This window comes from Bacillus sp. FSL E2-0195 (assembly GCF_038003645.1).
Taxonomy (GTDB): domain Bacteria; phylum Bacillota; class Bacilli; order Bacillales; family Bacillaceae_G; genus Bacillus_A; species Bacillus_A mycoides.
In genome coordinates this window covers 4,971,711-5,087,053 of sequence record NZ_JBBOPN010000001.1, presented here as the reverse complement: position 1 = coordinate 5,087,053, position 115,343 = coordinate 4,971,711, and the positions used below count along the sequence as shown (strand labels likewise).

Sequence of the window (115,343 nt, the reverse complement as noted above, 5' to 3'; positions counted from 1 at the left end):
GTAGTAGCCAAGTAAAAAAAGGGGTCGATTTTTTGGCACATCTTTTAGGGCAACAAGCACTGATTGCCATTGTTTCGCATTTATTGTTTATTACCATTACGTGGTGGGCCTTACAAGGTATTCACATTGAGCGCTTAATGAAGTCTGGAAAAGTGATGCAGACGAGGGTATTACTTATCCTAATTACAATTGCAATTGGGACATCTGTAAGTAACTTTTTCCTTGATTATTTAGGCTATTCAAAGAGTTTAACGTATTTAGTAAAGTAAGTGTATAGAACCTCATATCTCCGTTAACAATGGGGATAGGAGGGGATGAAATTGAAGTTTAAAGCCATTCTTATTGTTATCGTAAGTGTTGTTTTATTTTTGGTTGGATATAAAGAGATGAAACCTATAAGCGATGAACAGAAAATGGAGAGCATGATTGCAGCTTTAGAGAAGAACGATGCAAAAGTAGAGCGGTGGTCATGGTTAGCGCGAGAAACGAAAACAATTTCTAATATACATACGTTTCAAAAATTGTTAAACGATGTGAAAGAAGAGGCGAACATCGAAAGTTGGGAATTAGAACAATCTCCAGATGGATATAAAGCTACATCCTATAAAAAATCTTCTTCACATGAAGAACGAATAGTAGTAACTTGGAGTAAGGAAAATACTAAAGAAAACACTTTTATTATTTTTGAAGTGAGCGGGGCGAAATGGGACCCGAAGTACGTTCAGAACATGGATAAAATTTTTAGTGAAAAACCTATAATTTACACTTGTGTTCAAGGTGTACTGAATGATAAGATTGAAGGTGTTTTGCAAAATAAAACCAATCAGGTTTTGAAAGATCTTTCAGCAAGAGCGATCGAACAGATAGAAGAAAGAGCATTTGTATCAGTCTCCGCATATAATAAAAAGTGGAATGACGCTCTTTCAACAAATAGAGAGAAAATAAATGTGCAAATAGCAATACGTTCTACAAACAACAAAGATACAATTGTGGTTGGCACACCGATCATAACTTCTGAGTATTGAGTGAATAGATACTGAAAAAAGGACACGGAGGGGAATAATTTGGAAAAGATCATCGTCCGTGGCGGAAAGCGGTTAAGCGGCACAGTGCGTGTTGAGGGCGCAAAAAATGCTGTATTACCTATAATCGCTGCAGCCCTATTAGCGAGTGACGGAAAGAATGTACTATCTGAAGTACCAGTATTATCTGATGTATACACAATTAACGAGGTATTACGTCATTTAAATGCTGAAGTCGTATTTGAAAATAACCAAGTAACAATCGATTCTTCTAAAGAATTAAACATTGAAGCACCATTTGAGTATGTACGTAAGATGCGTGCATCTGTTCAAGTAATGGGACCATTATTAGCACGTAACGGTCGTGCTCGTATTGCACTTCCTGGTGGATGTGCAATTGGTTCACGTCCAATTGACCAACATTTAAAAGGCTTCGAAGCAATGGGAGCGAAAGTAAAAGTTGGTAACGGATTTGTTGAGGCACACGTAGAGGGCGAACTAAAAGGAGCTAAAATTTATTTAGACTTCCCAAGCGTAGGCGCGACAGAAAACATTATGTCTGCAGCTACATTAGCAAAAGGGACAACAGTCCTTGAAAACGCAGCGAAAGAGCCAGAAATCGTTGACTTAGCTAACTTCTTAAATGCAATGGGAGCGAAAGTACGCGGAGCTGGAACTGGAACGATTCGTATTGAAGGCGTTGAAAAATTATATGGTGCAAACCACCCTATTATTCCTGACCGTATTGAAGCAGGAACATTCATGGTTGCAGCGGCAATTACAGGTGGAGACATCTTAATTGAAAATGCTGTGCCTGAACATTTACGCTCAATTACAGCGAAAATGGAAGAAATGGGTGTTAAAATTATTGAGGAAAATGAAGGTGTACGTGTTATCGGCCCAGATAAGTTAAAAGCGGTTGATATTAAAACTATGCCTCATCCAGGTTTCCCAACAGACATGCAATCACAAATGATGGCATTATTACTACATGCTGATGGAACAAGTATGATTACAGAAACGGTATTCGAAAACCGCTTTATGCACGTTGAAGAATTCCGTCGTATGAATGCTGATATTAAAATCGAAGGTCGTTCTGTAATTATGAACGGTCCAAGTAGCTTGCAAGGAGCTGAAGTTGGCGCAACTGATTTACGTGCTGCAGCAGCATTAATCTTAGCTGGTTTAGTATCAGAAGGTTATACTCGTGTAACAGAGTTAAAACATCTTGACCGCGGTTATGTAGACTTCCATAAGAAATTAGCTGCATTAGGTGCAACTATTGAACGTGTAAACGAAAAAGTAGAAGAAGTGAAAGAACAAGAAGTTTCTGATCTTCACGCTTAATTGAAGTAGTCTCTATGTCTTTTGACATAGGGGCTATTTTTTTTTGGGTTATTACTGTTATAGTCAATAAATTCCATACTTATGCACGTCTCAGTGAAAATATTTAGAAAATTTTTGTTTTATTCCACTATTTGCGGTCAGTAAAACCCCACTGATTATAGTTTCACTTTATATCGATACCCCCAAGTATGTTCTAAAAGATCCCGTATTTCCATAAGAATGAAAGGAATCCAACTTTATATTGGGGGAATAGGATGAAATTTTCAAAGCCACTTTTCATTACAGTAGCGCTCTTAATAGCGCTCGTTATCATTGTACCTGCTGCTCTTGTTATTCCGTTTGCGAAAGCAAAAGTAGGGGAAGAAGCAGCTTCTAAAACTCCTCCAGCGATAGAAAGTATACCAGCTCCAGGGAAAGTGGATACAGCGGTTCAAGTTGCTGTATATCGTGATCAGCAGAAGAAGGTAGAAACATTACCTATGGAGGAGTATGTGGCCGGTGTAGTAGCTTCTGAGATGAATGCCAGCTTTGAAATAGAGGCGCTAAAGGCGCAGGCATTAGCAGCAAGAACATTTGTAGTGCAGCGTATGCTAAGCGGTGGTAAGAAAAACAATGCGGATGTGACAGATACAGTGAAAGATCAAGTGTACAAAAGCAAAGAGGAATTGAAGAAACAATGGGGTAATAACTACGAAAATAATTTAAAGAAAATTGAGGAAGCCGTTTCGAAAACCGCAGGACAAGTTTTAACGTATGATGGAAAACCAATTTCAGCATCCTTCTTCTCAACGAGTAACGGACGAACAGAAAATGCAGCTGATTATTGGGGAAATGATTATCCGTACTTGAAAAGCGTAGATAGTCCGTGGGATCAAGCCTCTCCAAAATTTACGAGTGAGCAAAAATTCACAGTAGCTGATTTTCAAAAACGTCTCGGTGTGAAAGTACTAGCAAACGGAAAGGTTGGTAATATTAAAGACCTTACGGAAGGAAAGCGAGTAAAGGATGTAGAGTTCCAAGGGAAAACATTAACAGGAAAACAAGTTCGTGAAAAGTTAGATTTACGCTCCTCAGACTTTACGTGGAAACAAGAAGGGGATAACATCACCGTTACAACGAAAGGATTCGGTCACGGCGTCGGTATGAGCCAGTACGGTGCGAATGGTATGGCAGCGGAAGGTAAGAAATATACAGAGATAGTCGCTCATTACTATAAAGGCATTGAAATAAAGACGATGAATGATTATGAAGGAAAATTGATGGTGAAGAAGTAGGTGTCAGGGGTTTCCTGATACCTACTTCTTTTTTGTTTAAAATATCATAATCTTCCATTAATCATTTGGTATAATTAGGGAAAAACATTTGGGGGAGACAGAATGGCGCTACTGGAGTTGAAACAGGTAGGGAAGACGAACCAGTTACCGGCAATTGAACTGGAGGTTGAAAAAGGACAATGTGTTGTTTTGCAATGCAATAATCATACAGCTAAAGTGTTGCACCGCATCATTATCGGTGAAGAAGCAGCTTCAACTGGCAATGTACTATTTGAAGGCACAGCGATTGGAAAGAAGAATTATTCCCGCATCGGCTTTTGTTTTTTGAAAGATGAAGCATACGATCGTTTGAAGGTGAGGGAGTACTTCAAGTTTATATTAGGGCTTTATGAATCTAACATGAGTATGGAAGAAGTAGTACAATATGTCGGTCTCTTAGATAAGTTGAACGTTAAAATAGAAAAACTGTCATTTTCAGAGAAACGTCGCCTTCATATCGGGCGAGTTATGATTCATAATCCAGATTTAGTTATTTTAGAAGAGCCGGAGCAAAATGTAGATACAGAGAGTACGATTATTATTCGAAAAGCGATTATGAAAATGAAAGAGCAAGGAAAGGCGATTTTTATTACGTCATCTTTTTTATCAGATGCGCTCTCGCTAACAGAAGATGTATACATATTAAATAACAATGGTGTGAAAAAGGTAGAAATTGAGCAAGAAGAAGTGAAAGAAGTTGACGAAGAAAAGGTCATTCAAATGATTCCGCAAATGAAATTAGAAAGGATACCAGCGAAAGTGAATGATAAAATCATTTTACTGGATCCGATGGAAATCCATTTCATTGAAACACAAAATGGAGTGACACATATTCATGTGCGCGAAGGTGATTTCGTATGTGCATTAACATTAAGTGAACTAGAAGTAAGATTAACAGGATTCGGGTTCTTCAGATGTCATCGCTCGTACCTCGTTAATTTACAAAGAGTACGAGAAGTTATTACGTGGACTCGGAATAGTTTTAGCTTAATTTTGGATGATGAAAGAAAAAGTTCAATCCCGCTTTCAAAAGGACGAATGGATGAATTAAAAGGTGTAATTGGGCTATAAAAATGCTCCGATAAGCTCAAAATACGATTCATTCACCGGTAAAAATACTCCTTTTACCGGTATTTTACTGCGCCTACCCTTTGTTTTTCATATGATTGAGTCAAGAAAAGCGAAACAAACGAAAAGCGCTAAAGCGACTTTCATCTATAAAAAGAAAAACAAAGGGGATGACGAAATGAAATTGGCAATTGAAATGAAAGATGTAATGAAAAGTTTCGATGGAAAAACGGCCCTTCGAAATGTAAATATTGAGGTGAAGCAAGGAGAAATCTTTGGATTCCTCGGACCGAGTGGATCTGGGAAAACGACAACAGTAAAAATATTAACATCTCAATTGCTTCATAGCGTTGGAACTGTAAGAGTGTTAGGTAAAGACATTACAGGTCCAAGTAGTATCGATTACAAGCGAATTGGTATTTTGACAGACAACAGCGGCCTATACGAAAGACTTAGCATTTATGATAACTTACTACTATTTTGTGACTTATACGATTGTAAAAAAGAACGAATCGATGAAGTGCTAGCACAAGTGAACTTATTAGATGATAAAAAAACACAAGTAAAAAAATTGTCAAAAGGAATGAAGCAGCGTGTCACACTAGCGAGAGCGATCCTTCACAAACCAGATATCCTCTTCTTAGATGAACCAACATCTGCACTTGATCCAGTAAACGTACAAAACATTCATAAAATCTTAAAAGACTTAAATAAAGAAGGAACAACGATTTTCTTAACGACGCACAACATGGACGAAGCAGAAACGCTTTGTAACCGTATTGCCTTTCTGTGCGGCGGAGAAATTGTAGCGCTTGATACACCAGAAAACTTGCGATTAAAGTACGCGAAAGATCAAATACAAGTTGTGTTAAAAGATAAACAAAAAGAAACGGTACAAAAAGATGAATTAGGAGCAAAACGCATTTCAGAATGGATGAAAAAAGGCGAATTACTATCTATTCATTCACACGAGCCAACGTTAGGTGATATCTTTATTGAAGTTACTGGGAGGGGACTATAATGACATTTTCAATGAGACGATTTTCAGCTATTTTTCGGAAAGAGGTACAGGATTTTAAAACGAATTCACAAACTTTAATTATGTTGGTAATGCCACTTGTCTTTTCGGTATTATTTAGTCGCTCAGATAATATGAGAGAAGTTGGAGCAAGTACGTTAACTGCGATGGCGTTAGTTATGGTCGGAGGCTTTGTACAGGCAATGCTCATCGCTGAAGAAAAGGAAAAAAATACGCTTCGTGTTCTTATGCTATCACCAGCATCATCTATTGAAGTATTAATTGGTAAAAGTTCATTAACAGGTATGATTACAGTTGCAATCTGTTTTATTAATCTACTTATTTTAGGTAAATTAGAAGGTAATTTTGCATTATTATTACTCATCTTTGTTCTTGGAATGCTAATATTTAATCTCATTGGTACTTGTATTGGATTATTAGCTCAAAATGTGCCGCAAACATCAACAATTGGATTACCAATATTAATGACATTCCTTTTCGGTGATTTAATTGGAATGTTTGTGAAGAATGAAGTCGTTACAAAAATAGTCGATTATTTGCCAACTCGTCATATCGGTCTTGCAGTTAGTAGTGTTATAAAAGGTGAAGGTTTTAGTGCAATTACTAGTAACTTATTGAACATAACGATTTGGTTAGTCGCAGTACTTGTTATTACACTCTTCATTTATAGAAAGAAACAAATGGACTAAAAACTGAGCTGAAACGCTCAGTTTTTTCCTTTTTCTATCATTTCCTCGGAAATTTTGCAATTCCTATACATATTTTTACAGATTTTGTCGAAAAGTAATTAGTTATAGGTTGTATAGGATGAGTGAATATTGTTCAAAATGATTGCTGAGGTGATGATGGAATGCGAGGAAGAAATAGTAAAAAGTCGCAAAAAGTAGTACATTTATTTCAAAAAAGATGGGTGTTTCCGGCACTATACATTGCTTGTGCAGCGGTAATCTTAATGGTTGCGCTATGGTTCCAGGGAGCTAATCCAAAGAAAGCTCCGAACCAAGATCAAGCAACACCGTATACACAAACGGAAGATCCGGCAGTACCAGTAACAAAATCTTCAGAAGTAGTGAAAATGCCAACTGCAGCAAATGCAGAAGTAGTAGTACAGAAGAAATTCTATGAAGATGCAGCATCAGAGGCGGAACAAGAAAAAGCACTTGTCTTTTATAACAACACATATTCCCCGAATAAAGGAATTGACATTGCTGCGAAAAACGGAAAAGAATTTGATGTTACAGCTGCTTTAAGTGGTACAGTAACGAAAGCTGAAAAAGATTCACTTCTTGGTTATGTTGTAACAGTAGATAGTGGAAATGGTGTAGCAGCATCTTATCAAAGCTTAGGCAGTGTGAAAGTAGAAAAAGGTGCAAGAGTCGCGCAAGGTGAAGTGTTAGGAAAATCAGGTCTAAATGCAATGAATAAAGATGCAGGTTCTTACGTTCACTTTGAAGTACGTAAAGACAATGTGGCTGTGAACCCTGAGCGTTATTTAAATAAATCAGTAGCAGAAATTAAAGCTGATGCAGGTGCTGCAAAGGCGACAAATGCTTCTGGTAAAAAAGCTGATGACAAATCTCAAAAAGAAGAAAAGTCAACAAGCACGAAACCAGAAAGTAAAACAGAAGATAAGTCTCAAAAAGAAGAGAAATCGACAAGCGGTTCGACTAGTGATAAAGAGACGAACGGTAAACAAGATGACAAATCTCAAAAAGAAGAGAAATCAACAAGCGGTTCGACTAGTGATAAAGAGACGAACGGCAAACAAGATGACAAATCTCAAAAAGAAGAAAAATCAACGAATGGTTCTACAGAATCATCTAACGGTTCTTCTTCACAAGAATAATAAAGTGAAAAAATCAGTTCTCATTAGGAGAGCTGATTTTTTTATCCCGCATTAACGGGCAGTAAGACTCCCGCCTCAAAATTAAGCCGGAGTAAAGCGGTTAGGTGGGAATCAACTGCCCGTAAACGCCCGATTGGTTCAACTAATAATCAGTGGGAGATGAACCGTCTCCCACTGATTAAAGTTTCACTTTATTTTTATATAAAAATAATCAATTTCGAGAAAAAAGTTGCAATAACAAGGAAAAATGACGAGATTCTCGAATATATATTACAAAAGGGAGGGGATACTGTGTCATTTTTATCTGTTCTGTCGATTGCTATCATTTTATTGTTTGTTTTATTCGCTTTATATTATTATATTGCCGGTAAGAAAGAAGTCCCCCACCATCAGTTGTTAGAAGAAGAATATGAAAGAGAAGAGTGACACCTTTTATAAAGAGGTGTCACTTTTTTTCGCCGTAATTGTCATCGTTAACGTATTTCTCACAAAAAAACGTAATTTTTCTTAACTTAGTCCGCAAAAATAGTGAACATGTAGCATATATCAGTAGTGCGGGCAATACAATGGTATAAACCAATGCAAAGAGAGTGTTTGAGGTGAGAAATCGTGAATCATTTCATTATAAATCCAAGAATGTTTAACGCTTACAAACAGCACTCACATTTACTTCATAGTCGTATGCAGCGAGTCTCATTTCACACTTCTCACATCCAATTTAGGGAGGCGAGTGGTGTGCACGATTACATCAAAGAGAGAACTATCAAGATTGGCAAGTATATCGTGGAGACAAGAAAGACAGTGCGTGTAATCGCAAAGGAATTTGGGGTATCAAAGAGTACAGTCCATAAAGATTTAACAGAACGTTTGCCAGAAATTAATCCAGAGCTCGCAAATGAAGTGAAAGAAATTCTTGATTATCATAAGTCTATTCGTCATTTAAGAGGTGGAGAAGCAACAAAGCAAAAGTACCGAAAAGAAGATACAGAAAACCCTGTGCGCCAATAAATCTAAAATAGCAAACATTCCTTGTGAATTCGGTAATATTTTTCAGAAGAATTCTTTTTGCGAATATTACGTTTCTGTTAAATTTATGATAAAATCAGAAATTAGGTGTAAAAGAATTCGGGTGTAACCTGATTTTGAATATCGAGGAGGAAATGACGGGAATGTTTGCGCGAGATATCGGAATTGACCTAGGTACGGCTAACGTATTAATTCATGTTAAAGGTAAGGGTATTGTATTAAATGAGCCATCTGTTGTGGCAATTGATCGTAATAGTGGAAAAGTATTAGCAGTAGGTGAAGAAGCAAGAAGTATGGTGGGACGTACACCTGGTAATATTGTAGCAATTCGTCCGCTTAAAGATGGTGTAATCGCAGATTTCGAAATTACAGAAGCAATGTTAAAGTATTTCATTAACAAATTGGACGTGAAGAGCTTCTTTTCAAAACCTCGCATTTTAATTTGCTGTCCAACAAATATCACATCTGTAGAACAAAAAGCAATTCGTGAGGCTGCTGAACGTTCAGGTGGTAAAACAGTATTTTTAGAAGAAGAACCAAAAGTAGCCGCAGTTGGTGCTGGTATGGAAATCTTCCAGCCAAGCGGAAACATGGTTGTTGATATTGGTGGAGGTACAACAGATATTGCCGTACTTTCTATGGGTGATATTGTTACCTCTTCCTCTATCAAAATGGCTGGCGATAAGTTTGATATGGAAATCTTAAACTACGTTAAACGTAAGTATAAGCTATTAATTGGAGAACGTACTTCAGAAAATATTAAAATTAAAGTTGGTACAGTATTCCCAGGTGCACGTAGTGAAGAGCTTGAAATTCGCGGACGTGACATGGTAACAGGTTTACCACGTACAATTACAGTATGCTCTGAAGAGATTACAGAAGCACTAAAAGAAGACGCAGCTATCATTGTACAAGCTGCAAAAGGCGTACTAGAGCGCACACCACCAGAACTATCTGCGGACATTATCGACCGCGGTGTTATTCTAACAGGCGGTGGAGCTTTATTACACGGTATCGACATGCTTCTAGCAGAAGAATTAAAGGTACCAGTATTAATCGCTGAAAACCCAATGCAATGTGTTGCTATTGGTACAGGTATTATGTTAGAGAATATCGATAAATTACCACGTCGTGCATTGAAATAAAGTGAGAAAGAGCTAAGGGAAAACCTTAGTTCTTTTTTTTTATTTTTTTAATTCTAATTTTTTACGAAAACGGAAGAATAATAGAGGAAAATAAAGAAATGAGGTGATATATCCGTATATACAGTTAAATTTAATGTTTTCTTATTTGAAAACGTATGTAATATAATGATTCGGAATACGACATTAAGGCAAAAAATGTTCAAATACATATTGCCTTTCCCTAATTTGGGCATACACTCTTTTCTACCTCCGTGTCAGTTGCCGGGAAGTGCAACTATTTTAATGGAATAGAGTGTATGCATTTTTTTATAATAGAGAGTAAAGTGTTACTTTATAATGACAAATAATAAACAAAATGGGATAATAACAATATGTCCAAGTGGTAAGACCAATATTACAAAAGGGGCGATTGTTACATGCTAAATATAGAACAAATTAAAGAAATCATTCCACACCGCTATCCATTTTTACTTGTTGATAAAATATTAGAAGTGGATGAGGGGAAAAGAGCGGTTGGAATTAAAAATGTATCTGCAAACGAGGAGTTCTTTAATGGACACTTCCCAGATTATGCAGTTATGCCTGGTGTACTTATTGTAGAAGCATTAGCACAAGTTGGGGCAGTTGCTGTATTAAAGAAAGAAGAAAACCGCGGGAGACTTGCTTTCTTCGCAGGCATCGACAACTGCCGCTTCAAAAAACAAGTACGCCCAGGTGATCAACTTCGTTTAGAAGTAGAAATGACACGCGTACGTGGACCAATTGGAAAAGGAAAAGCAATCGCAACAGTGGATGGTGAAGTTGCGTGTGAAGCTGAAATTACATTTGCAATTGGTGATAAGAAAGAATAGATAGTAATTAAAAAAATCCTTCTGCATATTACAGAAGGATTTTTTTAATTACTATATTTTTTGTTTGAAATATTAAAATGCAGAGTAATCAGAATTTTATTTGTAAATGAATGGGAGTTTGTATATAATGACGCTATAAATATCTTGAAATCAAGATGAATGATAGCGCGATAAAGATAGAGATGCCATTGTCACATTATGGAGGTTATAAGATAGGACAAAGGTTATTATGATTCGTTATGATGAACTGTAGAGGAAAGTAATGGGGAAATTTAACGGTAGAAGTAAATGAAAAATAGGCGTAGCATATCGAGCATAAAAGAGAAAAAGGGAAAAGGTCGCATTTTGAAAAAGGAGACTAGAACATGTTCGGAAGAAAGAAAAGAAAACCATTACGACAATTAATTACACATAAAGAGCCTAAATCACGTATTACAGAACAATACCGTAACATTCGTACGAACATTGAATTTACATCTGTAGATAACCATATTCGTTCTATTATTGTCACTTCAGCAGATCCAGGAGACGGGAAAACAACGACTATTTCTAATCTAGCAGTTGTTTTCGGTCAACAAGGGAAAAAAGTATTGTTAATTGGGGCGGACTTACGTAAGCCGACATTACAAAACTTATTTGCGGTTCACAATCCAAATGGTTTAACAAATTTATTATCAGGACAGGCTTCGTTTATGCAATGTATTCAAAAAACAGATATAGATAATGTATATGTCATGCCAGCAGGCCCAATTCCGCCAAACCCTGCAGAACTACTAGGATACCGTAAAATGGACGAAATGCTTTTAGAGGCATATAAGATGTTCGACGTCATTCTAATCGATACGCCTCCTGTGCTGGCGGTTACAGACGCGCAAATACTTGCAAACAAATGCGATGGAGTTGTATTAGTAGCTCGTAGTGAAAAAACAGAAAAAGATAAACTGATAAAGGCGAAACAAATATTAGATAAAGCATCTGGAAAACTACTTGGCGTCGTTTTAAATGATAAAAAAGAAGAACGAGAACAATATGGATATTATTAGAAAATAATGTGTAAAATAGTAATTTTTAAAGCTGGTAAGTGTTTTTACCAGTTTTTTTGAATTATTTTAAAATTATATATTGAATTATATAAAAAAAATGATACAATAGGAATTTTGTAAAATTGATGGAATGTGTTGTCATATTTAAGATTATTTTGTAAGATTATATATGTTTTCAAATAACAAAAGAACATAGATATGACTAAAATAAAAAAATGTAAGATTATATGTTATAATTTTTCTTATGTGCAAATTTTAGAAAGTTGGAGGGACTTATGGAAGAAACAATTAGTTTAAAAGAGTTATTTTATATTTTAAAAAAACGTTTAGCAATGATCCTCGTAATCGCCTTTGGTGCAGCTATTGTAAGTGCTATCATTAGCTTCTTCTTCATGACACCAATCTACCAATCTTCAACGCAAATTCTTGTTAACCAGAAAAAGCAAGAGGGTGCAATGATTCAAGCTGGTGAAATTCAAACAAATATTCAATTAACGAATACATATAAGGTCATTATTAAAAGTCCAGTAGTCTTAGACCAAGTGAATGAAAAATTAAATTTAAATATGACAGCACAAGCTTTAACAGGAAAGATTAATGTTGCGAATGAAAAAGATTCACAAGTCATTTCCGTTACAGCCGAGGATAAAGATCCAAAATTAGCTCGTGATATTGCAAATGCAACTGCAGATGTATTTAAAGGTGAAGTTGCAAAAATTATGAATGTTGATAACGTAACTGTATTGTCAAAAGCAGAAGTTGCGGAAAATCAATCTCCAATTAAACCACGCCCGATGTTAAACGTAGCAATTGCTTTCGTTGTTGGATTAATGGCCTCAGTTGGTCTTGCATTCTTACTAGAATACTTAGATAACACAGTGAAAAAAGAAGAAGATGTAGAAAGCTTACTTGGCTTACCGGTGTTAGGTATTGTAGCACGTATGGATGAAGAAACAGCAAGCGTGAAATCACATGCTCCATCATCAAGAAAAGTGAGGGGACAAACAATTGGCTCTTAATAGTTTATTTAAAAAGAAACAAAATCATCGTCAACGTCGTCAATTAATTGCTCATCAACAACCGAAATCACCAATTTCAGAACAATATCGTAATATTCGAACGAATATCGAATTTGCATCTGTTGATACGAATTTACATTCGTTAATGGTAACGTCTGCTAACCCAAGTGAAGGGAAAACGACGACAACAGCGAATATGGCAGTTGTTTTCGCTCAACAAGGAAAGAAAGTATTATTAATTGATGCAGATATGCGTAAACCAGCGATGCATCAAATGTTCCAAGTTGATAATATTTTCGGATTAACGAATGTATTAACACATAGTGAACGTTTAGAGAAGTGTGTACAAACGACATTAGTTGATAATTTACACTTTTTAGCGTGTGGTCCAATCCCACCAAATCCGGCGGAATTGTTAGGTTCGAAATCGATGAAAGAACTTCTTGGGCAAGCGTATAGTATGTACGATTTAGTTATTTTTGATTTACCGCCAATTTTAGCTGTAACAGATGCGCAAATTATGGCGAATGTATGTGATGCATCCATTCTTGTCGTTCGTAGTGAATCGACAGAAAAGGAAACAGCGGTAAAAGCAAAAGGATTATTAGAATCTGCAAAAGGTAAATTGTTAGGTGTTGTTCTGAACGATCGTGAACGTGAACAAGGCTTATATTATTACTACGGTGCAAACTAATTAAAAAGTGAGATATGGCAAAAACATATCTCCTTTTTTCCTTTGGATATGAGATAACTCATATTCAAAGGAAAAAAGATTTTTATATGAGAGAGGGAGGATGAAACAAATGATTGATTTACATTGTCACATTTTACCTGGCATCGATGACGGTGCACAAACAGTAACAGATAGTCTGGCCATGGCACAAAAGGCTGTCCAAGAAGGAATACATACAATCGTCGCAACACCACACCATCAAAATGGTAAATATACAAATGAACGTACTTCAATTATTCATCAAGTAAAACAACTAAATGATGAACTACAACAAAATGAAATTCCACTGAAAATTTTACCAGGGCAAGAGGTCAGGTTATATGGTGATTTATTAGAAGACTATGAAGCTAGTAAAATCGTTACCTTAAACGAAACGAATAAATACATATTAATTGAGTTTCCATCTAATCACGTACCTCGCTATGCAGAGCAACTATTATATGAATTACGTGTTAAAGGAATGATCCCAATTATCGTTCATCCAGAACGCAATGCCGAGTTAATCGAGCGGCCAGATAAGTTATACAATCTTGTAAGTAAAGGTGCATTAACACAAGTAACGGCAGGAAGTTTACTAGGAAAGTTCGGCAAAAAGATAAAAAAATTCTCACTACAACTCGTTGAACATAATTTAACGCATATGATCGCATCAGATGCACATAACACAACATCAAGAGGATTTCATCTAGCGGAAAGCTACGAATTAATCGGAAAAGAATTCGGAATGAACGTTATGAGTGATTTAAAAGAGAACCCCTATTTATTAATTAGCGGAAAAGCAATTTATAAAGAAGATCCAGAACAAATTCGTCGCAAAAAATTGTTCGGCATTTTCTAAATAAGGAATTGGTGATGTCTCCTAACCGGTATCAACGGGGGCACTCGGTCGTGCTGTGGGTAGAAATTTTTATTTCGAACCTACCTTAGACGCTTGTCGTCGGGAGTATGACGTGAGGATGGGTTAGATGCCCATAATTTTATTTATGATAGAAACTCTACCTATGGAGTTATAACTATGACTCTATAGGTAGGGTTTTTATTATTGATACATATAGATAAAGCGATATTTTTAGGGGGACTAGATTTGAAAAAAGTAAGAAAAGCGATTATACCCGCTGCTGGTCTTGGGACAAGGTTTTTACCAGCAACGAAAGCGATGCCGAAAGAAATGTTACCAATTGTCGATAAGCCGACAATTCAATACATAGTAGAAGAAGCGATAGAATCAGGAATTGAAGATATTATTATCGTTACTGGAAAAGGAAAGCGCGCAATTGAAGATCATTTCGATCATTCTTTTGAATTAGAACAAAGCTTACTCGAAAAAGGGAAGTATGAAATGCTTGAAAAAGTACAAGCTTCTTCAAAAATTAATATTCATTACATAAGACAAAAAGAACCAAAAGGCTTAGGGCATGCAGTGTGGTGCGCGCGTAAATTTATTGGAAATGAGCCATTTGCAGTATTACTTGGTGATGATATTGTCCAAGCAGAAACACCATGTTTACGTCAATTAATGGATCAATATGAAGGAACGCAATCATCTGTTATTGGTGTGCAAACAGTGCCGGAAAATGAAACACATCGTTACGGTATCATTGATCCAGTTGAACAAAATGATCGTCGTTATCAAGTGCGTCAATTTGTTGAAAAACCAGCAGAAGGTACAGCACCATCTAATTTAGCGATTATGGGGCGTTACGTATTAACACCAGAAATTTTCATGTTCCTTGATGATCAACAAACAGGTGCTGGTGGAGAAATTCAATTAACAGATGCGATTCAACGTTTGAATGAAATTCAGCGCGTATTTGCTTATGATTTTGAAGGAATTCGTTATGATGTTGGAGAGAAATTTGGATTTATTAAGACAACAATTGAGATGGCACTTCAAAATGAAGAGCTGAAAATAGATTTAATGAAATATATGAAGGAACTTGTAAAAAAGGAAGAGGCACATTCATAAGAGAATGTCCTTTTTTATTATTAACAAGATGCGAATTATATAAAGAAGGGAATAGATATATTGAGTTATCGAAAACGGCTCTCATTATTAATTTTATTAGATTCATTTATTGTATTAACCGCCGTATATTTAAGTTATTGGTTCATACATCCCAATGTATTAAGTAAAATTCCTGCGACAGTAATTATTAGTTCTATTACATTGTTATGTAGTCATCATATTTTTGCTGCTATTTATAAGCTTTATAACAAGGCGTGGGAATATGCAAGTATTGGAGAACTAAAACAAATATTTAAAGCAATTACGCTTTCAATTATTGTAACGGCAATTGTTCAACAAATTATAAATCATGATATTTATGTCCGAATTTTAGCGATCGCATGGATGTTACATTTACTATTAATCGGTGGTTCTCGTTTTGTATGGCGTATGTTCCGTGATACGTATATTAGTAAGGATGCGAATAAAAAACGAACATTGATTGTTGGAGCTGGTTCAGCAGGGACTATGGTAGTAAGACAGTTACTACATAATAAGGAAGCTGATCTGTATCCAATTGCGTTTGTTGATGATGATAGAAATAAACAAAAATTAGAGATTTATAATGTGCCAGTCGTTGGTACAACAAATCATATTAAAGAAGTTGTAGAAGATAATGATATTGAACATATTATTATTGCTATTCCTTCTTTAAGTAGAAATCAAATAAACGAAATTTTTGAGAAGTGTAGAAAAACGAAGGCGAAAACTCAAATTGTACCAATGCTTGAAGATCTTTTAGATGGAAAAGTTTCTGTTAATGAATTCCGGGATGTACAAGTAGAAGATTTATTAGGAAGAGAACCAATTCAATTAGATGATGCAGGAATTGGAGAAAAGATTACAGGTAAAACAATTTTAGTAACAGGTGCTGGTGGATCGATTGGATCTGAAATTTGTCGTCAAGTAATGAGGTATAAACCAGCAAAAATTGTTCTTTTGGGACATGGTGAAAACAGCATTTATAATATTGAAATGGAAATGAGAGTTACTTATAAAGATACAGTTGAAATTGTGACAGAGATTGCTGATGTTCAAGATCGTCATAAAATCTTTGAAATAATGAAAAAGCATCAACCATATATCGTATACCATGCAGCGGCACATAAGCACGTACCTTTAATGGAACGTAATCCTGAAGAGGCTGTGAAAAATAACATCTTTGGTACGAAAAATGTAGCTGAAGCTGCAGATACGTTTAAAGTAAATACGTTTGTTATGGTTTCTACAGATAAGGCAGTAAACCCGACAAATGTAATGGGAGCTACAAAACGATTTGCAGAAATGCTTGTACAACATATGGCTTCGGTTAGTACTGGTACACGTTTTGTTGCGGTTAGATTTGGTAATGTTCTTGGAAGTAGGGGGAGCGTGATACCTCTATTTAAGAAACAAATTCAAAAAGGTGGGCCTGTAACAGTTACTCACCCTGATATGATTCGTTACTTTATGACCATACCAGAAGCTTCAAGATTAGTTATTCAGGCTGGAACGCTAGCTAGAGGTGGAGAATTGTTCGTACTCGATATGGGAGATCCAGTAAAGATTGTTGATTTAGCCAAAAACTTAATCACTCTTTCAGGTTATTCTGTTGAAGAAATTGGAATTGAATTCACTGGATTAAGACCAGGGGAAAAAATGTATGAAGAGTTATTAAATGAAGGTGAGGTTCACCCAGAGCAAATATTCCCTAAAATTCATATAGGAAAAGCTGTTTTACTAGATCAAGATATTTTAAGACAGTTTATGAATGATTTTGAGGGAATGAGTAAAGAGGAAATAAGAGAACGATTATTAGGCATTGCGAATAATAAAGTTAATCTAAAAAATTAATTTAAGGGAAGGAAGTTTTAGAAATGGGAGACAGAATATTTCTTTCATCACCACATATGAGTGATGAAGGTTATGAAATGCATTACGTTAAGGAAGCTTTCGATACAAATTGGATTGCACCACTTGGGGAAAATGTGAACGGATTTGAAAGAGAACTAGCCGCTAAAGTGGGCTCTAAAGCAGCCGCAGCGCTATCTTCTGGAACAGCTGCAATTCATCTGGCTCTAAAAGCAGCTGGAGTAGGGGAGAGCGATGTTGTTTTTTGTCAAACCCTTACATTCTCAGCAACTGCAAATCCTATAATTTATCAAAATGCTACTCCAGTCTTCATAGATAGTGATTATGAGACTTGGAATATGTGTCCTAAAGCATTAGAAGAAGCTTTTAAAAAGTATCCAAATGTAAAGGCAGTTATAGTAGTTCATTTATATGGTCTCTCCGCGGATATGGATAAGATTGTTGAACTTTGTAAGAAATATAATGTTGCTTTAATTGAAGATGCCGCTGAATCTTTAGGAACTTATTACAAAGGTAAACATACGGGAAGCTTTGGAGATTATGGTGTTTTTTCTTTTAATGGTAATAAAATTATCACTACTTCTGGTGGTGGAATGCTCGTTTCTAATGATGAGGAACGAATTTCAAAAGCAAGATTTTGGGCAACTCAAAGTAGAGATCAAGCAAGACATTATCAACATAGTGAATTAGGGTTTAATTATCGCATGAGTAATGTAGTTGCTGGTATTGGTAGAGGGCAGCTTAAAGTGTTAGATCAAAGAGTTCAGAAGAAAAGATACATATTTGATTTTTATAAGAGAGAATTAGGAAATCTTGAAGGAATTGAATTTATGCCTAGTAATGAGTGGAATGAACCAAATTATTGGCTAAGTTCTATGACACTAAACGGCAAGATTCGTCCAATTGATGTGATGGAAGCCCTTGAAAAAGAAAATATTGAATCTAGACCGGTTTGGAAACCAATGCATATGCAGCCATTCTTTGAGAAATATGATTTTATTGGGACTGATGTATCAGAGAAGCTATTTGAGACCGGTGTTTGCTTACCAAGTGATACGAAAATGACAGATGAAGATTTAGATAGAGTCGTGAAAATTATTAAAGGGTTGTGGATATCGTAATGAAGGGTTCTAAAGTTGGCATCTATAGACGGTTTATAAAAAGGTCAATGGATTTTATACTGTCTTTAATTGCTATTATAATGCTTAGTCCATTATTCCTTATAGTTGCTTTTCTTGTAAAAACAAAATTGGGTAGTCCGGTATTATTTAAACAAGAGCGACCTGGATTAAATGGGACTATTTTCAAAATGTATAAATTTAGAACAATGACAGATGAAAAAAATGAAAATGGTGAGCTGTTACCCGATAGTGTAAGACTTACTAACTTCGGTAAATTTTTACGTTCGACATCACTTGATGAATTACCAGGGCTTTTTAATATTTTTAAAGGTGATATGTCAATTATAGGACCTAGACCTTTATTAGTTCAATATTTACCGTTATATAATGAGCATCAAAAAAGACGTCATGAAGTTCGACCAGGATTATCAGGGTTAGCACAAGTTAATGGTCGGAATGCTATTAGTTGGGAAGAGAAATTTAATTACGATGTAGAGTATGTAGATAATGTAAGTTTCACTACAGATTGGAAGATTATCCTTTTAACAATTAAGAAGGTTTTTATTAGAGAAGGAATTAATTCAGAAACTGCTGCTACAATGGAATATTTTGAAGGTAGTAAAGTGAGGGAAAATAATGAGAGAAATTAATATTTTAATTTTAAGTGCGGGACGACGTGTAGAGCTAGTGCAACATTTTCAAAAAGCAATAAGAGATTTAAATGTTAAAGGTAATGTTGTAGCAGGTGACTGTTCTAATACGGCACCAGCTTTATATTTTGCAGATAGAACTTGTAAATTACCACGAATTAGTGAACCAAATTATATTAAAGAGATTATAGACATCTGCAATCAAGAAAATATTTCATTAATAGTTCCAACGATTGATACAGATTTATTGTTACTTGCGGAAAACAAGGAATTTATTGAAGAAAAAACGCATGCCAAGGTATTGATATCTGATTCCAAGGCTATTAAAATTTGCCGGGATAAAATCAATACACAAAGATTCTTAGAAGAAGAAGGTTTTGGAATTCCAAAAATGTATACAGATGAGGAATTGATTTGTGGGGAGAATATACAGTTTCCTTTATTTATCAAACCTAAGTCTGGAAGTTCAAGTGTTAATACATTTAAAGTAAATAATTTAGCTGAATTAAAGACATATAAAAGTTTTATCAATGATCCTCTGATTCAAGATTTTATGGAAGGAGAAGAATTTACGGTTGATGTATTTTTAGATTTTCAAGGAAATGTAATTACAGTAGTTCCAAGATTAAGAATAGCTACACGTAGTGGTGAAATTTCAAAAGGGAAAATCGTGAAAGATAGAGAGATTATTAATGATGTGACGAAATTAATGAAGACACTCAAACCAATTGGACATATAACTGTTCAACTTATGAAGACAAAGAAGGGGATTGAGTATATTGAAATCAATCCAAGATTCGGTGGGGGAGCTCCAATGAGTATTCAAAGTGGTGCTGATTCATGCGGAAATCTTCTACGCTTATTAATGGGTGAGAAATTAAATTATAGTGAAGATTATCGAGAAAACCTTACATTTATTAGATTTGATAGTAGTATATGTTTAGATGAAAATATGGAGCTAGTAAAATGATTAAAGCAGTTATATTTGATTTAGATGATACGCTTATTTCCGAGAGAAGATATATCGAAAGCGGTTATAAACATATTTCAAAATTACTAAATGAAAAGCTTCAAAAGGATGAACAAGAACTATATCAATTATTAATAAATTTGTTCAATGAAAACACTAGAAACGTATTTAATAGAGTGTTTGATACATTTGGGATTAGTTATACTCAAAATGAGATAATGGAGCTAGTGGAAGAGTATCGTAATCATACACCAATAATACAGTTTTTTGAGGATGTATTACCGTGTTTAAAAAACTTAAGGACAAAAGGAATAAATGTAGGGATTATTACAGATGGTTATGCTAATGGACAGCGACAAAAATTAAAAGCGTTAAAAGCAGCTAACTACTTTGATGAAATTATTGTGACTGATGAGTTAGGTAGACGATATTGGAAGCCACATAGTAAGGCATTTGAAATAATGAAAGAGAAATTGGATGTTAAATTCGATGAGATGCTTTATGTTGGTGATAATCCAGAAAAAGATTTTTATATTAGTAATATTCATCCTATACAAACAATAAGGATCTATCGCAATGGAGTTTATGAAAACAGAGAGTATTTAAGTAATATTAAAGAAAATTATTCGATATATGGTTTAGATGAGTTAGATGTAATAGTAAAACAATAGGTAGAATTTTAAATAAACTATTTAATCAAAGTAATTTACGTTGGTCATAGATTACATTGTGTCAGGGAGAATAAAATGAAAAAGATTTTAATACTTGCCAATAATGATGTTGGTTTATATAAATTTAGAAAAGAGCTTATAGAACAGATGGTGAAGGATAATGAAGTATATATATCGTTACCTTATGGTGAATTTGTTCCAAAACTTATGGAGTTAGGATGTAAATTTATTGATACACCAATTAGTAGAAGAGGGACTAATCCAATAACTGATTTTAAATTATTAATGAGCTATAAGAAAATTATTAAAGAGATAAAACCCCAAGTAGTTTTAACATATACAATAAAACCTAATATTTATGGTGGATTAGCGTGTAGATTAAGTAAAACTCCTTATTTGTCTAATATTACGGGGCTGGGTACTGCAGTAGAAAATGGAGGATTATTGCAAAAAATCACTTTGTTTTTATATAGGACTGCTTTGAAGAAAGTTAACTGTGTGTTTTTTCAGAATGAAGAGAATAAAGAGTTATTTAGGGGCGAGGGATTGATTAGTGGCGAGTATAAATTAATACCGGGATCTGGTGTCAATTTAGATTATTATTCTGTATTAGATTATCCGTCAGATGATTTGATTAATTTTGTATTTATTGCACGAGTAATGAAAGAAAAGGGCATTGATCAATATTTAGATGCAGCTGAATATATTAGAGGGAAGTATCCTAAAACAGTTTTTCATATCTTAGGTTTTTGTGAAGACGCTTATGATAGTAAATTGAAAGAATTACAAGGTAGAGGTATTATTCAGTATCATGGAATGCAAAATGATATTAGGGCATTTCATGAAATTTCACATTGTACAATTCATCCTACATATTACCCTGAGGGAATGTCAAATGTTTTACTTGAGAGCGCTGCTTCTGGTAGACCTATTATTACTACTAATAGAAGTGGATGTCGAGAAATAGTTGATGATGAAATAAATGGTTATGTTGTGAAGCAACAAGATAGTCAAGATCTTATTGAAAAAATAGAAAAATTTATAGCGTTGGATTATGAAAAGAAAAGGCAGATGGGATTGGAAGGAAGAAAGAAAGTAGAAAAGGAATTTGACAGGCAAATAGTAATAGATGCATATTTTAATGAATTACAAAAAATTAAGACTATATTATAAAAAAGATACTATTTTTGAGGAGCTTTTATATTTATGATAGAACAATCAGAAAAATTAAGTCCTGTATTTTCTGTTATAGTAATTGCAAAAAATGAAGAGAAAAATATAGAACGATGTTTAAAATCTATAGCAGGTGTATTTAGTGAGTTAAATTATTCACATGAGATAATCTTAGTTGATTCAAAATCAAGTGATTGTACTATAAAAATAGCGAGTGACTTGGAAATAAATAATTTAAAAATCATAAAAATATCTGAATCGACTATATATAATGCAGCATTAGGCAGAAATATAGGAAGTAAAAGGGCAATAGGGAAGTATTTGTTATTTTTAGATGGAGATATGAAACTTTATAAGGATTTTTTAGAAACAGGTCTAAAGGAACTTAATGAAAAAGCGTGTGCAGGTTTAATTGGCATAAGGGATGATCTTATTTTAAATGAAAAATTGAAAACCAGCCAAGTAATAAAGAATAAATATAACATAAAGACATTAAAGGTAGCACAGCACTTTGGAGGAGCATTATTAATAAAAAAAGATGCTTTTGACGAAGTTGGTGGATATAGAAATTATATTAATGCGTTTGAGGAACCAGAATTATATGTAAGATTAAAGAGTAAGGGATATAAAATTTATGAGGTTCCGGAAAAAATGATTGATCATTTTGATAAACCAGTAGGAAAGATAGGAAAGCTAAAATCGATATTATTCTCAAAAAGAGGATTTGGACTAGGACAGGCTATACAATCTAGTACAGAAGAAGGTAACTTAAAGTACACGTATGGGCATAAGCCAATAGCGCAAGTTTTAGTGCCAATTACGTTTGATTTTTTCTCGATTATATTTCTAATCCTTTCGCTATTAAATGCCCACCTTGTTTTAGTATGTATATTTTTCCAAATTCTATCTTTATTAGTCTGTATATGTTTTTTTGATGTTAAAAAATTTATTGTTAGTAAGTTACTTTTCTTCCCAACTATAATAGGGACTATACATCGACCAAAAGTTGAATATAGCATTGAGAATATCAAATGATTATGTATTCATTCCTTATAATTAATTTAGATTGCTTATTAATAGTTAACGGTTAGATACTAAGCCAAGCATTAAAATTTATTTTAATGTGAAAATTATATAATAGATTTCTGCTCGTGCAGGATAAATAAAATGAGTAAATATGTTATTTCAGTGCAGTAAAAATATATAAGATTTTTCTAAGTGAGGTTTGATTCAATGAGAATATTATTTATAGCTGGCCAAGCTATTAAATCAAATTCATCAGTTACCATGATGAATGTAGCTTATATACAGGGATTGGTAGAAATGGGCAATTATGTTAAGGTGATTACTGCTAGATTACCCGAGAACCATATAGCTCAAGATAATGGTTTTGAGTTACCTAAGGAAGTAGATATTGAAGAGTACAGTATTAGTCCAACTTTTGATGCGTTGAGTAATAAAAAAGCTAAGAATCATAAATTTAAAAGTGTAAAAAATTTATTAAGAAAAATATATAATAATTTCTCTATATACGGAACTCAAAAAGCTTGGGTAAACAACGTTGAGCGTTTTTCTGATGAAGAGTATTATGATCTAATAATTTCATCCTCGGATCCGAAACATTCTCATTTGTTCGCTAAATATTTAATTGAAAAAGGGAAAGTTAGATATGGGAAATGGGTGCAACTTTGGGGAGATCCAATGTACCTTGATATAACAAGAAAAAGAAATTTATTAAATCATAGATTATATAAAGAAGAGGAAAATTTAATAAGCTCTGCAGATAAAATTATATATGTATCTCCCTTCACTGCGGAGAAGCAAAAGGAACTATTTCCTCAACAAAAAAATAAAATTGATTATATCTTAATACCATATTTTTCTATTGATAATCACTTATCTTATAATATAGAAAGAAATAAAATGACCTTTGGATATTTTGGGGATTATCACTCAGAGGTGAGAAATTTGGATCCTTTGTATGATGCAGCATTAGAAACAGGAGTAAATATGGTGGTTCGTGGAAATTCAGATAATCCTGCGAAATCCATTAATAAAATTAATATAGGTAGTAGGATACCAATTAAAGAGCTTAACGAAATTGAGAGAAATACTGATGTATTTGTACATCTTTGTAATTTAACTGGTACTCAGATTCCTGCAAAAGTATACTATTATTCGGGTACGACAAAGCCAATATTGTTTATATTAGACGGGGATTCAGCAAAAATAAAGGAGTTTTATTCTAAATACAATAGATATGTTTTCTGTGAAAATAATAAAGAAGACATTATTAAAGCAATAAATAAAATTAGAAATAATGATTACCCTAAAGAAATGATGAGAGTAGTAGATGAACTTTCCCCCGCCTTTATTGTGAAAGACTTGTTATTAAAAGTAGAAGCGATGTCAAAGTGATGAGTAGTAATGTAAAGATTAGTATAATAATTCCCATTTATAATGTTGAAAATTATGTAGGGCGATGCATAGAATCTATATGTAATCAAACACTTAAAGAAATTGAAGTAATAGTAGTAAACGATGGTTCAACCGATAGATCTTTAGAGATAGTTAATAGCTATAGGGATTTAGATAGAAGGGTTATATGTGTAAATCAAAAGAATTTAGGGGTTAGTGCAGCACGGAATCAAGGGATAAATATTGCCACTGGAGAATATGTGACTTTTGTTGATGGTGACGATTATATAGAAGAAACTATGCTTGAAGAGATGTATCAAATGGTTGAAGAAGAACGGAGTAATCTAATTTTTTGTAACTTAAGTAATGGACAAAAAATAAAGAGAATTGAGCCAGGGTATTATGAAACCTCAGAGAAGTGTATTGAAAATATGATTGATGGAAAAATGTCTAGAACAGCGTGCGGAATATTATTTTCTTTAAAGTTGATTAAGGAAAACGGTGTTATTTTTGATACAGATATGCCCTACGGTGAAGATTTTTTATTTACAATTAAATCACTGCTGTTAACAAATGAAAAAATCGGAGTTTTATCTAAAGACTTCTATAGGGTAGAAGAAAGAGCAGGTTCTGCTACAAGGTGTTATAATGCTAATCGATTCAGGGAAATCTTATTATTAAATCAGAGAATACAAGTATTATTAGAATCAGTTGGGCTATTTGATAAATTGAAAGAATTTCTTATGAAATATTATCTTCAAAATATTTTAAGTTCAGTTACTAATATAGTTATGTCAGAAGAAGTATTCTCAATAAAGTTAGCAAAATTAAGGGAAGTAAGAGAACATAATCATACAAAAGATATACTAAATCTCTATAGTGACATTGGAGTAAATAGGAAAACCAGTTTTAAAGTATTTTTATTAAAACATACAAATGCTTATTTCCTTTGGTTTTTTTATACATTTTATAGAAAAAATAAGGGCTGATTAAATGACAAATCAACATTACTCTTTAGGAAAACTTATAAGTTATATCTCAGCTATTACTGTCTGTCTCTTTCCTATATTCTCACCTTATGAAGTAGCTGGACCAATTTCAATTGGAACAATTATTCTTTTAATTGGTGCTACTTTTTGTTTAATTATAGGTGGTAGAATAGTTATTAATGTTCCTTTTATGATTTTATTAGGAACTCATTCATTGCTGTCTATAATAGCCTATTTTCAATTAGTTGAAGTAACTGGGACAGAGATGATTATTTGGAATATATCGATGGCGATAATTAACAGTCTATTAATTATGCAGCTTGTTCCATTCTATGAAAAAGAAATATTTATCAAAGTGTTAACAACTATGTCAATAGTTGTATCGGTATTTTTATTCTACCAATTATTCCTGATTTCTATTGGGAATATTCCGCATAATGGTATGTTGTTTAAGGGCCTGGTTGCAGAAGGGAAGTGGTCTACTTCATATATGAGACCAAATTCCTTTTTTTCAGAACCATCATATTTTGCAATTTATATACTTCCTATTTTAGGATGTATGTTGGCTAATAAGAAATATATAATTGCAATTCTATGTATTAGTGCATTAGTACTTTCTACTTCTACCCTTGGTATTGCTGGTGGTTTAATTATTCTTTTAATATATGGTGTTTGGAATAAGCGATTGAAGATGATTTTCTTTGTAATCACTGCATTATTCATAATAGCTATTATATGTGTTAAATATTTAAATTTAGATTGGTTATTAGAATTTAATGTGAATAAATCAATGAATATTGATGATAGGAGTCAAATAAGATTCACAGGGTATATTGGTTATTTTGACCTTTTACCAACATTCAATCAAATAATTGGTGTGGGATTTGGTCAGCTTTCAAACTATTTTAAAGGATATAATTTAACGAATTATAGTAACGCGTTTATTTTGGTGTTAATTAATTTTGGAATTATTGGATTGATGACCTATTTAATATATATTATTTGGTCTTTTTTCAATAGTAATAAAGAAGGATATATATTCATTGTAATACTAGTATTAATTAGTTCAATAGATGCATTTATATATAGTGCAAATTTCTATTATATATTGTACTTTATGTTAATATCTACCAAAAGTAAATTTATTCAAATTAAAATTAAAACATAAAAAATTTATAAAAGTGGATATGGATTTTTTATGTATGACTGAAGAGGGACGTTGTATAGCATGCGACGTCTTTCTCTTTAATTGTATTTATTTTTATGGATTTCGCGAGAAATCATGTCGCTGAAAGATAAATTCATTTTTATAAGATAATAAAGTGATTTAAAAATATAAAAGTGTAAATATTAACTGGTTTTTCTGTCAGCTTATTATCGTATATATTTGTTTTACGTTCATACTTTTATAAAAAATAGAGAGTCACCATAAGTACTATTCTTTATATGAATTATAATAATACTTAAAGTAGAGGTAATGTATTTTGAAAATTAATCAAAGAAAAGCGGGAGTATTATTATCGTATGCACTAACCGGGACGAACGCATTAGTAGGTTTTATATATATACCAATTTTACTCTATTTTTTAGGGAAAGACGAGTATGGTTTATACCAATTAATGGGTTCGTTTTTAGTGTATTTGGGTTTATTTGATTTTGGATTATCTAATACTGTAACAAGATATTATTCGAAGTATATCGCTTTAAAGGATGAAAAAGCTAAAGAGAATGTGCTTGCTATATCTACAGTTATATATATTCTATTAACAATGATCCTGGTTGTTGTTGGAATCATTTTGTACTTTTATTTGGATGAAATTTTCAATAATGCCTTAACACCTTCGGAAATTGCTTCCGCAGAAAAGATTTATATCATAATTTTAATAACAACTGTAATAACGATATCAACATCGGTATTTAATGCGATTATTACTGCTAATGAGCAATTTATGTTTTTAAAAGGTTTATCTATTATACAAACCATTATGCGCCCTATTATTGTTTTTGCTGTGTTTTCTATTGAAGCTAGTGCTTTAATTGTTGTGATAATTCAAGCGCTTATTAATGTTTTGGGAATAGTGTTGAAAATATATTATTCATTAAAAAAACTTCAGGTGAAAGTAAAACTTCATTATTGGGATATGCCATTGTTAAAAGAAATGTTCCGCTATTCGTTCTTTATATTTATTACGGCTTTAATGGACCAAATTTTTTGGAGATCTGATCAGGTGATATTAGGAATAATTGTGGGTACATCTTCAGTAGCTGTTTATTCTATTGGCTCACAAATAATAATGAATTATATGACCTTATCAACTGCGATGTCGGGAGTTTTTCTACCCAGTATAACTAAAAAAGTTACAGAAAATGTTTCTAATGATGAGTTGACGGATATTTTTATAAAATTAGGAAGGTTACAGTATATCATCTTAGGGGCAGTATTAACTGGATTTATTATGTTTGGGAAAGAATTTATTTATATTTGGGTAGGTGATAGTTTTAGTGAGGCGTATTATATTACACTAATAATCATGGTTCCTTTTACAATAGATTTGATTCAAAATATTGGATTAACTATACTTCAAGCAAAAAATATGTACTCATTTAGGGCATCTGTATTTTTTGTAATGTCGTTATTAAATATAGTGTTTTCAATTCCTTTAGCAATTCATTATGGAGGAATTGGGGCAGCTGTGGCGACAAGTACGTCGTATCTTATAGGAAATGGGTTGATAATGAATATATATTATTATAAGAAAGTAAAGTTAAATATAATCAAGTTTTGGAAAGAAATGATAAAAATAAGTATTCCTTTAGTCATTACGTGTATTTTTGGAATATTTATAAATGAGATTAATTTTAACTCGCAAATATTATCATTTTTACTTAAATTAATGTTGTATGTAGTTACTTACATTTTAGTGATGTGGATTTTAGGCTTGAATAAATATGAGAAAGAGTTAATTCTTGTCCCGTTAAAAAATTTGAGAAGACAAAAGAATTGAATTTGATTGTAGTTAGGATAGTTTTATCAAATGGACAAGAATAGTTTTTATTATCTATAGTTAAGCGATGGTAAGATAGAAAATCGAAGAGGAAGGTTTATCCATGTATAAAATAGCAGTAGCAGGAACAGGATATGTCGGCCTAGTAGCTGGTGTATGTTTTGCCGAAGTGGGGCATCAAGTAACTTGCGTTGATATTGATGAAAAAAAAGTAAAGTTAATGGAATCTGGTGTTTCTCCAATCTATGAAGCGGATCTAGAAGAGCTAATGCAGAAAAATTACACTGCAGGAAGAATTAATTATACAACAGATTATAAATCAGCATACAAAGATGCAGACGCAATTTTTATTGGTGTAGGGACTCCAGAACAAGCCGATGGTTCTGCAAACCTTTCATATATTGCAACTGTTGCGAAGCAAATTGCTGAAAGTGTAGAAAAAGATTGTCTTGTTGTTGTGAAATCAACAGTTCCAATTGGAACAAATGATAAAGTTGAGCAGTTTATTCAGGACTTTTTAGTAAATGATGTGAAAGTAGAAGTAGCATCAAATCCAGAGTTTTTAGCGCAAGGTTCTGCTGTTCATGATACGTTATATGCAGAAAGAGTTGTCATTGGTACAGAAAGTAAATGGGCTGAAGAAGTGTTAATGAATCTTTATAAGCCATTTCATTTACCTATCGTTTCAGTGAATAGACGATCAGCTGAAATGATTAAGTATGCTTCTAATGATTTTCTTGCCCTTAAAATCTCTTACATGAATGATATTGCAAATCTATGTGAGTTGGTCGGAGCAGATATTCAAGATGTTGCAAAGGGCATGAGCTTTGATGAGCGTATCGGAAGTAAATTTTTAAATGCAGGTATTGGTTTTGGGGGATCATGCTTCCCTAAAGATACAAAGGCATTAGAATATTTAGCGAGACAAAATGGTTATGAATTAAGAACAGTAAAGGCTACAATTGATGTAAATAAAGATCAAAAGACTTTATTATATAAAAAAGCTAGCCAAAGATTAATTACTTTTAATGGGCTTAAAGTGGCAGTATTAGGATTGACATTTAAACCTGGTACGGACGATTTAAGAGAAGCTGCATCCCTAGAAAATATTCCTCTATTGTTAGAGCAAGGTGCAGATATTTATGCATTTGATCCAGTAGGTGTAAACAACTTTGCTAAAGTGTACCCAGAGGGTAAAAATAAAAATGGCAATATTACATATGTTGCTAATGTCGAACAAGCTTTAAAAGGTGCAAACGTCTGCTTTATTTTCACAGAATGGGGAGAAGTGAAAGAATTAACTCCAGAAAATTATAGGAAGTTAATGAGAACGCCCCTTGTATATGATGGAAGAAATATTTATGATATTTCAGCGATGCAAGAAGCTGGGATAGAGTATCATTCTATCGGAAGAAAATTTACAAGTAGAGAACGTATGAGGGAGTCGGATAATATTGAATTACAAGCCTCTAGATAATAGTAAAGTATACCTTGTTACTGGAGCAGCAGGTTTTGTTGGATATTTCTTATCTAAAAAATTATTAGAACAAGGTTGCCAAGTAATAGGTATCGATAATATAAATGACTATTATGATGTGAATCTTAAATATGCTCGTTTGGAGCAACTGAAACCGTATGAGAAATTTACTTTTATTAAAGGTGATATTTCTGATAAGGATATGATTACTAAGCTTTTTGAAGAGTACAAGCCAAATATTGTAGTGAATTTGGCTGCACAAGCTGGTGTGAGATATTCAATTGAAAATCCAGATGTATACATTCAAAGTAATATCATTGGTTTCTATAATATTCTTGAAGCGTGTAGACATTACCCAGTAGACCATCTTGTATATGCATCATCTAGTTCTGTTTATGGAGCAAATAAAAAGGTTCCTTTTGAGGAAACTGATTTTGTGGATAATCCGGTATCACTTTATGCATCTACTAAGAAATCAAATGAACTAATGGCTCATACGTATAGCCATTTGTACAAAATTCCTGCTACGGGACTTCGCTTCTTTACAGTGTATGGTCCTATGGGGCGTCCAGATATGGCTTATTTTGGCTTTACTGATAAATATTTTGCTGGTGAGTCAATCAAAATATTTAATAATGGTGATTTTGATAACGACCTATATCGTGATTTTACTTATATAGATGATATTGTTGAAGGGATTCAACGTCTTTTGAGTAATCCGCCTGAAGGTGATGTTGAACATAAGGTATTTAATATTGGAAATAATAATCCCGAAAAATTGATGGTGTTTATCGAAACATTAGAGAAAGTACTAGGTAAAGCTTTAGGAAGAGAAGTTGCGTTTGAAAAGGTATTTGAGCCTATCAAACCAGGAGATGTACCGGCTACTTATGCATCAACTGATTTATTGCAAAGGGCTGTAGAATTTAAACCTGAAACTTCTATAGAAAAAGGCTTACAGGAATTCGCTAATTGGTATGTAAAGTACTATAAAGTAAAATAATATTAGTTATGCTTTTGGGAAAGAAAAAGCTATCAAAGGTTTAGGTTAATTAAGCTAGAATATGCTTTGATATACTGGTTATAGAATATCATTCCTAGTATAATAGACTAAATTGATATTTTTATTATCTGGAGATTTATTCAGAATGATTGAAAGAAGAGGTCTATAATAATGAAAAAGAAAATTCTATTTTGGATATTAGGAATCATAGGAGTGCTAATTATAGGTGGAGGAGTCTACGCTTATAATATATATTCTTCTGTTTCAAAAACATTAGATGAAGTTCATAAACCATTAAAACGTGATCAAGATAATAAACAAGAAGAAAAAATCAGTAAATCTGAACCAGTTTCAATTCTATTACTAGGAGCCGATGAACGCGGTGATGATAAAGGACGTTCAGATTCTTTAATGGTCATCACGTTAAACCCTAAAAATAACTCGATGAAGACAGTAAGTATCCCTCGTGATACATATACAGAAATCGTTGGAAAAGGGAAAAGTGATAAAATCAACCATGCTTATGCATTTGGTGGCGTAGACATGTCTGTCGCAACTGTAGAAAAGTTCTTAAATGTTCCTATTAACTATTATATTGAAGTGAATATGGAAGGATTTAAAGATATTGTTGATGCAGTCGGTGGAGTAGATGTAAATAATGATTTAGAGTTTACACAAAATGGTCATCACTTTGCTAAAGGAAATGTTCATTTAACAGGTGACCAAGCTCTAGCATTCACACGTATGCGTAAAGAAGACCCTCGCGGCGATTTCGGTCGTCAAATGCGTCAACGTCAAGTGATGCAGGCTGTTATTAAGAAAGGCGCAAGCTTCTCTTCTTTATCAAGTTATGGTGATGTACTTACAGCGATTCAAAAGAACGTGAAGACAAACTTAACGCAAGATCAAATGTTTGATATGCAAAAGAATTATAAAAATTGTTTGCAGAACAGTGAGGATATCCAAATCCCAGGTGACGGTCACAAAGCCGCTGATGGTATTTGGTACTATTATGTTCCAGATGCAGCAAAACAAGATTTAACGAACAAGTTAAAAGCACATCTTGAATTGACTAAGTAATATGTATTGGACCCAACTCTCTTGGAAGGAGTTGGGTTTATTTTTGCGTAGATTTATATTAGTATTATATATTGTGAGATTAATAGATGAGGTGAATCGATGAATAAGAAAGCAGTAGTTGTCCTATTTATTTTTGTATTGTTTATTGCTTCGGTTGTGAGCGGTAAACTATATTGGAATAAGAAGATTGCGAATGCAACAGGGCAAACGAGTGAAGTAACGAAAACAAAGGCTGAAGTGAAAGATAGCGGAGCGAAGAAGGAAGAGAAAAAAGAAGAGAAAAAACAAGATGCAAAGTCATCTTTTAATGAAGCATACGCGAAGAACTTACCTGATGCAGTGAAAGAGAAGTTAAAGAAAGCTGCTCAGGATAAGAAGGCAGTAAATCTTGTTATCGTTGGTGATGAAGCTTCTTCATCTGAAAAAGATGCTTGGGTAGCTAAGTTCACTGCTAATTTAGAGGCTTCTTACGGTAAAGGTTTATGGAATGTGACGGTAAAGGAATATAAGGGTGAAAGTACAGAGGAATTAATTGCAAATAAACGCGATAAAGAGATTGCGAAAGACAATCCGGATGTAATTTTATTTGAACCACCATTTATTACCGACAACGGAAAAACTGGTAATGGAAATTCTGTAGCGAGTACACAGAAGTTTGTGCAAGCACTTTCTACTAGTGCAAAAGGCGCTACAATTATGATTCAACCATCAAACCCAGTGTATGGTGCGAAGAATTATCCGAAAGCGATTGAAGCTTTAAAACAATTTGCGACGCAAAATGGTTATACATATGTTGATCATTGGGGAGCTTGGCCTGATGCAACAACGAAAGCGATTTTACCGTACTTACAAACAGAGTTCGGTTTCCCAAGTGCTAAGGGACATGAAGTTTGGGCACAATATGTAACGGATTATTTTGTGGCTAAATAATAAATGAGAGAGGGTATCGTCGACAAAATATGTTCGACAATACCCTCTCTTTTTTTGTCTTATTTTTGCTATACTAAACTGTACTATAATACAGGATGGAAGGAGGAGAATGATGAAAATACTTGTAGTAGATGATGAATCGAGTATTCGTAATTTGATTCGGATGCAGTTAGAGATGGAAGGGTATGAAGTGTTGACGGCGGCTGATGGGAGAGAAGCTTTAGAGAGATGGAATGAGCAGCCGGATGTACTTATTTTAGATGTGATGCTTCCTGATACGGATGGGTATGAGTTGTTACGCTTATTCAGAGAGAAGGAGCGTGATATTCCGGTGCTTATGTTGACAGCGAAGAGTCAGATGAATGATAAGTTACTTGGTCTTCAGCTTGGAGCTGATGATTATGTGACGAAGCCTTTTAATTATGCGGAGCTTATTCTTCGGGTGAAGAATATGGCGCGGCGCGTGACGAAGAAGGAGGTTCCTTTAAATCATGAGGTGATTGTGGCTGGTGATTTACTTATTTGTCCAAAGGAACGAAAGCTTCATGTGAGTGGGCAGGAGGTTCAGTTAACGTACCGAGAGTTTAATTTATGTCAGTTGTTTGTTTCGAATCCGCAGCGTGTGTTCATGAGGGATGAGCTATTAGAGAAGGTATGGGGGTTTGAGTATATCGGAAATACGAGAGCGGTTGATATTATGGTGCAAAGGCTTCGAAAGAAACTCGGCACGAGCGGGGAGTATATTAAGACAATTTATGGTGTGGGGTATAAGCTTGATTGCTAAAAGGTGATGATATGTCTTTAAAACGAAATATGGTGTTTGGAATAGTTGGGTTGTTGATTCCAATTCTTGTTCTTTTGTATGCGGTTGTTTATATTGCACTGGAGAAGAATGTGTATCATAATGCGGCAGATTCCTTAGAAAAGTTAAGTGTGGAAGCGCAAATTTATACGATGAATTATTTAGAGAAGGAAGCAGAAGTAGAGACGCTAGGGCCTAATTCGCTTTTAATTGCTTCGTATTTAGCGAAGCGAATGGATGTCCGGGTGCAGATGATTGGGAAGAATGGAGATGTTGTTGCAGATACACAAAAAGGAGCGTTACTTCATCGGAATATTGACATCGAGAGTTCTTTGAAGGGAAAGAAATCGTATGTTTTCGAGGAGGGAGACCCAGCTCCAATTCTTTTGTTTTCAAGTCCGGTTTATTATGGAAACGATGTCATTGGAAGTATTCGTTTTATAAATGAGTTAACGGATGAGAAGGAAGTTTTAACAAATGTGAGTTGGACGTTTTTAATGACTTCTCTTTGTTTAGTAGCTGCTGGTATTTTCTTTGCGATTCGTTTGGCGAAGTCTCTGCATAAACCAATTGATCAGTTAAGGCAAATGGCATATCGGCTTGCGAATGGAGATTATGAAAGTAAGATTGAGCTGAATGAGTATGTGGAAATTGCGCAGCTTTCAGCGTCCTTTAATGCGATGGCTGATGGGATTGAGCTGCATATTAAGCAGCTGAAGGAAGAGAAAGAGAAACAGAAAGATTTCTTGGACCGCATTACGCATGAGCTGAAAACACCGCTAACAGCAATTATCGGTTATGTAGATTTAATTCCGAAGTTACAATCGAAGGAAGATGTGCAGGAGAGCCTCCGTTATGTGTCTGTGGAAAGTGAGCGTCTATTATCACTTGTAGAGGAATTACTTAAGTCTTCAAAGTACGGGAAGAGTACGTTTGAAGTGTCACCTACAGTCGCGAATATTAAAGAATTGGCAGAAGAAGCGGTTTCGATTGTGAAACTTAGGTTGCAGCAGTTTGAAATTGAAGTTATGAATGAGTTAACAGAAGTACACGTCGTTGCGGATTTTGATAAGACGAAGCAAATTTTCTTGAATGTGCTTGATAATGCGATTAAATATAGTGATGCTACGCAAGTTCGTATGAATGTAATTATAAATGAGCAGGAAGCGAAAGTTTTTGTTCATGATGATGGTATTGGTATGGATGAAGGTGTGCTTGCAGAATGGAATGAGTCTCCGGAAGGTAAGGTGCTTCCTTCAAGTTACGGGAATGGCTATGGCTTATACATTTGTCAGGAGATTATGAAGAAGCAAGGCGGAAGTATGCGAATTGAGAGTAGTGAAGAAATGGGAACTACAATATGCATTACATTTTTACTTCCGAGACGGATGGAAGACATAAAAAACTTGAAAGCGGTTAAATGATACATTTATGAAACAATTATGCGGTATTTTCGAAACAACGTTTTTTTATCTTGGAGGTAGGCAGAAATGAAAAGGCTATCATTTCAAATTCTTATGTTTGTCTTTTGTATGATCGTTTCTCTTATTTTGTTTTATGTTATTGAGAAGCAAATATATAATCGAATCACAATTGTGGATGACAAACAAGCCGTTTTACAAAGAGTGAATGAATCTCTTCCTACTGAAGTGAAAGTAAGGCATGAGAAGTGGGGAGAAATTGTTGTAACGGATGAAGTTCGTTTGCATACGATTGTTTCATTCTTTGACCGAATTCGAATAGAACCGAGAGAAGCGAGGAATCAAGAACAAGTATTTACTGGAGAAGTAACGTACTTGAATGGACATAAACGTACTTTTGCAGTAGGTGACTTGTTCCAGTACGAGACTAATGTATACGGAAAGAATGGCACGGATCCGATGATCTCAGCATTTCAAACATATTTGTTAAGTCTGTATTATACACCAGAGCGCATTAGTAATTTCTTTGCGGAGGCAAAGGAAGTTGTAGTGAGGCAAGGGGATGTAATACGTACTATAGATCTTACACACATATTTGATTCTATTCGATACGCAAGGCAAATTACAGATTACGGAGAAATTCAGAAATTATTACAATCACAGAATGAGCCGATTGCTTATATTACTGCCTATAAAACAGGCAAACGTGTAAAGAATGAGCGGGAGGATATTCTAACTATTTCTGTGTATCCATCGTACTTTGTTGTGCAATATCTCGGTGATAATAACGGGAATGTCATGTATATGAAGGGCTCCCTAGCAGAATTCCTTGTAAAGGAGAGTGTGTCATGAGAAAGATAGCCTTTTTCTTCTTTTTGCTAGTAATCGGAGGAGCGATGTCTAGTTGCTCTCGAGATACAACCTCTATTAAATATAATAAAAGTGGTCTCCCTATTTTGGATGATCGTCATCTCGTTGCGTATGTAGCGGCCCGCGAGGAAGTTGGTGAAGCTTTGCTTTCGTCATTTTGTAAACAACGCGGGTGTACATATGAATTTATTCGTCTATCGACAGAAGAACTTCTTCGGAGAGTAGAAGAGGAAGCTGGAAATCCGAAGGCGGATATTATTATTGGCGGTACAGTAGATGCGCATCAAATGATGAAGCAAAAGAACCTTTCTATTCCTGTTACGACCCAGCATGCGAATCGTATTTCAAAGACTGTTAAAGATAAAGATGGTTATTGGTACGGTTATGAAGTGGAGAAACTGGCAATCGCGATTAATAAAGAGCGGTGGAATGAAGAAATAGCGCCGCTCGGTCTTCCATATCCATCAAGGTGGCAAGATTTATTAGATCCGGTATATACGGATAAGATTGCAATGCCTGATCCAAATGTTTCCGGCACAGCATATACTTTGTTTCAATCACTTATTGATACTTTAGGTGAAAGAGAAGCGAAAGAGTATGTTAAGAATCTTGCAAGGCAAGTTGGTGAAGTAACGGTGAATGGTTATATGCCTGCAGAACTGGTTGCGAGCGGTGAATATATGATAGGCATCAATTTTGCGGGAGATCAGAGAATGCTTCAAAAACAAGGCTTTCCTATTTTAAGTAACGAACCTGAGCAAACAGGATTATCTGTTAATGCGATTTCGAAACTGAAGCGTGCACCGAGTGGTTTTATTGCGGACTTATTTATTGATTATTGTTTATCAGAAGAAGCGGGGCACATTTTAGAAAAAGTTTCGTTTGGCGTACCAACGATGTTTGCGAAGAATCAGAAAGAGATAGAAGGTCAGCCGGTTAGAAGGACGAACAAAAATATATCAAATAGTGGAATAATCGAGATATGGAATAGACAGCGTCTCTCTCAGCAGTGAGAAAAGGAGACGAAAGAATATGTTTAAATGGCTTAAGCCAGCACCTGCAATTGAGAGATTGCCGGCGGATATGATTGACAGGGTATACAAATTATTACGTATTCGTGTGCTAATGGGAATTTCAGTTGGGTATGCTGCTTATTATTTAGTTCGTAGTAACTTTAATTTATCTACTACGTATTTAGTAGACGAGTACGGATTTAGCACTACACAAATCGGGTTATTAGGTGCAGTAATGGCTGTTGTTTATGGACTTAGTAAATTCTTTATGGGGAATTTATCGGATAAGGCTTTTGCTCAACGATTTATTGCAGTAGGTTTATTTTTATCTGGGCTTGTTAATATTTGTTTCGGTTTTGCATCTTCCTTTGGGATGATTTTAACATTACTTGTTCTAAACGGTATTGTACAAGGTATGGGAGCACCACCGTGTAGTATTGTTATGACGAAATGGTTTTCAAAGAAAGAACGTGGTACGAAAACAGGTCTTTGGAATATTTCACATAACGTGGGTGGATTACTTGTTCCGCCATTCATTGGAATTGGTGTAGGTATTTTTGGTGAAAGTCATTGGCAAGGTGGCGTATTTATTTTCCCAGCGATTATCGTTATGGTAATTGCAGTTCTAGTATGGATTAATGCGAAGGATACACCAGAATCTGAAGGTCTTCCGCCAATTGATGAGTATCGTAATGACTATGAAGATCTTGAAAAAGCAGATAATGCTAACAAGATGTCACCAAAAGAAATTTTAATGAAATATGTAGTGACAAATAAGTTCGTTTGGTATTTATGTATTGCCAATGCATTTGTTTACTTAATTCGCTTCGGTGTTATTAACTGGGTACCAATTTACTTAACAACAGTTAAAGGTTTTACAAAAACAGAAGCGCATGCAGCGTATTCAATATTTGAGGCAGCAGCGATTCCAAGTTCTTTAATTGTCGGCTTTTTAAGTGATAAATTATTCAAAGGGAAACGTATGCCATTATGTGTTATTAGTATGGCTGGGGTTGTTGTTGGTACGGTTGTATATTGGCAAGCAACTAGCATACTTGTTGTGAGTATTGCAGTTTCTGTTATCGGTTGCTTAATTTACGTACCACAGTTTTTAATTGGTTTAAGTGCAATGGAATTAGTACCGAAATTTGCAGTAGGTACAACAGTTGGTATGTGTGGTCTGTTTGGTTATGTTGGAGGAAGCTTCGTAGCAAACGCAGCAATTGGTATTATTGTTGATCGTTCTGGCTGGGATGGTTGTTTCATGTTACTGTTAGCAGGCGGTGTTTTATCAACAATTTTCTTACTGATTGTTCAAATGGGACATGAGAGAAAAGGTCCTAAAGTGGCGTAATAGTTTATTCGGGAAAGCGATCCAATCATTATTTTGGATCGCTTTTTTTATAATCGAAAGGACGACCATATGTAAAATTAAAGTTTTATGTGTAAATCGCTTATATATTAAATAGTACTTTCAGTTACTGAGGGGCTAGTTACTTAATATAATTTTTTTAGATTTAATAAACCGACTATATACATGGATAGACCAAAAAATCCGCCACCACAGCAGTAAAGCACAACATTAAATAAAGAAACCGAGATTTCTTCTGAGCCTAAATAGGGAAGGATATAATTCATAAAAACAAACATTTGGAAGCCCCAAAGTACACCTGCTTTTAAGCCAGCTTTTCTTAATGTTTTTTTATGTTGTAAATACTCTTCTTCTGTTGCACACTCAGTATCATTTAGGCCCTTTTTTTTCAATTTAAAGATTAAATAATTAGCATAAATCATATTAATAAGAAAAATAAATATAGTACCTATAGATATTGTATGGTTCATAGTATCGACGAGTAGCATAACAAGCATTACCAACATATTTAACCACCATAAACCAATTCCAGCTATAGCTAATTCTTTATTGATTTCTTGTTTTTGATACTCATCTCTTTCACTAATTGTTCCAATAAAATTATTATATACTTTTTCTTTCCATTCAATTTTCATCATTTAATCTCCCTCCCAAAATAGGCTGTTTAAATCTGTTTTTAACGCTTTTGCTAATTCGATACATAAAGCTAAAGAAGGATTATATTTATTGTTTTCAATTAAGTTTATTGTCTGTCTAGCCACATTAACTTTTTTAGCTAATTCTAACTGAGACAGGCCTTCAGATTTCCGATAGTTTTTAACGTTATTCAAATATAAACCTCCTATTAATATTTGTAGGCTTCGTGTACTGAAGTGTCATATATATATGACACTTTACACTTGGATAAATAAAATGTCAAATATATATGACAAAAATGAGGGCGATGCAATTGGGGGATTTAGTTTAATAATTCAAATTAGTAGGAAGTTCTTTAGTAAAGGAGGGAGCATGAAATTGATGTTGTGTAAGATGAAAATGTATCATCTAAATACAAAAAAACTAATTTAAATTGGATTTTTCTTTTCCTTAAAACTATCTTAAAAGATAGAATGTCATATTTCTAATCATTGGTATTTTTGTTACAATATAAATGATTGTGTAAAACTTTGTAAAATGAGTGTAACAATGTAAGTGGGGATAAAATTTTCCGAAAGTTTTATACAATTAAATATCTATTAAACTATTAAGATATAAAAGGAGAGAGAATATGTTACCAAATACGGTTCGTACTCCAAACAAGAAGAAGAAATGGATTATCATCGGAGTTATTGCACTAATTGTTATTGTAGCAGCAGTTAATATTTTTGTTATGCAAGGTAAGAAGAAAGGTACGGCGAAGACAGATGCTGTAAGTTTTGAGAAAGTGACAGAGCGTAAGCTTAATAATACGAAGTTAATTTCTGGTCAGGTGAAGCCAGGGAATATTGAAAGTTTTTATGCGGATCCGACTAAAGGAAAAGTGAAAGATATTGCGGTGAAAGAAGGACAAGAGGTAGAAAAGGGAACGAAATTATTCTCTTATGATAATGAAGAAATTAATCTTCAAATGAAGCAAGCTGATCTTGATCAGAAGATGGCGGATATGCGTTACGATCAAGGGAAAAAGAAGATTGATTCATTGAAGAAAGAAATTAAGAAGGTAAAAGATAGTGGGGCTGGGAAAGAAGTAACAGACCCGATGGAAGAGCAAGTAAGCGAGTTAGAAATGGCTCAGAAAACAACTGACCTTGAGAAAGAAAAAGGGAAGTTACAAAAAGAAGAGTTAAGTAAAAAACAGAAAGAACTTACGATTTATAGTAATTTTACTGGTGTTGTACAGAAGTTAGATAAGGATGCAGCGCAAAGTTCATCTCAGGCATTAGGTGGTCAAGGGAAAGCATTTTTACAAGTTGCTTCTAAAGACCCGTTCCAGGTTCAAGGGACTTTAACAGAGCTTCAAAAGTCACAAATTCAAAAAGATCAAACGTTCACTGTAACTGCGAAAGCAAATAATAAGAAGAAGTGGACAGGTAAGATTACGGAAGTAAGTGAATTCCCAACGAGTGCAGAGATGGCTCAAGCTGCTGGTGAGGGAACTCAAAATATGTCTCAATATACATATAAAGCGAGTCTTGATAGCCAAGATGGTTTATCTCCAGGTTATCACGTTTCTCTGCAAGTAAATTTAGAGAATAAGACGATGATTGCTGTTCCAAGTAAGAGCATTGTAGAAAAAGGCGAAGATGCATTTGTTTATATTGAAGAGAAAGGAAAGCTTCGTAAACAAAATGTGAAAAAAGGTTCTACTGATGGAGACTGGACAGAGATTGTTGAAGGCGCAACAGTGGGGCAAAAGGTGGTTAAAAATCCTTCCGACGACGTGTATGACGGAATGGAAGTGAAAGAGAAATGATTACGTTAAATAATATTGCTAAAACATATTATCAAGGAAAATTGGCAGTGCCGATTTTACATGGTATTAGTTTAACAATTCAAAGCGGTGAGTTCGTTTCTATTATGGGACCGTCTGGTTCTGGTAAATCAACGCTTATGAATATTATCGGTTGTTTAGATCGTCCAACAGAAGGTGAATATATGTTGAATGATGTGAATATCTTAACAGCAGACGAGTCAAAACTAGCTTTAATTCGTAATGAATATATCGGCTTTGTGTTCCAGCACTTTAATTTGCTGCCGCGTCTTTCCGCAGTGGAAAACGTTGAACTTCCGCTCATCTACGGTGGGGTGAAGAAAGCAGAGCGTCGTCAGAGAGCCCTTGAAGCGCTTGGGAAAGTTGGATTATCAGATAGAGTCCATCATTTACCTAGTGAGTTATCAGGTGGACAGAAGCAACGTGTAGCGATTGCGAGATCGATTGCAAATAATCCAACGTTTATTATGGCCGATGAGCCGACAGGTGCACTTGATACGAAGTCTGGTGCACAAGTTATGGATATTTTCACGAAGCTAAATGCAGAAGGTACGACGATTGTTATGGTTACGCATGAAGAAGAGGTAGCAGCGTATTCTTCCCGTCGCATTGTACTGCGAGATGGGAAAGTTACAGAAGATAGAAGGTGTGCAGTATGAGTTTACTAGATAGTATGAAAATTGCCTTATCGTCTATTTTAGCTCATAAACTACGCTCAGCTTTGACGATGCTAGGGATTATTATCGGTGTAGGCTCTATTATTACCGTCGTTGCGATTGGGCAAGGCGGGGAAGCTGCACTGAAATCCCAATTTGTTGGATCAGGTAATCAAACGGTACCGATTCATTATAGTGCCGATATGAATGATCCTTTTGGTATGGCGATGGTAGAAGCACCGAAGATAACTGAAGAAGATATTTTTGAAATTAAAAAAATTCCAGATATCGCACATGTTGTAACAACAAATTCAAGTATGGAACCAATTGATATTGAAGATAAAATAGAAATGGTGAGTATTACTGGATTAGACAGTGAGTATTTTTCAGTAAATAAAGTAAAGTTGTTAAAGGGACGTTCTTTACAAGAATCAGATGTGGATCAAGGTAATAATGTTGTCATGATTAGTAAACAAATGGAAGATAAGGTGTTTAAGGATGCTAATCCAGTCGGTAAAATTATTGAAATGAAGGGGCAACCGATGCAAATTATCGGTGTCTACAAATCAGATAACGAATTTATGGGAATGGGACCATCAGAAGCACTAGTTCCAATTTCATTATGGCCGACACTGTATGGAAAAGATGAAATTCAAAATATTTCTGTTCAAGCAAAAAATGTAGATAATTTAGAAAAAGCAGGTAAAAAAGCTGCAGATGTCTTAAATAGTCGTAAACCGAGTGATGCAACTGGTAAATACGAGGTTATGAATTTAAAAGAACTTCAAGAAGGTATTTCAAAAATGACTAATATTATGACGATGATCATCGGCGGTATCGCTGGTATTTCATTAGTCGTTGGTGGTATCGGTGTAATGAACATCATGCTCGTATCTGTAACAGAGCGTACACGTGAAATTGGGGTGCGTAAGGCACTTGGAGCAACACGTAGTAAAATTTTATTACAGTTTTTAATTGAAGCAGTTATGTTAACACTTCTAGGTGGTTTAATCGGAATTGGTCTTGGATATGGCGGGGCATATATTGTTTCCACATTTGCGAAATGGCCACCACTCGTTTCTTGGGAAGTTGTCGTTGGCGGCGTACTATTCTCTATGACACTTGGTATTATTTTCGGATTAATTCCAGCAAACAAAGCTGCGAAATTAGATCCAATTGAAGCACTTCGTTATGAGTAAATTATTAGTGTAGTAGAGAAGTTCTCTACTACAAGTTACCGTTCTAATGGGCGGTTCGTAGCCTCTACATGAGGATGTGAACCGCCCGTTAGAACGGGTTATATAAATAGAGGGAGGCGTTATAATGGAAGCGAATATTAATACGCAAGATGTAGGTTCGAAAAAGCCATCATTATTTGGAATGATTACATCTCCAGGTGTGCAATTTGAGAGAATGAAAACGAAAAGTCCGGTTTGGGGGGCATTTTTCCTGTTTGCTATACTTGGGACAATCACGGCAGCGGTAGTGGCTTATTTAGCGTTAGTTAATACTCCGGAGTTGGCAAAAGAGCTTAAGGGCGATTCAGCAGGTATGGTTAAAGGGTTTACTCTTGGAGGGGGAGCGATTTTTGGTTTCCTTGGAACAATTGTTGGTTTGTTTATTGTAGCTGGATTTTATAAGGTTATTATGATGTTCATGAGTAATGATACACCGTATATGAAGATATTATCTATTTACTTATATGCAAATATTGTTTATTATCTTGGTGGTATTCTAAATGCAGTGCTAGGTTTTATTCTTGGTGGAACTGGTACTGATAAATATACAAGTTTAGCGCCTTTATTTGATCAGGGCACGATTGCTTATGGTATTGGTTCTGCGTTTGAAGTGTTTAACATTTGGAGCTTGATCTTAACTGGTTTAGGCTTGCATATCGTTGCCGGTTTAAGTAAAAAACAGGCAATAATTTTAATTTCTATATTCTTTATCCTTACAATTGGATTTAGTATGTTAGGCGGTATGTTCTCTGGCTTTGGTAAGTAATATGTTATTTTGAAAAGATGGCTCATCCTAGAGCCATCTTTTTTATTTTTACCCCTATTTCAAATACCCCTATTAGAATTTCAAATACTGCTTAGTGTAATTTCAAATTCTGGCAGCAGTATTTGAAATTACCCACAATGAAATTTCCTTTCTCATTTTATATTGTAGAGGTACCGCGGAATACTTAAGAGGTATACCTTTTAGAAACGGGCACTGTGTGAAGCCAGCGACTTTTGCAGATACGGTTGTTTTGTATGAAGGTATGATTGTAAATCAAATAAAGAGGTTAAATATTTACCAAGATTATGAAGAGTATTATCAATGTGGTTTAATTGGTCTTTGGCATGCTTATGAAAGGTATGAGGAGGAGAAAGGGAGTTTTCCTGCTTATGCTGTCGTAACAGTACGTGGTTATATATTGGGAAGATTGGAGAAAGAATGTGTAGTGCAAGAGAGGTATGTATGCACCGATGAGTATGAGGAACGATTTGAGTGTGAAGATGTGGGAACGAGAGCGAAGGACTTTATGAGTGTGTTAGATGAGAAGGAGAAGCACATCATTTCAGAGCGATTTTTTACAGGGAAAAATATGGGGGAGATAGCTTCTGAAATGGGGATGACGTACTATCAAGTGAGATGGGTATATCGACAAGCGCTTGAGAAAATGAGGGATAGTGTAAGGGGATAAGAATAATAAATAGAATGGAAGGCAAGAGAAATATTACCTTCCATTCTATTTATTTTAAGGCAGTAAATGTGGCAAGAGGGTTTTTGAGTGTAGTGAATCTTTTATGTTCATTCGGGATAATACATGTCCAGCTTTCAAAAATTGTTGCTGTAACTTATGAGAACCTATTTGTATTGTTATGGTAGTTCCGTTAAAAAAATGAATGTTAGCTTTGTTAGTTTTTTTGGAAAACTCTATCTCATCTATATGGTTATAGAACAACCAAATGCAGCTTGGAGAAGAAGGAGATTCTGTTGGGAAAACGCAAATATATTCTTTGTGATTAATCGGAATTGGAACATTTTGTTTGAGCTTAAAGTTTATTTGGACTGCATGACGTCTACCTTGATAAGTAGAATGAACATGTGTTAGACAAGATTTCTTTATGAGTTGGATAGCTGTTTGGCAAGAGTACAGAGGGTTTCCGCTACTGTCGATAATTTTTGTCCGGTAATAAGGGTATTTGCAAGGTTCGAGCATCATTGTAGAACTAGAAATAAAAATATTATTTTCATTATCCATGATTCTAAAATCCTCCCTTATAAAAATTGTCATTCCGAATATAATTATATGCGAATTATGTAAAGTTATTATTAATCTTTTGTTTCGTATTGTAAATTTTTACGGTTCGTTTACAATCAATAGATGATAGTCTTTCTAATTTGCATCGCTTGTACATATATATGAAAATAGAAAAGAGTAGGCGGTGATATAGCATGAAGAAAAAGTATATTATTATGGCTCTAGCTGTTGTTCTCTTAGTTTATTTAGCAAACAGTAATCCGGGTAAGGGAGAATATACGGATTGGGCAGCAAAACAATTTATGAAGCGTAATGATGTGAGTAAGAAGCTAGAAGAGGTTGAGAAAGAAAACAAAGAGGGTATACTTGGCGACTTAGCATCGGCGGGAAAAAAATTGGCAAATAAGTATGTTGAACCACAAGTTGGATTATTAATTGAGCATTATACAAAGCGAAATGATTATATTTTCTTCTCAACATATACGACAGAGTTTGATTTAGGCGGAGAGAATTATAAGTATGTTTGTGTTGGTTTTTCAAACATCTTTATCCCAATTGAAATGCCGAAGAAAAAAGACGAATCTGCAAAATAATGCAGATTCGTCTTTTTGATTTACGGAGTGATCTGAACTTCAGATACGTTTTTTTCTATGAGGCGAGCCCCTTTTTTACGAGTATTTTCACTAATTGATGAAAATACAGATGAAGCAAGAATGGTATCCATTACTTGATTTACGACTAGTTCATTTACTGGTGTAATGGGATTATCGATAGACAAGACAACTGTTTTTCCATCTTCTTTCACGAAAACTAACTCTAGTACTTGCATGTTTTATTCCCTCCTTTTTAATTATAGATTAGAAAGATCTGACGTGCTTACAAGTTGTACAGCGTGAAGTGATGATTGTTGTAGTGAAGCAAGAGCACGTGCTACTTCATGTACTTTTCCTAAATCTGCATTTGTTTTCACACGTTTGAATTGTTTGTTCTTAAAAACTGTTTTACCGTTTTTGTCTAATCCTCCGTTTAATACAAGGTGTAAAGTTAAATCCATTACGATTGTTTCAACTGCCATGTTTATCACCCCCTTTCACTTTATAAATAGGGTGTAAATGTCATGTTTTGGCGTGAAATTTTTTCTTTTTTTTGGTACTCTTAAAAGACTAAGAGAGGGGTTTTCGGGAGAATGAATCGTAAATGGTTATTTTGGATTCCTGTATTACTATGGATGGGGATTATTTTCTATTCTTCAGCACAGCCATATAAAAAACAGGATATGCGCTCGGATATTGAGCAATATATAAATGTTGAGTTTGTGAAAGAGCATTTTTCATGGGTATCTATCGATTATGGGGGAGGTACACCTGTTAGTATCGCAAATAAAGGTGTAGGTGGATTTGTTGAGTTTTTCCTTCGTAAAGGTGCTCATTTTATGGTGTTCTTTATGCTCGGTTCATTGACGTATTATGCTTTTCATCGATCGGGTTATTCGAGAAAAAGGTGCTTTGCATACGCCCTCCTTTTCGTTGCGGGGTATGCAACATTTGATGAAATTCATCAATGGTTTACAGGAGACCGTACACCGATGTGGCAAGATTCATTGCTTGATACGTGCGGCGGGTTAACAGGAATTATAATAAGCAATTGGTTTTGGCATAGAAAAAGGAGCTAATCTCAGTTAGAGATTTGCTCCTTTTTCATTTATCCCGCTATTTGTGGGAATAGAAACATCCATCTTATCCCGCATTAACTGCCCGTAAAAGCCTTCACTTTATACGCCAAGTAATTCTTTTAGTTCGTCGGTTGATAGTTCGGTCATCCAACTATCGCTTGTAATGACGGCGTTGTTTAATGATTGTTTTCGTTCTAACATTTCATCAATCTTCTCTTCAAGTGTTCCCGTTGTAATAAGCTTATGAACGTGAACGAAGCGTTTTTGACCGATGCGATAAGCACGGTCTGTTGCTTGGTTTTCTACAGCTGGGTTCCACCAACGGTCATAGTGAATGACATGGTTGGCGGCGGTTAAGTTTAATCCTGTTCCGCCGGCCTTTAACGATAAGATGAAGATGTCATACGTTCCGTTTTGGAACTGCTCAATCATCTTGTCACGCTCTTTCTTCGGTACGCTCCCGTTTAAGAAGAGGACGCGCTGACCGAATGTTTCTTCTAACATACTTTTTAGCATGTTCCCCATGCCAATGTACTGAGTGAAGATTAAGCAACTTTCATTTTGGTCTTTTATATTTTCGATGAGCTCCATTACCGTTTTTGTTTTCATAGAGCGCTCGACGATATTTTGTGGTTCTTCTTCTTTCAAATAAAGGGCTGGGTGATTACAAATCTGTTTTAGCTTGTTCAGCATAAGTAATATAAATCCGCGTCTTTCAATTCCACTTAATCCTTCTACATTTTGTAATGTATCTTGAACAAGTTGTTCATATAAGGAAGCTTGTTCGCCAGTTAGTGGACAATAAGCTTTCTGTTCTTGTTTATCTGGCAAGTTTAATGCGACCGTTTGATCTTTCTTCGTACGACGCAGTAAAAATGGCGAGATAAACCGCTGAACTTGCTGGATTTTTCCTTCATCGCGGTCCTTTTCAATCGGTGTGACGAAGCGGCGCTGGAATTGTCCTAAGCTTCCGAGATACCCATGATTGATAAAGTCGAAAATAGACCAAAGCTCAGCAAGTCGGTTTTCCATCGGTGTACCGGTCAAAGCAATTTTGTGATTTGCTTGTAGGTTTCTTACTGCTTTCGACTGTTTCGTATGTGGGTTTTTTATATTTTGTGCTTCGTCTAAAATAACAGCGTCCCAGCATAACGTACTAAGTTCTTCTTCATCAAGCTGAGCTAATGCATAAGAAGTTAATATAACATCTGCTGATTGAAGGAAATCTTTAAATGACTCATCCTTAGATCGGTTACTTCCATAGTGTAACTGAACACGTAAGCTTGGTGCGAAACGCTCAAATTCTTTTTGCCAATTTCCAAGGACTGATGTTGGTGCCACAATTAATGCAGGACCTGTTTGGAGATTGTTTTCTTTAGCGTATAGTAAGTAAGTTATCGTTTGAATACTTTTTCCGAGTCCCATATCATCGGCTAATAATGCTCCAAATCCAAGCTTTCGTAAGTATATCAACCACTCAACACCGTGTTGTTGATACGGGCGGAGTGTTGCTTGTAGCGAAGATGGTACATCTACGTTTGGAATATCTCCAATGTGCAGAAGTTTTTGGAAAAGCTCTTCGTAATATCCATCTAGTTCGATTTCAATATCGGTAAACGGACTATCGTCTTCTACAATTTCTGTTTCTGCCGTATTAGATAAATGTTGCTGCAACACATCTTTCATTTCAAGTCCATATTTATCGGCACGGTGCATTAGTTTTTTTACTTCTTCAATAAAGGCAGGATCAAGTCTCATCCATTGACCATTTAAATTGAAAAGACGTTTGTTTTGTTCAACGAGTTCGAAAAATTCGCTTTCTGATAAATCAATTCCGTCTGTTGAAATGCGCCAGTCGAAATTAACGAGCGTATTCATGCCGAAGAAAGACTGTGTTTGTGCTGTACTTTGCTTCAGCTGTACACGCAACCTCGGTTTTGTTGCTTTTAAATTTTGCCACCATGATGGTAGTAAAATTGTAATACTTGCTGCCAGTAATTCATTACTTGCTTCGGTTAAGAAGTTCCAAGCTTCCGTTTCAAAGAGTTCTTCTCGGAACTTGTCGTCTTCTTTTAGCCACGGTACGAGCTTACTAAATCCTTCTTGTGTTTCAAGGATCCGTTCTTCGTAATCGTGCCATCGTTTTGGTAAGGAATCGATACTTTCATATACATATATGCGATGTGCACCACGTTTTGGTGTAACGATTGTTTCAAGCTTCCACATTTCAAGTTCTTCTTGCGGTTCTTGTAGTCTTAAGCCGACTGTAAATGGAAGGTCATCTTCAATGTAACCAATTTTTCGAAGCCAATCCTCTTCATGTAGTGCTGCTTCCAATTGCCTTTTCGTAAAGTCGTAATGTTCGTATAGTCTCTTTGCATCTTCCCATCCGTCATTTGAGCGAGCATCTTGCAAAATACTTTCGTTCACAGCGGCAGAGAAAAGAGATGCTAACATGTCATCTTCAATTGAATTATTCTGAACTTTCCAAGATGGCTGCTGAGACCAACGCTTTATGTCAGGTGCGAAGCTGCCGCTGACGAAAGCGTCCCATAATTCACTTGCGTCCTTTGTAAGCGCCGTAATAGGACCGTTCATTTGCATATTTGCAAATGAATTCATCGGTTTATTTGCGATGTATTCAAATGCCTGTGCATTCGTTAACATAACGCCTTGTTTTCCCTCATACGTTGCTTCTTTTAAAAACGTTCCGTAGAAAGAAGTAGAGTGCCATGCGAATGCATTTTTTTTCCAAGTTGCTACGGATAAGAGCGTACCGCTATCATCTTCTCCCCAAAGGAACCAACCTTGACTAACGTGCTGGAGCCTAATTGTTACTTCAGTTTGTATGATCATCGATTAATTTTCCTCTCCGTAATTCCTCTTGTAGTGCACGCAGACGTGAATGTAAGTTAGCGATATGAATAATGAAAGCATCCCATTCATCAGTTCGCTTCAGTCGTTTATAAAGCATACGTAATTTCTTTAAGTAACGAACGGCACGTTTATATGATTTGCGATTTCGCTCTTCAATTGCTTCAATTGCGGCATGGTGATAAAGAGGAAGTGCTGCTTCGGGCGCTTCTTTTTCAATATCTTTCAATGGTTCTTTCAAAAGTTCGATTACTTCGAATCCATATAAGAGCTGAAGTTCTGTCCATGCATGGTATTGTTTCTTCGCAAGTACATATTGTTCATAATTTGTGAAACTATACGGTAATAGTTCTTGTAAAATCATTTCTAATCCCGCTTGTTCATTCGTATGCGTTGCATATGTCTCATACATCATCACAAATAATCGAACGATATCTTGTATGAAGACGGTATTTTCTTGTTCCGTTATCGTTTCTTTTACTTGTTTATAAGTAAAGGAAAGCCAATCTTTAGCGCGGTCCCACTCCATCGTACTTAATAACTCTTCTAACCAATAGAAGTAAAGGCTCACAACAGAAGAAGGCTGTTTTTCCAGTAATTCCATTGCCGATACATCTTCACCGTTTAAAAAGAGCAGGTGAGAAGATGCTAATGCTTTGGAAAGTGGATTGATTTTAGTATCGATTCGTTTTTTTTCTTCTTGTAGTTGCTCTTCTGTTCTTAACAGTTCACCCCATACGTGACGATAAATGAAGAATCGCTCTTGTGTATAGGCATCGGTAGAGAAGAATGATTCATGTATGAGCCGCGCTGTTTCTGCTAAAATCGGTTTGGATTCTTCTGGAATCGCCTCTGTTTTTAGGTCCCTAACGGTAGATTCAACTTTATCAACGAATAGGCGAACGACGTTAACTGGTTGGTGATAAGAATATAGTTTGTTTGCTTCAAATTCTTGAATTTCTTCTAATAATTTTTTAAAGCAATAAAGTGCCGCGTGCAACTTAAATAATTCATGAATAGCAACGATGCGCGGAGCTTTCCGTTCTAATTTTGTATAGAAGTCTGTAAAAAGACTCATAAGAAAATACATTTGTTTATAAGTGAGCCGCGCTTGTTCTTTTTTAAATGATTCATATTCATTTTCAAAGTATGTTTGCCAACTTTTATAATCCATTTCTTCAAAAGCTGATGATTGCAATACTTGTCGTGCAGTTCGAATAGGAGGAAGAGAAGGTTTTGTATTATTTTTGAATAAAGTTAATACATCTCCTACTTGCCCAAAACTAGAAGCTGCAGATAGTAACACAGCAAGCATATGCTGACATTGCGTTGGTGCGAAGCAATCGCAATAGCTTTCAGTGACATTACGAATCGGGATGTGAACGCTATATACACTGCCTTCAGCATTTACAGTTCCGGATAGCGTATAGCCATCAAAGTCAACGTTATAGACAACACCACTACGATATAGTTGCCGAGCTGTAGCGACATGCTCCTGATCAGCAACTTGCTGTGGATCAAGCCCTTGAACGAACTCATTCGCAATCATCATAATTTCATCTTTCGTAATTGAGTCTTGCAGCATAATATTCCTCCGTACACAGATTTCTTTCCTTTACCATTATAAACAAAAAATGCTCAAAACAGAAAAAATGAAATTTGGATTACAAAAAAGGATGTTGCCTAGTTGAAATTTCCTACTAGGTAGCATCCTTTTTGGGAATTAAGAGCGTGATTCTTGTAATACCGCTCTTACATATGGATCATGTAATATTTGTTTTATAATTGGTAATATGTTTTGCTCGAATGGAATATCAATAGGGAATGGCTTTTGAGAGCCTGGTTTTATTCCGTATTGTACGAGTTTGTAATGTGTATTTTCTTCAGACTTGAGCACAATTAATTTATAGCGATTGTCATCGTTTGTTAGTGAGAAGTCAATTGCGATTGCATCATATGTTATATCATCTTTATATATGTACGGTTTTGGTGTACCGACCCAGTCTACCTTAGCTTGTAAATTCATGGACGTCACCTCCTTATATGTATTATATAAAAAATAAAAGCCAGCTCTCAATAAAGAGAACCGGCTGTAATTTAGCAGTCATTGGTTATTTTAAAATTTTCACTTTAACAGTTTTGCGTCCCCATTTTTGAGCAGCGCTATCTGATCCAAGTAGGATGTCGATACGGTTACCTTTAATTGCACCGCCAGTATCTCCAGCGATAGCTTCTCCGTAACCTTCTACCCATACTTTAGATCCTAATGGGATTACTTTCGGGTCAACAGCGATCATTTTCATGTTTGGGTTCGCTGTTAAGTCATGACCCATTGCAGTTAATACACGGCCGCCGTATGTGCCACCGTTTTCACTTGGGTGAGCTGTATATGCCGTAGCTACAACTGTTAACTCACGACCACCAGAAGGTGTGCTAGTCTCAGCAGCTTTCACAGCAGGCTTAGCAGCTGGTTTTGCTTGTGCTGCAGGTGCTTGAGCTTTAGCTGGTGCTACAGTTTTAGCAGGAGCAGGTTGTTCTTGTTTCTCGATAACAGGTGCTGTACCTGTTAAGAAAGGAACGTGAACATAAGCTGTTTTCCCGTTATATTCAAATTGTAACCACTCATTTTGTACTTGGTTCGTTGTTTCGATCATATCGTCTTTCTTAAGCGTTCCAAGAATTTCTGAGTTTGTGTTCGCTTCAGCACGTACATTTAATACGTTAGCTGTTACATAGTAAGAGTTCTTTGTAAACTCTGCACTTACGAATGCGTCTTTACCATCTAATTTGATTTGTGACCATCCGTTTTCTGTATTTAGAACATCTAATTTATGACCATTCTGTAATTTACCGACAACTTTTGATTCAGTAGTAGGGTTTTCTCGTACGTTTAGTACGTCTGTTTTTACAACAGTTTCTGCATTAGCAGATGCGGTGAAAATCCCAAGACCAAAAACTGCTGCTGTTGCTATTCCAATTAATTTTTTCATGATAGCCTCCATTGCGTTTGTTTTCGTGTCCTCATTATAGCAACAGATTTTTTCGGATTTTGGGAAAACACACAATTACAAACCATTCGTAATAAGTCGTTAACACTTTGTAATATAGCTAGAATGAGAGGAAAGCGTTTTTCATTCCATATAATTAGTAGGTTTCTAGTTATATTCAAAATATTTAATACAACATATTTTTTTCGGTGTAAATAAAAATATTACAGAGGTATTACATAATGATTACTATACAGTTACATTCCTTGAGTATTTTACCGTTTTATGGGTAATATAGTTATATAAACATAAACATCTCGTTTGTGAAGTTATAAACACGCGCTATATACTAGCAAAAAACCGCATAATTGTTACAAGAAGAAAGGGTTGTAAAGAATAAATCTGCCCTTTTTTAAAACTGTAACACATCCTTTTTTGGGAAAATCTCTTCCCATCCGCATTTTTCTCACACAATTTGACAGTAGTATTCCAATCTTGTAGCTCTTGCAGAGTGGAAAGGTTGTACGGAAGGTAAGGCTGTCCATAAGAACTCTAATTGGTGAAGGCAAACTTGAGAGAGCCGAAAGAAAATCACCACAAAAAACTATGGTTTTCTATCCGATTTAACATATCGGAATTTATGATTTTCACAAGAAATGAAACATACGAAGGGGGATTTGATGAGGAAACTGACGAAAACATTTATTGTCTCATTAACATTATGTATTGCATTTACACTTTGGGGGATTATTCCCGAATCTATTATTGGAAAAGGTAGCTTAGGAAATGTAACGACTGTAATTCAAGCTGCGTTAGTTAGTAAGTTTGGATGGTTCTATATTATTTCCGTTTCTATTTTCTTAGGAATTGCTATTTTCTTAATCGTTTCTAAGTACGGTTCGATTCGTTTAGGTAAAGATGATGATGAACCTGATTATAGTTATATGACATGGTTTGCTATGTTATTTAGTGCCGGTATGGGAATCGGTTTGGTTTTCTGGGGTGTCGCAGAACCGATGAACCATTTATACACACCTCCGTTTGGAGAGAGTGCGACTGAAGAGAGTGCACGCCTTGCACTTCGTTTCTCATTTTTCCATTGGGGATTACATCCGTGGGGATTATATGCACTTGTAGCATTATGTATTGCGTATTTTACATTTAGAAAAGGAAGAGCAAGTACAATTAGTGCGGCGGTCGGTCCGCTATTTAAAGGCGGTGAACATGGCCGTATTGCCCATATGTTTGATGTTCTAGCTGTATTTGCGACAGTATTTGGTGTGGCGACATCATTAGGACTTGGGGCAAAGCAAATTGCGGGTGGTGTTAGTTATTTAACATCTATTCCAAACTCATTACCGACACAGCTAGTAATCATCGGAATTGTAACTGTTCTTTATATGCTATCTGCGCAAACGGGACTCGATAAAGGAATTAAATATTTAAGTAATGCGAATATTATTTTAGCGTTTGCACTTATGATAATTGTATTATTTGCAGGTCCAACAAACTTTATTATGAATTATTTCACTTCAACAATCGGTTCATACATTCAAGAATTGCCAAGTATGAGTTTCCGTTTAAGTCCATTAAATGAAGGCGGAAATCAATGGATTCAGTCATGGACAATTTTCTACTGGGCATGGTGGATTGCATGGTCACCATTCGTAGGTACGTTTATTGCTCGTGTGTCACGCGGGCGTACAATTCGTGAATTTGTTGTTGGTGTGTTACTCGTACCAACAGTAATTGGTGCGCTTTGGTTCTCTGTTTTCGGAGGAACAGGTATTCACATGGAGCTATTTGATGGTGCAAATATATATGGACAAATTAAAGAAATGGGCACAGAAGTAGGATTGTTTGCTATGTTAGACCAAATGGGTAGTATAGGACCGGCTTTATGTGTGTTAGCTATTTTACTTATTTCAACATTCTTTATTACATCGGCAGACTCTGCTACGTTTGTTCTAGCGATGTTAACGACACATGGTAGCTTAAACCCACCAAATCGTATTAAAATGGTTTGGGGTATTGTTCTAGCGGCGTTAGCTTCGATCTTATTGTATGTCGGAGGATTAGAGGCGCTGCAAACTGCGTCGATTATTGCGGCCTTCCCGTTCGTATTTGTTATTTTCTTTATGATTGCAGCACTATTTAAAGAGTTGCAAAAAGAAGGACGTATGAAACAACATTAATAATAGAAGAAAAAAATTCTGTATATATAAATAGTATTAGGACTGTCGAATGTCGGCAGTCCTTTTTCACTGTTCTATACTATTGTAGGAAAAGCATTACTTTGTTACGGAATACTATAGATATCGGTAATTTAAAAAGAAAAATCGATATAGTTCGACAATATCTGATATTTTACACGTTATATTCATATTTTTGACAAAAATATGTCGGAAATGTGTTGTCACTTTTATGTATATGTGCTATATTATTTCCTGTAAGCGATTTCAAATAGTTTTAAAGCGCATTCAAGGGGGACAACTAGAATAATGAAACGTTACGAAAGAAAGTGGAAGCATATTTGTTTGAAACGTGCGGCACATCGAAATGTCCAAGAAAGCACGGAACCAAAGACTGAAACTCGTAAAGAGCATAAAGAGAAGCAATTGGTTCTACAAAAATAGCAATCACTTTTTCGTATATAAATGAAGGTCGATCGTTCGTTGGGGGATGGACGTGAAATAACTTTCAGCTAAGGGGTATTGTCTGATATATAGTATTACGGTAAAAAATAAGCACAGAGCATACGGCGCTCTGTGCTTATTTTTTAATGAAATCTATTTTTCTTTTTTAAATCTTACTGTTTTATCCCAACCAATTACTTGTTTCTTGCTCTTTGCACGTAAGTAAAGAATGAGACTGCGAATAAACAAATACGTAAAGAGCTGTGCGTACGTAAAGTACATAATGACGCTTATGAAAATATTGGTCGGTGTAAAGGTTCGTTCGACGCTCTGAGCACTAAATAATTGAGAAACATATGTAATATATGCGACATACCACATAAATAGTAATGGAATGCTATATTGAATTTGGAATATGCCGAGCAGTCCAATTATAAACCAAACGTTTGAAATGATTAGGAATAGCCAAAATACGACATACACTAAAACTTGTTGTAAGGAATGGACGAGAAGTTTCCCTTTAAAAAAGCTTAATGAAGAAAACATTTTTTCTAAAATGTATAAGTTTCCTTGAAGCCAACGTGTCCGCTGTTTTATAAGAATTTTTAAATGTTCAGGTTCTTGTTCCCATGTAATCGATTCCGGGACGATTGGTAAGAGATAGCCCTTTTGGGTAATTCTTAATGTTAATTCAGCATCCTCTGCAATTGCATAAGGATCATAGCCGCCAAGTTCTTCTAATGCGGAACGACGAAGAAGCATGTTTGTTCCGGTTAGTGAACCTGTTTGGAATAATAGCCAGCGTCCAGATTGCATAAGGAGCTGGAAAATCTGAAATTCTAATGAAATCATTCGTGTAAGCCAGTTTCTTTTCTCATTTACTGTACGAACGTGTCCAACTGCTCCAACGGCATCCTTTGTTGTTTCAGCATGTTCTACGAGCATTCGCAGTGCATGCGGTTCAGGTTGATTATCTGCATCGTAAACACAGAAATATTCACCATCCGAAATGCTAAGGCCGTAGTTTAATACACGCGATTTTCCTTTCGGTTCGCCAGGTGGTACACGAATGTGATGAATATGAGCATAAGCTTTGTCGAAATCATCTCCAATTTCAGGTGTTTCATCTTGAGAGTTATCGTTTAATAAATAAACGTTTAGTTTGCCTGGGTATTCAATCTTTGCCATTGCTTCTAATGTATCTTTAATAACGACGCCTTCATTATGGGCAGGTATTAAAATATCTACACTTGGATAATGTTCTAGCGTACGATCTTTTCGTTTACTATTTCGATGAATTAAGCCCGCAATTGTTAAGAAAGAGTAATAAACGAGTAAAGCAGAGAATAGAAAGGCGGTAAAAATCAATACATATTTAATTGAAAATGTGATGCTGATCCAGAAAACAAGTACACAAAACAAAATAAATAAAAGAAGCATAACGAGTGTCATCATAATGTGATATGTCCCTTTGCATTGATTTGTTCTCGTTTTATTTTAATATCTTGAATTGCTTCAGCAGCAAGCCATTGTGCCATTTTTGGATGTAGACGGTTCATTACAATGTCAGCACCGGCTTCATTTGTATTTTGTAATAAAATAACTAATGTGTTGCTGTCATATTCAGCAGCAAGGTCAAAGTCAGCTCTGACTGTATCAACTAACAATGAAGCTACACGATCCATGACACTTTCCTTCGTATATTTACTAAAGGAAGTGAAATCAAAGAAAATGATAATGCCTGTTTCATTACGACGATTCATCGCAGTTGTTAATAAAGCTTGTCGTCTTTCGAATTCTTGTCTTGTTAATAATTTTGATTCTCCAATGTATTGCTCAAGCACTCTTACCCGTTCAGTTAACTCTTTATTTTTAAGGATAACCTTTTTTAATAGATGGGTTGAAATATAAACAATGAAGAAGTTAGCTGCCATCAGGAAGTGGGTAATAATATATTCCCATTGATCTGATGTACTCCATAAGTGAAGCCACGCTTGATAAAATAAATAGAATACTGAAATGATTGTTCCTAGTATGAAGAAAATAAATGCTGTTTTATCAGGTAAAAATAGGAATAGTACATTTATGATGACATATATAATTGTAAAAATGAGCGCGTGCTCATATTTCGTCACATGTACAGTAGTAAAATAAAATAAAATTTGTAAAATCCACATAGAGAGGACTTTATAGGACTTATCTTTCACGAAACTTTCCTCCTTAAAAATAATTCGTGCTGGATATTTGTAGTATGCACAATTATTAAGAAATGACCATGTAGCAGGAAGTTTTTTGGGGCGAGATACATCAAGTAGTATCCCTCTTTTATAAGAAAAAATAAACAGACATACTAATTATTGTAACATATCATCTATACATCTAGACATAAAGGATTTAATATATATGAAAATTATATTTAAAGTATATAAAAAAACCTCCTCTTTAAAAAGAGGAGGTTTTATATAAAATTATAGGAACATCATACCTGCGACTGCTGCGTTTAAGAAGTTCGCTAGTGTACCAGCGATAACTGCTTTAATCCCTAATTGTGCAATTTGTTTACGGCGAGTAGGAGCTAACGTTCCTGTTACACCTAATTGAATTGCGATAGAAGAGAAGTTTGCAAAACCACAGATTGCAAATGTTAAAATCATATTTGTTTTTGCAGAGAACTCTGCCATGTGTGGTCCTAAGTTTGCGTATGCAACGAATTCGTTGATTGCAAGTTTTTGACCGATAAAGCTTGCTGCTTGGATAGCTTCACCTGGAGAAACCCCGATTAAGATTGCAAATGGTGATAATAAGTAACCGAAGATTAAATCAAGGCTAAGTTTAATATCGAACCAAGAACCAACCCATCCTAATAAGCCATTTAATAAAGCGATTAATGCAATGAAGGCCATTAGCATTGCAGCTACGTTAATAACAAGTTGTATACCTTCAGATGCACCGCGTGCAGCTGCATCGATAACGTTTGCGTCTTCACGCTCTGTTGAAAGTTGAACATTATTATCTACTTTTTCTGTTTCTGGCATAATTAGTTTTGCAATTAATAAACTTGATGGAGCTGCCATAATTGCTGCTGCTAATAAATGTTCTAATGGAATTCCCATTGCTGCATATCCGACAAGAACTGATCCGGCAACAGCTGTCATACCACTTACCATAATAGTGAAGAATTCACTGTTAGTTAAACGTGCTAAGTATGGTTTAATTAAAATTGGTGCTTCTGTTTGTCCTAAAAATACAGTTGTTACTGCATTTAAGCTTTCTGCCTTAGAAGTTCCAAGAAGTTTACTTAATGCACCACCAACGATACTAACAAATTTCTGCATAATACCTAAGTAATATAAGATTGCAACTAATGAACTAATAAATACAATTGGAAGTAGTGCTTGAATAACGAAAACAAATCCCCAAGGGCCTTTTGCGTTGACTAAATCCCCAGCAACGAACCTAATTCCCTCGTAAGAAAAATTAATTAATCCTTGAACGCCGTCAGCAGCAACTTTTAAGCCTGCTTTTCCAGCATCCCATCGCAATACGATAAATGAAAATGTCATTTGTAATGCTAGCGCGATTAAAATTGTGCGCCAATTAATAGCTTTGCGGTTAGAAGATAGTAAGAAAGCAATTGCTAATACTCCAATCACGCCGCCAATTCCCCATAAAACATTCATGCAGTGTATGCTCCTTCCTCATAGTAAAAAAGTGTATAAACCAGTTGTCTATACTTTTGCGAATATAACATCTTAAGTAACTTATCATAATGGACATCGGAGGTCAAACGTCTAACGAAAAGTTTAAATAAAAAGAAAATTCTTTGAAAAAACACATATAAAATGAATAGACATGAAATAGGTTATGTTTTTTGTTGAAATATATTCATTATGATAACGTTTTGGGCAATTTCAATAGAATATAGTGTATGAAATAGGAGAATGAACGCATAATTTTTTCGTAGAGAGAATGAAAGGGGATTACTATGTTGAGTCTTTTAAAAAGAGCCTTCTAGTAAACTAGAAGGCTCTGAAACTATAACTTAAGGTGCTTTCGTATACCCTAAGAAATGGCTTTTCCAATAAGAGTTGTTTAATGAAGCGATTGCTACACCTTTATCTCCGGATTGGATGAATGATCCCCCGCCAAGGTAGATACCCATGTGAGAAGGACCTGCTTTATAAGTATCTTTGAAATAAATTAAGTCTCCAGGTTGTGGACTTGAAGTTTGTGGTAAGCTGCTCCAATATCCAGCAACACTTTGGCGGCTAATGTTATGACCAAATTTCTTAAATACGTGGTAGATGTAACCACTGCAGTCAACACCATTAGCAGAAGTACCGCCCCAAACGTATGGTACGCCTTGCATAGATTTCGCGTATGCAAGTAGAGAAGAACTGTCACCGCTATTATTAGTATTATTATTGTTGTTATTATTTTGATTGTTATTTTGGTTGTCGTTAGGCTTATTATCTACTGCGCCACCAACTGGTGTTTTAGATAGGAAACGTGTTCCGATGTAACCAGTTTGACCGTTGTAGTTAATTTTGCTCCATCCAGAGTTTTCAGAGATTACTTGAACCTTCTGTCCTTGTGGGAGTGCGCCTATGATTCTATAATTTGTACCTTCGCCGCTACGTACATTTAGTGCAGAAGCATTAATGTAGTAGTCGCCAATTGCACCTTGATCAGGTTGTTTTGGCTGTTCAGGAGTAGCTGTGCCACCTTTAACGAATTTTACAAATTCGCTACTAACATAGCCTGTTTTTCCTTGGTAGTTTACTTTAAACCAGCCGTTTTCAGATCCAACTACGTTTAATGTTGTACCATTTAACACGCCGCCAATTACACTATGGTAAGCTGCAGGGCCTGTACGAACACGTAGAGATGTTGCGTTAACAACGTAAGTACCACCAGTTTGAACAGTTCCATTATTATTTTGCTCTTGGTTGTTACCTTGAGTGACGTTTTCGTTAGAACCGCCTTTTGTTACGTAGTCCTTGCTTAAGTAAGCAGTTTGTCCCGCGTAATTGATTTTGAACCAATCTTGAACTTCGCCTACAACTTGTACTACTTGTCCTTGTTTAACAGAACCTACAGTTGGATGAGAAGTGCTAGGACCTGTACGAACGCGAAGGGAAGATACATTTACTGTATAGTTTCCACTTGCTGGTTGAACAGTTGCTTCATTGTTACTATTGTTGTTATTGCTTGTAGAGCCAGTATTTGAAGAAGCGCCTGATACAAATTGGCTACTAACATAACCAGTTTGTCCGTTATGGTTGATTTTCACCCAACCATTTTCTTCTCCAATTACGTTTAAAGTTTGTCCTTCATATACACGTCCTGAAACAGAACTAGAAGTGTTAGGAGCTGTACGTACACGTAATACATCAGCAGTAACTTTATTGTTTCCACCTGTGCTTACATTGTTATTCGTTGCTCCGTTTTTTGATACAAACTCGCCACTAACAAAACCAGTTTGTCCATTAACGTTAATTTTGAACCAACCATTTTCTTCTCCAATTACGTTTAATGATTGACCATTATAAACGCGAGAGATGACGTCGTGAGAAGTACTTGATCCTGCACGAACGTGTAGTACGCTAGCATTCACCGTATATGATGAATTGTTTGATGCGGAAGCTTGGACAGTTTGTGTAGCAGCTTTTTGTGTATTTTGTTCAGGGGCAGCTTGAACGCTATCAAGTGTAGGGGCTGCTCCTCCTGCTACAGACACTGCCGCAAGACCGGCAAGGTATTTTTTCATAATTTGTCGATTCCTTTCTGTCTGTAATGTAGTGAAGAAATATTTACCAACTGTTAAAAATTCTAAAGAGCATGTCGATTACTGTCAAGACTTATGTGGTAATCTGAATATGACAAAAAGGTTACAAAAAAAAAATCAAGGTATAAATCTGCACCTTGATTTCCATTTAAATACATATATTTGATGTGGAAAATGAGAAGATTATTCGTATTTAGGAAGATGTGCTGTTGGATTTTAAAAGGCTTTGAGAAAATGACCTTTGTAGTAATTTGGTGATAGGGCCAACTTGACCATCTTGAATCGCAGTTCCATCGAGATGGGTCATCGGTAAAATTTCAATAGTCGTTCCCGTAAAGAAGCATTCATCTGCTTGATAAACATCGCGAACGCTGAAAAGCTCTTCCTTTACAGGAAGTTGAAGAGTGTTAGCTAAAGAAAGGACGTACTGACGAATAATGCCGTTTAAAATAAGGTGATTGGCTGGATGCGTATACAGTGTTCCGTTTTTTATAAGAAAGAAGTTAGAGTGGCTACCTTCAGTTACAATACCATTTCGTACGAGAAGTGCTTCTTTACAACCTTTGCGTTCAGCTTTCGTATAAGCTAATACATTTGGTAATAAATTTAACGATTTAATATCACAGCGGAGCCAGCGTGTATCAGGTTCTGATATAGCACGTACACCGTATTCAATCCATAAAGATGGTCTTTCTTTTTTTGAAATATAAGCATAGATTGTCGGAGATATGTCATATGAAAATGCATGTGCTCGAGCTTGTACACCACGAGATACTTGTAAGTAAATTGTTCCGTCTTCGTGGAAATTATTGTTTTCAATTAATTTGTAGAGTAAGATGATGAGTTCGGCTTTTGAGAAAGGAAGTGATAATTCTATTTCTTCAAGGGATCGATATAATCTTGTTAAATGTGGGTCTAATAAGTGAAAGTTTCCGTTATAAAGGCGAATAACTTCATAGACGCCATCACCAAATTGTAAACCTCTTTCTTCAAGTTCTATGTACGCGCGATGTTTTGTTGTATCAATAACTGCATCATTCCATAGTACAAATCTTTCGTATGCCAATTTTCGTCCCATCCTTTCGTTAGTACATGAATAAAAATCACTATAGTAATTTTTATGTAAGCAATTCTATACATATGACGTATATGTATTTTGTAAATCACAGAGAAGTAGTGGTGATTTATCCTGCATTAACTGCCCGTAAACGCCCGATTGGTGAGGGCTAATAATCAGTGGGGGATGAACAAAACACCCACTGATTAAATTTTCACTTTATAGCATTTTGTATATACAAATTCGGAAATGAGAAATAAGAATCCTGCTTTTTGAAAAAAAAAAAGCAACATTCGTATGGAATGCTGCACAAGGAGGGTAGCTATCATTCATAGGGACATCGTCTTTAAAGGTTTCATTTATGCAAACAAAACACTTGGAAAGACAATTATAAGAAAGTTGAAAACAAATGATGCACACATTTCTCTAAGGGATCCTATTGAAGATGAGAGATAAGAAATATGTGGAACCTTGTTTACATATTTTATTATAAAGATGTTTCGTTAATATGGTGTAAATATTAGGTGAAGGTTATGTAATTTTAAAGTTAATGAATAGGAGAGGAAGGATAGCAGAAAATAAAAAAAGAGGCTGAGATTACTCAGCGCTCTTCTTTTCTTCTTTAATAGCTGTCTTTACTTCACCAGTTTTGATCTTGTTACTTTCAGAGAAGCGAAGTAAGTCACCTTCAATGATTTTGTCAGACATGTTTAGCTCGTTTTGTGCACGATCAATAAGTGGTTGAGCTTCTTCTTTCGGTAACTGCAGAACTTCACCAGTGTGGCGATCGTAGAATGTACTGTTCGTGTACATGTACTTATCTGTAACGAAGCTACCGTCACGAAGAACAACGAATCCTTTATTTTCTGGTGAGAATACATCATGACCGAATTGAATTTGATTCGTAGAATCTACACCAAGTAAGTTTAGAATGGTTGGCTTAATGTCAATTTCACCAGTTGGTTTTGAAATTGTTTTACCTTCTTTTTGACCTGGAACGTGAATAAACATCGGTGTTTTTTGTAAGTTCATATGGTCAAATGTAGTGATTTCTTCTTTTCCTAAGAACTGTGCCATTGCACGGTTATGGTTTTCAGAAATACCATAGTGATCACCGTAGAATACGATAACTGAGTTGTCGTAAATACCCTCTGCTTTTAGACGCTCAATAAAGTGTTTCATTGCTTCGTCTAAATAGCGAGCAGTTACCATGTAACGGTCAAATACGCCATCACCAGAATTGTATTCATCGATTAATTTCGTACTGTCATCATAAGTGAATGGGTAATGGTTTGTTAAAGTAAGGAAGCGAGTATAGAACGGTTGCTTCACTTGTTTTAACATATCGATAGATTGATCGAAGTATTCGATATCTTTTAATCCCCAATTTAATTTTGTTTCTGGCGTAATTTTGTAGTCAAGCTCGTTGTAGTAACGATCATAACCAAGTGCCGGATACATAATGTTACGGTTCCAGAACGTTGCGTTATTCGCGTGGAATACTGATGTGTGATATCCTTGCTGACGCAAAATTTCTGGAGTTGCTGTATATTCGTTATTACCGTGTGTGAAGAATACAGCACCACGGTCTAGTGGATACATTGAAGTATCTACTAAGAATTCAGCATCAGACGTTTTACCTTGCCCAGTTTGATGGAAGAAGTTATCGAAGTAATAACTTTCTTTCGCAAATTGGTTTAGGAATGGTGTAACTTCTTGTCCGTTAACTTGCGCACCAATTAAGAATGTTTGTAATGATTCAAGAGAGACAACAATTACGTTTTTCCCTTTTGCAGTACCAAACATATTTGGATCTGGTTTACTTTGTGTTGTTTTCACGTAGTTTTCTGTTTCTTGTAATTTACTACCATCAGCAAACGCTTTTTGTGAACTTGATTTTGCTTGTAAGCCAAGATCGTATGCTTGGTGTACATATAATCCTAAGTTTTTAACAAGCATAACGCGGTCGAATGAACGTGTTAATAGTTCTGGACGCTCAGCTTCTGCAAATCCTAGGTTTACGCAGAAAATAGCAACCGTTGACACGAAGTATAGAGAACGCATCGGACGCGCTACACGTTCTGTCGGTGCAAAATCTTTCTTCTTCTTCAATAGAACGAAGAATACGATGATATCCGCAAATGCAAGGATGATTTTGTAGTTAAATAATTCTTTCACACTAGAACCTAAACTTCCGAAATTAGACGTTTGTCCTAGTACTGGTAAAGTAACGAAGTCATTGTAGAATCCGTAGAACATTACGTTACCAACAAGAATGAACGTTAAGATAAAGTTAATTCCTAGTGCTATATAGTTACGTTTTTTCCCTTTTGCAAATAATGCAAGACCCACAAACAGTAATGATGCTGCTAATGGACTAATGAATAAAATGAATTCTTGCATGAAAGATTCAAGTTTTAAATCAAAGCTAGTGCGTGTAATGATGTAGGATTTTAGCCATACGGCCAAAGCTACGAATAAAGTAAAACGCACATTTTGAAATTGTGATTTCATGGTTTCTTTCATTCATTTCCACCCTTTCTCTATCAGGCTTGGTCGATTTTGGAGCGAAAAATGTTAAAATAAAAAATACATAGTTTTATTGGCCATAATTAGAGTTTCTATATTCACCCATATACGACTTTAACTATGCATACCCTTTTTGGTTTCTTGTGCTGCTCATAAGCATAACGTCATTTCTGTATTATACAACAAAATTCATTTCTGAGAAACACTATAACGTTTTACATTTTTTGTATGTGATTTGTCACTGCCAGAGAAAACTTTAACATTCGTTTATATGCCCGTCAACTAGAAAATATAACAAAAATAGAAAAGAATGTTAAGCGGAATTGAAAGTTTTTTGGTTGAGAAATATGGAATAGAAATCTTTAAGTGGTTGTCTAGAAAACTATTATATGAAGGAAAATATGAAAAAATTAACGAACACTTGTTCTTTTTGGTTTTGTTTGTTACAATGAAATTTCATTGATAGATTATGTGTAATTTTGATGAACTTTTACTGATAACATAACATATTGTAGCTTATTTCTTTTGAAAATAGGGAGGCTTTTGAATGAAACAAAAATTTTCAGTTGAAGCGTTTTGGAAGAAAATAAAACATGTTGCGAAACAGGCAGGGCAGTCGGTAATCTATGCGAGTTTATTGTTGTTTTACGTTTTGCAAAGACCGGATGTTCCAAAACGAGTGAAAATTATTGTAATCGGAGCACTTGCTTATTTCATTGCACCGATTGATGCCATTCCAGATTTCATTGCTGGAGTCGGTTATACGGATGATTTAGGTGCGTTAATGGCCGCACTATTACAAGCATCGATATACGTAAATGAAGATGTGAAAGATAAGGCACGAGTGAAGTTGGCAGAATGGTTTGGTTCGGATATAGACACATCATTTATCGATCAAAAATTAGATCAATAGGTGAGAACTGTCATAGGATGACAGGGCGAACGTAAGCGAGGAAGTGCATTATGCCATCAGGAAGAACGCATACGAAAATAAACTTAATATCCCTTCCGGTTGTTTTGTTTATGCTCTTTTCGTATGGATTAACAAGTTTTGATTTTTTATTAACTTTTGCAATTGGCTTTTTAGTAGGTACTTCATTTCTAACACCGGATTTAGATACGTACAGTAATGCGTATAATAAATGGGGATTCCTCCGCATTTTTTGGTATCCATATAGGAGCGTAATGCCCCATCGTTCCTTCTTCACACATACGATTATAATTGGTGATATTATTCGTATTGCATACATGTTAATCGTGTTTTCTCCGTTTTTATTCCTATTAAATATAATCGCATTCGGTGGAAATTTAATAGAAATTGCGAAGGAACACGAGGTTGAAATTGTAACGTTTGTAATGGGGATTGTTGTGGCGAGTACGCTCCACATTATAGCGGATAAAGCGAATACGCGCCGAAAGAAAATGATGAGAAAAAAGAAGAAACGCAGAAGATAAAAAAACCGTCCCAAAAGGTATTTTGGGACGGTTTTTTTGTTATTAGTAGGTAGGTTATTCTTGTCGTATTTTGTAGTTAAGTCGATATTCCTTGTCGAATCGCCGATAAAATTTCATTTACGATCATGCGACATTAATTTTTGGACAGTTCCTTTTTAATCAAACGTTTGTTTAAAACTAAGCTTTCAGTACCTTAATACCTTTCACGATATTCCAAATAAAGTAGTATAAGCTAATGATCCCGCAAATACATAAGACGATGATTGCTCCAATTCCAAGTGTTACGTCTGGTTGATCAGATCCGATGCCCATAATTCCTAAAATAACTAATCCAATAAATGTTGCGATACTTGGAATAATGTGTGTCCATAGAGCACGTTTTGCATGTGGTTTCGTTTCAGAATCGCCCACAATCCACACGATAATAGGGAATAAGATAGGCGCAAATAATACACTAAAGTATGATAAAGCTGCTAATATTTTGTTTCCGTTCATATATATCACCTCATAAGTAATGTTCGTTGTTATACCTTTAGTATGCAGTAGATTTGGCGAGCTTCCTATCGATTAACATTACAAGAACGTGACGTTTTTGTAAGATTTTCTGTTTTAAATGATGAAATTTTCAAAAAAATCTTTTTAAATGAAAATTGTTGTGATAAAATTATTGAAAACGTTTTCTTGAACGTTTTATATTTTTTAGACTTAAAGGTATGATGACCCGATAGTCTATTGATAAGGTTATTTTTATTTAAAAGGGGATTCTTTAGGGGGAGAGAACAATGAACACATGGACACAAGTTTACGATCCGTTCGGTAACATTTGGATTTCGGCAGCAGTTGCACTTATTCCAATCATCTTTTTTTTCTTAGCATTAGCAGTTTTCCGCATGAAGGGGTATGTGGCAGGATTTATTACAGTTGTATTAACGATTTTGGTGGCGCTATTTGCGTATAAAATGCCATTCACAATGGCAATGGCAGCGACCGGATACGGTTTCTTATACGGGTTATGGCCGATTGCGTGGATTATCATTATGTCAGTATTTTTATATAAAATTTCTGTGAAAACAGGTCAATTTGATGTCATTCGTGCATCTGTATTATCCATTACGAATGACCATCGTTTACTCGTTATTTTAATCGGATTTTCATTTGGAGCATTTTTGGAAGGGGCAGCAGGATTTGGTGCACCAGTAGCGATTACGGCAGCGCTTCTGGCAGGCCTTGGGCTAAATCCTTTATATGCAGCAGGTCTTTGTTTAATCGCAAATACTGCACCAGTAGCGTTCGGAGCGATGGGGATTCCGATTACAGTTGCTGGACAAGTAACAGGCATTGATCCGCATAAAATTGGACAAATGGCTGGGCATCAATTACCGTTCTTATCTTTATTTGTTCCGTTCTTTATCGTATTTTTAATGGATGGCTTTAAAGGAGTAAAACAAACGTGGCCTGCTTTATTTGTAGCGGGTAGTTCATTTGCAATTACACAGTTCATTACAGCGACGTTTTTAGGGCCAGAACTTCCGGATATTACGTCAGCGCTTGTAAGTTTAGTAAGTTTATCGCTATTCTTAAAAGTTTGGCAGCCGAAAGAAATTTATCAAACTAAGCAAGCGAATAGTGAAGTAGCAGCAACGACGACGGCGACATCTATGCCGAAACTAACAGTAGGAAAAGTAGTAAAAGCGTGGTCTCCGTTCATTATTTTGACTGTGATGGTAGTCATCTGGAGCCAGAGTTTCTTTAAAGCGTTATTCGCTCCGGGCGGCGCTTTAGAAAGTCTCGTATTTAAATTTGAAGTTCCAAGCTTGCACAATTTAGTAATGAAGGCAGAGCCGATTGTAAATAAACCAACACCTTATGAAGCAATCTTGAAATTAGATATTTTATCAGCGACTGGAACAGCAATTTTAATTGCTTGTATCATTTCTATCTTTATTTTAAAAATGAGTGCAAAAGATGCAGTAGCAACATTTAAAGAAACGTTAAACGAACTAAAAATGCCAATTCTATCTATTGGATTCGTATTAGGATTTGCATTTATCGCAAACTATTCTGGTTTATCTTCTACATTAGCGTTAGCACTTGCAGGAACTGGCGGACTATTCCCGTTCTTCTCGCCATTCTTAGGATGGATTGGCGTATTCTTAACAGGATCAGATACGTCAGCGAACGCACTGTTCTCGAATTTACAAGCAATTACAGCGCAGCAAGTCGGTGTATCTGAAGTGCTTCTTGTTGCAGCAAATACAACGGGCGGTGTAACAGGTAAAATGATTTCTCCGCAATCAATTGCGATTGCTTGTGCGGCAGTTGGACTTGCTGGTAAAGAGTCAGATTTGTTCCGCTTTACATTGAAGCATAGTTTATTCTTCGTTACTATTATTGGGATTATGACGTATGTGCAGGCTTATTATTTAACTTGGATGATTCCGTAAACAACAAAAGAAATAACCTTTGCATTTTTCAGATTAACGTGTATACTTGGAAAGTATTGAAAATTAAATCAGTGATAAACTAGGGGTGCCTAACGTATGCGTAGGCTGAGAGAGAAGCGTGTGAACTTCTTAACCCTTTGGACCTGATCTGGCTCGTACCAGCGTAGGGAAGTTAACGGCTTTACATAATGATGTCTTTATGAGCCAGGTCCTTATTCTTTTATGGACCTGGCTCTTTTTATTTTGGCATGCGCTGGCCATATCTCGTCCTTGTCACGAACAGGGGGGCAACAAAGGTTATGAAACAGTCTGTTTCAGCTGAGCAAATTGAATTGAAATCGAGTTTACCAGGAAGTAAGAAAGTGTATGTGGATGGAACACGTGAAGGTATGAAAGTACCAATGCGCGAGATTGAACAAAGCGATACGAACGGTGTTCAAAATCCGCCAATCCGTGTGTATGATACGAGTGGACCTTATACAGATCCAGAGTATAAAGTGGAGCTGGAAAAAGGGATTCCAACGCCGCGCCACTCTTGGACCTTGGGGCGTGGTGATGTGGAAGCTTATGAAGGACGCGAAATTAAACCTGAGGATGACGGTGTGAAAGTGGCTTCAAAACATACACCTGTTTTCCCGCAAATGGATCGTAAGCCGCTTAGAGCGAAGCAAGGTGCAAATGTTTCGCAAATGCATTATGCGCGTAATGGCATTATTACGTCTGAGATGGAATATGTTGCGATTCGTGAAGGGGTAGAGCCTGAATTTGTTCGTAAGGAGATTGCAGAAGGTCGTGCGATTTTGCCGGCGAACATTAACCATCCTGAAGCGGAACCGATGATAATTGGACGTAATTTTCACGTGAAGGTAAATGCAAATATCGGAAACTCTGCTGTATCGTCTTCTATTGCAGAAGAAGTAGAGAAGATGACGTGGGCGACTCGCTGGGGTGCAGATACGATTATGGATTTATCTACAGGTAAAAACATTCATACAACACGTGAGTGGATTATTCGTAATGCTCCGGTACCAGTTGGAACTGTGCCAATTTATCAAGCGCTTGAAAAAGTAAATGGAATTGCAGAAGATTTAACGTGGGAAGTATATCGTGATACGTTAATTGAGCAGGCGGAGCAAGGCGTTGATTACTTCACGATTCACGCTGGTGTATTACTTCGTTACATTCCAATTACTGCAAAGCGTATGACAGGTATTGTTTCGCGCGGTGGTTCAATTATGGCGCAGTGGTGTTTATTCCATCATAAAGAAAACTTCCTATATACTCACTTTGAAGAGATTTGTGAAATTATGAAGCAGTACGATGTTTCGTTCTCTCTTGGAGATGGATTACGTCCAGGTTCTATTGCAGATGCAAATGACGAAGCGCAGTTTTCTGAGCTTGAAACACTTGGTGAATTAACAAAAATCGCTTGGAAACATGATGTGCAAGTTATGATTGAAGGACCTGGGCATGTACCGATGCATTTAATTAAAGAAAATATGGAGAAAGAACTTGATATTTGTCAGGGTGCGCCGTTCTATACACTTGGACCGTTAACGACAGATATTGCACCAGGTTATGATCATATTACTTCAGCGATTGGTGCTGCGATGATCGGCTGGTTTGGAACGGCGATGCTTTGTTATGTAACCCCGAAAGAACATTTAGGTTTACCGAACAAAGATGATGTTCGCGAAGGGGTTATTACGTACAAAATCGCTGCGCATGCAGCCGACCTTGCGAAAGGGCATAAAACGGCTCATCAGCGTGATGATGCACTTTCAAAAGCACGATTTGAATTCCGTTGGCGCGACCAATTTAATTTATCTTTAGATCCTGAACGCGCGATGGAGTACCATGATGAAACGTTGCCAGCAGAAGGGGCGAAAACAGCGCATTTCTGTTCAATGTGTGGCCCAAAGTTTTGTAGTATGAGAATTTCACATGATATTCGTGAATATGCGAAAGAAAATGACTTAGAAACGACAGAAGCAATTGAAAAAGGAATGAAAGAGAAAGCGGTAGAATTCAAAGAAACTGGTAGTCACTTATATCAATAACACGTTACACCTCTTTACTTGATTGATCACACTGTACCTAACTTAAATATAGAAGAAGCCCCCTTTGCTAAGACGGTAGCAAAGGGGGCTTCTGTCGTCTATCCCGCTATTTGTGGGCAGTAAAACTCCCACCTCAACATTCGGCTGGAGCAAAGAAGTTAGGTGGGAGATAAACTGCCCGTAAACGCCCGATTGGTGCGGGCTAATAATCAGTGGGGGATGAACACCCCCCCCACTGATTAAAGTTTCACTTTATAAGGTGAAGAATAATTGTACCCAGTAGTATAAGAGGAATAATGTGACGACTGTTGTGAGTGGGATTACGATGAGAGATACGCTTAAATAATCTTTCCATTTCACTTTAATTTTGTTTTGTCTTAAGATATACATCCAAATGAGGGAAGCTAGTGTACCGATTGGTAATAATAGTGAACCGATGTCACTACCGATGATATTTGCGAGATAGATAGTTTTTAATGTGACTGGATCTAGTCCCATTTCTGTTAATGTGATTGTACCAATCATAAGTGCAGGGTGGTTATTGAAGACGTTAGAGAGGAGGGAAACGAGTCCGCCCATTGCAAAGCTGGCATAGAGTAGATGCTGACTTACAACTGGTTCGAGCCAACTTACAAGCGCCGCTGTTAATCCTGCGTTATGAAGCCCGTAAATAATTACGTACATAGAGAAGGCGAAAATTAAAATGTGCCACGGTGTCTTTTTCAAAATATCGACTGGGTTTGTTCGTAAGTAGTACCATCTCCAGATGAGAAGAACGAGTGAACCGAGTACGGCAACAATTTCGATTGGAATCGATAAGAAGGATGCAACGAATAGAAGACAGCGCATAAGGAAGACGAAGCCTAATACTTTTAACATGAATTTCGTACGTTTTTGTTTCGTATTAACAGAATTTTGTCCTTTTAACGGATGGAAGTTTTTCGTGAAGAAAATTTCTTCAATATCATATGAAGAAACAGGCAATCTTTCTGGAATTTTTTTCTTTAAAACTGTATACATGAGCCATGACATAAACAGTAGTCCTAGTGTTGCAGGTACAAACATCATAGCAGTATGCATATAAAGAGTCATGTGGACGATATTTAAGGCAATTAAGTTTACAATATTACTTACACCAATTGGTGCACTAGATGCAGTGGCGATTAAAGCACCGCTTAATAAATAAGGGATTTGTTGATGAGGTTTTAATTGAAGGTTTTTCAGAAGTAAAATTAAAATCGGTGTTGTAATTAAAATACTACCGTCATTATTAAATAAAAGAGTCATAAGAAAACATAGTAATTGAATGTACCAGTATAGGCGTCGTCCGGAACCTTTCGCTAAATTTGCGAGTTTCGCTGCGGACCAGTGGAAGAAGCCGAAGCTTTCTAATATAACTGCCATAACGATGGTCGCTAATATCGTTATAGAGGCACCGCCGATTTTACTTATAATGTCCATGACGTCTGGTTTTGATACAAGTCCAGTAATGAGGATAATGCTAGCGCCGACTGCTGCCGGCCACGCCTCATTTAAACCGCGAGGTCGCCAAAAGATAACAATCATCGTTAAGAAGAATACAATAATAGTAATCCATATTTCAATGCTCATATTTAACCTACCTTTCTATTTTCCCTTGAACAAATGTAGCTTGTCTCAAGTTTATATAGCATTATATTCAAAAGAAAATAAGAAGAACTAGGCATCTACCTTAATCTAGTGAATATGTGTATTTAGAGCAATAAGGCAAGTATAAGGGGTAGTGTAATAACTATTAGGAGAGGAGTCTAATAAATTAGGGGCATTCTATGTGTGAATGCCCCTAATTTACTATTTTTCCTTTAAAAATGTTCGATCTTTTAAGAATAAATTCCAGAAGAAAATAAATCCTGGTAGTAAAATTGCAATCCCGATTGCGTAAAGAATAAGAAGTGCATAGAATGTTTCAACCGTCGTAAAGCTTGTAAATACAGTTACGTCCGGGTAAATGATATAAGGTAAATGGGCGACGCCGTAAGCGTAGCTTGCAAATGCATATTGAGCGACGACAGCTAAAACTGCAATGCGAGGAAAGCCTAGTGTGCCATATTTCTTATTTGTCCACCAAAGGGAAGAGTATCCGATAACAAATAAAATGATAGAGACTGTAAACCATGGGAATTGCTTTATTAGTCCTTGCATAAGCCAGTGTGTTTCAGGGTCCATTACAACGAGAGCGATAATAGCAGTCACGAGCGTTGCAGGACCAAGTATGATGGCATTTCTTCTATAAATTCGGTACGTATCTTCAGAACCTTGTTCCCTAGCAAAATCAGCAAGAAAGAGAGATGATAGAAATAGTTCCGAAGTTAGTCCGAAGAGCATATAACAATAAATAACGGGACTAGAAAGAAGTTTTCCGTAAAGGAGCACTTCTTTTCCTTCAGACATCGTAATATAGGCACCTTCTGTAACTGGCAGAACGGTAATTAATAGAGCTGGGATTAAGAGCCCGGTAATACCTGAAATAATCCGAAGAAGGTGTTGGTATTTTGGCAGGGAGTAAGCAAATACCATAAATGTACTACGAATCGCAACGAGTACTAAAATTAACATAACTGGTACAAACATAACGGTTGCAAGGGTAAAGGCCGCTTTTGGGAAGAAACCGAGAAAAGCAACGACGACAAAGACAAGAAACGTATTTGTTACTTCCCAAGTAGGTGATAAGTACCGATTAGCAAGCTTGGCAGCAAGCGTCGGGTGTTTAGCGTATACCATGCCCCAAAAACCAGCTCCAAAATCAATAGACCCTAGTATGCTATATACGAAAATAAGAGCCCATAAGATGATGATTGCAATGCTTTCCTCATGCACGAGAATCGCCTCCTTCGTGATGTAAATCATTCTTTAACGGATGTTTCTTAAAGAATGTCCGTAGTACAAAGACTGTTAAAATACCGAGTCCGATATATAAAATGATGAATAAAACAAATAAAGGACCGACGAAATCAGCGCGCGTAGAAGCATCTACCGTGCGTTGCATGCCATAAATTGTCCATGGCTGACGACCACTACAACTAAAAATCCATCCGAATTCAATACCGAGCAACATAACGGGTCCACAGGCGGCAGCTCCCCAAAGAAGCCACTTCGGTAACTCTACTCCTTTTTTTCGGTAAACAAAGTACCAATATAAGAGGGCAATAGCTGCAACTGCAAAGGTAAAGGCAGCGGTGCCGACCATTAAATTGAACAGTGTATGTGTGTAAAATGGTGGCCATGTTTCTTGCGGGAATTCCTTTAGACCTTTTACAACGGTGTTAGGGTCTAGTCCCACTAATAAGCTAAGCATGTTCGGAATTTCAAGGGCATAGTTTAGTTCAAGTGTGTTAGGGTCCACAACCCCGCCAATCGATAAAGGCGCGTGTGATGTCGTTTCAAACAAAGCTTCAGCAGATGCTAGTTTTTCAGGTGAATGTTTATGTAAGGCAATAGCAGATTCGTGTCCTGAAAGCCACATCGTAGCACCTGTGATAAATGTAACGACAAGCCCTAACAGTAATCCTTTTTTATGGTAAGCAATTTCACGAGCGCTTAAATTTTTCTTTAATAATTTAAATCCAGCGATAGAAGCGATAACAGCTGCTCCAGTTGTATAGGCCGTAATAACGACGTGGAATGCACTTGTGCCAAAGCTCGGATTAAAGAAAGCTTTCCACGGATCAACGTTAAAAACTGAGCCATCTGGATTCATTGAAAAGCCCGCAGGTGTATTCATCCATGTGTTTGCCGATGTAATAAGCACGGCAGATGCAGTGGCGCCAATCATAACGAAAAATAGCGAGATTAATCTCATAACTGGAGGTAGTTTATCAGCCGCATATACGTAAATAGACATGAATAAAGCCTCTAAAAAGAAGGCGAAAATCTCAATTTGAAACGGAACGGAAATAACTTGCCCAACAATTTTGGCGAAACCAGGCCAAAGAAGTGAAATTTGTACACCAACAATTGTTCCAGTTGGAATTGCTACACCGAGAAGGATAGCAAAAGCCTTTGTCCATCTTTTTGCCATAATGGCATAGTCGGAATCTTTCTTCCAGTGATAGAGTATTTCACTTATAAAAATCATTAAAGAAAGCCCGACTCCAAGCGTTGCAAAGATAATGTGGAATGCTAATGAAGAACCAAAAAATGCCCTTGCTAATGTTACGGTATCCATATGTATACTCCTCTTCTTTTTGCCATTATTTTCTGATTGAATTGGAAAATTTATTCAAAAAACTACCAAAAACATATATGTATTTAAAAAATGAGTACGGTAATATAGTGTTTAAATATTCTAAAAAGAAAGAAATTGATATTTAGTAATATTTTATTTGTTTTTTAGGGCTGAATCTTTTATAATCTTTTATGCGAACGTAAGTTCTGTTTCCGGGATGAAGAAGTTTATGTGAAATGGAGAGGGTGTTTTATGTATCCTGAAGTCATTAAAAAGATGGCATTTTCAAGAGAGCATAGAGATTTATTATTAAAGTTGTATAATAAAGAAATTACGCGTCGTGAATATGATCGACTTGTGGAATCGCTATATAGACCTTCTAAAGAGGCTTGCGAAGGATAAGGTGGGAGAGACAATCTAAAGGATTGTCTTTTTTATATTTGCGTATGTTCTGGTAAAATTAAGGTTAGCCTTAAAAGGAGGTGAAAAGCTTGCGAAAACGTTTATATATAGGGATTGGGGTTATTCTCTTAATCGCTTTAGGTGGAGTTGTATTTTGGTCAGCTTTACAAGGAAATCGTACCGAGCATTTTATTTTACGACATATGGTGAATGAAAATGGAACACTTGCAACGTATCGCTTAGAGGATACAAAGGCAGGTAAGGGTGAAGCGAAGGGCCGTGAAGCTTTATCAGAATCTGCAGGGTTATGGCTACAATATACACTTGATAAAGATGATCAAGCTTTATTTGATGAACAAGTGAAGGTTATTCAAAATAACTTCGTACACAAGGATCGCATCGTTATATGGAAAATCTCTGAAAAGGGAGAAATGCAGTCAGCTACTAATGCACTTATCGATGATCTTCGTATTATAGAACAATTATATCGTGCTTATGAAATGTACAAGGAAGATCGCTATAAAAACCTTGCAGATCAATTGAGTGATTCTGTACTTCGTTATAATAAAAAAGGCAATTATTACGTTGATTATTACGATGCAGATACAGGAAAACAAAATAACTTTGCAACAACATCTTACATAAATCCGCATGCATTCTCTTATATGAAAAAGTATGGAAAAATTTCTGCACAGCAGTATCAGGAAGTTGTTCAGTTTTTAGCGGATTATCCAAGGCAGGGCTGGGCATTCCCGAAAGAGTATAAAGATGATGGGACATTTACGTACGATAAAGAAGTGAATCTTATTGATCAATCATACGTCGCTTATCATCGTAGTTTAGGCGGTCTTTCATCAGATGCTTATTTGGAATTTATAAAGAAGAAATTTCGCGAAGACGAAAAGTTATATGGTCGTTATAACTTAGAAACGGGAAAACAAGCTGTGAACTATGAATCACCAGCATCTTACGGATTAACAATTTTGTACGTACTACAAACAGGTGATACAAAGTTTGCGAAGGAATTGTATGAGCGGATGATTACATTCCGAAATGATAATGTATTTAGTAGATATTATGGTGGATATGTAACAGGTGAGAATAATAATACACATATTTTCGATAACGTATTGCCGCTTTTAGCGGAAATGGAATTGGATAAGAGTAAAAAATAAAAGGTGCCAACCTATGGGGATGGTACCTTTTATTTGTGTCGTTATTTGTTTGTAAAGCGATATAATTTTACGCCCTAATATCGGAGAAGTAATCAATCACGAATTCACGAAATTGCTGGGCGGTGTTTGATAAATAGCGCTTCTTCGACCAACTTAAGCCGATAGTTCGTTCGCAATTAGGTTCAATAATACGTAACTTATTTGATGCTAAAGTAGAGTTTTTTAATAAAGTTAAACTTGGGACAAAGGCGATGCCAAGACCTTGCTTAATGAGATCGCTAATCACGGTTGGTTCATCTACTTCAAAAGCGATATGTGGAGTGAAACCAGCTTTTTTACAAAATTCATCTGTTAAGTGCCGAAATCCGTAACCAGTGTTCATACTAATAAACGATTCGTCTTTTACTTCATGCAAATAGATACTTTCGCGGTTTGATAACCGATGTCCTGAAGGAACAGCTAAGAAAATTTCTTCTGTGATAAGTGGTTCCCAAACCATTTCCTCGCCTTCAATTGGTACAGAGGAGATACAAAAATCAATTTCCATATTATCTAGTTGCCGCTTCATAGAAGGAGTAGATGCGAGAAATTGTTGGAATCGAACGTTAGGATGTTCTAGTAAAAAAGAACCGAGTAGCTCGGGTAATATTCTTGGAATAGAAACTGCAAGTGTAATAGAGCCTTGTTGTAATTCAGCTAAATCTTTAATTTCGCGTTCCCCTTCACTTAATTCATGAAAAATGCGTTCTACTCGTTTTAAAAATACTTTGCCGAAAGAGTTTAATGTAATCTGTCGACCTTGGCGATCAAATAAGGGGACGCCTAAGTCCTTTTCTAGTCTAGCGATTGTTTTACTGAGTGAAGGCTGCGCGATATGCAATTCTTCAGCTGCTTTTGTCATATGTTCTAGTCGTGCGACTGTCTGAAAGTATTTTAATTGAAGAAGTTCCACTTCGAATCTCCTTTCTATAGACCAAAAGGAATGAATTGATAATTAAAGATGTATTATACAGTATGGAAAGTGACGTGTATAGTAAATCTGTTAAACCATTCGAAGGGTGTTAAATTAGGAGAAGGAGTATGTTTCATGAAGGGAATTCAACTTATATTTAAAGATTGGAAGGCGATGTGGAACCATAAACATGGACGTATCGCTTTAATTTTTTTATTAATCGTTCCTTTAATTTATTCAGGATTCTTCTTAGCTGGATATTGGGATCCGTACGGAAAATTAGATAAATTACCTGTTGCAGTTGTTAATTTAGATAAGGGTGCTGTGATGGATGAAAAAACAATCCAGGCTGGAGACGATTTTGTTAAAAATTTAAAAGAGAATAAGGAATTGGCGTTTCATTTCGTATCAGAAAAAGATGCTGATGAAGGGCTAAAAGAAGATAAGTATTATATGGTGGTTACGATTCCGGAGGAGTTCTCTAAAAAGGTAAGTACACTAATGGATGAGAAACCAGAGCCGGCACAATTGCAGTATAAAGTAAATCCAGGTAAAAACTTTGTAGCAGCTCAAATTGGAACGACAGCTGTTGAAAATATGAAAACAAAAATCTCAAATAGTATTACGAAATCTTATACAGAAGGTGTCTTTTCAAAGTTTCAAGATTTGGCACAAGGGTTGAGTGATGCAAGTAATGGCGCTGAGAAGTTACATGAAGGAACGACGGATGCAAAAAATGGGGCGAATCAGCTTACAGATGGTATTCATCGTTTAAATGATGGAACAGTGAAGTTAAAAGAAGGAAGTGATAAGCTTGCCTCTAGTCAATCGGCCTTAACTGGGGGAGCAAATGAGCTTAGTCAGGGAGCGACATCACTTCATAATGGTATGGAGCTGCTAGCACAGGGTGAGAAGTCTTTACAATCAGGAGTTAGTGAATTAAGTGCTGGTACAAATGAATGGGTGAACGGAAGTGAGAAACTTGCTGAAGGGCAAGTGAAAGCGGACAATGCAGCAAATAGTGTAAAACAACAATTAGAAGAGTACGTGAAAAGTCATCCAGAAGTGCAGCAAGATCCTGCTTTTCAAAAGATCATTGCTACTTCTAACGGATTAGCTAAAGCAACAAACACTTTAAATAATAGCCAACAACAATTGACACAAGGTGCGCGGAAGCTTACTGATGGTCAGCATAAGATTGAGGAAGGCATGAATACATTCGGAGTTAAGTTAAACGAAGCTACCGCTGGAACGAAAAAGATAGCAGATGGTACTTCGAATTTAGCTGATGGATTTACGAAGTGGGGAAATGGATTTACATCATTACAAGAAGGTGTAAATCACCTTGCGAGTGGCGGAACAGAGCTGAATCATGGTGCTGATAAGTTAACGAACGGACTTGTTAAACTTGACGATGGTGCGAAAGAACTTTCTACGAAATTGGGAGAGGGCGCAGAGAAGATAGCGGATGTTCGCAATGATGATGCACGCAATACGATGTTCTCAGAGCCGGTTCAATTAGTGAAGTCGACAGTTTCTGATGTGCCTAACTACGGTTCAGGTATTGCACCATACTTTTTATCACTGGCATTTTATGTTGGCGGAATTATGGCATCGAATATTTTACCTCTTGGCCGTAGACAAAATATGAAGGTAAGCGGAACAGTACATTTTATTAATAAACTAGGATTAGTATATTTAATTGGACTCATTCAAGCACTACTTGTAGATGTGGTAGTGTTAGGAGTTATGAAATTAGAAGTTGCAAGTGTATCACTCTTTGTTTTATCAAGTATTGTTATTTCCTTTACGTTCATGACATTTATTCTTATGTTAGTAACGGTATTCGGCATTGTTGGGAAGTTCGCAGCGGTAACGCTTCTCGTTCTTCAATTAGCGACGAGCGGAGGTACTTTCCCAGGAGAATTAAATATAGCTGTTCTTAGCAAAATTGGACAATTTCTCCCAATGTCTCATTCTCTTAGAGGGTTACAAGATGTGATTTCTTTGGGCGATTGGTCGCAATTACAAATGCAAATTTTAATATTGTTATGCTATCTCGTTGTTGCTGGCGGAATCACATGGGTTACGAGTCATATACAGCATAAGGAAACGAATGCAGAGCAAGTTTCTTAATAAAAGAAGCTATCCGAATAAAAGGTTTTATTATGACCTTTTCGGATAGCTTTTTCTTATTTCTTTTCCATAACTGCAAAGTAGTTATTTTCATTATCAGCAAAGTTGAATGCTCTACCAGTAGGTAAATCTACAACTTGTCCAACTGTAACACTTTTCTCAGAAAGATCTTTATACAGTTGATCTAAGTTATTAGAGAAGAACATAAGTGAAGGGGTATTTAAGTTTAATTCAGGTTGCATCTTCGCAATTAACGTCTTATCGTGAAGGACGATGCTTGTTCCAGCTTCTTTTGCCGGCGCAATTTCAATCCAGCGAAATCCTTGACCGTTATTTTCTTCTGCAACAATTTGGAATCCTACTGTTTCTGTCCAAAATTGTACTGATTCATCTTGGTTATTTACATATAACATAATTTGTCCAATTTGATTAATCATAGGTGTGTCCTACTTTCTTTTCTTGTATGGAATTCTATCCCGCATTAACGGGCAGTAAGACCCCTACCTCAAAATTCAGCAAAAGAAATGAAGTTAGGTGGGGATCGGGCTGCCCGTAAATGCCCGATTGGTGAGGGCTGATAATCAGTGGGGGATGAAGAACCCCTCCACTAATTAAAGTTTCACTTTATTATATCAAAGATATGGTTTGAATACCTTTTCGTGATTTTTCCGAATGGCAATCTTCGCCCATCTCATATTTGTCGTAGGGGAAGGCCCTGTAACCCACGTGTGAAATGGTAGTATGCTACCAATGACCATTGCTGAAATAGAGATTGTGGTCGTTAATATAAATAGTAATAGGCTATATAATATTGTGTTTTCTTGCAATGCGAATAAGGAAAGAAATTTTGTACATAGTTGCAAGAAGAAAAAATGAGCTAAATAAGCGCCATACGTGTAATTCCCGATAAAACGTAAAGCTTTATATAAGAAACCACGTCGCTGTACAATTGTAATAGATAACACGTACAGTATCATAATTTCACAAACAATATATAAAAACATGGACGGTTTTAAATAAGTAGAAACCGTTAAATGAATAGAATTGGCGCCGTAAAAACTAAATAACTCATAATTGATGAATAAAAATAAGATGAAAAATAGTATTGTGATAAGCGGAATATGTTTCATGACAAATATACGCCAAGTTTTTAATGATACAGCAGCTATTCCTCCCATGACGAAATAGAATGAGTAGAAGAAGAAGGAACGATCTGTATAATGTAAAATGGTTGAACTAGTCAGTTTCTCTCCATTAAAAATGTAGTGAGAAGAGTACCACATTAAGAAGAAATATAGACAAGCGAAAATGGTCATATATTTATATATGTCTTTTTTATTTTCTGTTCGTTTTTGAAACCAATAAAATAGTGTGCATAGTAACGGGAACAATAAGTGAATTTGGAACATCATAATAACGTACCAAAGATGAGGTGCAGCTGTTCCGAGTAATAAACTTTTTATTCCGCCTTGTAGTGTAATGACATCGTTTGTTGTTAATAGGTAAAGAATAGACCAGAAGAAATAAGGAATGAGTAAATGTGCGGCTTTTTCATAAATATATTCTCTGTAAACGAGTTGCTTCGTATATAGCCGAATTAAATGGAAGCCGACGATAAATATGAATGCAGGTGCTGAAAATTTTGCAAGATTAAATAGCATGCCCATAATGAGGGATTGCTCGAGTAAGACATTTCCTTGATTCATTGTATATAATAAGGAACTTTGCAAAACGACAGCAAGAAATGCAATGCTTTGCAAAACTTTGAATTCTGGTGCGCTTTGAGTCATTGTATCCATCTCCTTTTCCATACATGATTATAGTACGGAGAATGGATAATGGATGTGGAATATTTGTGAAGATTATAACAAAATTGTGGCGGGATGGGATTATATCGACGTTTCGACAAATAACAACAAAAAAGAGGATGCTCCACCGAGCATCCTCTTTCTATATATTAAGCAAATTTATTTTTGATCCAGTTTTTACCTTCTACAAGGCGAGCTGTCATTACGGCACAAGCGTTATCTCCTGTTACGTTTAACACTGTTGCAGGAGGATCGATGATTGTACTAATTGCTGCGATAATTGGCAATGCTTCTGGTGGGAATCCGTATAGAGAAACGATTAACATTTCACCAATCATACCTCCGCCCGGAATAGCACCCATTACTGTTCCTACTAATAGAGAAACAACAAGTGCAATTGCTAATGTTTTCGGTCCTTCGAATTCCATGTTGAAAATACCGAATAAGAAAGCAATTTTTAATACCCCGCCTAAAACAGATCCGTCTTTATGAAGTGTAGATCCAAGAAGGACAACTGTTTCACGAACGTCAGAAGAAATACCCATTTTCTTCGTTGCTTCTAAGTTCGCTGGAATACTTGCGGCACTACTACAAGTTGCAAGTGATGTAACTGTAGGAGAGACCATGTTCTTCCAAAATACTTGTACACCTTGTTTGCGACCTGCAAGGTACGCATAGAATGTAAAGAATACAAAGAAGTAAATAAGAGAAGCTGGATAATATACCATTGCTGCTCGGAAGTAAGTTCCAAGAAGTTGTGGTCCGAATTCACCAACTAATGCTGCGAAGTAGGCAGCTAGTCCGATTGGAGCGTAGTACATAATGAAAGATACGACTTTCATTGAAATTTCTGCACCAGCTTGTAGGAATGTAGCGAATGGTTTCCCTTTTTCACCAACTGCTGAAGTTGCAACCCCCATTAAGATAGAGAAGAAAATAAGAGCTAGCATGTTCTCTCGAGATAGTAACTTTGAAAAGTCTGATACTGTTATGATACCAACAATTTGATCAGCAACACTAACTGCTTTTTCAGCTTTATCAGGCTGCGTTAGTTCTAATACAACACCTTGTGCTGGCGGGAATACTTTCACGATAATAATCATAAAAATAGCAGCTAAAATACTTGTAAATAAGAAAGTTCCAGCCATACTAGATATAATTTTACCGAAACGTTTTAATCCATCCATATTAGCAATAGATGACGCGATGCTAAAGAACACTAACGGTACAACAATCGTAAACATTAAGTTTAAGAAAATGTCACCAAGCGGCTTTAAAGCAACTGCATCGGCACCCATGAAATAACCAATGAAACCACCAATTAGGATAGAAGATAATAAAATAAGCGGAAAGCGATATGCCTTCATAAATATATCCTCCTATCGATTATAAAAAATCATACTGAATTATTATAGCGAGTTAGAGACTTCTTTACTAGGAAAATACGGATAGATGGAATAGCGTGAAAACCGAGAAATTTTTGTTTTTAAGCTCGGCATACAGTTAGAAATCTAGACATATATATTTGTAACCTAGTGGTGGCAAGGGCTACACCATAACTTAGGTTTGGAAAAAGGGGGAGGGGAGCGAGATGAATATTTTACTTTGCTGTGCAGCGGGAATGTCTTCCAGTTTGATTGTTACAAAAATGGAGAAAGCAGCAGAGGCAAGAGGGATACAGGTAAAGATTTGGGCAGTATCAGGTTCAGAAGTGCGAAATCATATTGATACTGCAGATGTACTTTTACTTGGACCGCAAGTACGTTATTTATTACCGAAAATGAAAGAATTATGTAAGGACAAGGGAATACCTGTTGATGTCATTCAATCTGTCCATTACGGGCTTTGTAATGGAGAAGCTATCTTGCAAGCAGCTTTGTTAATGAAACCATGAGGAGTGTGGGATAGATGATAGGGTTTTTAGAGAAATATGTGATGCCAGTGGCAGGGAAGGTTGCAGAACAGAGACATTTGCAAGCGATTCGTGATGGAATTGTTTTAACGATGCCTTTCTTGATTATTGGATCATTTTTCCTTATTATTAGTGCATTACCAATACCAGGATATAATGATTTTATGGCAGGTTTATTTGGTGAGAATTGGCAGAGGGCTTTAGGGTATCCAGTTAGTGCAACTTTTAATATAATGGCTTTAATAGCTGTTTTTGGAATCGCTTACAGACTTGGAGAATATTATAAAGTGGACGCTTTAGCATCCGGAGCATTGTCGCTTGTGACGTTTTTACTTGCAACTCCATTTCAAGTTGCATATATTATACCAAGCACGAAGGAAAGTGTGATTGTAGATGGAGCAATCCCAGCGGCGCTAATGGGAAGCCAAGGTTTATTTGTAGCGATGATTATTGCAATTATATCTACTGAACTTTATCGGTTTATTGTACAAAAAAAGATGATTATAAAGATGCCGGAGACAGTTCCACCAGCTGTGACACGTTCATTTGCGGCACTTGTTCCAGGTTTTATTGTTGTAACGGTTATTTGGATTTTGCGCTTAATTATAGAAAATACTTCTTTTGGCAGTATCCATAATATTGTGGGGCAAATTTTACAGGAACCACTTAGTGTACTTGGTGCTAGTCTTTGGGGCGCAATAATAGCAGTTATTCTCGTTCATGTTCTTTGGTCGTGTGGAATTCATGGTGCTACTATTGTTGGTGGTGTAATGAGCCCCGTTTGGTTGTCGTTAATGGATCAAAACCGAGTTGCTTTCCAAGCAGGGCAAGATGTACCGAATACGATTACTGCACAGTTCTTTGATTTATGGATTTATATGGGCGGTTCTGGTGCAACACTCGCTTTAGTTGTAGGAATGTTACTATTTGCGCGAAGTCAGCAATTAAAAAGTTTAGGGCGATTGTCAATTGCGCCTGGTATTTTTAATATTAATGAAATGGTGACTTTCGGTATGCCGATAGTAATGAACCCGCTTTTACTTATTCCATTTATACTTGTACCAGTTGTGTTAACGGTTGTTTCTTACTTTGCAATGGAATGGGGATGGGTCGCACGTCCGAGCGGAGCGGCTGTACCTTGGACGACACCTATTCTTTTTAGTGGATATTTAGGATCAGGCGGGAAAATTTCAGGTGTTGTTTTACAACTTGTTAACTTTGCACTTGCATTCTTTATTTACTTACCGTTCTTAAAAATATGGGATAAACAAAAAGTAGCGGAAGAAAAGGGGGAGTAAAGAACTAAAATGGATACGATAGAGACGAAAGCTTTTCACTTAATTTTGCATGGTGGTAATGCGAGAAGCTGCTCAATGGAAGCAATTGATTGCGCAAAGCGCGGTGAATTTCAGGAAGCAGAAGCGAAACTACAAGAAGCTTTAAATGAATTGCAAGAGGCGCATCGTTTACAAACAGAGCTCATACAGAAAGAGGCTGCCGGGGAAAAAACCGAAGTTACCCTTTTGATGGTGCATGCGCAAGATCATTTAATGAACGCAATTACGGTGAAGGAATTGGCGAGTGAGTTTGTAGAATTATATAGGAAGATGTCGGTGGATGAATGAACCTTGCTTATGCGAGGTTTTTTTATGTATGTGTCCGTACCATCAGTGGAGTGTTTGTTCCACTGATGGTATTTACAATCCTCCTTTTTACGGATGAGTAAGAGTGATAATTAATCGGCAGTAACAATCTCTCCTGTACCACGAATTAGTTTTTTTATATGCATCTCATTTGGTCTTAATATACTTACGATATAATTAATCGCTATTTGCGGTTCAACGGTCGTACCGCACGTATAACAGTCGATGGCTGCAAAGTTTTTTTCTGGATAAGTGTGAATTGAAAGGTGGCTTTCGGATAGTAAAACTAAAACAGTAACGCCATGCGGATCGAATTCTTTTGTACTTACATTTAAAATATGGGCACCAGAGCAATCTGCAGCGTTAACTAAATGATATTCTAAAAAGTGAACATCATCTAATAGGGAAAAGTCCACTCCCCATAAATCTACTATTATATGCTTACCAAAAGTAGAATATTCCATAGGGTAGCACTCCTTACTATAATATTGTCAAAACTCCATTTCCTTTTTGTAACATTGATGTAGGATAAGATTCGATTCTGAGTTTAAAAGAGCGAGATTACGTTGTTCTAAATATTCTTCTTTAAATTGAAACAAAGGAGAAAGAAGAGAAGGTAATGTTCGAGGAGTTGGTATTACATATAATTGCTCAATTTGATCGAGTACATAGGCAGAATTAGCAGCAATATGAAATCCCCAGTCAGTTCCGAAAGAAGGAACGATTGTATGATAACTTTTCACAGTTAATCCAGCATGTTCAATAGTGTTACCGATGCTCCAATATACTAGAGGTGCATCAGCAGGTGAATTAGATTGGCAGACGAACGCACCATCTTCTGTTAAAAACGTAGCTATACGAGCAAAAAGTTCGCTTGTATATAAAGTACTTAATAACTCTGTCGCTGGATCAGGGAAATCAATGATGATTACATCGTATAAAGATGAAGGTGAATTTAGAAATTCTTTTGCATCGCATACGTGCACGTTCACGCGATTATCAAAAAAAGCGTTTTTGTTTAAAGATACTATTTCTGGAACATTACGTGCCATATTAATCATTGCCTCGTCTAAATCAACAAGGTCTACGTGTAGCACAGTTTCATATTTCAAAACTTCTCGTAAGGCAAGACCATCGCCACCACCTAATATGAGAACACGTTTTGGATCAATTACTTTTGCCATAATCGGATGTACAAGCGCTTCATGATAAATTTGCTCATCAACGGAGCTGAATTGTAGTTGCTTGTCCAAGTATAAGCGAACATCGTTTACTTGGACTAAATTAATATTTTGATAATTACTCTTTTCTTCAAATAAATTCGTATGTTCACCAGCTTGTATTTCCTTTAGAGAAATTTCATCCCACACATCTAAGCTGTGTGAATCTGTGGGTACTATAATTACATTTTCCGATTGTACTTGCTTATCGTCTTCATCCTCGTCGTGTTTGTCAGGTCTGTCTTGTTTATCCTCAGTGTCCTGTCGATCTAGTGTATCCGTGTTGGAATTTAATTCAGAATCCTCTTCTTGTTTATACCATTTATTTTGAACCTGTATTCTATAAATCTTCATTCTATTCTTTTTTCTATGCTTTGGCATTGGAATCCCCTTTCAAAATACTTTATTTTATTCTATTCTATGTAATTTAATAGAGTTTGACTGGACAATAACTAGACGAGTGTCTTGAATAGGTATTTGTTTTGATTTGAGTTGAAATATTATATTTTTTGGTACTATATTTTCACACTTTTAAAAAAATTAGTGTTTTTTTGTTTTAAACACAACTAGACAACTAAACACTAATCTATTTTCATACAGTTATGTGTTAAAAGTGAGGTGTTTTATAACACACTGTGTGTTTTTTGGGGGACACACTGATTGAAAGCGGTAACACACAAAGAAATCACTCGAAAAAACGCTGATTTTAGGTGTTTTGAAAAGTTGGCACGGTAATTGCATTAATAAATAGCGTAAAGAAAAATAAAAAACATAAATTTTTTATACCACACAAGGGGGATTTATAAATGAATATTTTATTATGTTGCTCAGCAGGGATGTCTACAAGTTTACTAGTTACAAAAATGGAAGCGGCCGCAAAAGCTCGCGGTCTAGAAGGAAAGATTTGGGCTGTATCTGGGGATGCAGTAAAAACAAATATCGATCAAGCAGATGTATTATTACTAGGACCACAAGTTCGTTACATGCTTTCTTCAATGAAAACGCTTGCTGATGAGAGAAACGTTGGAATCGACGTTATCAATCCAATGCACTACGGCATGATGAATGGAGAAGCAGTTTTAGATCACGCGTTAACACTTAAAAAATAATTAGGGGGGAAGCGAAATGCAAAAGTTTATTGCATTCATGGAGAAATATATTGTTCCTGTCGCTGGTAAAATCGGATCGCAACGTCACTTAGCTGCGATCCGTGATGGATTTATTGCAGTTATGCCACTTATTTTAGTTGGTGCACTGGCATCACTAATTAATGGTTTTCCGTCTGAAGCTTTCCAAGAGTTCATGAAAGGTTTGTTTGGTGAAACGTGGAAACAAGTTGGCGGTGGAATGTGGACTGGTTCTTTCGCAATTCTAGCACTAATCATAGCATTTACAACAAGTTATAACTTAGCAAAATCTTACGGCGTTGATGGTTTGTCAGCAGGTATTATTTCATTTGGTGCGTTAATTATTCTTACGCCAACAACACCGAAAGAAGGCGGATTGAACTTAGCTTGGACAGGGGCACAAGGGCTATTCGTAGCAATTATCGTGGCACTCCTTGTTACTGAGGTATTCCGTTTCTTTGTACAAAGAAACATTACTTTTAAAATGCCTGATGGAGTACCGCCAGCAGTTTTAAGATCTTTCGCAGCTATAGTTCCAGCATTTGTTATCTTAACAGTAGTTGCAGGTATTCAATTAGCAGTGAAATTAGCTGGTACAAGTGTTCATGAATTTATCTTTAATACGATTCAATCACCACTGCAAAGTTTAGCAGGGACATTACCAAGTGCAATTGTCATTGTACTCCTTGTTCATCTTCTTTGGTTCTTCGGTTTACATGGGCCAAATATCGTTGGTGGTATTATTGAGCCATTATACTTACCGGCATTAGAGAAAAATATGAAGTTATTCCAAGGTGGTACATCTGCATTTGATGTTCCAAACATTATTACAAAACCATTCTTTGATACTTTCGTATATCTTGGTGGTTCTGGTGCAACATTAGCGTTCTTAGTGGTCGTATTACTTGTAGCAAAAAGTGCACAATTACGCGGTGTATCTCGCTTATCAATTGGACCAGGTGCATTCAATATTAACGAACCAGTAATCTTTGGTACACCAATTATTTTAAATCCAATTTTATTCTTACCGTTTATCCTAACACCAATTGTATTAGTAATTACTTCTTATACAGCTATATCTATTGGGTGGGTACCAAAAACAGTTGTGATGATTCCATGGGCAACACCACCAATTATTAGTGGTTATCTTGTAACAGGTGGACATCTTTCAGGTGCAATTCTACAGTTATTCAACTTTGTAATTGCGATGGTAATCTACTATCCATTCGTTGTATTATCTGACCGTTCTGTTGTTCGTACTGAAAAAGCAGCAGCACAAGGAAATAACAACTCTGTACCTATGTAACATAGTAATTGTTCTCACAGGTAACATTATCTGTGAGAACAATTACCTTTATATCATGTTCAGAAAGATGAGACCCATCTACAAGAACACCAAACTATCATTAATAAAATAATAATTTAATAGAAATGTTCAAACTGAAGGGGTATTTAAATCGGTTGAACCATAATAGAGAGGGCGGTAATTATGATGACTACAGCAGAACAAATTCCATTCCAATTAATTTTAAATAGTGGTAATGCACGAAGCTTTGCGATGGAGGCACTTCAATTTGCCAAACAGGGGAAAATGGCAGAGGCTGATGAAGCGATGGTAAAGGCGAAAGAAGCGATTAATGAAGCGCATCATTTCCAAACAGAGCTCATACAATCAGAAGCAAGAGGAGAAAAAACAGAGATTAGTATTCTTTTAATTCATGCACAAGATCATTTAATGAATGCGATTACAGTAAAAGAATTAGCAGCAGAATTTATTGACCTTTATAAAAAGTTAGAAGCGAAAGGGGAATAAAGCATGACTGGAATTAAAATTGCTACAATCGGCGGTGGATCTAGTTATACACCAGAGTTAATTGAAGGATTTATTAAGCGTTATGATGAGCTTCCTGTTCGTGAAATTTGGTTAGTAGATATTGAGGCAGGAAAAGAGAAGTTAGAAATCGTTGGTGACTTAGCGAAACGTATGGTGAAAAAATCAGGTTTACCAATTGATATTCATTTAACACTTGATCGCCGTGAAGCATTAAAAGATGCTGACTTCGTAACAACGCAGCTTCGCGTTGGTTTGTTAGAAGCACGTGCAAAAGATGAAGCAATTCCATTAAAATATGATGTAATTGGTCAGGAAACGAATGGTCCTGGTGGTTTGTTCAAAGCGCTGAGAACGATTCCTGTTATTTTAGATATTTGTAAGGACATGGAGGAACTTTGTCCGAATGCATGGTTAATTAACTTTGCGAATCCGGCTGGTATGGTAACAGAAGCTGTACTTCGCTACACGAACATTCAACGAGTAGTTGGTCTATGTAACGTTCCAATCGGAATTCGTATGGGTCTTGCAAGATTACTTGAAGTAGATGCAAGCCGGGTACACGTTGATTTCGCTGGTTTAAATCATATGGTATACGGATTAGATGTATACTTGGATGGCGTAAGCGTAATGGATCGTGTATTAGAACTTGTAACAGATCCAGAAAAGCAAATTACGATGGAAAACATTGCTGCGCTTAACTGGGAGCCAGACTTTATTCGCGGTCTTCGTGCAATTCCGTGTCCATATCATCGTTACTACTATAAAACACGTGAAATGTTGGAAGAAGAGAAGGCAGCTTCGATTGAAAAAGGTACACGTGCAGAAGTAGTAAAACAATTAGAAGATGATTTATTCGAGCTATATAAAGACCCGAATTTAGATATTAAGCCACCACAATTAGAAAAGCGCGGCGGAGCTTATTATAGTGACGCAGCATGTAGCTTAATTACGTCTATTTACAATAATAAAGGTGATATCCAGCCTGTTAATACACGAAACAACGGAACAATTGCAAGCTTGCCACATGATTCGGCTGTTGAAGTGAACTGTATTATTACGAAAGAAGGTCCAAAACCAATTGCGGTCGGAGATCTTCCAGTACCAGTTCGTGGTTTAGTACAGCAAATTAAATCATTTGAGCGCACAACAATTGAAGCTGCTGTTACAGGGGATTATCATAAGGCGCTGCTTGCTATGACAATTAACCCACTTGTACCATCAGATAAAGTTGCAAAACAAATTTTAGATGAAATGTTGGAAGCACATAAAGAACATCTTCCACAATTCTTTAAGAAGATAGAGAAATAAGAAGCGGCGCTGTTTAGCCCGCTTTTTTTAATTCTAGTAGGAGGTATTGCGATGATTAAACTAATTGTAAATGCAGATGATTTCGGTCTTACGGAAGGTACAAATTACGGAATTATTGATGGACATAAAAACGGGATTGTAAATTCAACGACGATGATGATGAATATGCCAGGGACAGAGCATGCCGTACGCTTAGCGAAAGAGTATAAAACGTTAGGGATAGGAGTTCATCTCGTATTAACGGCAGGAGAACCGCTTCTTAAAGACGTTCCATCACTTGTAAGTAGCGATGGATTTTTTCATAAACAAAGTGTTGTATGGGAAGGAAATATAAATCCAGAAGAGGTAGAAAAAGAATGGACTGCTCAAATTGAGAAGTTTTTATCTTACGAATTAACACCAACTCATTTAGATAGTCATCATCACGTGCATGGATTACCGCTTTTACACGACGTTCTTGAGAGATTAGCAAGTAAATATAATGTTCCAATTCGTCGTTGTGAAGAAGAGCGAGCGGTGCGCCCATTTTCAGATGTGTTTTACAGTGACTTTTACGCTGACGGTGTGACGGAAGATTACTTTGTGAAGTTAAAGGAAAGAGTGCAGGACGAGCAAACGGTAGAAATTATGGTGCATCCAGCTTATATTGACCCAGAGCTTGTGAAACGTTCTTCTTACGTAATGGATCGCGTGAAAGAGTTGCGTATTTTAACGGAGAGTGAGCTGCCTGAGGGAATGGAGCTTGTGAAGTTTTAATAGGAAAACGACGGCTAAATGGGGCCGTCGTTTTTTGTGCTTACAAAATGGATAGAACATATCCACCGAAGGCCCCGATTATAACGATAATCCAAGGTGGTGTTTTCCAAAAAGCGAGTAAGCAAAATAGAAGAGAAGCAAAAACGAAATCTACAGAATTCATAATTGTACTCGTCCAAATTGGATCATAAAAAGCTGCAAGTAAAACGCCGACAACGGCTGCGTTTACTCCAAGTAGTGCACCTTGTATGTAAGATACTCTCCTTACACTGTCCCAAAATGGTAAAACGCCAACAACGAGCAGGAAGGCAGGAAGAAAGATAGCGATCGTTGCAACAACTGCTCCGGCGGTTCCATTTAGCACTGCTCCTATATAAGAAGCGAATGTAAATAGTGGGCCTGGCACTGCTTGTGTTAATCCGTATCCAGCAAGAAATTGTTCTTTTGTCATCATCCCGTTTTGTACAAACTCACTTTCAAGAAGAGGAAGTACGACATGCCCTCCGCCAAATACAAGTGCACCAGAGCGATAGAAGCTGTCAAATAAAGAGATGAAATAAGAGTATGGTCGTAACATCGGTAACAGTATTAATAGTCCGAAGAATAAGACGAGACAAGATATGGCTACCATTTTTGAAATAGGTACGTTTATTTTATGAGCTTGGCTAACTGGCTGACCACGATATAAAAACCAACCGATGAAACCAGATACTATAATGAGAATTACTTGTGTCCAGCTACTTGGCCATAATAGGGCGATTGCGGCAGTTGCAATTGCGATTGTTGCACGGTTTCGGTCTGGTGTTAACTTTTGAGCCATTCCCCATATTGCATGAGCGACAATTGCGACCGCTACAAGTTTCAGTCCGTGAATCCAGCCAGTACTTCCAAGCTCGAATTGGTTAAGAAATGAAGCGAAGAAAACTAAAACGAGCACAGATGGGAGAGTGAATCCGATCCATGAAATAATGGCTCCTAATAATCCGCCGCGCAATAAGCCAACTCCCATACCGACTTGGCTGCTAGCAGGGCCAGGAAGGAATTGACATAGCGCTACTAAGTCTCCGTAACTTCGTTCATCCATCCATTTTCTTTTTTGCACGTATTCATGATGAAAATAACCAAGATGGGCGACGGGACCACCAAATGAAGTAAGTCCTAATTTAAATGATACGAGAAAAATCTCTATTAATGATTGGAAAGAGTAGTTATTATTTTTCAAAATTTCCTCCTAGACTGTTTTTCTAAGTGCATTATACAAGAGGGAGTAAAGCAAAAGAAACGATTTTAATGTAAAGATTGTGTGAATCTTTTCTTCGTAATTAAAATTTGAAAAAGTCATAAATGATTATGTCTAAACCATAAAGTAGTAGAAGTAGTGCTGGGAAATTTATATGAGGAGAATGCCCGTATGACAACACATTTCTTTGCTAGGTTAACAGGGAAGAGGGAAGTACCTCCTGTAAATACAGAAGCTTACGGTGTAACAGAGCTCATTTTTAGTGAAGATTTAAAGAAGTTGCAATATCGGGTCATATTAAAAAATATAAAAAAAATCACGTCATGCCAAATTCATTTAGGAAAAGCGAATCAAATTGGTCCAGTTATTTTAAGTTTGTTTGGTCCGTTAGAGCAAGGAATTAGTGTGAATGAAGGAGTCGTTACTGGTGTAGCTAGAGTAGAGGATTTTGAAGGGCCTTTACAGGGGAGAGCATTTGACAGCTTGTTTCAAGAAATAATGCAGGCAAATGTATATGTAAATGTTAATACGAAATCTAATAAAAAGGGAGAAATAAGGGGGAGAATAAGGGAAGTAAAGAAGTAAGCGAAAAGGCTGTCCAAAAAACATTTTGGAACAGCCTTTTCTAATTATATAGAGTGCTACAATATCGCCTAGTTTAATTTTTTACAGGCTGATTTTTAATGAAGAAGTCCATTATATAAAATACTTCGTCATCTGGGATTTGTATTTCAAATGTATTTTCAATAGGTTGCAATGCTTTTTTCACTTTCATATACATCCAGTACTCATCTTGTCTTCGTTTCTCTTTATCAGGATGAGGGAGGAGACTTTCACCTTTTTGAAGACGGTCAACCATGCAGCTCATATGCAAAATCACACCCATTAAACTGTCGGGAGTTAGCTGTAAAGAAATCAATTCTTGAATTGTATTTAATGCATAACGAATTGTTTTAATAAGTAATGCTCCATCGTTACGCTGCATTTGTTGTTCAAGAATATCAGCCATTTTTGCATATGTTTCTTCATACGTAATCAATTCTTGAATTGGTTGAATAGCTGTGTAGTTCACAATGTCTTGGAAATGATATGTTAAGCAAGGTATTTGCATATCGAAATTCGTGACGATACAAATGATATTACGCTCTTTTTTTATGTTCTCGATCATTTTCGTTAAATCTTTTTCATGAACGATGCTAATCGGAATAATTTCAATTAAGTCTTTATCAAAGCGTAAATAGTTCTCTAACATTTTTTGAATTGCTAAAGCACTTCCTTCGCCGGTTAAACAAGCTGTTAAAATCACGGATTTCATTGGCGATAGTGGCTTTTTCTTTTCTTCCTGTACGTTTAAATAGAACGGCGTTAAGTTCTTAACTGTTTCGTATAGTGCATCTAATGAATAGCCAAGCTGAGCTTTTCGAGCTGCTTCTAGTGCGTGTGGTGTACTCGTCATGGAAAGAACACGTACAGGGATTTTGAATTCAGTTTCTAATATATCACCAATATAAGCGAGAGATCCCATATCAACAAGTAAGAGAAGCCCGTTTACATTTTGAAGTGTTTTCATATACACTTTAACACGCTCTAAGAAGTCTTTTGGTGATTCATGCAAGGGCATATCGATACCAGTTACTTCATCAATACCGAGAAGTTCGTTTGCAACGTTTGCCATTTCTGTTGCGATGCCATTACCGTGTGCTAATATTAATACTTTTACTTCTGTTTGTGAGGCAGGAATTGGATCAACAACGAAGAACATTGTTAAAAAGCCAGCTTCATCAATAGGTATTGTTATTTGTAATTCTTCTTCTAATAGCTGAATACATTGCATAGCTACGGAAAAAGCTTCTTTATATTTCGTACGAATTTGATTTAATTGTGGGTGGTGAATTTGTTTCCCGCCCTGTAAACGTTGTAGAGTTGTCTGTACATGTAAACTTAAAGCGAGAAATACTTTTTCATCGAAAGTTTTAGATAAATATTTTTCAGCTAGTTCCGCAATTTTTTCACATACGGAAACGATATTACGATCCACAATTTTAAAAACATTTTCATGACTTGTTTTTTTAGATATTTGGTTAAAGTATTGGACGAAAAAGCTTTGAATATCATTTTCTATTAGTAATTCTAATTCTTCCTCTTCAATGCCGCGTGCTTGAAGTTCTTCATATTTATAATCAATATAATCGTAAATAGAAGAGCGACTTCCTTCGGGTTTTATTGTATGTTTACTCCAACCTTCATCACCTGTAAATACAAATGTTTCATTTGGTATTTGATATAGATGACGGCTCTTTCTTTCAATAAATAATCCTTCTTTCATATACCAAGGTAAATCTGTACTTGAAACACAGACAGAATCACGTTTTTTTGTTACGAAATCAGAATAAGCTTTCGCACAGGCGATTTGTACGTCCGTTTTCAATTGGCCGATGTTATTTGGACAATTGTAAAAGACGAAAGCACGCATTGTATTTGGACTAACATGAATCTCTTTCCTTAGACGAATTGCTTCATTTGTGAAAAATAGCTGTAGTAAAGCAAACCGTTCTTTATGTGTTCGCTCACGAAGTGGTGGAAGCGTAACGGTCATCGGAATACGTCTTGTAAATGTTTTTAACAAAAATGAATTCGGTTCTTCGGTTGTTGCAGTAATAATCAACACTCGTGCCTTACGTTCATTTTCCGTTTCTCCAAGGCGGCGGTATACTCCGCGATCAATAAATGTGAAGAGCATCTCTTGTCCTTCTGGAGGAAGGCGATGTACTTCATCTAAGAAGAGGATTCCTTCATGTGCTTTTTCAATTAACCCTTTTTGATCACTGGCACCTGTGTAAGCTCCTTTTTTTATCCCAAATAACTGTCCAAGTAGTAGTTGTGGATTGTTTGCATAATCAGCACAGTTAAAGACGATAAAAGGTGCATCTTTTGGAAGTTGTTCCACTTCAATTGCGTATTCGTGCATTAAAGAAGCGAACATCGATTTTCCGACACCTGTTTCTCCAAGTAGTAAAGTATGCATACCGTTTGGAGGATAAAGAATAGAAGCTTTTGCTTTTTCAATTGCAATTTTTAGGCTTGTATTTTCAATAGCAAATGTATCTAATGAAGTGCCCTTTGTTGAATGCGTTTCCAATGAAGTGTTCGTTTCTATATAAAAACGGACAGGGCGTGTACTCGTTTTTAATAAACGATTATCTTTCACAAGCTTGTTTAAATCGCTACTAACATTTGCACGGTCTAGCTGTAGAAGTGTAGCGAGTTCTGATGCTGTTATACCTTCTGTATAATTCCCTTTTTGTATTGCGTTAAAAATGAGATCTATTCGTTTCATTTCTATTCACCTCGAAACTTCATCACTATTTAAAATTCTACACAAAAATGAGAAGTGTGGGAAGAGAAAAATAAAACAGCTTTAGTACATAGGCACTAAAGCTGTTACAATCTTGTGTCTTTCCAAAAATTCACTTCGAGATGGGAAGATGGATTGTAGGGAAGTAGTTTATATCCTTGTGAGTGTAAATAATCAATTACTTTTGGGAGTATTTGCACTGTGACACTAGAATCATGCATTAAAATAACCTCTACTTGTTCATCGCTTTGATTTCGTACCCTTTCTAGTATTGCGGAAGGATTATCATAGCTTTTCCAGTCATATGTATCAATTGTCCAATCCCACATTTTATACTGGGCAGATACGAGTGCATCACGGTAATTCTTTTTTAAGTAAGGCATGCTACCGTATGGGACCCGAACGAGATGTGTATTTAAATGTGTAACTTGCTGGACAATGTTTTGGGTTTGCTCCATTTCTGCAATTAAAACAGATGGATCGCCAGTATAAAGACGTTTTACATCATGCGACATACTATGGAGACCGATATAATGTCCATCTTTAATCAATCGCTCCATCGTTTTTTTATAATGTGGCACCTTTCCGCCAATAACGAAGAAAGTTGCTTTTCCGTTCTTCTCTTTTAAAATATTTAAAATTTGTGGTGTGTATTTATTTGGTCCGTCATCAAATGTTAAGTACGCAATTTTTGTTGTAGGAGAGGTAGTTTGAATACTTTGGTAATCTTTTACTTGAATGTCTGTAGTTGCTTTTGTATTCGATGATGCGTACATAGTAATAGTTAAAAATAAAATTATACATTGAAGTAATCGCTTGATCATAACATTCACCCTCAGTTTGACAATCAAGATGTAAAAATGAAAATTTGATACTTTTTTCGTTATACGTATATCTTTCTCCAATAGAGGCACTCTCAAACAATCTATATTTTGGAAATGGGGAATAAGGATTAAAAAATAAAAAATAGCATCCTCTTATGAAAAGAGGATGCTATTTGAATATTTCATAATAGTAAAGGCTATACTACAATTAGTCTTCGCGTTTTTTCACTTTTTTATAGAAGGAAATAATTGGTTTGTAACGTTCGTGTACAAGACCGATTACTTCAGCAATGATTTCTGTAAAGAAGATTAAAATGAAAAGAAGAATAATGGATAACCATAATGTTGCACTACTGAAAATAATTGCATTTACACTAAAGAAAATACCCAATGCGTAAATAATTAGTACCGTTTTACGATGAGAGAATCCCATTGCAAGCAAACGGTGATGTAAATGCGATTTATCAGGTGCTGAAATAGGCTTTTTATTTACGATACGGCGGATAATTGCAAATGTCGTATCGAATATAGGTACACCTAAAATGATGATTGGAACGATAAAACTGAATAACGTTACGCTTTTGTATAATCCAAGTAACGATATAACAGAAATACAGTATCCTAAAAATAGTGCTCCTGTATCTCCCATGAAAATTTTTGCTGGATGGAAGTTGTAGAATAAAAATCCAATTGTACTTGCTAATGTAATCAGTGCTAGAGGTAATATAATAGCTGCTCCAGTACCCCATGGGCTAGTGAAGGCCATATATGCTAGCGTTGCAAGTACGATAGATGAAATCCCTGCGGATAATCCATCTAATCCATCAATTAAGTTGATGGCATTTGTAATACCTACAATCCAAAATACAGTAATTGGATAAGCAAGCCATCCGAGTTCAGTATCTCCAAGAATTGGAATATATAATACTTGCACTAATAATCCACTTTTTACAATCATGATGGCAACTAATAGTTGTCCACCGAATTTTACCTTCGCAGATAGTTCGTACATATCATCTAAAATCCCGATGATAACAATGATGATAGCACCTAAAGTTATCGATAACATTCTTTGTTCGTACAATCCACCGACAACAAATCCTACGGCTACACCGATGAAAATTGCTAACCCGCCAAGACGAGGCATAATTTTTTGGTGTACTTTACGCGCATTTGGCTTGTCTGTTGCTCCTATTTTGAAAGCTAATTTAATAACTAAAGGAGTAACGACGAGTACAGTGATGAAAGATGCCAAAATGGCATAAATCACTTGTGAGTCCATTAATACCCCACCCTTTATAGTTTAACGTAATTTTTCTAATTGTATTTATCTGAAAATTATGATGTTTATTTACAGGCTCATAACATATGGTATCACAAAAAGATTAGAATTCAATCTTTTTTTCTTTCGGCTGTAAAGGGGAGTGAATAGAATATATGACAATTGGATATGGAATGTTGTGTCCTTAGAGAAGGTTGATCTCATATTGTGGCTTGTAATGTGACATTGTACTTCCCTCTCATATAGCGATGACTTTTGTTTCAGTATTATAAGTGTTGCACGTAAAATTGAGTAAGTTCCGTGTTAAAATGTGGGAATTTACATTTTGTATATATTGCATCATTTAACTTTACAAAATCTTAAAAAATAATAAAAAAACAATTCATATAATAAAGAAGTGAAAGAGTTTTCTCATTTTTAGTGTGAGAGGGGGAAGCACAGGGAGAATTCTGTGTATTCGTATATTTTCTTATGTATATTCCTGTGCGAAAGGAAAATGAAAATTACGATAATAGGTACCGGATATGTTGGATTGATTACGGGAGTAGGATTGGCGAGATTGGGACATTCAGTCACATGTTTCGATATAAATAGTGAAAAAATTGAACGGATTAAACAAGGCGAGTTACCTATTTATGAATGTGGATTAAGTGAATTAATAAATGAAGCATACGAGAATAATCATTTAACTTTTACAGCAAGTAAATCAACGGCATTTAATGATGTAGAGTTTATATTTATTGCAGTTGGAACGCCATCTTTATTAGATGGAACAGCAGATTTAACGTATATTCGTAGCGCTTGTGATGATATTGGAATATATGTGAATAACGATATTATTGTTGTTACGAAAAGTACGGTTCCTGTAGGGACAAATGATGTAATGAGAGAATGGATTGAGGATAAACTACAAGGTAGACATGAATTATATATTGTATCGAATCCAGAGTTTTTAAGAGAAGGTTCTGGTATTTATGATTTTTTTCATGGTGATCGTATCGTAATTGGAGCATGTAGTGAAGAAGCTGCAAGGAAAGTAGAGAATTTGTACAGTAAATTAAGCTTACAAACGTATATTACAGATATTCGAAGTGCTGAGATGATTAAATATGCATCTAATGCTTTTTTAGCTACGAAGATTAGTTTTATTAATGAAATTTCTAATATATGTGAGCAAGTGGGTGCAGATATAGTAGATGTAGCTACAGGGATGGGGATGGATAAGAGAATTGGTGCATCTTTTTTAAATGCAGGCATCGGATATGGAGGATCTTGTTTTCCAAAAGATACGAAAGCACTTGTGCAAATTGCAGGGAATGTTTCTCATGATTTTCGCTTGTTGAAAGCAGTCATTGAAGTGAATAATAAACAACAGTTGTTGTTAGTTGAAAAAGCGAAGAAAATTATAGATATGAAGAAGAAGCGAATTGCGGTTCTTGGTGCAGCATTCAAACCGAATACTGACGATATTAGGGAAGCGCCATCTCTTATTATAATAGAGGAATTAATTAATATAGGTGCGGATGTGGTTTTATATGACCCGCAAGCTATTCAAAATGTAAGAAGTTTATTTGGAAATACGATACACTGAGTGTATAGATGAATCGATTAGAGAGGCGCATGCAGTTTTTATCGTAACAGAATGGGAATCAATTCGAAATTATCCGCTAGAAAAGTATGCACAGCTTATGAGGGAACCTATTCTATTTGATGGGAGAAATTGTTATACTAATGGGGATGCCGAGAAGCATGGATTAGATTATTACTCAGTTGGGCGAAAAGGCGCCTGTAATAGTAATGTTTCTCAGGTGCGTTAAAAAGTGTATTTTCACATGCATATTTTTATATGCGATAATAGAAGTTTTAACTAGTGAAAGAAAAGAGGCAATGAAATGACTGAACGTTTAAAAGTAATGACAATTTTCGGGACACGACCAGAAGCAATTAAAATGGCACCTCTTGTATTAGAGTTGCAAAAGCACCCAGAAAAGATTGAATCAATTGTGACTGTAACAGCACAACACCGTCAAATGTTAGATCAAGTATTAAATATCTTTGGAATTACGCCAGATTTCGATTTGAATATCATGAAAGATCGTCAAACGTTAATCGATATTACAACACGTGGTTTAGAAGGTTTAGATAAAGTAATGAAAGAAGCGAAGCCTGATATCGTACTTGTGCATGGTGATACAACGACGACATTTATTGCAAGCTTAGCTGCTTTTTATAATCAAATTCCAGTAGGACATGTTGAAGCAGGACTTCGTACATGGGATAAGTATTCTCCATATCCAGAAGAGATGAATCGCCAACTAACAGGTGTAATGGCGGATCTTCATTTCTCACCTACAACAAAATCAGCAACGAACTTACAAAAAGAAAATAAAGATGAGTCACGCATTTTCGTAACAGGAAATACAGCGATCGATGCACTGAAGACAACTGTAAAAGAAACTTATAGCCATTCGGTGTTAGAGAAACTTGGAAATGATCGTCTTGTACTTATGACAGCACACCGTCGTGAAAATTTAGGAGAACCAATGCGCAATATGTTCCGTGCAATTAAGCGTCTTGTTGATAAGCACGAAGATGTACAAGTTGTATACCCTGTTCATATGAATCCTGTTGTTCGCGAAATAGCGAATGATATTTTAGGCGAGCATAGCCGTATTCATTTAATTGAGCCGTTAGATGTAATTGATTTCCATAACGTTGCAGCTCGTTCATACTTAATGTTAACTGATTCTGGTGGTGTACAAGAGGAAGCACCATCACTAGGTGTGCCAGTCCTTGTCCTTCGTGATACGACGGAACGCCCAGAAGGTATCGAAGCAGGTACGCTGAAATTAGCAGGAACGGATGAAGAGACAATCTTTGGTCTTGCTGATGAGTTGTTATCTGATAAAGAAGCTCATGATAAGATGACGAAAGCATCTAACCCTTACGGCGATGGTCGTGCATCTGAGCGTATTGTAGAAGCGATTTTACAACACTTTAAGAAGTAACAACAATTGCGTGAAATAAAAAGAGCCAAATCGTATAAGATTTGGCTCTTTTTTTATTCATGATTCCTCATAATCCACTCTGCATGAGCATTTGTAGAAGGGGGAGGAGGCGGTGGTGTTTTGTTCTCACTCGGCTCCTTCTTTGCTTTTGCGCTGGAGTTAGAATTTGAATCGGAATTTGTATTCTCATTTTTCGTAGTCTCTGTTGGAACTTTTGCTTTTTCTCCTATTTCCTTTTCAATTTCGTTACGTACAGTCTCTACACTGATTGGATCTGGAAGGAAGTAATAAATACCGCCAATTTTTCTGTCTTCTCCTTCAAGTTTTAACGTTTGTATTGTAGAAGGGTCGAATCCAGAGATTTTATTGTAAAGAGCAAGTCCGTCTGAAATAGGAATATCGGTTTTTATATATTTTCCAACTACCTTTGTTAAATCTTTAATTTTAAATACGGTAGAAGCAGAGTTTAGCTTTTGGGCAACAGCAGCCAGTACTTGTCTTTGTCTAGCAGCTCGACCATAATCACCGTTAGGATCTTGCTTTCGCATACGGACGTATGCGAGTGCTTCTTCACCATTTAAGTTCTGTTGACCTTGTTTAAATTGGATTTTTTTATAGTAATCCACGTCAGAGCGTTCCCAGAAATCGAAGGGGACATCAACGGTAATACCGTCAACAGCATCAACGATACCTTTAAATCCTTGGAAATCAATTTTAATATAATGATCAACAGGAACTTTTAAAAACTCTTCGACGGTGTCGATTGCCATTTTTTCTCCACCGTATGCATGGGCAGCGTTAATTTTGTCTTCTTTATTTTTGCCAACAATCTTAACACGAGAATCGCGTGGGATACTCATAAGTGAAAACTTTTTTGAGTTTGGATTAACTGTCGCGAACATGAGTGAATCTGTTCGGCCGTTTTGACCATCTGTTGCGTAATCCTCAATACCCATAATTAGTATTGTGAAAGGTTTTTTTGTGATTTCCACATCTTCTGCTCGTAATTTAGATTTTTCACGGCTAAATCCACTGTACATCCCCATGAGAGAAGTGTAGGAATTTAACATATAAAGTCCTACGCTACCAAATAAAAATGCGAAAATAAGAAAGAAGAAAAACTTTCTTCTACGTTTCTTTTTTATTCTGCTATTTTGGAGATGATAATAACGTTCTTCCATATATAATCTCCTTAGTTCATTTGTAGGGAATTAATTCACTACATTAATCTTTAAAGGCGATACGTTAGCTATTCTTAGATAACACCTTGTTCTAAGTACAACATATCTCCTTCTTTAATTGTACACTTCCCGTTTGTTAATTCAATCATCCAATCTGTAAATGTTTGTTTTCGATTTTCTTCTACATACGTATCGAATGTGACGTTTTCTAGATAATGTATATCTTTAATGTTATATTCTGAATTACGTAATTCATTTTCAACTTTGCCAAGCAATGTGTAATCAATTTCTGTTTCCATAACGCGCATTAGTTTTCGCTCAACAACGCCTACGTGATTAAGACCTTCACTTGTACACTTTCCATATGCACGAATTAATCCGCCAGCACCAAGTTTAATACCGCCAAAATAGCGCGTAACGACGACGACAGTATCTTTTAGACCTCGTTTTTTTAATACTTCTAACATAGGTACACCAGCTGTGCCGCTCGGTTCGCCGTCATCGTTTGCCTTTTGAATTTGATCTTGTTCACCGATTAAATATGCGGAACAATTATGTGTTGCATTCCAATGCTGTTTTTTTATTTTTTGTATAAATGCTTGAGCTTCCTCTTCCGTTGTGGCGCGATTCACATAGCAAATGAATCTTGATTTTTGAATCACAATTTCGTGCTCTCCATAGCCTTTTATTGTTAAATATTGTAATAACAATGGTATACGCCCCTATCTTTCAAAATAACTAGTACTTTACATTTTAAAAGCGAGCGTTTTTATATTCAAACATTTTTTACAAATATGTTGAAATTTTTGGTGAGTATTTTATCTTTTTGTTGTAATTTGTCGAGCGAGTGATTGTAGTTTCTAGCCGGCATTTTTATGTATGGATGCACCTTTTCTAGTTTTCGTGTAAAATTAGGGGATAAAAATTTTTTATAAGGCAGGTACGAAAATGAAAACAGCTATTGTTACCGATAGTACAGCATATATACCGAAGCATATTCGTGACGAACTCAATATATATATGATTCCATTAAACGTTGTGTTTGGAACGGAATCTTATCAAGAAGAGGCTGAAGTTTCAGCAAATGATTTTTATATAAAAGTACGTGAACAAGAAGAACTTCCGAAAACTTCGCAACCAGCAATTGGAAAGTTTTTAGAGTTATATGAAGGGTTATCTAAAGAATATGATGCAGTTATTAGCATTCACCTTTCCAGTGGAATTAGTGGTACATATCAAACAGCAACGGCAGCTGGACAGATGGTAGATGGTATTGATGTATATACGTACGACTCTGAAATTAGTTGTGAAGTACAAGGGTTTTACGTGCGTGAAGGGGCAAAATTAGTAAGTGAAGGGAAAGCCCCAGAAGAGATTATCGCTCGCTTTGATGAAATGAAGCAAACGATGGATGCTTATTTTGTAGTGGATGATTTACATCATTTACAACGTGGTGGAAGATTAAATAGTGCACAAGCTTTCATCGGTAGTTTGTTACAAGTAAAACCAGTATTATACTTTAGAGATAAAGTAATTATTCCATTCGAAAAAATTCGTACGCGTAAAAAAGCGTTAAAGCGTATCGTTGAAATCTTTGATGAGCAGGCAAATAAAGGTGTGCCTATGGAAGCTGTTATTATTCATGCGAATCGTGAAGAGGAAGCTAATGAATGGAAACAAGAATTAGAAGAGATATACCCTCATGTTACAATTCGTACAAGTTATTTCGGAGCTGTAATTGGGACGCATTTAGGTGAAGGTGCGCTTGGTTTAGGTTGGTATACGAAGTGATAAAGATATAAAAGCTCTCTTACTTGAAGAGGGTTTTTTTACGGGGATTTGACAAGTTAATATTTGGAAATGGTAAAATGTATGTAAAATTAAATAATGAGGAAAGTTTTATTACTTACTTTTTACAAGAAACTATATTATAATAGAAGAGAGGTGAAACATATGGAGCATAATTCTTGTTTATGTCCAAAGTTTGAGTCAGCTTTTACAATGCTTAGTAAGAAATGGACTGGCTTAATTATTAAATCTTTGCTCGAAGAGCCGAAACGTTTCAGAGAAATCGCAGATATTATACCGAATATGAGCGATCGTATGTTGTCAGAACGTTTAAAGGAATTAGAAGGCGAAGGTATTGTAGTTCGTAATGTTTACCCAGAAGTACCAGTTAGAATAGAGTACGGTGTAACTGATAAAGGGAAAGCGTTGGAAAGTGTTATGGATGAGGTCCAAAATTGGGCTGAGAAATGGATGAAGTAACGTTTCTATTTCATTCATATTGGAGTATTTTCAAAACGTAAGGGGTTCCCTTACGTTTTTTTTCAATTCTATAAAAAACGGTGTAAGGCTCTTGAAATTCTACATATATATACAAATTTAGATATACTTTGCTATAGAGATAAATGTAATATTACATTTATTTTACAAAACCGTAACATTAGCAAAAAAACTCCCGAATTATGGTATAAATTTTAATAGGTTATATACGGAAAATGAAAAAAGAAAGCGGTGTAAAAAATAAAATGAAAAAGCTAAAAATGGCATCTTGCGCATTAGTTGCAGGGTTAATGTTTTCAGGGCTAACACCAAATGTATTTGCAGAAGATAAAATTTCTGACGTGAAATCACAAATTAACACACAAAATGATACTTTACATAAACAACAACAAGAACGTGATGAATTACAAAAACAAATGAATGACTTAAACAAAACAATCCAAGGTTTGGATAAGTCTGTTCAAGAGAACGCTTCAAAACTTGATGAAACAACAAAAAAAGTTTCTGATACTGAGCAATTAATCGAAAATAAAAATAAAGATATTGCAGAACTACAAACAAAGATTGCAAAACGTGAAGAGTTATTAAGAAAACGTTTAGTTGCACTACAAGAACAGCCAAATACGAACATTGTAACAGAAGTTCTTGTAAACTCTAAAAACGTTGCAGATTTAGTTGATCGTTTAGCTTCTGTGTCTAAAATTATGGAATCTGACGAAGATATCATGAAAACACAACAAGAAGATCAAACGAACGTGAAAAAAGATGTTGAGACAGTAAAAGAAAAACAAAAAGAATTAAAAGAAGCACAAGCTCAAATTGAAACTGCTAAGAAAGAACTTGACGTTGAAAAAGAGAAAAAAGCAACAGCAGTAAACGATTTAAGTGGTAAAATGGATACAGTTGTAACTACAATGACAAGTACGGAAGGTCAATTGAAAGAGCTTGAACAACAGGCATTAAAATTACAACAAATCGCTGAAAAAGAAGCGCAAGAAAAAGCGGCACAAGAAGCTGCTGCTCAAAAACAAGCAGAGCAAGCTGCTAAAGAAGCACAAGCTCAACAAGCTGCACCAGCGCAAGCGCCTGCAGAACAAGCTGCTCCAGCAAACAATGCTGGACAAGCTCAAAAAGAAGAGCCTAAAAAAGAAGAGCCTAAAAAAGAAGAGAAAAAGCCAGCACCACCAACTCCACCAACTCCACCAACTCATGGTGTGATTGGTAAAGCACAACAATACTTAGGTTTACCATATGTTTGGGGGAGTGCATCTCCATCAAACGGTGGTTTTGACTGTAGTGGATTCATTTCTTACGTATTTGGTGTAGGTCGTCAAGACGTTGCAGGTTACTGGAACTCAGTTTCTAAAGTAAGTAGCCCACAACCTGGAGATTTAGTATTCTTCCAAGGTACTTATAAAGCAGGTCCATCTCACATCGGTATTTACGTTGGTAACGACCAAATGATTCATGCTGGTGATAAAGGGATTGCTTACTCTAGCTTAAGCAGTAGCTACAACCAAAAACATTTCTTAGGATACGGTAGATTCTAGGATTTATAATTGAATAAAAAACGTGTATAAAGTCGATAGCTTACTATTTTATAAGTAGGTTATCGGCTTTTTTGAGTTTTTACGAGATAAAGAGAAGGATTTATAGTAGTGCTGGAGGTGGTTATTGATGATGTTAGCTGGTAGACAGTTATTGTTAGAAGAACTCTCTTCAGATTTGCAGGATAAATTGGATCATCTGAAAAGGAATCGAGAAGTCGTTTGTATGCAAGGTGTAATTAAGAAGTTTTCAAAATATACGTGTCAGCGCTGCGGAAATATAGAGCAGCGACTATTTGCATCATTGCTATGTAAAAGGTGCAATGAAGTATGTACGTATTGCCGGAAATGTATAACGATGGGCAGGGTAAGTGAATGTACTGTACTTGTTCGCGGGATTGCTGAAATAAGCGGAGAAAGTTATTTGAATCCGTTACAGTGGGAAGGCGTTTTGTCTGACGGTCAGGAGTTAGCTGCGCAAAGTGTCGTTGACGCTGTTAGGCAGAAAGAATCATTTTTTATTTGGGCGGTGTGCGGGGCTGGAAAAACAGAAATGTTGTTTCGCGGAATTGCAGAGGCACTACAAAAGGGAGAAAGAGTTTGTATTGCAACGCCGAGAACGGACGTTGTACTTGAATTAGCACCAAGATTACAAGAAGTGTTTCCAAATATAAATGTAGCTGCTTTATACGGAGGGAGTTTAGACCGAGAAAAAGATGCGGCGTTAATCGTTGCAACTACACATCAATTGTTACGTTATTATAGGGCGTTCCATGTCATGATTGTAGATGAGATAGATGCTTTTCCGTATCATGCAGATAAGATGTTGCAGTATGCAGTAAACGAAGCGATGAAAGAGAAGGCAGCACGTATTTATTTAACTGCAACTCCAGATGAAAAGTGGAAGCGTAAGTTGCGAAGTGGTAAGCAAAAAGGGGTTATTATTTCAGGGCGATACCATCGTCATCCATTGCCAGTTCCGATATTTCGGTGGTGCGGAAATTGGAAAAAGGGTCTTATACGTAAAAAAATTCCTCGTGCTTTATTACAATGGTTAAATCTGTACTTATCGAAACGATACCCCATTTTTCTATTTGTTCCTCATGTGCGATATGTAGAAGAAATTAGTCAGTTATTAAAATCATTAAACAATCAAATTGACGGTGTGCATGCAGAAGATCCGGCGAGAAAAGAGAAGGTAGCAGCTTTCAGAAAAGGAGAAATCCCTTTATTAGTTACAACGACGATTTTGGAGCGAGGAGTAACTGTTAAAAATTTACAAGTTGCAGTTTTAGGAGCTGAGGAAGAAATATTTTCAGAAAGTGCTCTCGTTCAAATTGCAGGGCGTGCTGGCAGAAGCTCTGATGAACCGCATGGAGATGTTATCTATTTTCATTATGGAAAGACAGAGGCGATGGTGCGTGCGAAAAAACATATTCAAAGTATGAATAAGAATGCTAAAGAACAAGGATTGATAGATTGATGCATTGTCTACTTTGTGATGAGTATATTTCATATGCGATTAGTTGGTACACTTTTTTTGTTAAGCTTCATAAAAAGTATATATGTGATAGATGTGAACAAAAACTTCCCTATATTATAGGAGATATTTGCAAGGAGTGTGGTCGGCCTTTAGAACTTGTACCAGCTGAATATAAAAACGGGGATATTTGTATGGACTGCATAAGGTGGACGAACGAGCAGGGGTTTCCGTCTCTCATAAATCGTTCGTTGCATGTGTATGATGAAGGGATGAAAGAAATATTAGCACAGTTTAAATTTCGAGGAGATGCTGAATTAGTGCATATTTTTCATCAGCCTTTTCGAAGTCTTTTTCAAAAATATTTTGCGAATGTTTCAGTTGCCATTCCGGTCCCTCTTAGTGAAGAGCGAGAATACGAGCGTGGTTTTAATCAGGCGGAGTTACTAGCTTCTTGTTTGCCTATCAAAATGTTTTGTACATCATTAAGAAGAATAGAAACAGAAAAACAAAGTAAGAAGAAGCGTAAAGAAAGGATATCGGGAGTTAATCCTTTTTATTTTCAGGGAGAAGAGATGTTTCATGAGCAACACGTTTTAATCGTGGATGATGTGTATACGACAGGAATTACTGTTAGGCAAATTGGAAGCCTTTTGTATGATCGAGGAGCGAGAGAGGTTTCTTGTTTGACGCTTTGTAGAGGTTAATATGTGAATGTCGAAAGGAGTAATAAAAAGACGACAGGTCTTCTTTGACTTACAGTCTTGTCATTCGCTATAGTCAGAATATGGGGCGAATGCCCTGATTTTAAGAGTGAAGGGAATGGAATGAACATGCAAGGACGAGTAAAATGGTTCAATGCAGAAAAGGGATTTGGGTTTATTGAGCGTGAAGATGGTGACGATGTGTTTGTTCATTTTTCTGCTATTCAACAAGATGGGTATAAGTCGTTAGAAGAAGGTCAACAAGTGGAGTTTGATATTGTTGATGGAGCACGTGGGCCACAAGCGGCTAATGTTGTGAAATTGTAAAAATTAAGTTTTTGGAAAAGATAGAGCTGTATTTTTAGCAGCATTATATAGATGGCGAAAGCTCTTGCTCGTAACAAGGGCTTTTTTGTTTTAGAGGAGTTGTCAAAAAGTTGTTTCTTTTCTGTAACTAATTGTCCACAGTTACATTCGTTATTCACGATGTTAATAGGATAAAATAAAGATAGAAACGATGCATCTTTTCATTTCAACAAAAAACGATAAAAAAATCGCAATTCCACTAATTTTTTAAAAAAATTAGAAGGAGTTTTTAAGCCAATGTCGAAATTATAGTACATAGGCTTGAAAGGAGGAATTCATCTATGAAATTCAACATTCGTGGTGAAAATATTGAAGTAACTCCAGCATTAAAGGAATATGTAGAGAAAAAGCTAAGTAAATTAGAGCGTTATTTTGATACATTCCCAGAGATTAAGGTTAATTTAAAAGTATACTCTGACAAGCAACGTATCGAGGTAACAATTCCATTTACAGATTTATTACTTCGTGCAGAAGAAACAAATAGCGATATGTACGCTGCGATTGATTTAGTAGTTGATAAAATTGAGCGACAAATTCGTAAACATAAAACAAAGGTAAACCGTAAATTACGTGAGAAAGGTTCTATGAAAACTAACTTTATCCTTCCGGAAGCAGTAGCTGTTCTGGATGCGGTAGAAGAGGATGAATTAGAACTTGTACGTACAAAACGATTCGATTTAAAACCGATGGACGTTGAAGAAGCGATCTTGCAAATGGATATGCTAGGACATAGTTTCTTCGTCTTCACAAATGCTGATACAAATGAAACTAATGTTGTATATGGCCGTAAAGATGGGAAATATGGTTTAATCGAAACTAAATAATCATTCAAAAGCGCAGCCGAAATGGCTGCGCTTTTTTTATATGTTTTAGTGGTTGTATTGAGATTTTGAGTGTGATTATCTCTACAAGTATTTCCTTGCCATGAGCATACTAATTTTGTTTAATTTAACAACATTTTATAATTGTAAATAAAATGTTAAGTCTTCTGAAATTAATTGATAGTGCATTTCGGTTTTGATATCCTAATATTGTATTATAAGGATTTATTTTATTCCTTCAGTGAAAAAATAAAATCAATATAATGCTACAAATTATCGGAGGTGTTTTTAGTGAGTATTAAGAAAAAAAGTCGTTTTATGTTTGGGTCTGTTTTATCTTTAGGTATTTTAGCTAGTACTTTTGCTTTAACCGAACCGGCCAAGGCTGATACTAAGGCTAATACAAGGGATGATCATGTGGAATTTACCTTTAGACTTTGGAATGCATATGATTATACTAATGCACGTCCTAAAGAGAATGATACTTCTATGTATATGCGTGTGAGGAGCAGTGAGAAGGGCGGTGGTTCTTTCAACGTTTGGACAGAAGCGGATAAAAATAAAAATGCAGAAAATAGAAAATGGGTAAATGTTTCAGGTGATTCAGGTAAGCATGAAGGAGAAGTGCAACCAGGTAAAACATATCTTTTCAAAAATTATGCATATGAAAACTATGGGGAAAATGTTCCTGTTAGATTTGGTGGTTATTCTAGAGAAAATAATGCTTATCCTACTGCTTGGAGCCCTGATAGTGTAAGACCTAATGGACCTTACATCGAATATTGATTTAGAAATTATAAATTGAAATTATTTATTTTGTAGCGCTAGAAAAAGTCGTATAGTTTCTAATCTAGATTATACGACTTTTTCTGCTATTTAATTTTTAAAAATAGGAGGAGCTGTAATGAAACTTATTTCAAAATATATTTTAGTTTGTTTTTTTATATTGAGTATTAGTTTCTTAGTTTCTTGTCAAAAGAAAGTAGATGAACCTATTGTAAATATTGAAGATACTTTAACGGAAAAAGGAAATATAAAAAGTATTCAGTTGCAAGAAATTAAGAAAAATACTATTTATGAACAAGTATTTTTCGGGAATGAAAATGGTAATGATTTCTTTCAAGGTCAAATAGATAGAAATGATATTGCAATAGAAGATAAGCTTTTAGATAAAAATTTAAAGTCAGGAGTTATACCAGAAAATTATTATGTTTTTTTAACGGGTGTTACGAATAAGAAAAAACCAACGTATCTTTTGGGACGGATTGAACAAATTGATGGAAAAGTAATTCAGTGGAAACAAGAAGTTAAGAGTGTACAAAGAAAAGATGCAAATGGTGTTTATCAGTATGATGTTTATCAGTATGAAGTTGAGTTTCCTAAATTTGAAGGAGAGAGAGCAAATGTTTCTTTTCGTTACATTTGGTTAAATAAAGAAAATAAATGTTATGGTGTTGCGGATCAATTATTCATATTAAAAAAGATTTAAATTTAATTAATGGTTTATGGAGGAGCTATAGATGAGTTACTTTTTAGGAAGGATTTTAAAAGGTAGGATGTTTTGGTTGTCTTTATTTATTATGTTAATAATTGTTATTGCTCAATATATTGCTATGTGTGTAACAACTAAAGGATTTAACGATGATGGGATTATAAAGGTATCCCCATATTTGTCTAATATTTTATATTTTACTAGATTATCGTTTTATAGTGAGTTTTATCTACTTATATTTCCTATGCTTTCTGCAATGGCTGTAGCAGGTATTTATAGAACTGATAAAAATTATGGATTTATTTATCCTGTTATTTCTAAAATGGGAACACGTCATTATTTTAAGCTACTTTATTTTATGAATTTCATTGTATCTTTTTTTATTATAAGTGTCCCTTTACTATTTAATTTTTATTTATATGCAATGACTTATCCAACAGTTACTCCGCATCCAATATTAAATTATATGGCTTCTACTGTTTCACCAACAGCTCAAGTTCATATAGTTTATTATGAGTACCCTACTTTATATTTTCTAACGTATGTATTTTTAAATGGTTTATACGGTGCAGTTTTTTCAAGTTTGGCTTTATCAGTTTCGTTTTTTATAAAACGAGTTTATTTTATTTATTTAGTTCCATTTATTTTACATATTTTTTGGCTTGGTATTGGAAAAGGGATTCTCAATCCTAAAGATTATTTAATTAAAGATTTCGGCTTTTTTGAATTACAAGTTTTTCTTAGTGTACTGTTATGTATTTGGTTTTGCTCTGTAGTTCTTTATTTACGGGGGAGTAGGAAGCATGTTCTTTTATAATGTAATGAAAGAAACTATAAGGATGAAATATGTTTGGTTAAGTATTCTCTTTTTACTTAATGTCAGTATCATTGGTTGTTTGTTCAATTATTTTGAACCTGGAATTGTAAAAGAGAAAATGAATGAATTGGAAACTTTGTATAAGGTTATGTCGTTTTATAATTTATCAACTATATTTATTCCTTTAACAATCGTTTTTTCTGTATATTCTATGTCGAATTTTTTTAGTATTTATGTTGTTTATAGAGTGAATAATGCATTGAAATTAGTTTCTATATATTATTTAAAATTATTAGTTTTCGTTTATTTTTTTGCGGGGAGTATGATTTTACAGTTATTTTTGATGTCAAATATGATGGCTGTAAACAGTATTTCTGTGAATTATCCATTATTATTTTGCATTCAATTATTTGCGAATATTTTCATATGTATGATAAGTGCTTTGTTGCAATTATTTTTACCTAGTTTACTTGCAATAATATGTATGATCACTGCTGTTTTACTAGATAGATTTATATTACATGGATTTTTATTTACAAATGTTTTTTATATAAATGTGTTTGAAGATGCTACGGGTTTATTTATACGTTTATTTGGATGTTTTTCTATCTTTTTTATAAGTGTATGGATTTTATCTAAAAAAAGTTATATTTCTATAAATGATGAAACAGAGGTGATCTAGTTTACATTATGATTTTATATCATTTGTTAAAAAGAGATTTACATGTAAGGTTTAGAGATTCCATCAAGATAATGGCTTTTTTATTCTTAATTTACGCTATGATTGTATTTACTTTTTTATACAATCAGTCTCTTATTAATGGTAAAGAACCTGGATTAGTAGATGTTACCTTTTATCGATTTTTTCATGGAGTAGACTTTGTTGATTTATCTCACTTTTATAAGGAGGGGCGATTTTCTATCCCTTTTTATTGGATTTTTTTTCAAATCACTCCTTTGTTGCTTGTAGGGAATTTTGCTTTTTCAGATATTCAACAGAATGGTGTTTATTTATTTCCTCGTGTTAAAAAGAAGCATTTTCTTTGGTTAACGAAAATACTATCTTTGGTCTTTTATATAATTAGTATTTGGATTGTTATGTATTTTCTTTGGTTTACTGTTTACTATTTGCTTTCTTTTGGCGAGTATTCTTTTTTAAATTTATATAGTCAATTTTCTTATAAAATATTAGGTACTATGCTAATTCAAATAATCATAAGCTTTTTATTAGCTTTAATTTTTGAGTTTTTAACGTTTTATATACCAATAACTATTGTTTTTGTACTGATGTTGATGTACCTATTTATGTCTATTTTCTTTCATAATATTTATTTTTTAGGCTCTTTTGTTATGCCAAATCGCTGGTATTTTGTTGATCACAGTTCAATTCAATTGACTTTAGGTAATAATCAATCTATTCAATGTAATGATTTACTTTTAATAGGAGTAGTAATTGTTGTTGTAATGATTTTATTAGGTAGTTTTTGTTTTAAAAAACTAGATGTGATAGGTGAATAATTTATGGACAATTATATTAAATGTGAATGTATGATGAAAAAATTAAAAGGAAATATTGTGTTAGATAATATTAGTTTATCGATAAAAAAAGGCGAGTTTTTAGTTTTGAAGGGGCATAATGGCTCTGGTAAAACGATGATTTTACGAGCTATATCAGGGTTAATGCGTTTGAATTCTGGATTTGTTTATATAGATAATAAAATGATTGGGAAACAAAAGCAATTTCCTGATTCTATGGGAATATTGATTGAATATCCAAGTTTTATTCCAGGGTATACTGGTTTTCAGAACTTGAAATTTTTAGCATCGATTAACAATAAAATTTCTGATGAGGAAATTTATAATATTATTCAAAGGGTTGGACTTGATAAAGCAGATAAGAGAAAGTATAAAAGATACTCTTTAGGTATGAAACAACGTTTAGGGATAGCGCAAGCTTTAATGGAACGACCAAAATTATTGTTATTAGACGAGCCAACTAATGCTTTAGATAGTGATGGGATAAAAGATGTTTTAGATATTTTGGAAGTAGAAAAATCTAAGGGAACGACTATTATTGTAGCTAGTCATGATGTGCATGTTCTAGATAATGGAATAGTAGATCGTATTGTACATGTTAATAATGGAAAGTTGGTAGATTAATAGTGACAAGAAAACATGTCTTAATAATCATTGGATTGTGTGTGTTGCTATGTACATTTGCTAGTTTGTTTAGATTTAAAACATTAAATCAAAATAATGAATCTTATAAAGTGATAAAAGATGAGTTTTTATCTAATAGAACTTTTGATGATGGACAAGGAGTGAAGTTTCATGCACTTGAGCCTCTTGATCCTACAAAAGTTTATGATCCTTATGAAGACCGTGAAGTAGTGACGTATGTGTTACTTTTAAATATTACAAATACAACAAATCGGGATATTAACTTATTTAGTAATAAGTCTATTTCTAATACAATGTTTTATTCTAAAATAGGGGAGTTTTATAATTTAGTTCCTTATTCAATGGAATTACCTGAAAAATATCAGTTTGATCCTGTAATACCTGCTGGTAAAACAGTACGAGGATATATAGGGACAAATTATTTTATAGGAGATGACCCTTATAAAAATTATAAAAACTTTTCAAATGAATCAACTAAGGTGAAATTCATTTCTTTTATGAAGGATAAGAAAGGGAAATATCATGAATTAGAAATACCAATAAATTAATAACATTTATTAGTAGTATTAATTTGAAGTGTAATTGTAAAAAAAGAAAAAGTTCTATATAAAATGTATTAAGTAGAGTGTCTTTTTCTTCTTTATTGATATCTATATATTTTAAGTTTATTTTTGAGTTGCTGTGGTTGAGTATATCTTGCAATATAATGATAGATATTGTTTATAGAAATCAAAAGCTGAAGGTTTTGCGCATTGTGTGAGTATCTATGGATGCTGCACCGGCAAAATCTTTGGCTTTTGTAATTGTCGATTTGAATCTTACTAATATGTTCATTCCAGCTACTCTCTTTAAAGGGAACGGGAAAGAATATTATTTAGAATTAATATGAAATTTGGAATATGAATTTGAAATAGAGAGGTAGGGAAAAGAATTATTAATTTGTTGAAACGAATAAAATAAAAACTTTTTCTGAATCTACGGCTCGACATTTGGACGATTGTTGTCATAGTTATAAGACAAGTGTTACAATTATCATTAGGTTTATACATTTTAGTTTTTTAATTAGGAGAAAAATTGGCATAACATAAATTTGATTTTTATAACGACTGATTGTAAAGAGAAAAAGAAAGCAATCGGAAGTTTTATTTTAATAAAAGAGGAGCGTATTTCCTATGATCGGTATTTTAAAAAAGGTATTTGATGTCAACCAACGCCAAATTAAACGTATGCAGAAGACAGTGGAGCAAATTGATGCATTAGAATCATCTATTAAGCCGCTAACTGATGAACAATTAAAAGGAAAGACGATTGAATTTAAAGAACGTCTAACAAAAGGTGAGACAGTAGATGATCTACTTCCTGAAGCTTTTGCGGTTGTTCGTGAAGCAGCGAATCGTGTTCTTGGAATGCGTCCATATGGCGTACAGCTAATGGGTGGTATCGCCTTACATGAAGGAAATATCTCTGAGATGAAAACAGGTGAAGGTAAAACGTTAACATCTACTTTACCTGTATATTTAAACGCATTAACAGGAAAAGGTGTTCACGTTGTTACAGTCAATGAATACTTAGCGCAACGTGATGCGAGCGAAATGGGACAACTTCATGAGTTCCTTGGCCTAACTGTAGGGATTAACTTAAATAGTATGTCACGTGAAGAGAAACAAGCTGCTTATGCTGCTGATATTACGTATAGCACAAATAACGAGCTTGGGTTCGATTACTTACGTGACAACATGGTGTTATATAGAGAGCAGTGCGTTCAGCGTCCACTTAATTTTGCTATCATCGATGAAGTCGATTCTATTTTAGTTGATGAAGCACGTACGCCGCTTATTATTTCGGGACAAGCTCAAAAATCAGCAGAGCTATACATGTTTGCAAATGCATTCGTTCGTACATTAGAAAATGAAAAAGAATATTCATTTGATGTGAAAACGAAAAATGTAATGTTAACAGAAGATGGTATTACGAAAGCTGAGAAAGCTTTCCATATCGATAACTTATTCGATTTAAAACATGTAGCACTTCTTCACCATATTAATCAGGCGCTTCGTGCACACGTTGTTATGCACCTTGATACAGATTATGTTGTACAAGAAGGCGAAATCGTAATCGTAGACCAATT

109 protein-coding genes, 2 pseudogenes and 1 riboswitch (1 of these 112 only partly in view) are annotated in these 115,343 nt (G+C 35.6%); of the genes and pseudogenes, 79 read left to right on the top strand and 32 right to left on the bottom strand.

The window, feature by feature from the left end; genetic code table 11:
- The first annotated feature begins 32 nt into the window (after positions 1-32).
- The 37 genes from MHH59_RS26415 to MHH59_RS26235 all read left to right on the top strand — a co-directional run bounded on the left by MHH59_RS26415 (position 33) and on the right by MHH59_RS26235 (position 38,255).
- Positions 33-269 (top strand): DUF1146 family protein, encoded by a 237-nt coding sequence (locus tag MHH59_RS26415; RefSeq protein WP_002016201.1) that lies wholly within the window; start codon positions 33-35, stop codon positions 267-269.
- Between the two features lie 51 nt (positions 270-320).
- The gene (locus tag MHH59_RS26410) at positions 321-1,025 is read left to right on the top strand and encodes a YwmB family TATA-box binding protein (protein ID WP_002139032.1); all 705 of its coding nucleotides are present in this window, start codon (positions 321-323) and stop codon (positions 1,023-1,025) included.
- Positions 1,026-1,064: 39 nt separating this feature from the next.
- Positions 1,065-2,369: a UDP-N-acetylglucosamine 1-carboxyvinyltransferase gene (gene murA / locus MHH59_RS26405; protein WP_002068497.1), complete on the top strand. Its 1,305-nt coding sequence runs from the start codon at positions 1,065-1,067 to the stop codon at positions 2,367-2,369.
- 254 nt (positions 2,370-2,623) lie between these two features.
- Positions 2,624-3,643: a stage II sporulation protein D gene (spoIID, locus tag MHH59_RS26400; protein WP_002035202.1), complete on the top strand. Its 1,020-nt coding sequence runs from the start codon at positions 2,624-2,626 to the stop codon at positions 3,641-3,643.
- 102 nt (positions 3,644-3,745) lie between these two features.
- On the top strand, positions 3,746-4,753 hold the full coding sequence (locus MHH59_RS26395; RefSeq protein WP_340852799.1) for a LytTR family transcriptional regulator DNA-binding domain-containing protein: 1,008 nt from the start codon (positions 3,746-3,748) through the stop codon (positions 4,751-4,753).
- Positions 4,754-4,928: 175 nt separating this feature from the next.
- The gene (locus tag MHH59_RS26390; protein ID WP_002130039.1) at positions 4,929-5,771 is read left to right on the top strand and encodes an ABC transporter ATP-binding protein; all 843 of its coding nucleotides are present in this window, start codon (positions 4,929-4,931) and stop codon (positions 5,769-5,771) included.
- Positions 5,771-6,478: an ABC transporter permease gene (locus tag MHH59_RS26385; protein WP_002130038.1), complete on the top strand. Its 708-nt coding sequence runs from the start codon at positions 5,771-5,773 to the stop codon at positions 6,476-6,478. The genes MHH59_RS26390 and MHH59_RS26385 overlap by 1 nt, the downstream gene beginning before the upstream one ends.
- Before the next feature lie 161 nt (positions 6,479-6,639).
- The gene (locus MHH59_RS26380) at positions 6,640-7,635 is read left to right on the top strand and encodes a M23 family metallopeptidase (protein ID WP_050000961.1); all 996 of its coding nucleotides are present in this window, start codon (positions 6,640-6,642) and stop codon (positions 7,633-7,635) included.
- A gap of 291 nt (positions 7,636-7,926) precedes the next feature.
- Positions 7,927-8,061, top strand: a complete 135-nt coding sequence (locus MHH59_RS26375) for a hypothetical protein (protein WP_002016211.1) — start codon at positions 7,927-7,929, stop codon at positions 8,059-8,061.
- Positions 8,062-8,370: 309 nt separating this feature from the next.
- Positions 8,371-8,643 carry a sporulation transcriptional regulator SpoIIID gene (spoIIID, locus tag MHH59_RS26370; RefSeq protein WP_002089714.1) on the top strand — a complete coding sequence of 91 codons (273 nt, stop codon included), beginning with the start codon at positions 8,371-8,373 and terminating at the stop codon, positions 8,641-8,643.
- Positions 8,644-8,804: 161 nt separating this feature from the next.
- A complete protein-coding gene (locus tag MHH59_RS26365) occupies positions 8,805-9,806 on the top strand; it encodes a rod shape-determining protein (RefSeq protein ID WP_002130035.1) in 1,002 nt (333 codons plus the stop codon).
- 416 nt (positions 9,807-10,222) lie between these two features.
- Positions 10,223-10,657 carry a 3-hydroxyacyl-ACP dehydratase FabZ gene (fabZ, locus tag MHH59_RS26360; RefSeq protein ID WP_000931959.1) on the top strand — a complete coding sequence of 145 codons (435 nt, stop codon included), beginning with the start codon at positions 10,223-10,225 and terminating at the stop codon, positions 10,655-10,657.
- A 365-nt stretch (positions 10,658-11,022) separates the two neighbouring features.
- Positions 11,023-11,700, top strand: a complete 678-nt coding sequence (locus tag MHH59_RS26355; RefSeq protein WP_078177858.1) for a CpsD/CapB family tyrosine-protein kinase — start codon at positions 11,023-11,025, stop codon at positions 11,698-11,700.
- A 275-nt stretch (positions 11,701-11,975) separates the two neighbouring features.
- On the top strand, positions 11,976-12,719 hold the full coding sequence (locus MHH59_RS26350) for a YveK family protein (RefSeq protein WP_016102295.1): 744 nt from the start codon (positions 11,976-11,978) through the stop codon (positions 12,717-12,719).
- Positions 12,709-13,413: a CpsD/CapB family tyrosine-protein kinase gene (locus MHH59_RS26345; protein WP_016102294.1), complete on the top strand. Its 705-nt coding sequence runs from the start codon at positions 12,709-12,711 to the stop codon at positions 13,411-13,413. The genes MHH59_RS26350 and MHH59_RS26345 overlap by 11 nt, the downstream gene beginning before the upstream one ends.
- A gap of 109 nt (positions 13,414-13,522) precedes the next feature.
- Entirely contained in the window at positions 13,523-14,290 is a 768-nt protein-coding gene (locus MHH59_RS26340; protein WP_098777496.1) for a tyrosine-protein phosphatase, read from the top strand.
- A 246-nt stretch (positions 14,291-14,536) separates the two neighbouring features.
- On the top strand, positions 14,537-15,418 hold the full coding sequence (gene bpsC, locus MHH59_RS26335; protein WP_340852792.1) for a UTP--glucose-1-phosphate uridylyltransferase BpsC: 882 nt from the start codon (positions 14,537-14,539) through the stop codon (positions 15,416-15,418).
- Positions 15,419-15,478: 60 nt separating this feature from the next.
- On the top strand, positions 15,479-17,290 hold the full coding sequence (locus tag MHH59_RS26330) for a polysaccharide biosynthesis protein (protein WP_340852791.1): 1,812 nt from the start codon (positions 15,479-15,481) through the stop codon (positions 17,288-17,290).
- Between the two features lie 23 nt (positions 17,291-17,313).
- Positions 17,314-18,429, top strand: a complete 1,116-nt coding sequence (locus MHH59_RS26325) for a DegT/DnrJ/EryC1/StrS family aminotransferase (RefSeq protein WP_340852788.1) — start codon at positions 17,314-17,316, stop codon at positions 18,427-18,429.
- The gene (locus MHH59_RS26320) at positions 18,429-19,079 is read left to right on the top strand and encodes a sugar transferase (RefSeq protein ID WP_305926884.1); all 651 of its coding nucleotides are present in this window, start codon (positions 18,429-18,431) and stop codon (positions 19,077-19,079) included. Before MHH59_RS26325 ends, MHH59_RS26320 begins: the two co-directional genes overlap by 1 nt.
- Entirely contained in the window at positions 19,066-20,049 is a 984-nt protein-coding gene (locus tag MHH59_RS26315) for an ATP-grasp domain-containing protein (RefSeq protein WP_340852785.1), read from the top strand. Before MHH59_RS26320 ends, MHH59_RS26315 begins: the two co-directional genes overlap by 14 nt.
- The gene (locus MHH59_RS26310) at positions 20,046-20,720 is read left to right on the top strand and encodes an HAD family hydrolase (RefSeq protein WP_305926882.1); all 675 of its coding nucleotides are present in this window, start codon (positions 20,046-20,048) and stop codon (positions 20,718-20,720) included. Before MHH59_RS26315 ends, MHH59_RS26310 begins: the two co-directional genes overlap by 4 nt.
- Before the next feature lie 75 nt (positions 20,721-20,795).
- A complete protein-coding gene (locus MHH59_RS26305; RefSeq protein WP_340852781.1) occupies positions 20,796-21,893 on the top strand; it encodes a glycosyltransferase family 4 protein in 1,098 nt (365 codons plus the stop codon).
- Positions 21,894-21,926: 33 nt separating this feature from the next.
- On the top strand, positions 21,927-22,928 hold the full coding sequence (locus MHH59_RS26300; RefSeq protein ID WP_305926880.1) for a glycosyltransferase family 2 protein: 1,002 nt from the start codon (positions 21,927-21,929) through the stop codon (positions 22,926-22,928).
- Between the two features lie 198 nt (positions 22,929-23,126).
- Positions 23,127-24,311 carry a hypothetical protein gene (locus tag MHH59_RS26295; RefSeq protein WP_340852780.1) on the top strand — a complete coding sequence of 395 codons (1,185 nt, stop codon included), beginning with the start codon at positions 23,127-23,129 and terminating at the stop codon, positions 24,309-24,311.
- Positions 24,311-25,300 carry a glycosyltransferase family 2 protein gene (locus tag MHH59_RS26290; RefSeq protein ID WP_305926878.1) on the top strand — a complete coding sequence of 330 codons (990 nt, stop codon included), beginning with the start codon at positions 24,311-24,313 and terminating at the stop codon, positions 25,298-25,300. Before MHH59_RS26295 ends, MHH59_RS26290 begins: the two co-directional genes overlap by 1 nt.
- 4 nt (positions 25,301-25,304) lie before the next feature.
- Positions 25,305-26,468 (top strand): O-antigen ligase family protein, encoded by a 1,164-nt coding sequence (locus MHH59_RS26285; protein ID WP_340852778.1) that lies wholly within the window; start codon positions 25,305-25,307, stop codon positions 26,466-26,468.
- A gap of 316 nt (positions 26,469-26,784) precedes the next feature.
- Positions 26,785-28,305, top strand: a complete 1,521-nt coding sequence (locus tag MHH59_RS26280) for an oligosaccharide flippase family protein (RefSeq protein ID WP_340852777.1) — start codon at positions 26,785-26,787, stop codon at positions 28,303-28,305.
- Between the two features lie 103 nt (positions 28,306-28,408).
- Complete coding sequence (locus MHH59_RS26275; protein ID WP_340852776.1) at positions 28,409-29,782, top strand: UDP-glucose dehydrogenase family protein; 1,374 nt, start codon at positions 28,409-28,411, stop codon at positions 29,780-29,782.
- Entirely contained in the window at positions 29,760-30,785 is a 1,026-nt protein-coding gene (locus tag MHH59_RS26270; RefSeq protein ID WP_340852775.1) for a GDP-mannose 4,6-dehydratase, read from the top strand. Before MHH59_RS26275 ends, MHH59_RS26270 begins: the two co-directional genes overlap by 23 nt.
- Before the next feature lie 171 nt (positions 30,786-30,956).
- Positions 30,957-31,865, top strand: coding sequence for a polyisoprenyl-teichoic acid--peptidoglycan teichoic acid transferase TagU (gene tagU / locus MHH59_RS26265; RefSeq protein WP_215560814.1), 909 nt, complete (start codon positions 30,957-30,959; stop codon positions 31,863-31,865).
- 99 nt (positions 31,866-31,964) lie between these two features.
- Positions 31,965-32,795, top strand: coding sequence for an SGNH/GDSL hydrolase family protein (locus MHH59_RS26260; protein ID WP_340852773.1), 831 nt, complete (start codon positions 31,965-31,967; stop codon positions 32,793-32,795).
- 112 nt (positions 32,796-32,907) lie between these two features.
- A complete protein-coding gene (locus MHH59_RS26255; protein ID WP_113936218.1) occupies positions 32,908-33,579 on the top strand; it encodes a response regulator transcription factor in 672 nt (223 codons plus the stop codon).
- 11 nt (positions 33,580-33,590) lie between these two features.
- Entirely contained in the window at positions 33,591-35,021 is a 1,431-nt protein-coding gene (locus MHH59_RS26250) for a HAMP domain-containing sensor histidine kinase (protein ID WP_113936318.1), read from the top strand.
- 66 nt (positions 35,022-35,087) lie between these two features.
- Complete coding sequence (locus MHH59_RS26245; protein ID WP_016102280.1) at positions 35,088-35,870, top strand: DUF3919 family protein; 783 nt, start codon at positions 35,088-35,090, stop codon at positions 35,868-35,870.
- The gene (locus tag MHH59_RS26240) at positions 35,867-36,901 is read left to right on the top strand and encodes an ABC transporter substrate-binding protein (RefSeq protein ID WP_113936219.1); all 1,035 of its coding nucleotides are present in this window, start codon (positions 35,867-35,869) and stop codon (positions 36,899-36,901) included. Before MHH59_RS26245 ends, MHH59_RS26240 begins: the two co-directional genes overlap by 4 nt.
- A 19-nt stretch (positions 36,902-36,920) precedes the next feature.
- Positions 36,921-38,255 (top strand): MFS transporter, encoded by a 1,335-nt coding sequence (locus tag MHH59_RS26235; RefSeq protein ID WP_002034819.1) that lies wholly within the window; start codon positions 36,921-36,923, stop codon positions 38,253-38,255.
- 143 nt (positions 38,256-38,398) lie between these two features.
- Here the strand turns inward: MHH59_RS26235 and MHH59_RS26230 are convergent, their stop codons facing one another.
- A complete protein-coding gene (locus tag MHH59_RS26230) occupies positions 38,399-38,911 on the bottom strand; it encodes a DUF3278 domain-containing protein (RefSeq protein ID WP_340852768.1) in 513 nt (170 codons plus the stop codon).
- Positions 38,912-39,103 carry a helix-turn-helix transcriptional regulator gene (locus MHH59_RS26225; protein ID WP_002089683.1) on the bottom strand — a complete coding sequence of 64 codons (192 nt, stop codon included), beginning with the start codon at positions 39,101-39,103 and terminating at the stop codon, positions 38,912-38,914.
- A 437-nt stretch (positions 39,104-39,540) separates the two neighbouring features.
- Between MHH59_RS26225 and MHH59_RS26220 the strand changes: the two genes are divergently transcribed.
- The 5 genes from MHH59_RS26220 to MHH59_RS26200 all read left to right on the top strand — a co-directional run bounded on the left by MHH59_RS26220 (position 39,541) and on the right by MHH59_RS26200 (position 44,091).
- Entirely contained in the window at positions 39,541-40,725 is a 1,185-nt protein-coding gene (locus MHH59_RS26220; RefSeq protein ID WP_098167550.1) for an efflux RND transporter periplasmic adaptor subunit, read from the top strand.
- On the top strand, positions 40,722-41,402 hold the full coding sequence (locus MHH59_RS26215; RefSeq protein ID WP_002130002.1) for an ABC transporter ATP-binding protein: 681 nt from the start codon (positions 40,722-40,724) through the stop codon (positions 41,400-41,402). Before MHH59_RS26220 ends, MHH59_RS26215 begins: the two co-directional genes overlap by 4 nt.
- Positions 41,399-42,598: an ABC transporter permease gene (locus tag MHH59_RS26210; protein ID WP_033731086.1), complete on the top strand. Its 1,200-nt coding sequence runs from the start codon at positions 41,399-41,401 to the stop codon at positions 42,596-42,598. Before MHH59_RS26215 ends, MHH59_RS26210 begins: the two co-directional genes overlap by 4 nt.
- Positions 42,599-42,722: 124 nt before the next feature.
- Positions 42,723-43,403, top strand: a complete 681-nt coding sequence (locus tag MHH59_RS26205; protein ID WP_003192860.1) for a Yip1 family protein — start codon at positions 42,723-42,725, stop codon at positions 43,401-43,403.
- A 217-nt stretch (positions 43,404-43,620) separates the two neighbouring features.
- Positions 43,621-44,091: a sigma-70 family RNA polymerase sigma factor gene (locus tag MHH59_RS26200; protein WP_002034807.1), complete on the top strand. Its 471-nt coding sequence runs from the start codon at positions 43,621-43,623 to the stop codon at positions 44,089-44,091.
- Between the two features lie 54 nt (positions 44,092-44,145).
- Here the strand turns inward: MHH59_RS26200 and MHH59_RS26195 are convergent, their stop codons facing one another.
- Positions 44,146-44,652 carry a competence protein ComK gene (locus MHH59_RS26195; protein WP_340852765.1) on the bottom strand — a complete coding sequence of 169 codons (507 nt, stop codon included), beginning with the start codon at positions 44,650-44,652 and terminating at the stop codon, positions 44,146-44,148.
- A 194-nt stretch (positions 44,653-44,846) separates the two neighbouring features.
- Here MHH59_RS26195 and MHH59_RS26190 point away from each other — a divergent pair, with 194 nt between their 5' ends.
- Positions 44,847-45,245 carry a DUF4359 domain-containing protein gene (locus MHH59_RS26190; protein ID WP_002034805.1) on the top strand — a complete coding sequence of 133 codons (399 nt, stop codon included), beginning with the start codon at positions 44,847-44,849 and terminating at the stop codon, positions 45,243-45,245.
- Positions 45,246-45,265: 20 nt separating this feature from the next.
- Here MHH59_RS26190 and MHH59_RS26185 read toward each other — a convergent pair whose 3' ends face one another.
- Together MHH59_RS26185 and MHH59_RS26180 are read right to left on the bottom strand one after the other, a co-directional pair.
- On the bottom strand, positions 45,266-45,481 hold the full coding sequence (locus MHH59_RS26185; protein ID WP_002089673.1) for a DUF2922 domain-containing protein: 216 nt from the start codon (positions 45,479-45,481) through the stop codon (positions 45,266-45,268).
- Between the two features lie 21 nt (positions 45,482-45,502).
- Positions 45,503-45,727 carry a DUF1659 domain-containing protein gene (locus tag MHH59_RS26180; protein ID WP_340852763.1) on the bottom strand — a complete coding sequence of 75 codons (225 nt, stop codon included), beginning with the start codon at positions 45,725-45,727 and terminating at the stop codon, positions 45,503-45,505.
- 111 nt (positions 45,728-45,838) lie between these two features.
- On the opposite strand from MHH59_RS26180, the gene MHH59_RS26175 reads away from it, so the two are divergent.
- A complete protein-coding gene (locus MHH59_RS26175; protein ID WP_002068432.1) occupies positions 45,839-46,324 on the top strand; it encodes a VanZ family protein in 486 nt (161 codons plus the stop codon).
- 99 nt (positions 46,325-46,423) lie between these two features.
- On the opposite strand, the gene MHH59_RS26170 is transcribed toward MHH59_RS26175, so the two are convergent.
- From MHH59_RS26170 to MHH59_RS26155, 4 genes are all read right to left on the bottom strand, one after another.
- On the bottom strand, positions 46,424-49,180 hold the full coding sequence (locus MHH59_RS26170; protein WP_340852761.1) for a DEAD/DEAH box helicase: 2,757 nt from the start codon (positions 49,178-49,180) through the stop codon (positions 46,424-46,426).
- Entirely contained in the window at positions 49,164-50,783 is a 1,620-nt protein-coding gene (locus MHH59_RS26165; RefSeq protein WP_340852760.1) for an SWIM zinc finger family protein, read from the bottom strand. Before MHH59_RS26165 ends, MHH59_RS26170 begins: the two co-directional genes overlap by 17 nt.
- A 138-nt stretch (positions 50,784-50,921) precedes the next feature.
- A complete protein-coding gene (locus tag MHH59_RS26160; RefSeq protein ID WP_340852757.1) occupies positions 50,922-51,224 on the bottom strand; it encodes a DUF3910 family protein in 303 nt (100 codons plus the stop codon).
- A gap of 85 nt (positions 51,225-51,309) precedes the next feature.
- The gene (locus MHH59_RS26155; protein WP_002129985.1) at positions 51,310-52,188 is read right to left on the bottom strand and encodes a cell wall-binding protein EntA; all 879 of its coding nucleotides are present in this window, start codon (positions 52,186-52,188) and stop codon (positions 51,310-51,312) included.
- Positions 52,189-52,865: 677 nt separating this feature from the next.
- On the opposite strand from MHH59_RS26155, the gene opuD reads away from it, so the two are divergent.
- Together opuD and MHH59_RS26145 are read left to right on the top strand one after the other, a co-directional pair.
- The gene (gene opuD / locus MHH59_RS26150) at positions 52,866-54,380 is read left to right on the top strand and encodes a glycine betaine transporter OpuD (protein ID WP_002129983.1); all 1,515 of its coding nucleotides are present in this window, start codon (positions 52,866-52,868) and stop codon (positions 54,378-54,380) included.
- A 306-nt stretch (positions 54,381-54,686) separates the two neighbouring features.
- Complete coding sequence (locus tag MHH59_RS26145) at positions 54,687-54,821, top strand: hypothetical protein (protein ID WP_340852754.1); 135 nt, start codon at positions 54,687-54,689, stop codon at positions 54,819-54,821.
- A gap of 153 nt (positions 54,822-54,974) precedes the next feature.
- Here MHH59_RS26145 and MHH59_RS26140 read toward each other — a convergent pair whose 3' ends face one another.
- From MHH59_RS26140 to MHH59_RS26115, 6 genes are all read right to left on the bottom strand, one after another.
- Positions 54,975-56,276, bottom strand: coding sequence for a glycosyltransferase family 2 protein (locus MHH59_RS26140; RefSeq protein ID WP_078203610.1), 1,302 nt, complete (start codon positions 56,274-56,276; stop codon positions 54,975-54,977).
- Positions 56,273-57,028, bottom strand: coding sequence for a diguanylate cyclase domain-containing protein (locus MHH59_RS26135; protein ID WP_078421824.1), 756 nt, complete (start codon positions 57,026-57,028; stop codon positions 56,273-56,275). Before MHH59_RS26135 ends, MHH59_RS26140 begins: the two co-directional genes overlap by 4 nt.
- Positions 57,029-57,289: 261 nt before the next feature.
- Positions 57,290-58,501 carry a NupC/NupG family nucleoside CNT transporter gene (locus tag MHH59_RS26130; protein WP_002016182.1) on the bottom strand — a complete coding sequence of 404 codons (1,212 nt, stop codon included), beginning with the start codon at positions 58,499-58,501 and terminating at the stop codon, positions 57,290-57,292.
- Between the two features lie 362 nt (positions 58,502-58,863).
- On the bottom strand, positions 58,864-60,591 hold the full coding sequence (locus MHH59_RS26125) for a C40 family peptidase (protein ID WP_002129976.1): 1,728 nt from the start codon (positions 60,589-60,591) through the stop codon (positions 58,864-58,866).
- 211 nt (positions 60,592-60,802) lie between these two features.
- Complete coding sequence (locus MHH59_RS26120) at positions 60,803-61,687, bottom strand: D-amino-acid transaminase (RefSeq protein WP_002016184.1); 885 nt, start codon at positions 61,685-61,687, stop codon at positions 60,803-60,805.
- A gap of 576 nt (positions 61,688-62,263) precedes the next feature.
- Entirely contained in the window at positions 62,264-64,192 is a 1,929-nt protein-coding gene (locus MHH59_RS26115) for an LTA synthase family protein (RefSeq protein ID WP_002129972.1), read from the bottom strand.
- Positions 64,193-64,742: 550 nt separating this feature from the next.
- Here MHH59_RS26115 and MHH59_RS26110 point away from each other — a divergent pair.
- Together MHH59_RS26110 and MHH59_RS26105 are read left to right on the top strand one after the other, a co-directional pair.
- A complete protein-coding gene (locus MHH59_RS26110; protein WP_002016186.1) occupies positions 64,743-65,108 on the top strand; it encodes a YkvA family protein in 366 nt (121 codons plus the stop codon).
- A gap of 50 nt (positions 65,109-65,158) precedes the next feature.
- Positions 65,159-65,650, top strand: a complete 492-nt coding sequence (locus MHH59_RS26105; protein ID WP_002089644.1) for a metal-binding protein — start codon at positions 65,159-65,161, stop codon at positions 65,648-65,650.
- A 177-nt stretch (positions 65,651-65,827) separates the two neighbouring features.
- On the opposite strand, the gene MHH59_RS26100 is transcribed toward MHH59_RS26105, so the two are convergent.
- Positions 65,828-66,145 carry a DUF4870 domain-containing protein gene (locus tag MHH59_RS26100; protein ID WP_002016181.1) on the bottom strand — a complete coding sequence of 106 codons (318 nt, stop codon included), beginning with the start codon at positions 66,143-66,145 and terminating at the stop codon, positions 65,828-65,830.
- Positions 66,146-66,432: 287 nt separating this feature from the next.
- Between MHH59_RS26100 and lldP the strand changes: the two genes are divergently transcribed.
- The gene (gene lldP, locus MHH59_RS26095; RefSeq protein WP_078177883.1) at positions 66,433-68,094 is read left to right on the top strand and encodes an L-lactate permease; all 1,662 of its coding nucleotides are present in this window, start codon (positions 66,433-66,435) and stop codon (positions 68,092-68,094) included.
- A gap of 71 nt (positions 68,095-68,165) precedes the next feature.
- Positions 68,166-68,281: riboswitch (TPP riboswitch) on the top strand.
- Between the two features lie 112 nt (positions 68,282-68,393).
- Positions 68,394-70,154: a phosphomethylpyrimidine synthase ThiC gene (thiC, locus tag MHH59_RS26090; RefSeq protein ID WP_002016178.1), complete on the top strand. Its 1,761-nt coding sequence runs from the start codon at positions 68,394-68,396 to the stop codon at positions 70,152-70,154.
- A 252-nt stretch (positions 70,155-70,406) separates the two neighbouring features.
- Here the strand turns inward: thiC and MHH59_RS26085 are convergent, their stop codons facing one another.
- From MHH59_RS26085 to cydA, 3 genes are all read right to left on the bottom strand, one after another.
- Positions 70,407-71,765 carry an arsenic transporter gene (locus tag MHH59_RS26085; RefSeq protein WP_050000986.1) on the bottom strand — a complete coding sequence of 453 codons (1,359 nt, stop codon included), beginning with the start codon at positions 71,763-71,765 and terminating at the stop codon, positions 70,407-70,409.
- A 219-nt stretch (positions 71,766-71,984) separates the two neighbouring features.
- Positions 71,985-73,010: a cytochrome d ubiquinol oxidase subunit II gene (locus MHH59_RS26080; RefSeq protein ID WP_002089640.1), complete on the bottom strand. Its 1,026-nt coding sequence runs from the start codon at positions 73,008-73,010 to the stop codon at positions 71,985-71,987.
- A complete protein-coding gene (cydA, locus tag MHH59_RS26075; RefSeq protein WP_002034780.1) occupies positions 73,003-74,358 on the bottom strand; it encodes a cytochrome ubiquinol oxidase subunit I in 1,356 nt (451 codons plus the stop codon). Before cydA ends, MHH59_RS26080 begins: the two co-directional genes overlap by 8 nt.
- A 252-nt stretch (positions 74,359-74,610) precedes the next feature.
- On the opposite strand from cydA, the gene MHH59_RS26070 reads away from it, so the two are divergent.
- Both MHH59_RS26070 and MHH59_RS26065 read left to right on the top strand, forming a co-directional pair.
- Entirely contained in the window at positions 74,611-74,760 is a 150-nt protein-coding gene (locus tag MHH59_RS26070) for a hypothetical protein (RefSeq protein ID WP_002016173.1), read from the top strand.
- An 89-nt stretch (positions 74,761-74,849) separates the two neighbouring features.
- The gene (locus MHH59_RS26065; RefSeq protein WP_201053369.1) at positions 74,850-75,935 is read left to right on the top strand and encodes a transcriptional regulator; all 1,086 of its coding nucleotides are present in this window, start codon (positions 74,850-74,852) and stop codon (positions 75,933-75,935) included.
- A 67-nt stretch (positions 75,936-76,002) separates the two neighbouring features.
- On the opposite strand, the gene MHH59_RS26060 is transcribed toward MHH59_RS26065, so the two are convergent.
- On the bottom strand, positions 76,003-76,887 hold the full coding sequence (locus MHH59_RS26060) for a LysR family transcriptional regulator (protein ID WP_340852748.1): 885 nt from the start codon (positions 76,885-76,887) through the stop codon (positions 76,003-76,005).
- Between the two features lie 135 nt (positions 76,888-77,022).
- Between MHH59_RS26060 and MHH59_RS26055 the strand changes: the two genes are divergently transcribed.
- Positions 77,023-79,023, top strand: coding sequence for a YhgE/Pip family protein (locus tag MHH59_RS26055; protein WP_033731079.1), 2,001 nt, complete (start codon positions 77,023-77,025; stop codon positions 79,021-79,023).
- 56 nt (positions 79,024-79,079) lie between these two features.
- Here MHH59_RS26055 and MHH59_RS26050 read toward each other — a convergent pair whose 3' ends face one another.
- The 3 genes from MHH59_RS26050 to MHH59_RS26040 all read right to left on the bottom strand — a co-directional run bounded on the left by MHH59_RS26050 (position 79,080) and on the right by MHH59_RS26040 (position 82,198).
- Positions 79,080-79,460 (bottom strand): VOC family protein, encoded by a 381-nt coding sequence (locus tag MHH59_RS26050; RefSeq protein ID WP_340852744.1) that lies wholly within the window; start codon positions 79,458-79,460, stop codon positions 79,080-79,082.
- 195 nt (positions 79,461-79,655) lie between these two features.
- Entirely contained in the window at positions 79,656-80,813 is a 1,158-nt protein-coding gene (locus tag MHH59_RS26045; RefSeq protein ID WP_002167377.1) for an acyltransferase, read from the bottom strand.
- 167 nt (positions 80,814-80,980) lie between these two features.
- Positions 80,981-82,198 (bottom strand): dicarboxylate/amino acid:cation symporter, encoded by a 1,218-nt coding sequence (locus MHH59_RS26040; protein ID WP_340852741.1) that lies wholly within the window; start codon positions 82,196-82,198, stop codon positions 80,981-80,983.
- 224 nt (positions 82,199-82,422) lie between these two features.
- On the opposite strand from MHH59_RS26040, the gene MHH59_RS26035 reads away from it, so the two are divergent.
- Genes MHH59_RS26035 through MHH59_RS26025 form a run of 3 tightly spaced genes read left to right on the top strand, consistent with a single transcriptional unit; the run spans position 82,423 to position 84,368 of the window.
- Positions 82,423-82,725: a PTS sugar transporter subunit IIB gene (locus tag MHH59_RS26035; RefSeq protein WP_002016166.1), complete on the top strand. Its 303-nt coding sequence runs from the start codon at positions 82,423-82,425 to the stop codon at positions 82,723-82,725.
- 14 nt (positions 82,726-82,739) lie between these two features.
- Positions 82,740-84,041, top strand: a complete 1,302-nt coding sequence (celB, locus tag MHH59_RS26030) for a PTS cellobiose transporter subunit IIC (RefSeq protein WP_002016164.1) — start codon at positions 82,740-82,742, stop codon at positions 84,039-84,041.
- 9 nt (positions 84,042-84,050) lie between these two features.
- Positions 84,051-84,368, top strand: a complete 318-nt coding sequence (locus tag MHH59_RS26025; RefSeq protein WP_002016162.1) for a PTS lactose/cellobiose transporter subunit IIA — start codon at positions 84,051-84,053, stop codon at positions 84,366-84,368.
- A gap of 110 nt (positions 84,369-84,478) precedes the next feature.
- Here the strand turns inward: MHH59_RS26025 and speD are convergent, their stop codons facing one another.
- Both speD and MHH59_RS26015 read right to left on the bottom strand, forming a co-directional pair.
- A complete protein-coding gene (gene speD / locus MHH59_RS26020) occupies positions 84,479-84,850 on the bottom strand; it encodes an adenosylmethionine decarboxylase (protein ID WP_201053364.1) in 372 nt (123 codons plus the stop codon).
- A 27-nt stretch (positions 84,851-84,877) separates the two neighbouring features.
- Positions 84,878-85,987 (bottom strand): polyamine aminopropyltransferase, encoded by a 1,110-nt coding sequence (locus MHH59_RS26015; protein ID WP_078184837.1) that lies wholly within the window; start codon positions 85,985-85,987, stop codon positions 84,878-84,880.
- Positions 85,988-86,412: 425 nt separating this feature from the next.
- Here MHH59_RS26015 and MHH59_RS26010 point away from each other — a divergent pair, with 425 nt between their 5' ends.
- The 5 genes from MHH59_RS26010 to chbG all read left to right on the top strand — a co-directional run bounded on the left by MHH59_RS26010 (position 86,413) and on the right by chbG (position 90,631).
- Entirely contained in the window at positions 86,413-86,715 is a 303-nt protein-coding gene (locus tag MHH59_RS26010; protein WP_001023569.1) for a PTS sugar transporter subunit IIB, read from the top strand.
- Positions 86,716-86,731: 16 nt separating this feature from the next.
- Positions 86,732-88,039 carry a PTS cellobiose transporter subunit IIC gene (gene celB / locus MHH59_RS26005; RefSeq protein WP_001168832.1) on the top strand — a complete coding sequence of 436 codons (1,308 nt, stop codon included), beginning with the start codon at positions 86,732-86,734 and terminating at the stop codon, positions 88,037-88,039.
- 183 nt (positions 88,040-88,222) lie between these two features.
- Positions 88,223-88,546 carry a PTS lactose/cellobiose transporter subunit IIA gene (locus MHH59_RS26000; RefSeq protein WP_340852733.1) on the top strand — a complete coding sequence of 108 codons (324 nt, stop codon included), beginning with the start codon at positions 88,223-88,225 and terminating at the stop codon, positions 88,544-88,546.
- A gap of 3 nt (positions 88,547-88,549) precedes the next feature.
- Complete coding sequence (gene celF / locus MHH59_RS25995) at positions 88,550-89,875, top strand: 6-phospho-beta-glucosidase (protein ID WP_002034744.1); 1,326 nt, start codon at positions 88,550-88,552, stop codon at positions 89,873-89,875.
- Between the two features lie 51 nt (positions 89,876-89,926).
- The gene (gene chbG / locus MHH59_RS25990; protein ID WP_147739999.1) at positions 89,927-90,631 is read left to right on the top strand and encodes a chitin disaccharide deacetylase; all 705 of its coding nucleotides are present in this window, start codon (positions 89,927-89,929) and stop codon (positions 90,629-90,631) included.
- Between the two features lie 40 nt (positions 90,632-90,671).
- Here the strand turns inward: chbG and MHH59_RS25985 are convergent, their stop codons facing one another.
- Positions 90,672-91,853, bottom strand: a complete 1,182-nt coding sequence (locus MHH59_RS25985) for a chromate transporter (RefSeq protein WP_340852729.1) — start codon at positions 91,851-91,853, stop codon at positions 90,672-90,674.
- Positions 91,854-92,042: 189 nt separating this feature from the next.
- Here MHH59_RS25985 and exsM point away from each other — a divergent pair, with 189 nt between their 5' ends.
- On the top strand, positions 92,043-92,456 hold the full coding sequence (gene exsM, locus MHH59_RS25980) for an exosporium regulatory protein ExsM (protein ID WP_002166452.1): 414 nt from the start codon (positions 92,043-92,045) through the stop codon (positions 92,454-92,456).
- A gap of 73 nt (positions 92,457-92,529) precedes the next feature.
- Here exsM and MHH59_RS25975 read toward each other — a convergent pair whose 3' ends face one another.
- The 3 genes from MHH59_RS25975 to MHH59_RS25965 form a co-directional block, all read right to left on the bottom strand.
- Positions 92,530-95,208 carry a PRD domain-containing protein gene (locus MHH59_RS25975; RefSeq protein ID WP_002034748.1) on the bottom strand — a complete coding sequence of 893 codons (2,679 nt, stop codon included), beginning with the start codon at positions 95,206-95,208 and terminating at the stop codon, positions 92,530-92,532.
- 104 nt (positions 95,209-95,312) lie between these two features.
- Entirely contained in the window at positions 95,313-96,050 is a 738-nt protein-coding gene (locus MHH59_RS25970; RefSeq protein WP_002129943.1) for a polysaccharide deacetylase family protein, read from the bottom strand.
- Between the two features lie 208 nt (positions 96,051-96,258).
- Positions 96,259-97,332: a glycosyltransferase family 4 protein gene (locus MHH59_RS25965; RefSeq protein ID WP_000378307.1), complete on the bottom strand. Its 1,074-nt coding sequence runs from the start codon at positions 97,330-97,332 to the stop codon at positions 96,259-96,261.
- 451 nt (positions 97,333-97,783) lie between these two features.
- Here MHH59_RS25965 and MHH59_RS25960 point away from each other — a divergent pair.
- Together MHH59_RS25960 and wecB are read left to right on the top strand one after the other, a co-directional pair.
- Positions 97,784-99,149, top strand: a pseudogene (locus MHH59_RS25960) (UDP-glucose dehydrogenase family protein).
- Positions 99,150-99,224: 75 nt separating this feature from the next.
- Positions 99,225-100,340: a non-hydrolyzing UDP-N-acetylglucosamine 2-epimerase gene (wecB, locus tag MHH59_RS25955; RefSeq protein WP_002034751.1), complete on the top strand. Its 1,116-nt coding sequence runs from the start codon at positions 99,225-99,227 to the stop codon at positions 100,338-100,340.
- A 53-nt stretch (positions 100,341-100,393) separates the two neighbouring features.
- Here wecB and MHH59_RS25950 read toward each other — a convergent pair whose 3' ends face one another.
- Together MHH59_RS25950 and MHH59_RS25945 are read right to left on the bottom strand one after the other, a co-directional pair.
- Positions 100,394-101,521: an LCP family protein gene (locus tag MHH59_RS25950; RefSeq protein WP_098631998.1), complete on the bottom strand. Its 1,128-nt coding sequence runs from the start codon at positions 101,519-101,521 to the stop codon at positions 100,394-100,396.
- Positions 101,522-101,595: 74 nt separating this feature from the next.
- Positions 101,596-102,231, bottom strand: coding sequence for a YigZ family protein (locus MHH59_RS25945; protein WP_002034752.1), 636 nt, complete (start codon positions 102,229-102,231; stop codon positions 101,596-101,598).
- Positions 102,232-102,469: 238 nt separating this feature from the next.
- On the opposite strand from MHH59_RS25945, the gene MHH59_RS25940 reads away from it, so the two are divergent.
- The 14 genes from MHH59_RS25940 (at position 102,470) to MHH59_RS25875 (ending at position 113,763) form a co-directional block, all read left to right on the top strand.
- Positions 102,470-103,312 carry a DegV family protein gene (locus tag MHH59_RS25940; protein WP_098167536.1) on the top strand — a complete coding sequence of 281 codons (843 nt, stop codon included), beginning with the start codon at positions 102,470-102,472 and terminating at the stop codon, positions 103,310-103,312.
- 162 nt (positions 103,313-103,474) lie between these two features.
- The gene (locus MHH59_RS25935; RefSeq protein ID WP_002089608.1) at positions 103,475-103,789 is read left to right on the top strand and encodes a winged helix-turn-helix transcriptional regulator; all 315 of its coding nucleotides are present in this window, start codon (positions 103,475-103,477) and stop codon (positions 103,787-103,789) included.
- Between the two features lie 233 nt (positions 103,790-104,022).
- On the top strand, positions 104,023-105,357 hold the full coding sequence (locus tag MHH59_RS25930; RefSeq protein WP_340852721.1) for a C40 family peptidase: 1,335 nt from the start codon (positions 104,023-104,025) through the stop codon (positions 105,355-105,357).
- 130 nt (positions 105,358-105,487) lie between these two features.
- On the top strand, positions 105,488-106,837 hold the full coding sequence (gene comFA, locus MHH59_RS25925; RefSeq protein ID WP_340852719.1) for an ATP-dependent helicase ComFA: 1,350 nt from the start codon (positions 105,488-105,490) through the stop codon (positions 106,835-106,837).
- Positions 106,837-107,541 carry a ComF family protein gene (locus tag MHH59_RS25920; protein WP_033731070.1) on the top strand — a complete coding sequence of 235 codons (705 nt, stop codon included), beginning with the start codon at positions 106,837-106,839 and terminating at the stop codon, positions 107,539-107,541. The genes comFA and MHH59_RS25920 overlap by 1 nt, the downstream gene beginning before the upstream one ends.
- 126 nt (positions 107,542-107,667) lie before the next feature.
- Entirely contained in the window at positions 107,668-107,865 is a 198-nt protein-coding gene (gene cspC / locus MHH59_RS25915) for a cold shock protein CspC (RefSeq protein WP_001990088.1), read from the top strand.
- A 320-nt stretch (positions 107,866-108,185) separates the two neighbouring features.
- A complete protein-coding gene (hpf, locus tag MHH59_RS25910) occupies positions 108,186-108,728 on the top strand; it encodes a ribosome hibernation-promoting factor, HPF/YfiA family (protein WP_002089603.1) in 543 nt (180 codons plus the stop codon).
- Positions 108,729-109,016: 288 nt separating this feature from the next.
- Positions 109,017-109,511, top strand: coding sequence for a hypothetical protein (locus MHH59_RS25905; RefSeq protein WP_340852718.1), 495 nt, complete (start codon positions 109,017-109,019; stop codon positions 109,509-109,511).
- Between the two features lie 118 nt (positions 109,512-109,629).
- Positions 109,630-110,214: a hypothetical protein gene (locus MHH59_RS25900; protein ID WP_340852716.1), complete on the top strand. Its 585-nt coding sequence runs from the start codon at positions 109,630-109,632 to the stop codon at positions 110,212-110,214.
- Between the two features lie 31 nt (positions 110,215-110,245).
- Positions 110,246-111,034: a hypothetical protein gene (locus tag MHH59_RS25895; RefSeq protein WP_215551423.1), complete on the top strand. Its 789-nt coding sequence runs from the start codon at positions 110,246-110,248 to the stop codon at positions 111,032-111,034.
- Positions 111,021-111,716, top strand: coding sequence for a hypothetical protein (locus MHH59_RS25890; RefSeq protein ID WP_340852711.1), 696 nt, complete (start codon positions 111,021-111,023; stop codon positions 111,714-111,716). Before MHH59_RS25895 ends, MHH59_RS25890 begins: the two co-directional genes overlap by 14 nt.
- Before the next feature lie 71 nt (positions 111,717-111,787).
- Entirely contained in the window at positions 111,788-112,552 is a 765-nt protein-coding gene (locus tag MHH59_RS25885) for a hypothetical protein (protein ID WP_002129923.1), read from the top strand.
- Positions 112,553-112,555: 3 nt separating this feature from the next.
- The gene (locus tag MHH59_RS25880; protein WP_033731069.1) at positions 112,556-113,194 is read left to right on the top strand and encodes an ATP-binding cassette domain-containing protein; all 639 of its coding nucleotides are present in this window, start codon (positions 112,556-112,558) and stop codon (positions 113,192-113,194) included.
- 41 nt (positions 113,195-113,235) lie between these two features.
- Positions 113,236-113,763, top strand: coding sequence for a hypothetical protein (locus tag MHH59_RS25875; RefSeq protein WP_340853018.1), 528 nt, complete (start codon positions 113,236-113,238; stop codon positions 113,761-113,763).
- A 55-nt stretch (positions 113,764-113,818) separates the two neighbouring features.
- On the opposite strand, the pseudogene MHH59_RS25870 reads toward MHH59_RS25875, so the two are convergent.
- A pseudogene (locus tag MHH59_RS25870) lies at positions 113,819-114,019 on the bottom strand (tyrosine-type recombinase/integrase); the annotation flags it as partial.
- A 368-nt stretch (positions 114,020-114,387) separates the two neighbouring features.
- On the opposite strand from MHH59_RS25870, the gene secA reads away from it, so the two are divergent.
- Positions 114,388-115,343: the 5' portion of a preprotein translocase subunit SecA gene (gene secA / locus MHH59_RS25865; RefSeq protein WP_193652141.1), read on the top strand. The gene runs 1,552 nt beyond the window's last position; only the first 956 of its 2,508 coding nucleotides appear in the window; the start codon lies at positions 114,388-114,390; the stop codon falls past the right edge of the window.

Coding starts and splice junctions, on each gene's coding strand:
- MHH59_RS26115 (WP_002129972.1), bottom strand. CDS start 64,192: ATGAAAGAAACCATGAAATCACAATTTCAAAATGTGCGTTTTACTTTA.
- MHH59_RS25880 (WP_033731069.1), top strand. CDS start 112,556: ATGGACAATTATATTAAATGTGAATGTATGATGAAAAAATTAAAAGGA.
- MHH59_RS26195 (WP_340852765.1), bottom strand. CDS start 44,652: ATGGATAATGAAAATAATATTTTTATTTCTAGTTCTACAATGATGCTC.
- opuD (WP_002129983.1), top strand. CDS start 52,866: ATGAGGAAACTGACGAAAACATTTATTGTCTCATTAACATTATGTATT.
- MHH59_RS26350 (WP_016102295.1), top strand. CDS start 11,976: ATGGAAGAAACAATTAGTTTAAAAGAGTTATTTTATATTTTAAAAAAA.
- MHH59_RS26325 (WP_340852788.1), top strand. CDS start 17,314: ATGGGAGACAGAATATTTCTTTCATCACCACATATGAGTGATGAAGGT.
- MHH59_RS26340 (WP_098777496.1), top strand. CDS start 13,523: ATGATTGATTTACATTGTCACATTTTACCTGGCATCGATGACGGTGCA.
- MHH59_RS25895 (WP_215551423.1), top strand. CDS start 110,246: ATGAGTTACTTTTTAGGAAGGATTTTAAAAGGTAGGATGTTTTGGTTG.
- hpf (WP_002089603.1), top strand. CDS start 108,186: ATGAAATTCAACATTCGTGGTGAAAATATTGAAGTAACTCCAGCATTA.
- MHH59_RS26185 (WP_002089673.1), bottom strand. CDS start 45,481: ATGCAAGTACTAGAGTTAGTTTTCGTGAAAGAAGATGGAAAAACAGTT.
- MHH59_RS26285 (WP_340852778.1), top strand. CDS start 25,305: ATGACAAATCAACATTACTCTTTAGGAAAACTTATAAGTTATATCTCA.
- MHH59_RS25920 (WP_033731070.1), top strand. CDS start 106,837: ATGCATTGTCTACTTTGTGATGAGTATATTTCATATGCGATTAGTTGG.
- MHH59_RS26310 (WP_305926882.1), top strand. CDS start 20,046: ATGATTAAAGCAGTTATATTTGATTTAGATGATACGCTTATTTCCGAG.
- MHH59_RS26295 (WP_340852780.1), top strand. CDS start 23,127: ATGAGAATATTATTTATAGCTGGCCAAGCTATTAAATCAAATTCATCA.
- MHH59_RS25965 (WP_000378307.1), bottom strand. CDS start 97,332: ATGGACTCACAAGTGATTTATGCCATTTTGGCATCTTTCATCACTGTA.
- MHH59_RS25900 (WP_340852716.1), top strand. CDS start 109,630: ATGAAACTTATTTCAAAATATATTTTAGTTTGTTTTTTTATATTGAGT.
- tagU (WP_215560814.1), top strand. CDS start 30,957: ATGAAAAAGAAAATTCTATTTTGGATATTAGGAATCATAGGAGTGCTA.
- MHH59_RS26235 (WP_002034819.1), top strand. CDS start 36,921: ATGTTTAAATGGCTTAAGCCAGCACCTGCAATTGAGAGATTGCCGGCG.
- thiC (WP_002016178.1), top strand. CDS start 68,394: ATGAAACAGTCTGTTTCAGCTGAGCAAATTGAATTGAAATCGAGTTTA.
- MHH59_RS26180 (WP_340852763.1), bottom strand. CDS start 45,727: ATGGCAGTTGAAACAATCGTAATGGATTTAACTTTACACCTTGTATTA.
- MHH59_RS26315 (WP_340852785.1), top strand. CDS start 19,066: ATGAGAGAAATTAATATTTTAATTTTAAGTGCGGGACGACGTGTAGAG.
- MHH59_RS26355 (WP_078177858.1), top strand. CDS start 11,023: ATGTTCGGAAGAAAGAAAAGAAAACCATTACGACAATTAATTACACAT.
- MHH59_RS25940 (WP_098167536.1), top strand. CDS start 102,470: ATGAAAACAGCTATTGTTACCGATAGTACAGCATATATACCGAAGCAT.
- spoIID (WP_002035202.1), top strand. CDS start 2,624: ATGAAATTTTCAAAGCCACTTTTCATTACAGTAGCGCTCTTAATAGCG.
- MHH59_RS26040 (WP_340852741.1), bottom strand. CDS start 82,198: ATGAAGGCATATCGCTTTCCGCTTATTTTATTATCTTCTATCCTAATT.
- MHH59_RS26205 (WP_003192860.1), top strand. CDS start 42,723: ATGGAAGCGAATATTAATACGCAAGATGTAGGTTCGAAAAAGCCATCA.
- MHH59_RS25890 (WP_340852711.1), top strand. CDS start 111,021: ATGTTCTTTTATAATGTAATGAAAGAAACTATAAGGATGAAATATGTT.
- MHH59_RS26155 (WP_002129985.1), bottom strand. CDS start 52,188: ATGAAAAAATTAATTGGAATAGCAACAGCAGCAGTTTTTGGTCTTGGG.
- lldP (WP_078177883.1), top strand. CDS start 66,433: ATGAACACATGGACACAAGTTTACGATCCGTTCGGTAACATTTGGATT.
- MHH59_RS25970 (WP_002129943.1), bottom strand. CDS start 96,050: ATGATCAAGCGATTACTTCAATGTATAATTTTATTTTTAACTATTACT.
- MHH59_RS25975 (WP_002034748.1), bottom strand. CDS start 95,208: ATGAAACGAATAGATCTCATTTTTAACGCAATACAAAAAGGGAATTAT.
- MHH59_RS26290 (WP_305926878.1), top strand. CDS start 24,311: ATGAGTAGTAATGTAAAGATTAGTATAATAATTCCCATTTATAATGTT.
- cydA (WP_002034780.1), bottom strand. CDS start 74,358: ATGGATACCGTAACATTAGCAAGGGCATTTTTTGGTTCTTCATTAGCA.
- MHH59_RS26120 (WP_002016184.1), bottom strand. CDS start 61,687: ATGGGACGAAAATTGGCATACGAAAGATTTGTACTATGGAATGATGCA.
- MHH59_RS26160 (WP_340852757.1), bottom strand. CDS start 51,224: ATGAATTTACAAGCTAAGGTAGACTGGGTCGGTACACCAAAACCGTAC.
- chbG (WP_147739999.1), top strand. CDS start 89,927: ATGATTAAACTAATTGTAAATGCAGATGATTTCGGTCTTACGGAAGGT.
- MHH59_RS26305 (WP_340852781.1), top strand. CDS start 20,796: ATGAAAAAGATTTTAATACTTGCCAATAATGATGTTGGTTTATATAAA.
- MHH59_RS26110 (WP_002016186.1), top strand. CDS start 64,743: ATGAAACAAAAATTTTCAGTTGAAGCGTTTTGGAAGAAAATAAAACAT.
- celB (WP_001168832.1), top strand. CDS start 86,732: ATGCAAAAGTTTATTGCATTCATGGAGAAATATATTGTTCCTGTCGCT.
- MHH59_RS26035 (WP_002016166.1), top strand. CDS start 82,423: ATGAATATTTTACTTTGCTGTGCAGCGGGAATGTCTTCCAGTTTGATT.
- MHH59_RS26190 (WP_002034805.1), top strand. CDS start 44,847: ATGAAGAAAAAGTATATTATTATGGCTCTAGCTGTTGTTCTCTTAGTT.
- MHH59_RS26255 (WP_113936218.1), top strand. CDS start 32,908: ATGAAAATACTTGTAGTAGATGATGAATCGAGTATTCGTAATTTGATT.
- MHH59_RS26125 (WP_002129976.1), bottom strand. CDS start 60,591: ATGAAAAAATACCTTGCCGGTCTTGCGGCAGTGTCTGTAGCAGGAGGA.
- MHH59_RS26045 (WP_002167377.1), bottom strand. CDS start 80,813: ATGACTCAAAGCGCACCAGAATTCAAAGTTTTGCAAAGCATTGCATTT.
- fabZ (WP_000931959.1), top strand. CDS start 10,223: ATGCTAAATATAGAACAAATTAAAGAAATCATTCCACACCGCTATCCA.
- MHH59_RS26230 (WP_340852768.1), bottom strand. CDS start 38,911: ATGATGAAAATTGAATGGAAAGAAAAAGTATATAATAATTTTATTGGA.
- cspC (WP_001990088.1), top strand. CDS start 107,668: ATGCAAGGACGAGTAAAATGGTTCAATGCAGAAAAGGGATTTGGGTTT.
- MHH59_RS26390 (WP_002130039.1), top strand. CDS start 4,929: ATGAAATTGGCAATTGAAATGAAAGATGTAATGAAAAGTTTCGATGGA.
- MHH59_RS26395 (WP_340852799.1), top strand. CDS start 3,746: ATGGCGCTACTGGAGTTGAAACAGGTAGGGAAGACGAACCAGTTACCG.
- MHH59_RS26010 (WP_001023569.1), top strand. CDS start 86,413: ATGAATATTTTATTATGTTGCTCAGCAGGGATGTCTACAAGTTTACTA.
- speD (WP_201053364.1), bottom strand. CDS start 84,850: ATGGAATATTCTACTTTTGGTAAGCATATAATAGTAGATTTATGGGGA.
- celF (WP_002034744.1), top strand. CDS start 88,550: ATGACTGGAATTAAAATTGCTACAATCGGCGGTGGATCTAGTTATACA.
- MHH59_RS26025 (WP_002016162.1), top strand. CDS start 84,051: ATGGATACGATAGAGACGAAAGCTTTTCACTTAATTTTGCATGGTGGT.
- MHH59_RS26380 (WP_050000961.1), top strand. CDS start 6,640: ATGCGAGGAAGAAATAGTAAAAAGTCGCAAAAAGTAGTACATTTATTT.
- MHH59_RS26175 (WP_002068432.1), top strand. CDS start 45,839: ATGAATCGTAAATGGTTATTTTGGATTCCTGTATTACTATGGATGGGG.
- MHH59_RS26320 (WP_305926884.1), top strand. CDS start 18,429: ATGAAGGGTTCTAAAGTTGGCATCTATAGACGGTTTATAAAAAGGTCA.
- MHH59_RS25935 (WP_002089608.1), top strand. CDS start 103,475: ATGGAGCATAATTCTTGTTTATGTCCAAAGTTTGAGTCAGCTTTTACA.
- MHH59_RS26210 (WP_033731086.1), top strand. CDS start 41,399: ATGAGTTTACTAGATAGTATGAAAATTGCCTTATCGTCTATTTTAGCT.
- MHH59_RS26300 (WP_305926880.1), top strand. CDS start 21,927: ATGATAGAACAATCAGAAAAATTAAGTCCTGTATTTTCTGTTATAGTA.
- MHH59_RS26165 (WP_340852760.1), bottom strand. CDS start 50,783: ATGCTGCAAGACTCAATTACGAAAGATGAAATTATGATGATTGCGAAT.
- MHH59_RS25930 (WP_340852721.1), top strand. CDS start 104,023: ATGAAAAAAGAAAGCGGTGTAAAAAATAAAATGAAAAAGCTAAAAATG.
- MHH59_RS26365 (WP_002130035.1), top strand. CDS start 8,805: ATGTTTGCGCGAGATATCGGAATTGACCTAGGTACGGCTAACGTATTA.
- exsM (WP_002166452.1), top strand. CDS start 92,043: ATGACAACACATTTCTTTGCTAGGTTAACAGGGAAGAGGGAAGTACCT.
- MHH59_RS25885 (WP_002129923.1), top strand. CDS start 111,788: ATGGCTTTTTTATTCTTAATTTACGCTATGATTGTATTTACTTTTTTA.
- MHH59_RS26170 (WP_340852761.1), bottom strand. CDS start 49,180: ATGATCATACAAACTGAAGTAACAATTAGGCTCCAGCACGTTAGTCAA.
- MHH59_RS25950 (WP_098631998.1), bottom strand. CDS start 101,521: ATGGAAGAACGTTATTATCATCTCCAAAATAGCAGAATAAAAAAGAAA.
- MHH59_RS26260 (WP_340852773.1), top strand. CDS start 31,965: ATGAATAAGAAAGCAGTAGTTGTCCTATTTATTTTTGTATTGTTTATT.
- MHH59_RS26245 (WP_016102280.1), top strand. CDS start 35,088: ATGAAAAGGCTATCATTTCAAATTCTTATGTTTGTCTTTTGTATGATC.
- MHH59_RS26015 (WP_078184837.1), bottom strand. CDS start 85,987: ATGCCAAAGCATAGAAAAAAGAATAGAATGAAGATTTATAGAATACAG.
- MHH59_RS26100 (WP_002016181.1), bottom strand. CDS start 66,145: ATGAACGGAAACAAAATATTAGCAGCTTTATCATACTTTAGTGTATTA.
- MHH59_RS26250 (WP_113936318.1), top strand. CDS start 33,591: ATGTCTTTAAAACGAAATATGGTGTTTGGAATAGTTGGGTTGTTGATT.
- MHH59_RS26070 (WP_002016173.1), top strand. CDS start 74,611: ATGTATCCTGAAGTCATTAAAAAGATGGCATTTTCAAGAGAGCATAGA.
- wecB (WP_002034751.1), top strand. CDS start 99,225: ATGACTGAACGTTTAAAAGTAATGACAATTTTCGGGACACGACCAGAA.
- MHH59_RS26240 (WP_113936219.1), top strand. CDS start 35,867: ATGAGAAAGATAGCCTTTTTCTTCTTTTTGCTAGTAATCGGAGGAGCG.
- celB (WP_002016164.1), top strand. CDS start 82,740: ATGATAGGGTTTTTAGAGAAATATGTGATGCCAGTGGCAGGGAAGGTT.
- MHH59_RS26105 (WP_002089644.1), top strand. CDS start 65,159: ATGCCATCAGGAAGAACGCATACGAAAATAAACTTAATATCCCTTCCG.
- comFA (WP_340852719.1), top strand. CDS start 105,488: ATGTTAGCTGGTAGACAGTTATTGTTAGAAGAACTCTCTTCAGATTTG.
- MHH59_RS26275 (WP_340852776.1), top strand. CDS start 28,409: ATGTATAAAATAGCAGTAGCAGGAACAGGATATGTCGGCCTAGTAGCT.
- MHH59_RS26220 (WP_098167550.1), top strand. CDS start 39,541: ATGTTACCAAATACGGTTCGTACTCCAAACAAGAAGAAGAAATGGATT.
- MHH59_RS26385 (WP_002130038.1), top strand. CDS start 5,771: ATGACATTTTCAATGAGACGATTTTCAGCTATTTTTCGGAAAGAGGTA.
- MHH59_RS26140 (WP_078203610.1), bottom strand. CDS start 56,276: ATGATGACACTCGTTATGCTTCTTTTATTTATTTTGTTTTGTGTACTT.
- MHH59_RS26055 (WP_033731079.1), top strand. CDS start 77,023: ATGAAGGGAATTCAACTTATATTTAAAGATTGGAAGGCGATGTGGAAC.
- MHH59_RS26145 (WP_340852754.1), top strand. CDS start 54,687: ATGAAACGTTACGAAAGAAAGTGGAAGCATATTTGTTTGAAACGTGCG.
- MHH59_RS26000 (WP_340852733.1), top strand. CDS start 88,223: ATGATGACTACAGCAGAACAAATTCCATTCCAATTAATTTTAAATAGT.
- MHH59_RS26085 (WP_050000986.1), bottom strand. CDS start 71,765: ATGAGCATTGAAATATGGATTACTATTATTGTATTCTTCTTAACGATG.
- MHH59_RS26050 (WP_340852744.1), bottom strand. CDS start 79,460: ATGATTAATCAAATTGGACAAATTATGTTATATGTAAATAACCAAGAT.
- MHH59_RS26215 (WP_002130002.1), top strand. CDS start 40,722: ATGATTACGTTAAATAATATTGCTAAAACATATTATCAAGGAAAATTG.
- MHH59_RS26130 (WP_002016182.1), bottom strand. CDS start 58,501: ATGAATGTTTTATGGGGAATTGGCGGCGTGATTGGAGTATTAGCAATT.